105 protein-coding genes, 1 tRNA gene and 3 pseudogenes (1 of these 109 running past the window's edge) are annotated in these 115343 nt (G+C 55.3%); 84 read left to right on the top strand and 25 right to left on the bottom strand.

All coding sequences use genetic code 11. From position 1 onward, the window contains the following. The 3 genes in view from IY73_RS00540 to IY73_RS00530 are tightly spaced (at most 48 nt apart) and all read left to right on the top strand, a layout consistent with a single transcriptional unit that may run on beyond the window. Nucleotides 1–941 carry the 3' portion of an ABC transporter substrate-binding protein gene (locus IY73_RS00540; RefSeq protein WP_053978652.1) on the top strand. It extends 760 nt beyond the left edge of the window, so 941 of the gene's 1701 nt are visible here — the last part of the coding sequence; its start codon lies off the left edge, out of view; the stop codon is at nt 939–941. Between the two features lie 12 nt (nt 942–953). After that, nucleotides 954–1481, top strand: coding sequence for an adenine phosphoribosyltransferase (locus tag IY73_RS00535; RefSeq protein WP_053961348.1), 528 nt, complete (start codon nt 954–956; stop codon nt 1479–1481). 48 nt (nt 1482–1529) lie between these two features. Next, nucleotides 1530–3815: a RelA/SpoT family protein gene (locus IY73_RS00530; protein ID WP_053961347.1), complete on the top strand. Its 2286-nt coding sequence runs from the start codon at nt 1530–1532 to the stop codon at nt 3813–3815. A gap of 199 nt (nt 3816–4014) precedes the next feature. On the opposite strand, the gene IY73_RS00525 is transcribed toward IY73_RS00530, so the two are convergent. Beyond that, nucleotides 4015–5193: a peptidylprolyl isomerase gene (locus IY73_RS00525; RefSeq protein WP_053961346.1), complete on the bottom strand. Its 1179-nt coding sequence runs from the start codon at nt 5191–5193 to the stop codon at nt 4015–4017. A gap of 108 nt (nt 5194–5301) precedes the next feature. On the opposite strand from IY73_RS00525, the gene IY73_RS00520 reads away from it, so the two are divergent. Both IY73_RS00520 and hisS read left to right on the top strand, forming a co-directional pair. Further along, a complete protein-coding gene (locus tag IY73_RS00520) occupies nt 5302–5964 on the top strand; it encodes an MBL fold metallo-hydrolase (RefSeq protein WP_053961345.1) in 663 nt (220 codons plus the stop codon). A 60-nt stretch (nt 5965–6024) separates the two neighbouring features. Then, the gene (gene hisS, locus IY73_RS00515) at nt 6025–7305 is read left to right on the top strand and encodes a histidine--tRNA ligase (RefSeq protein ID WP_053978651.1); all 1281 of its coding nucleotides are present in this window, start codon (nt 6025–6027) and stop codon (nt 7303–7305) included. A gap of 106 nt (nt 7306–7411) precedes the next feature. Here the strand turns inward: hisS and ypfJ are convergent, their stop codons facing one another. Then, nucleotides 7412–8314: a KPN_02809 family neutral zinc metallopeptidase gene (gene ypfJ / locus IY73_RS00510; protein ID WP_053961343.1), complete on the bottom strand. Its 903-nt coding sequence runs from the start codon at nt 8312–8314 to the stop codon at nt 7412–7414. Between the two features lie 229 nt (nt 8315–8543). Between ypfJ and aspS the strand changes: the two genes are divergently transcribed. The 42 genes and pseudogenes from aspS to secG all read left to right on the top strand — a co-directional run bounded on the left by aspS (nt 8544) and on the right by secG (nt 54423). Continuing rightward, nucleotides 8544–10352 (top strand): aspartate--tRNA ligase, encoded by a 1809-nt coding sequence (gene aspS / locus IY73_RS00505; RefSeq protein WP_053961342.1) that lies wholly within the window; start codon nt 8544–8546, stop codon nt 10350–10352. After that, complete coding sequence (locus IY73_RS00500; RefSeq protein WP_053978650.1) at nt 10345–11478, top strand: hypothetical protein; 1134 nt, start codon at nt 10345–10347, stop codon at nt 11476–11478. Before aspS ends, IY73_RS00500 begins: the two co-directional genes overlap by 8 nt. A gap of 20 nt (nt 11479–11498) precedes the next feature. After that, complete coding sequence (locus IY73_RS00495) at nt 11499–12914, top strand: replication-associated recombination protein A (protein WP_053961340.1); 1416 nt, start codon at nt 11499–11501, stop codon at nt 12912–12914. A gap of 181 nt (nt 12915–13095) precedes the next feature. Continuing rightward, entirely contained in the window at nt 13096–15780 is a 2685-nt protein-coding gene (gene alaS / locus IY73_RS00490; protein WP_053961339.1) for an alanine--tRNA ligase, read from the top strand. Between the two features lie 9 nt (nt 15781–15789). After that, on the top strand, nt 15790–16284 hold the full coding sequence (ruvX, locus tag IY73_RS00485) for a Holliday junction resolvase RuvX (protein ID WP_053961338.1): 495 nt from the start codon (nt 15790–15792) through the stop codon (nt 16282–16284). A 16-nt stretch (nt 16285–16300) separates the two neighbouring features. Next, complete coding sequence (gene mltG, locus IY73_RS00480) at nt 16301–17587, top strand: endolytic transglycosylase MltG (RefSeq protein ID WP_053961337.1); 1287 nt, start codon at nt 16301–16303, stop codon at nt 17585–17587. A 31-nt stretch (nt 17588–17618) separates the two neighbouring features. Continuing rightward, entirely contained in the window at nt 17619–18434 is an 816-nt protein-coding gene (locus tag IY73_RS00475; protein WP_053961336.1) for a shikimate dehydrogenase, read from the top strand. 65 nt (nt 18435–18499) lie between these two features. After that, nucleotides 18500–19033, top strand: a complete 534-nt coding sequence (locus IY73_RS08795; RefSeq protein WP_390175773.1) for an A24 family peptidase — start codon at nt 18500–18502, stop codon at nt 19031–19033. A gap of 145 nt (nt 19034–19178) precedes the next feature. Continuing rightward, nucleotides 19179–20375, top strand: a complete 1197-nt coding sequence (aroC, locus tag IY73_RS00470; protein WP_053961335.1) for a chorismate synthase — start codon at nt 19179–19181, stop codon at nt 20373–20375. Then, the gene (locus tag IY73_RS00465) at nt 20363–20914 is read left to right on the top strand and encodes a shikimate kinase (RefSeq protein WP_053961334.1); all 552 of its coding nucleotides are present in this window, start codon (nt 20363–20365) and stop codon (nt 20912–20914) included. Before aroC ends, IY73_RS00465 begins: the two co-directional genes overlap by 13 nt. A 17-nt stretch (nt 20915–20931) precedes the next feature. Continuing rightward, nucleotides 20932–22008 (top strand): 3-dehydroquinate synthase, encoded by a 1077-nt coding sequence (aroB, locus tag IY73_RS00460; protein ID WP_053961333.1) that lies wholly within the window; start codon nt 20932–20934, stop codon nt 22006–22008. Nucleotides 22009–22017: 9 nt separating this feature from the next. Beyond that, nucleotides 22018–22449, top strand: a complete 432-nt coding sequence (gene aroQ, locus IY73_RS00455) for a type II 3-dehydroquinate dehydratase (RefSeq protein ID WP_053961332.1) — start codon at nt 22018–22020, stop codon at nt 22447–22449. 24 nt (nt 22450–22473) lie between these two features. Further along, complete coding sequence (locus IY73_RS00450; RefSeq protein WP_053978649.1) at nt 22474–23610, top strand: M24 family metallopeptidase; 1137 nt, start codon at nt 22474–22476, stop codon at nt 23608–23610. Between the two features lie 78 nt (nt 23611–23688). Further along, entirely contained in the window at nt 23689–24252 is a 564-nt protein-coding gene (gene efp, locus IY73_RS00445) for an elongation factor P (protein WP_053961330.1), read from the top strand. Nucleotides 24253–24337: 85 nt separating this feature from the next. Next, nucleotides 24338–24838 carry a transcription antitermination factor NusB gene (gene nusB, locus IY73_RS00440; RefSeq protein WP_053962616.1) on the top strand — a complete coding sequence of 167 codons (501 nt, stop codon included), beginning with the start codon at nt 24338–24340 and terminating at the stop codon, nt 24836–24838. 114 nt (nt 24839–24952) lie between these two features. Beyond that, a pseudogene (pyrR, locus tag IY73_RS00435) lies at nt 24953–25567 on the top strand (bifunctional pyr operon transcriptional regulator/uracil phosphoribosyltransferase PyrR); the annotation flags it as partial. Beyond that, complete coding sequence (locus IY73_RS00430) at nt 25564–26514, top strand: aspartate carbamoyltransferase catalytic subunit (protein WP_053961328.1); 951 nt, start codon at nt 25564–25566, stop codon at nt 26512–26514. The pseudogene pyrR and the gene IY73_RS00430, both read left to right, overlap by 4 nt. An 11-nt stretch (nt 26515–26525) precedes the next feature. Further along, a complete protein-coding gene (locus IY73_RS00425; RefSeq protein WP_053979176.1) occupies nt 26526–27830 on the top strand; it encodes a dihydroorotase in 1305 nt (434 codons plus the stop codon). A gap of 35 nt (nt 27831–27865) precedes the next feature. Then, a complete protein-coding gene (gene carA, locus IY73_RS00420; protein ID WP_082345255.1) occupies nt 27866–29047 on the top strand; it encodes a glutamine-hydrolyzing carbamoyl-phosphate synthase small subunit in 1182 nt (393 codons plus the stop codon). Beyond that, nucleotides 29048–32398: a carbamoyl-phosphate synthase large subunit gene (gene carB / locus IY73_RS00415; RefSeq protein WP_053961326.1), complete on the top strand. Its 3351-nt coding sequence runs from the start codon at nt 29048–29050 to the stop codon at nt 32396–32398. Between the two features lie 8 nt (nt 32399–32406). Next, entirely contained in the window at nt 32407–33270 is an 864-nt protein-coding gene (gene pyrF / locus IY73_RS00410) for an orotidine-5'-phosphate decarboxylase (RefSeq protein WP_053979175.1), read from the top strand. Nucleotides 33271–33425: 155 nt separating this feature from the next. Beyond that, the gene (gene mihF, locus IY73_RS00405; RefSeq protein ID WP_053961325.1) at nt 33426–33746 is read left to right on the top strand and encodes an integration host factor, actinobacterial type; all 321 of its coding nucleotides are present in this window, start codon (nt 33426–33428) and stop codon (nt 33744–33746) included. A gap of 8 nt (nt 33747–33754) precedes the next feature. Continuing rightward, the gene (gene gmk, locus IY73_RS00400; RefSeq protein ID WP_082345253.1) at nt 33755–34375 is read left to right on the top strand and encodes a guanylate kinase; all 621 of its coding nucleotides are present in this window, start codon (nt 33755–33757) and stop codon (nt 34373–34375) included. 84 nt (nt 34376–34459) lie between these two features. Further along, nucleotides 34460–34753 (top strand): DNA-directed RNA polymerase subunit omega, encoded by a 294-nt coding sequence (gene rpoZ, locus IY73_RS00395; RefSeq protein ID WP_053961324.1) that lies wholly within the window; start codon nt 34460–34462, stop codon nt 34751–34753. A 239-nt stretch (nt 34754–34992) separates the two neighbouring features. Continuing rightward, on the top strand, nt 34993–36210 hold the full coding sequence (gene metK, locus IY73_RS00390; protein WP_053962612.1) for a methionine adenosyltransferase: 1218 nt from the start codon (nt 34993–34995) through the stop codon (nt 36208–36210). A 72-nt stretch (nt 36211–36282) separates the two neighbouring features. Then, nucleotides 36283–38328, top strand: coding sequence for a primosomal protein N' (locus tag IY73_RS08275; RefSeq protein ID WP_148417434.1), 2046 nt, complete (start codon nt 36283–36285; stop codon nt 38326–38328). A gap of 76 nt (nt 38329–38404) precedes the next feature. After that, nucleotides 38405–38926, top strand: coding sequence for a peptide deformylase (def, locus tag IY73_RS00375; protein WP_053961321.1), 522 nt, complete (start codon nt 38405–38407; stop codon nt 38924–38926). A gap of 63 nt (nt 38927–38989) precedes the next feature. After that, nucleotides 38990–39946, top strand: a complete 957-nt coding sequence (fmt, locus tag IY73_RS00370; protein WP_053961320.1) for a methionyl-tRNA formyltransferase — start codon at nt 38990–38992, stop codon at nt 39944–39946. A 77-nt stretch (nt 39947–40023) separates the two neighbouring features. Continuing rightward, nucleotides 40024–41493, top strand: coding sequence for an RsmB/NOP family class I SAM-dependent RNA methyltransferase (locus IY73_RS00365; protein ID WP_390175772.1), 1470 nt, complete (start codon nt 40024–40026; stop codon nt 41491–41493). Between the two features lie 9 nt (nt 41494–41502). Continuing rightward, a complete protein-coding gene (gene rpe, locus IY73_RS00360; RefSeq protein ID WP_053961319.1) occupies nt 41503–42162 on the top strand; it encodes a ribulose-phosphate 3-epimerase in 660 nt (219 codons plus the stop codon). Nucleotides 42163–42168: 6 nt separating this feature from the next. Then, complete coding sequence (gene ribD, locus IY73_RS00355; protein ID WP_082345248.1) at nt 42169–43275, top strand: bifunctional diaminohydroxyphosphoribosylaminopyrimidine deaminase/5-amino-6-(5-phosphoribosylamino)uracil reductase RibD; 1107 nt, start codon at nt 42169–42171, stop codon at nt 43273–43275. Further along, nucleotides 43275–43871, top strand: a complete 597-nt coding sequence (locus IY73_RS00350; RefSeq protein WP_053978648.1) for a riboflavin synthase — start codon at nt 43275–43277, stop codon at nt 43869–43871. The genes ribD and IY73_RS00350 overlap by 1 nt, the downstream gene beginning before the upstream one ends. Nucleotides 43872–43956: 85 nt before the next feature. Beyond that, nucleotides 43957–44586 carry a 3,4-dihydroxy-2-butanone-4-phosphate synthase gene (ribB, locus tag IY73_RS00345; RefSeq protein ID WP_053961317.1) on the top strand — a complete coding sequence of 210 codons (630 nt, stop codon included), beginning with the start codon at nt 43957–43959 and terminating at the stop codon, nt 44584–44586. Nucleotides 44587–44632: 46 nt separating this feature from the next. Next, the gene (locus IY73_RS00340; protein WP_063665711.1) at nt 44633–45997 is read left to right on the top strand and encodes a bifunctional 3,4-dihydroxy-2-butanone-4-phosphate synthase/GTP cyclohydrolase II; all 1365 of its coding nucleotides are present in this window, start codon (nt 44633–44635) and stop codon (nt 45995–45997) included. A 111-nt stretch (nt 45998–46108) separates the two neighbouring features. After that, a complete protein-coding gene (gene ribH / locus IY73_RS00335) occupies nt 46109–46585 on the top strand; it encodes a 6,7-dimethyl-8-ribityllumazine synthase (RefSeq protein WP_053961316.1) in 477 nt (158 codons plus the stop codon). Nucleotides 46586–46590: 5 nt separating this feature from the next. Beyond that, entirely contained in the window at nt 46591–48519 is a 1929-nt protein-coding gene (uvrC, locus tag IY73_RS00330; RefSeq protein ID WP_053962609.1) for an excinuclease ABC subunit UvrC, read from the top strand. A gap of 78 nt (nt 48520–48597) precedes the next feature. Further along, a complete protein-coding gene (rapZ, locus tag IY73_RS00325; RefSeq protein WP_053961315.1) occupies nt 48598–49470 on the top strand; it encodes an RNase adapter RapZ in 873 nt (290 codons plus the stop codon). Between the two features lie 44 nt (nt 49471–49514). Further along, nucleotides 49515–50501: a DNA-binding protein WhiA gene (whiA, locus tag IY73_RS00320; protein ID WP_053961314.1), complete on the top strand. Its 987-nt coding sequence runs from the start codon at nt 49515–49517 to the stop codon at nt 50499–50501. Nucleotides 50502–50762: 261 nt separating this feature from the next. Next, complete coding sequence (gene gap / locus IY73_RS00315; RefSeq protein ID WP_053961313.1) at nt 50763–51779, top strand: type I glyceraldehyde-3-phosphate dehydrogenase; 1017 nt, start codon at nt 50763–50765, stop codon at nt 51777–51779. Between the two features lie 225 nt (nt 51780–52004). Further along, nucleotides 52005–53216, top strand: coding sequence for a phosphoglycerate kinase (locus tag IY73_RS00310; RefSeq protein ID WP_053961312.1), 1212 nt, complete (start codon nt 52005–52007; stop codon nt 53214–53216). 29 nt (nt 53217–53245) lie between these two features. Further along, nucleotides 53246–54028 (top strand): triose-phosphate isomerase, encoded by a 783-nt coding sequence (gene tpiA / locus IY73_RS00305; RefSeq protein ID WP_053961311.1) that lies wholly within the window; start codon nt 53246–53248, stop codon nt 54026–54028. Nucleotides 54029–54186: 158 nt separating this feature from the next. After that, nucleotides 54187–54423, top strand: coding sequence for a preprotein translocase subunit SecG (gene secG / locus IY73_RS00300; protein WP_053961310.1), 237 nt, complete (start codon nt 54187–54189; stop codon nt 54421–54423). A 171-nt stretch (nt 54424–54594) separates the two neighbouring features. On the opposite strand, the gene tal is transcribed toward secG, so the two are convergent. The 3 genes from tal to mptB all read right to left on the bottom strand — a co-directional run bounded on the left by tal (nt 54595) and on the right by mptB (nt 59682). Further along, the gene (gene tal / locus IY73_RS00295) at nt 54595–55707 is read right to left on the bottom strand and encodes a transaldolase (protein ID WP_053961309.1); all 1113 of its coding nucleotides are present in this window, start codon (nt 55705–55707) and stop codon (nt 54595–54597) included. A gap of 24 nt (nt 55708–55731) precedes the next feature. Beyond that, nucleotides 55732–57825 carry a transketolase gene (tkt, locus tag IY73_RS00290; RefSeq protein WP_053961308.1) on the bottom strand — a complete coding sequence of 698 codons (2094 nt, stop codon included), beginning with the start codon at nt 57823–57825 and terminating at the stop codon, nt 55732–55734. Between the two features lie 195 nt (nt 57826–58020). Next, complete coding sequence (mptB, locus tag IY73_RS00285) at nt 58021–59682, bottom strand: polyprenol phosphomannose-dependent alpha 1,6 mannosyltransferase MptB (RefSeq protein ID WP_148417430.1); 1662 nt, start codon at nt 59680–59682, stop codon at nt 58021–58023. Between the two features lie 131 nt (nt 59683–59813). On the opposite strand from mptB, the gene IY73_RS00280 reads away from it, so the two are divergent. The 9 genes from IY73_RS00280 to IY73_RS00240 all read left to right on the top strand — a co-directional run bounded on the left by IY73_RS00280 (nt 59814) and on the right by IY73_RS00240 (nt 68275). Continuing rightward, nucleotides 59814–60533, top strand: coding sequence for a helix-turn-helix transcriptional regulator (locus IY73_RS00280; protein WP_053961306.1), 720 nt, complete (start codon nt 59814–59816; stop codon nt 60531–60533). After that, complete coding sequence (gene sufB, locus IY73_RS00275) at nt 60530–61975, top strand: Fe-S cluster assembly protein SufB (protein ID WP_053978647.1); 1446 nt, start codon at nt 60530–60532, stop codon at nt 61973–61975. The genes IY73_RS00280 and sufB overlap by 4 nt, the downstream gene beginning before the upstream one ends. Next, nucleotides 61975–63165, top strand: a complete 1191-nt coding sequence (locus IY73_RS00270; protein WP_053978646.1) for a SufB/SufD family protein — start codon at nt 61975–61977, stop codon at nt 63163–63165. The genes sufB and IY73_RS00270 overlap by 1 nt, the downstream gene beginning before the upstream one ends. 36 nt (nt 63166–63201) lie before the next feature. Then, nucleotides 63202–63969, top strand: a complete 768-nt coding sequence (gene sufC, locus IY73_RS00265) for a Fe-S cluster assembly ATPase SufC (RefSeq protein WP_053961303.1) — start codon at nt 63202–63204, stop codon at nt 63967–63969. Further along, nucleotides 63969–65207: a cysteine desulfurase gene (locus IY73_RS00260; RefSeq protein ID WP_053978645.1), complete on the top strand. Its 1239-nt coding sequence runs from the start codon at nt 63969–63971 to the stop codon at nt 65205–65207. Before sufC ends, IY73_RS00260 begins: the two co-directional genes overlap by 1 nt. Beyond that, a complete protein-coding gene (gene sufU, locus IY73_RS00255; protein ID WP_053961301.1) occupies nt 65207–65722 on the top strand; it encodes a Fe-S cluster assembly sulfur transfer protein SufU in 516 nt (171 codons plus the stop codon). Before IY73_RS00260 ends, sufU begins: the two co-directional genes overlap by 1 nt. Nucleotides 65723–65859: 137 nt before the next feature. Then, nucleotides 65860–66318, top strand: coding sequence for a metal-sulfur cluster assembly factor (locus IY73_RS00250; RefSeq protein WP_082345551.1), 459 nt, complete (start codon nt 65860–65862; stop codon nt 66316–66318). After that, entirely contained in the window at nt 66319–66600 is a 282-nt protein-coding gene (locus IY73_RS00245; protein ID WP_053961300.1) for a hypothetical protein, read from the top strand. A gap of 43 nt (nt 66601–66643) precedes the next feature. Beyond that, nucleotides 66644–68275 carry an ABC-F family ATP-binding cassette domain-containing protein gene (locus IY73_RS00240; RefSeq protein ID WP_053961299.1) on the top strand — a complete coding sequence of 544 codons (1632 nt, stop codon included), beginning with the start codon at nt 66644–66646 and terminating at the stop codon, nt 68273–68275. A 154-nt stretch (nt 68276–68429) separates the two neighbouring features. Here the strand turns inward: IY73_RS00240 and acnA are convergent, their stop codons facing one another. Beyond that, a complete protein-coding gene (gene acnA / locus IY73_RS00235; protein WP_053978644.1) occupies nt 68430–71126 on the bottom strand; it encodes an aconitate hydratase AcnA in 2697 nt (898 codons plus the stop codon). A 171-nt stretch (nt 71127–71297) separates the two neighbouring features. On the opposite strand from acnA, the gene IY73_RS00230 reads away from it, so the two are divergent. Next, complete coding sequence (locus IY73_RS00230) at nt 71298–71852, top strand: Rv1476 family membrane protein (RefSeq protein ID WP_053961297.1); 555 nt, start codon at nt 71298–71300, stop codon at nt 71850–71852. 286 nt (nt 71853–72138) lie between these two features. Beyond that, nucleotides 72139–73812 carry an NlpC/P60 family protein gene (locus IY73_RS08750; RefSeq protein ID WP_053978643.1) on the top strand — a complete coding sequence of 558 codons (1674 nt, stop codon included), beginning with the start codon at nt 72139–72141 and terminating at the stop codon, nt 73810–73812. A gap of 14 nt (nt 73813–73826) precedes the next feature. Here the strand turns inward: IY73_RS08750 and IY73_RS00220 are convergent, their stop codons facing one another. Next, nucleotides 73827–74645, bottom strand: coding sequence for a hypothetical protein (locus IY73_RS00220; protein WP_148417425.1), 819 nt, complete (start codon nt 74643–74645; stop codon nt 73827–73829). Nucleotides 74646–74676: 31 nt separating this feature from the next. Here IY73_RS00220 and IY73_RS00215 point away from each other — a divergent pair, with 31 nt between their 5' ends. Continuing rightward, entirely contained in the window at nt 74677–75507 is an 831-nt protein-coding gene (locus tag IY73_RS00215; protein ID WP_096334778.1) for a DUF3097 family protein, read from the top strand. Here the strand turns inward: IY73_RS00215 and IY73_RS00210 are convergent. The 3 genes from IY73_RS00210 to IY73_RS00195 form a co-directional block, all read right to left on the bottom strand. Further along, nucleotides 75473–76240, bottom strand: coding sequence for a TVP38/TMEM64 family protein (locus IY73_RS00210; protein ID WP_053961293.1), 768 nt, complete (start codon nt 76238–76240; stop codon nt 75473–75475). The two genes, IY73_RS00215 and IY73_RS00210, sit on opposite strands and share 35 nt — an antisense overlap. Before the next feature lie 502 nt (nt 76241–76742). Continuing rightward, nucleotides 76743–76830, bottom strand: a tRNA-Leu gene (locus tag IY73_RS00200). Between the two features lie 141 nt (nt 76831–76971). Next, a complete protein-coding gene (locus tag IY73_RS00195) occupies nt 76972–78039 on the bottom strand; it encodes a quinone-dependent dihydroorotate dehydrogenase (RefSeq protein WP_053962607.1) in 1068 nt (355 codons plus the stop codon). Between the two features lie 172 nt (nt 78040–78211). On the opposite strand from IY73_RS00195, the gene IY73_RS00190 reads away from it, so the two are divergent. The 7 genes from IY73_RS00190 to hisG all read left to right on the top strand — a co-directional run bounded on the left by IY73_RS00190 (nt 78212) and on the right by hisG (nt 83130). Beyond that, nucleotides 78212–79039, top strand: a complete 828-nt coding sequence (locus IY73_RS00190) for an undecaprenyl-diphosphate phosphatase (protein ID WP_082345549.1) — start codon at nt 78212–78214, stop codon at nt 79037–79039. Further along, nucleotides 79039–79635 (top strand): DUF3090 family protein, encoded by a 597-nt coding sequence (locus IY73_RS00185; protein ID WP_053978639.1) that lies wholly within the window; start codon nt 79039–79041, stop codon nt 79633–79635. Before IY73_RS00190 ends, IY73_RS00185 begins: the two co-directional genes overlap by 1 nt. Before the next feature lie 130 nt (nt 79636–79765). Continuing rightward, nucleotides 79766–81010: a cysteine--1-D-myo-inosityl 2-amino-2-deoxy-alpha-D-glucopyranoside ligase gene (mshC, locus tag IY73_RS00180; RefSeq protein ID WP_053961290.1), complete on the top strand. Its 1245-nt coding sequence runs from the start codon at nt 79766–79768 to the stop codon at nt 81008–81010. A gap of 18 nt (nt 81011–81028) precedes the next feature. Then, nucleotides 81029–81226: a vitamin B12 dependent-methionine synthase activation domain-containing protein gene (locus tag IY73_RS00175; protein WP_390175771.1), complete on the top strand. Its 198-nt coding sequence runs from the start codon at nt 81029–81031 to the stop codon at nt 81224–81226. A gap of 41 nt (nt 81227–81267) precedes the next feature. Then, the gene (locus tag IY73_RS00170) at nt 81268–81939 is read left to right on the top strand and encodes an HAD family hydrolase (RefSeq protein ID WP_158408661.1); all 672 of its coding nucleotides are present in this window, start codon (nt 81268–81270) and stop codon (nt 81937–81939) included. A gap of 43 nt (nt 81940–81982) precedes the next feature. Further along, nucleotides 81983–82246: a phosphoribosyl-ATP diphosphatase gene (locus IY73_RS00165; RefSeq protein ID WP_053961288.1), complete on the top strand. Its 264-nt coding sequence runs from the start codon at nt 81983–81985 to the stop codon at nt 82244–82246. Nucleotides 82247–82269: 23 nt separating this feature from the next. After that, complete coding sequence (hisG, locus tag IY73_RS00160) at nt 82270–83130, top strand: ATP phosphoribosyltransferase (RefSeq protein ID WP_053961287.1); 861 nt, start codon at nt 82270–82272, stop codon at nt 83128–83130. Between the two features lie 55 nt (nt 83131–83185). Here the strand turns inward: hisG and IY73_RS00155 are convergent, their stop codons facing one another. Continuing rightward, nucleotides 83186–84049: a RecB family exonuclease gene (locus tag IY73_RS00155; RefSeq protein WP_082345245.1), complete on the bottom strand. Its 864-nt coding sequence runs from the start codon at nt 84047–84049 to the stop codon at nt 83186–83188. 61 nt (nt 84050–84110) lie between these two features. Here IY73_RS00155 and IY73_RS00150 point away from each other — a divergent pair, with 61 nt between their 5' ends. The 11 genes from IY73_RS00150 (at nt 84111) to IY73_RS00100 (ending at nt 96554) form a co-directional block, all read left to right on the top strand. Then, a complete protein-coding gene (locus IY73_RS00150) occupies nt 84111–84950 on the top strand; it encodes a tRNA (adenine-N1)-methyltransferase (protein ID WP_053961286.1) in 840 nt (279 codons plus the stop codon). Nucleotides 84951–85038: 88 nt separating this feature from the next. Beyond that, entirely contained in the window at nt 85039–86691 is a 1653-nt protein-coding gene (gene arc, locus IY73_RS00145) for a proteasome ATPase (RefSeq protein WP_082345547.1), read from the top strand. Beyond that, nucleotides 86684–88246 carry a depupylase/deamidase Dop gene (dop, locus tag IY73_RS00140; protein ID WP_158408660.1) on the top strand — a complete coding sequence of 521 codons (1563 nt, stop codon included), beginning with the start codon at nt 86684–86686 and terminating at the stop codon, nt 88244–88246. Before arc ends, dop begins: the two co-directional genes overlap by 8 nt. Beyond that, nucleotides 88246–88431, top strand: a complete 186-nt coding sequence (locus IY73_RS00135; protein ID WP_053961283.1) for a ubiquitin-like protein Pup — start codon at nt 88246–88248, stop codon at nt 88429–88431. The genes dop and IY73_RS00135 overlap by 1 nt, the downstream gene beginning before the upstream one ends. Before the next feature lie 3 nt (nt 88432–88434). Further along, the gene (gene pafA / locus IY73_RS00130) at nt 88435–89811 is read left to right on the top strand and encodes a Pup--protein ligase (protein ID WP_053961282.1); all 1377 of its coding nucleotides are present in this window, start codon (nt 88435–88437) and stop codon (nt 89809–89811) included. Between the two features lie 14 nt (nt 89812–89825). Beyond that, the gene (locus tag IY73_RS00125) at nt 89826–90815 is read left to right on the top strand and encodes a helix-turn-helix transcriptional regulator (protein ID WP_158408659.1); all 990 of its coding nucleotides are present in this window, start codon (nt 89826–89828) and stop codon (nt 90813–90815) included. Next, nucleotides 90812–91738 (top strand): WYL domain-containing transcriptional regulator, encoded by a 927-nt coding sequence (locus IY73_RS00120; RefSeq protein WP_053978633.1) that lies wholly within the window; start codon nt 90812–90814, stop codon nt 91736–91738. The genes IY73_RS00125 and IY73_RS00120 overlap by 4 nt, the downstream gene beginning before the upstream one ends. Before the next feature lie 47 nt (nt 91739–91785). Beyond that, nucleotides 91786–92097 carry a Sec-independent protein translocase subunit TatA gene (gene tatA, locus IY73_RS08720; protein ID WP_063665709.1) on the top strand — a complete coding sequence of 104 codons (312 nt, stop codon included), beginning with the start codon at nt 91786–91788 and terminating at the stop codon, nt 92095–92097. Between the two features lie 33 nt (nt 92098–92130). Then, the gene (gene tatC, locus IY73_RS00110) at nt 92131–93174 is read left to right on the top strand and encodes a twin-arginine translocase subunit TatC (protein WP_237023739.1); all 1044 of its coding nucleotides are present in this window, start codon (nt 92131–92133) and stop codon (nt 93172–93174) included. Further along, nucleotides 93149–95779, top strand: a complete 2631-nt coding sequence (locus IY73_RS00105; RefSeq protein ID WP_053978632.1) for a DEAD/DEAH box helicase — start codon at nt 93149–93151, stop codon at nt 95777–95779. Before tatC ends, IY73_RS00105 begins: the two co-directional genes overlap by 26 nt. A 16-nt stretch (nt 95780–95795) precedes the next feature. Further along, complete coding sequence (locus IY73_RS00100) at nt 95796–96554, top strand: SDR family NAD(P)-dependent oxidoreductase (RefSeq protein ID WP_053961278.1); 759 nt, start codon at nt 95796–95798, stop codon at nt 96552–96554. A gap of 189 nt (nt 96555–96743) precedes the next feature. Here the strand turns inward: IY73_RS00100 and IY73_RS00095 are convergent, their stop codons facing one another. The 6 genes and pseudogenes from IY73_RS00095 to IY73_RS00080 form a co-directional block, all read right to left on the bottom strand. Next, nucleotides 96744–98069: an acyltransferase family protein gene (locus tag IY73_RS00095; RefSeq protein ID WP_053978631.1), complete on the bottom strand. Its 1326-nt coding sequence runs from the start codon at nt 98067–98069 to the stop codon at nt 96744–96746. Nucleotides 98070–98077: 8 nt separating this feature from the next. After that, a complete protein-coding gene (locus IY73_RS08705) occupies nt 98078–99409 on the bottom strand; it encodes a bifunctional precorrin-2 C(20)-methyltransferase/precorrin-3B C(17)-methyltransferase (protein WP_053961276.1) in 1332 nt (443 codons plus the stop codon). A gap of 8 nt (nt 99410–99417) precedes the next feature. Beyond that, entirely contained in the window at nt 99418–99642 is a 225-nt protein-coding gene (locus tag IY73_RS08700; protein ID WP_172621812.1) for an SAM-dependent methyltransferase, read from the bottom strand. 63 nt (nt 99643–99705) lie between these two features. After that, nucleotides 99706–99843, bottom strand: a pseudogene (locus tag IY73_RS08695) (precorrin-8X methylmutase); the annotation flags it as partial. A 31-nt stretch (nt 99844–99874) separates the two neighbouring features. Beyond that, a complete protein-coding gene (locus tag IY73_RS08270) occupies nt 99875–100255 on the bottom strand; it encodes a hypothetical protein (protein WP_148417423.1) in 381 nt (126 codons plus the stop codon). A gap of 58 nt (nt 100256–100313) precedes the next feature. Further along, on the bottom strand, nt 100314–101090 hold the full coding sequence (locus IY73_RS00080; protein WP_148417422.1) for a hypothetical protein: 777 nt from the start codon (nt 101088–101090) through the stop codon (nt 100314–100316). Nucleotides 101091–101223: 133 nt separating this feature from the next. Between IY73_RS00080 and IY73_RS00075 the strand changes: the two are divergent. The 3 genes and pseudogenes from IY73_RS00075 to IY73_RS00065 form a co-directional block, all read left to right on the top strand. Next, a pseudogene (locus tag IY73_RS00075) lies at nt 101224–102696 on the top strand (cobaltochelatase subunit CobN); the annotation flags it as partial. Between the two features lie 56 nt (nt 102697–102752). Then, the gene (lnt, locus tag IY73_RS00070; protein ID WP_063665796.1) at nt 102753–104369 is read left to right on the top strand and encodes an apolipoprotein N-acyltransferase; all 1617 of its coding nucleotides are present in this window, start codon (nt 102753–102755) and stop codon (nt 104367–104369) included. A 58-nt stretch (nt 104370–104427) separates the two neighbouring features. Next, a complete protein-coding gene (locus IY73_RS00065; RefSeq protein WP_053961271.1) occupies nt 104428–105198 on the top strand; it encodes a polyprenol monophosphomannose synthase in 771 nt (256 codons plus the stop codon). Between the two features lie 134 nt (nt 105199–105332). Here the strand turns inward: IY73_RS00065 and IY73_RS00060 are convergent, their stop codons facing one another. Next, complete coding sequence (locus IY73_RS00060) at nt 105333–105686, bottom strand: RNA polymerase-binding protein RbpA (RefSeq protein WP_053961270.1); 354 nt, start codon at nt 105684–105686, stop codon at nt 105333–105335. A gap of 196 nt (nt 105687–105882) precedes the next feature. Between IY73_RS00060 and IY73_RS00055 the strand changes: the two genes are divergently transcribed. Continuing rightward, a complete protein-coding gene (locus tag IY73_RS00055) occupies nt 105883–106227 on the top strand; it encodes a hypothetical protein (RefSeq protein WP_053961269.1) in 345 nt (114 codons plus the stop codon). 558 nt (nt 106228–106785) lie between these two features. Here IY73_RS00055 and IY73_RS00050 read toward each other — a convergent pair. From IY73_RS00050 to IY73_RS00040, 3 genes are all read right to left on the bottom strand, one after another. Next, a complete protein-coding gene (locus IY73_RS00050) occupies nt 106786–108006 on the bottom strand; it encodes a class I SAM-dependent methyltransferase (RefSeq protein ID WP_158408619.1) in 1221 nt (406 codons plus the stop codon). 119 nt (nt 108007–108125) lie between these two features. Beyond that, entirely contained in the window at nt 108126–108599 is a 474-nt protein-coding gene (locus IY73_RS00045) for a PaaI family thioesterase (RefSeq protein WP_082345238.1), read from the bottom strand. A 28-nt stretch (nt 108600–108627) separates the two neighbouring features. Beyond that, nucleotides 108628–109317, bottom strand: coding sequence for a hypothetical protein (locus IY73_RS00040; protein ID WP_053961267.1), 690 nt, complete (start codon nt 109315–109317; stop codon nt 108628–108630). A gap of 230 nt (nt 109318–109547) precedes the next feature. Here IY73_RS00040 and IY73_RS00035 point away from each other — a divergent pair, with 230 nt between their 5' ends. The 3 genes from IY73_RS00035 to IY73_RS00025 are packed head-to-tail and all read left to right on the top strand — an operon-like array spanning nt 109548 to nt 112623. Then, entirely contained in the window at nt 109548–110879 is a 1332-nt protein-coding gene (locus tag IY73_RS00035; RefSeq protein WP_315861663.1) for a hemolysin family protein, read from the top strand. Continuing rightward, nucleotides 110879–111943 (top strand): hemolysin family protein, encoded by a 1065-nt coding sequence (locus tag IY73_RS00030; RefSeq protein ID WP_053978630.1) that lies wholly within the window; start codon nt 110879–110881, stop codon nt 111941–111943. Before IY73_RS00035 ends, IY73_RS00030 begins: the two co-directional genes overlap by 1 nt. A 5-nt stretch (nt 111944–111948) precedes the next feature. Further along, nucleotides 111949–112623 (top strand): hypothetical protein, encoded by a 675-nt coding sequence (locus IY73_RS00025; protein ID WP_053961264.1) that lies wholly within the window; start codon nt 111949–111951, stop codon nt 112621–112623. A gap of 95 nt (nt 112624–112718) precedes the next feature. Here the strand turns inward: IY73_RS00025 and IY73_RS00020 are convergent, their stop codons facing one another. The 4 genes from IY73_RS00020 to odhI all read right to left on the bottom strand — a co-directional run bounded on the left by IY73_RS00020 (nt 112719) and on the right by odhI (nt 115246). Beyond that, on the bottom strand, nt 112719–113294 hold the full coding sequence (locus IY73_RS00020) for a MerR family transcriptional regulator (protein WP_053961263.1): 576 nt from the start codon (nt 113292–113294) through the stop codon (nt 112719–112721). Between the two features lie 201 nt (nt 113295–113495). Next, nucleotides 113496–114065 carry a bifunctional nuclease family protein gene (locus IY73_RS00015; protein WP_053961262.1) on the bottom strand — a complete coding sequence of 190 codons (570 nt, stop codon included), beginning with the start codon at nt 114063–114065 and terminating at the stop codon, nt 113496–113498. Further along, nucleotides 114065–114757 (bottom strand): transcriptional regulator FtsR, encoded by a 693-nt coding sequence (gene ftsR, locus IY73_RS00010; protein WP_158408618.1) that lies wholly within the window; start codon nt 114755–114757, stop codon nt 114065–114067. The genes IY73_RS00015 and ftsR overlap by 1 nt, the downstream gene beginning before the upstream one ends. Nucleotides 114758–114793: 36 nt before the next feature. After that, complete coding sequence (gene odhI, locus IY73_RS00005) at nt 114794–115246, bottom strand: oxoglutarate dehydrogenase inhibitor Odhl (protein WP_053961260.1); 453 nt, start codon at nt 115244–115246, stop codon at nt 114794–114796. Nucleotides 115247–115343 lie beyond the last annotated feature (97 nt).

The following is a 115343-nucleotide window of genomic DNA, read 5'->3' as shown; positions in this document are numbered from 1 at the left end:
GGCAGCCGGCGCGCATTGGGAGAGTCGTCATCTACTCGACGGGTACGAACGTCAAACAACACATTACGGATGGTGATGTGCAGGTGGGAGACATCGCCTACGACGACAACAACCCGGCGGCACCTGAAGGAGCGACGAGTGCCGCGGTCTCTTCAGAAAACATCATGCAACTTCGGCTCTCGACGCGTGGGCTTTTCGCAGACCCGCAAGTTCGCCGGACATTCCTTGCCTGTGTTTCACGTACCCACATTCAGGAGTTCGTCACCAAAGATAAACAAAGCGCAGCTGGGACACCTGAGGTGCTAGGACGGCCCGCCGTCTCAATTCTTCCACTCGGCAATGATCCCGTCGCACGACAAGTATCCGAGTGGACCCACCTCGACACGCAAGGAACGTTACGCAAACTGCCGCGAAAGCAACGCGTCAATATTGTTTACCCTGCAGCCTCATCGCGAGCTAAACACGTCATTGAGATGATGGGAGACGCTTGTAAGAGCCGCGGGTTCACTGTGGTAGGCACCCCAACAGAAACATATACCGGCGAGATACTCGCATCAGGAAATGTACAGGCAGGCCTTTTTGGAACGGCCGGAGCGGTCGGTCCCGGCGGGTCCTTCGATGTGGCAAGTGGCCTGGTGGGACTGAGTCCTTATCGTCTTCCCGACTTCCGTAAAGGTGACGCACGGGAACTGTTTGTGCGAGTGACTCGTCTCAACAACACCCAAGGCGAAGACATGCCGATTCAAAAAGACGGTATTGATCGCAACACAGTCTATGCCCAGACAGTGACCAATCTTCAGCAGTACTTGTTGGATATGGGATACGCCCTTCCTCTATATGTACAGCCACGCTGGCAATTCGTCAGCCCTGGTCTACAAGGAGTAACGCAAGGCCGTTCCGCTGCCAGTGTTGGCTGGAATATGGATCGTTGGAATTCTTAAAGGAGCACTTTTATGGGAACAACGCTCGCGCAGCGTATCCAAGACAACATCCGCTGGGTTGCGGACTTCCCCGAAGAAGGAGTTCATTTCGCTGACCTCACGCCGGTTCTTGCTGATCCCCAGATATTTAACGGAATTATGCGGCAGATGTCGGACTGGGCAGGAGAAGTTGACATTATTGCAGGACTAGATGCACGTGGCTTCCTCATTTCTGCCGGAGTAGCCGTGCTCAAGGACGTAGGAGTCTTAGCACTGCGTAAAGCTGGGAAACTTCCTTCACCGGTCCATCACGTTGACTACGGCCTCGAATACGGTGAGGCTGCACTGGAGATCCCGGCTGAAGGATTGGATATCACCGGGAAACGTATCTTTATTGTCGATGATGTGATGGCGACTGGTGGCACCTCCCAAGCGGCACTAGAGCTCATTGAACAAGCTGGGGGAGTGGTGACGGGCTTTGCCACCATTCTTGAGCTCACAGAACTGAACGGGCGATCTAAACTGGCAGACCTTCCGGTATTCTCCATCACAACGGCGTAATATAAGGCGCATCTAGCCCTTAATCAGCAACTGGCGGAGGTGGTTTCAATGGCCGATAAAGACAACCCGTCTGCTGCTCAATGGGGAGGATTCTCCTCCCATAGTGTGCGCGCACGGTTTGCCCGCCGCATGATTGGTAATCGCAGTACTATACCTCCCGCACTTGAGCCGCTCATTGCTGTCCACCACGGTTTCCATCCGGGTGGAGACGTCGATCTTCTGATTCATGCCTATACCACCGCAGAGCGCCTTCATGAAGGGGTGTACCGGAAGTCCGGGGATCCCTACATTACGCATCCTCTAGCAGTTGCTACGATCGCTGCTGAAATCGGCATGGACACGGCAACGCTCGCAGCAGCATTACTGCACGACACAGTTGAAGACACCGAGTACACGTTGGAAGAACTGACTGCTGATTTCGGTGAAGAAATCGCTGCTATGGTTGACGGTGTCACCAAACTTGATCGGGTGGCATTGGGTTCGGCCGCAGAAGCGGAAACGATCCGAAAAATGATTATCGCAATGGCGCAAGACCCACGGGTCCTCGTCATCAAAGTTGCGGATCGTCTTCATAATATGCGGACTATGCGTTTCCTCCCCCCTGAGAAGCAAGCCGCAAAGGCACGTCAGACGCTCGATGTTATCGCGCCTTTGGCAGCTCGACTGGGTATGGCCGCAGTCAAATGGGAACTTGAAGATCTCTGCTTCCGCATCCTCTACCCGCGTCAATATGACGAAATCGTGCGGCTCGTCAGCGAACGCGCCCCGTCACGTGAGCGCTACCTAGCACAGGTTATCGAGGAAATTGAAAGCACACTCAAAGTCTCAAATATTCAAGCAAATGTTTATGGGCGTCCCAAGCATTATTGGTCCATCTACCAGAAGATGGTGGTACGAGGACGCGAGTTTAACGATATCTACGACTTGGTAGGTGTCCGCGTTATTTGTGATGATGTACGCGACTGTTATGCCGCAGTTGGTGTCATCCACTCCCTTTGGCAGCCCATGCCAGGCCGCTTCAAAGACTATATTGCTCAACCGCGCTTTGGCGTTTACCAATCTCTGCATACCACAGTTGTGGGCCCAGAAGGTAAACCACTCGAGGTACAAATTCGTACCCAAGAGATGCATCAAACTGCCGAGTATGGCATTGCGGCGCACTGGCGTTACAAAGAAACCAAGGGAAGTCACCGTGGTGACTCCGGGGAACTGGACCGAATGGCGTGGATGCGTCAGCTCCTTGACTGGCAGCGAGAGGCCGCCGACCCAGGCGAGTTCCTTGAATCTCTTCGCTACGACTTGGCTGTGAAAGAGATTTTTGTTTTCACCCCTAAAGGCGACGTTATCACTTTGCCTGCCGGTTCCACCCCTATTGACTTCGCCTACGCGGTACATACCGAAGTAGGCCACCACTGCATTGGGGCGAAGGTCAATGGGAAACTCGTACCGCTAGAAAATAAACTTAAAAACGGTGACGTTATTGAGGTGTTTACCTCGAAAGATCCCAGTGCAGGACCGAGCCGAGATTGGACACAGTTTGTTGTTTCTGGCCGCGCGAAGACAAAGATCCGTCAATGGTTCGCTAAAGAACGCCGGGAAGAAAATATCGAAGCCGGCAAGGAAGCGATTACCCGCGAGATTCGACGTGGCGGTCTGCCTCTGCACCGTCTGCTGAATAACGACTCGATGGCACAACTTGTTCAAGACCTGAATTTGGCTGATGCAACAGCGCTCTATAGCGCTGTCGGCAGCGGCAATATTACAGCAGGGCACGTTGTCAGCCGCCTGGTTGCACTTTTTGGGACCATGGAGGAAGCAGAAGAAACACTGACCGAGCGTACCGCTTTCCGAACCTCACATCGCGCCGTAAAAACCACGGACGACGCCGGTGTACTGGTCGACGGTATACCTGGTATCAGCGTAAAACTATCGAAATGCTGCACACCGGTGCCGGGAGATGCCATCGTCGGCTATATCACCCGCACGGGCTCTGTGTCTGTCCACCGTGCAGACTGCCCTAATGCCCAACATCTGCTGGCAAGTAATAAGAGCCGAGAGGTGAAGGTTGCGTGGGCCAGCGCCTCTGCGGCTGTCTTCCTCGTCTGTATACAGGTGGAAGCCCTTGATCGGCAGGGCCTGCTCTCCGATGTGACGCAAGCGCTCTCTGAAGCGAAAGTAGACGTTATTTCCGCGCAGGTACAAACGCTGGATGACCGGGTCGCAATCTCTAAATGGGCATTCCAAATTGGAGATCCGCAGCGACTGAGCATTGTTCTCAACTCAGTGCGCAAGGTGGAAGGTGTCTATGACGTGTACCGCATCAATAGTGTCTAGCCTTGTGAGACTGCGGTAGCTCGCGCATTGAAAAACTCGTGACGTCCGTGTGAACGCGCACATCTTGTTGAGATGGAGCGGTCTTTGCAGCGATGGTGTCATGCACCGTGCACAGTACAGGGCGGCAGTACCTTTCGGTACTGCCGCCCTGTACTGTGTCTGACGTTATGGGGTTGCGCTGGTAGCTAGCGCGTCCTCCTTAGTCCTTCTTCTTTGGCTGTTCAACACCAACGGTCTTCACAACACTCCAAGACTCGATCTCAACCGGAGTCGCGGGAGCACCGTCAGTAACCTTTCCATCAGAAGGAGCGACAGTGCCCGGAGCGACCGTCACGCCATAACCCTTAATTTTGTCAAGAACCGGGTAGTCCTTAGTAGCTACGGTGCCAACAACAGTGTAGTTCGGGGGAAGCTGTGAATCAGCAAGAACAATGAAGAATTGGCCACCGCCGGTGTTGGGGCCAGAATTAGCCACTGCAACAGTGCCCTTGGGGTAGGTCACCGTTTGTGCCTGCATACCGGCCTCTTCGCCAGCAGCGGTAATAAGGTAATCCGGACGCTCGTCAACAGAGTAGAAGCCAGGTCCACCCATACCGGTACCGGTGGGGTCACCACATTGGATGACGTTAAAGCCTTGCGAATTAGTCATGCGGTGGCAGGGGGTGTTGTTGAAGTACTTAGCCTCAATAAGCTTCTTGAAAGCAGCATCGTTGCAGGCTGCATGCCGGTGGATCAGATTTACCTGCAGGTCGCCGGCAGAGGTCTTCAGTGTGGTGATGGTCTTGCCCGTGCGGGGGTAAGTACCGTTAACCGGCGCAGCGACCTTCCGGCTCTTCGTGTCAAGCAGGTTCTTCACAGTCGGAGCGTAGGCAAGCTGAGCATCAATTTGGGCAATACGCTCGTTGTATTGCTTCCGCGTCTCCTCCTGCTGGGTAGCGTCCTCCTGTGCCAGCTGAGACTGCATCTGCTTCCACTGATCTTCCAATTGCTTCTTCTGATCGGTGTACGCCTTAACAAGATCAGGTACTTCTTCGGAAGGACCCCACTGGCAGCTAGCCCATTTGGCAGCTTCAGCTGCTTCCTCACGAGCTTTATCGTCTTTCACCTTGTTCACGATGAGGACGATCGCCACTATGAGAGCAATGACCACCACAATGGATGTGATGATGAGGGCAATATTGCGGCGGCGACGACGCTCAGCAGCAGCATCTTCTGCGATCTTCGCTTCGAGTCGTTCGCGGGCGGCAATGCGGCGTTGTGCAGCTTTGGCAGCAGCGTCATCGGCGGAAGCGACATTCTCTCCGGCTTCTACCATGCTGTCGAGTTTGTCTTCGGGTTTGTCCCCGGCGCCAGTATTATTCTTGTCGTATACAGCCACTAGGCGTCCTTTCACAACAGACGTAGACACTAGAAGACTACCGCAAAGTCTTAAAATGACCATGTTGGTGAAGGGTGATTGCCCTTATGTTCCAGAAAAGAGGTCCGTATGAGGATCGCTACTTTTCCCGCAGGCGCTTTCCGCACGAACTGCTACATCGTGGCAAGTGATTCTAATGATGACTGCATCATCATTGATCCGGGGCAGGAAGCCTATTCGCCGGTGTGCAAACTCATTAGTGACAACGGACTGAACCCGGTAGGGATCTACCTCACCCATGGCCACGCAGACCATATCTGGAGTACCCCGGAGTTGTCAGCCACGTATGAGATTCCCGTGATTGTGCACCGCGACGATGTGTTTATGGTGGAGGACCCGGCGGCAGGAGTTGGCCCGACATTGTCGACACTCTTCCCCTTCTCATCATGGCATGCACCAGAGAGTCTTTTCACGTATTGCGACGAGGAGTTTACTGCGGCTGATCTCACTGTAAAGGTGCTCCCGTTGCCAGGACATACTCCGGGTGGCGTCGGTTTGCTTATCTCTGATGGCTCTTCTGCCCCGACGGTCCTCTTTTCCGGAGATACCCTGTTTAAAGGGGCGGTGGGACGCACTGATTTACCTGGCGGCGATGCGCAGACCTTGCTTGATTCGATCGAGCGGGAGCTTATTCCGCTGCCCGGAGACGTACTTGTCGCCCCCGGACACGGAGAAACCAGCACGATGGCGGCCGAACGTGCCGACAATGTCTATCTGCGTCGCTTCCGGTAAAGCGACCAGAATACGACATAATAGACAGCAGTATCGCTATTGAAAAGAAAGAACGTGAGGATGGCTAAAGGATCAGCTGCCGTATCATTTCGAGCTCCCAAAGGCGTGCCCGAGTACGTCCCTCCACTGTCGGCGCACTTCCAGGCTGTCCGCGAGACTCTTATCACTACCATCCGAAACTACGGCTATTCACACATCGAACTTCCGATGTTTGAAGATACTGGTCTATTCGCTCGTGGGGTCGGTGAATCTACCGACGTGGTGACGAAAGAGATGTACACCTTCTCTGATCGTTCTGGCCGCTCACTAACACTTCGTCCGGAGGGAACGGCCGGAGTTATGCGTTCTGTGATTGAACACAATCTTGACCGTGGTCAGCTTCCCCTCAAGCTCACCTATGCTGGGCCATTCTTCCGTTACGAACGTCCGCAGGCAGGCCGCTACCGGCAGCTCCAACAAGTTGGCGCAGAAGCTATTGGCGTCGATGACCCTGCTTTGGACGCAGAAGTTATCTCGATGGCAGACAGTGCGCTGCGAAGCTTGGGCCTGCGGGGGTATCGTCTTGAGCTGACAAGCTTGGGTGACCAGACCTGTCGACCGGCCTACCGGGAATCCCTGCAGGCATTTCTGTTCGACCTACCGCTAGATGAGGAGACTCGTCGGCGGGCGGAGATTAACCCACTGCGGGTATTGGACGACAAACGTCCTGAGGTACGGGAGATGACCGCTGACGCTCCGCTCATGCTGGATTATCTTTCCGACGAGTGCCGTCACCACTTTGAGTCTGTACTGCGTATTCTCGACACGGTGGGTGTTGACTATGTCGTGAATTCGCGGATGGTCCGCGGCCTCGACTACTACACCAAGACAACTTTTGAGTTTGTTCATGATGGGCTGGGCGCACAATCTGGCATTGGTGGTGGGGGCCGCTATGACGGACTAATGGAAGTACTTGGCGGTCAGCCTCTCTCTGGAATTGGTTTTGGGCTGGGTGTCGACCGTATTCTTTTGGCCTGCCAAGAAGAAGGATGCGTACCAGGCTCGGAGGCACACTGTGAAGTATTCGGCGTCCCGCTGGGCGAGGCAGCAAAAGAAACGTTGATACCACTTCTTGCTGATATCCGTGGAGCCGGTATTCGTACCGATATGGTGTTTGGGTCACGTGGGATGAAGGGGGCGTTCAAAGCCGCCGATAAGTCTGGTGCCGTTCTTGCGCTGGTCGTTGGAGAGAATGAGATGGCTAATGGAACGGTAGTGGTGAAGGATCTCCGTACGGGTGAACAGCATGAGGTTGTGCAATCCGAGGTAACTTCAACGGTGTCGCGTACACTTCAGGCGTGAAAGCCTGGTAGGTTGATCCTTACTAGTTGAGTTGTTCATGACGAGGTGGGTAGACGTAATACGCTACCCACCTCGTTTTCTCGTTCTTAAGTTCACACGTGTGGTGCTAACGTCCTAAAGCGTGGCACCGCTCTATAGACCCATTGTTATAGCCCGTCATGAAAGCATTGAGGCGTTGCTGTGATGACCCGTGGGTCCATCTTTCGGGATTTACCTGCTGACCAGCACCTTCCTGGATAGCATCGTCACCAATCGCTTGGGCAGTGACCCTAATCGATTGCAATTCGTCATTGGTGAGCGGTTTCAACATTGGTGCGTCAGAAGGCTGGTTGCCAGGACGAGACGCATAGTGGAACCACAGGCCCGCAAAACAGTCTGCTTCCAGTTCGAGATGAACTTGTGAGGAATTAGGGCCACTGCTGCGCATACGGTCTTGAGTCAACCAGCCAAGAACATTTTGGACATGGTGACCGTATTCGTGGGCAACCACATATTCCTGCGCGGCTGGCGCATTGACACCTCCCAAACGGGTCAGCATCGTCTCAAAAAAGCTCAGATCGAAGTAGGCGGTATTGTCGCCTGAACAATAGAAAGGCCCGGTTTCAACACTTGCCGTACCACAGGCGGTATTCACAGCTTGATCGAAGATGACGGTGTTGGGACGTCGATATTGCGTATCCATTTGGCGGGGGAGCTGTTCCCCCCAAATGGCATCCACGCTGATCGTTGTCGCCACAATACGGCAGACAGGATCCTCGTTTGCCGCTGCCGAGTCGCTCTTCTTACAGCGGTCAATACGATTCTGCAGGTCTTGGACCGCAGCAGCGTTTTGCTGAGAACCCTCACTGCCCTGGATAGCAGGCAGAATAGCTTGTGGATCCACCCCAAAGAATACTGCTACCAGGACAAGAGCAATAGTCCCTAGCCCGCCTCCAATAACGAGTCCGCCACGGCCTCCACCTGCAGAGACTCGGCCACCAGAGAGGTTACCGCCAGTTTGGAAAGTCATTGTGCGCTCCTTTGCACTATCTGCAGATGAAATTACCCGATTGACGGGCTACTGCGGAGAGGATCCGCAACTAATGTGCGGGCGCGAACATGCTTCTCAAACCGGCAAACTCTTCTACAAAATTATGGTGAGGCGGACGAAGTGAGTTCGGCTGCCTGCAGGGAAACGAGTAGACTAGGTCAACGTATGCCTAAGGCTTTTTGATAACTTTCAGCATGGAAGGATTCTCGTGCTGCGCACGCATTTCGCCGGCGAACTGAACGCCGCTGCTACTGGACAGACTGTTACCCTCGCTGGTTGGGTTGCTCGTCGCCGTGACCACGGTGGCGTTATTTTCGTGGATCTGCGGGACTCCTCGGGCATCGCCCAGGTGGTGTTCCGCAATTCCACAGTCGCAGAACAAGCCCACCACCTGCGCTCTGAGTACTGCATCAAGGTTACTGGTGTCGTGGAGGCTCGTCCGGAGGGGTCTGAGAACCCGAACCTAGCTTCCGGCGAGATTGAGGTTAATGTCGCAGAACTGGAAGTTCTCAACAGTTGCGCGCCGCTGCCGTTCCAGCTTGATGATGAGCCTGGTGAAGAAGTTCGGCTCCGCTACCGGTATCTTGACCTACGGCGTGATCAGCCTGCTTACGATCTCCGGCTGCGCTCTAAAGTCAACGCTGCTGCACGTGAGGTACTAGCGAAGCACGACTTCGTGGAGATCGAAACTCCGACCATGACGCGGTCCACTCCTGAAGGTGCTCGTGACTTCCTCGTGCCGGCACGTCTTCAACCGGGCACGTTCTATGCGTTGCCACAGTCACCGCAGCTATTTAAACAGCTACTGATGGTCGCTGGTATGGAGCGTTATTACCAGATTGCTCGCTGCTACCGCGACGAGGACTTCCGTGCTGACCGGCAGCCCGAGTTCACGCAGCTTGATATCGAGATGAGTTTTATCGACCAGGAAGACATCATTGCCTTGGCTGAAGAGATTCTCGTCAACCTGTGGAAGCTCATTGGCTACGAGATCACTACTCCCATCCCGCGCATGACATATGCAGATGCTATGCGTCTCTACGGTTCCGACAAGCCTGACCTGCGTTTCGATATTCAGATCGTGGAGTGTACTGACTTCTTCCAGAACACACCCTTCCGGGTATTCCAGAACCCCTACGTGGGTGCTGTCGTCATGAAGGGCGGAGCTTCTCAGCCTCGTCGTCAGCTTGACGCCTGGCAAGAGTGGGCAAAGCAGCGTGGTGCCAAGGGACTCGCCTACATTCTGGTGGGCGAGGATGGAGAGCTGTCTGGCCCTGTTGCGAAGAACATCTCTGTTGAAGAGCGTGAAGGCATCGCAGCTCATGTGAACGCTGAGCCAGGCGACTGCATTTTCTTCGCTGCCGGTGACGCAAAGTCCTCACGGGCTCTGCTGGGTGCCGCTCGCAACGAGATTGCTAAGAAGCTTGGTCTTATCAAGGACGGTGACTGGGCCTTTACGTGGGTTGTCGACGCACCGCTCTTTGAACCCTCTGCGGACGCTACCGCTTCCGGTGACGTCGCTTTGGGCAACTCTGCATGGACTGCTGTCCATCACGCATTTACTTCTCCGAAGCCGGAGTCTATGGATACCTTTGACACGGATCCCGGCACTGCGCTGGCGTACGCCTACGACATTGTCTGCAATGGCAATGAAATCGGTGGCGGTTCCATCCGTATCCATCGACGCGACGTACAGGAGCGTGTCTTTAAAGTGATGGGTATCGGTGAGCCGGAAGCACAGGAGAAGTTCGGCTTCCTTCTCGATGCCTTCAAATATGGTGCGCCGCCGCACGGTGGGATGGCCTTCGGTTGGGACCGTATTACCGCGTTGCTGGCAGGCGAAGAGTCTATCCGAGACGTCATCGCCTTCCCTAAGTCAGGTGGCGGTGTCGACCCGCTGACGAACGCTCCCGCTCCCATTACTCCTCAGCAGCGTAAGGAATCTGGGATCGACGCGAAGCCGGTCCGGTCCGGAGATCGCGGAGAGAAGCGTGAAGCTACTAAGGACAATGACTAACACTGTTGATGACGCGATAGCGCTCGGTGAGCGAATTCTCAGTGCCCGGGTTGGCAGCCCGGTTACTCTTTCGCACACCGAGCGTATCGAGTCGGATTCCGACGCCATTCTCGTTCGTGGCATAACCACCGATAGTCCATTTCTTCCATCTCGAAAAGTCGTCGTGAAGGTATTCCCCGACCGTGGGGAAGAACGCGACGGGCTATTGCTTCGCGAAATTGTGGGCTATCAGTTTGTGGGCTCACTCGGTACCCCAGACAGTTTTGGGCCAGAACTTATTGCCTACGACTTTGCTGAACGAGCGTTCGTTCTCTCGGATGTAGGGAACACCCGCACTCTTCACGATGTCTTTAACCACGGTGCACATACTGCTGCAACACTGACTGCGTTACGGGACCTGGCAGCACATATTGGCACGATGCAAGTATCTACTGCTGGCCGAGAAGACGATTTCCATGCCTTGCTCCATCGTGCACAGGCAAAGACTCCTGGTCTCGTCGTGCCATTTTCCTCACATCTTTTGGCAGACACACTAGAGGGTGTCCCTCTGTTGTTGCGGGAAAAGTTGGGAATTCACCTGGCTGAGTCTGTCCAGGACCGGGGGAAGCGCAGCGTGAAACGCGCAGTTCAAGGAAGTTATCGTGCCTTTAGCGCGGCAGAGCTGATCCCGGAAAATATTCTCGTCACACAACATAATGTGCAACTATTGGACTTCGCGTTCTGCGGATATCGAGATATTGGGGTTGATGTTGCAGCAATTCTGCTGGGGTTCCCCTCCGATTTGCGCGGATATCAACTGACCACTGAGGAAATTGACGCTGTTACTCAGACCTGGGTAGAGCAGGTGGATGCGATGTGGCCCCGGATGCGTCGTCCGCAGTCGTCCCACAAACGCATTCTCGATGGCGCGCTTACCTGGGCATGGTTGAGTGTGAGCTGGGTTCTTGATGAAGACAGCGACTTCGAACATGCAACGGGTAAAGATAATGCGGGCACGGAAATCATTCTTCGGTCTCTCGCCATTCGCATACTTCGCCAGCTTGGTACGCTGGCAGAGTACTGGGAGGACGCTGAGCTTGCTCAGCACGCTCGCGATGTGGCTGCGGCATTAGCGAACCACGCCTAAGCGACGACAAAGGAGGCCTCATGGATGAGAATGATCTTGGTCTCTTTACCGTGCACAACTCCACTGCAGAATCCTACGTAACGGCGTCTTTAGCACCTCCAGTATCGTCTGTGGGACCCTCGAACTCTTCGCGTTCGCAGCGCGACAATACGCCGTTAGCCGTACGGATGCGCCCCCGCACTCTTGATGAAGTGATGGGGCAACAGCACCTCCTCAAACCGGGGTCTCCGCTTCGTCGGCTTATCGAAGGCGGAGGTGCAAATTCTGTTATCCTGTTCGGTCCACCAGGTACTGGGAAAACTACGCTAGCGAGTCTCATTTCTGGGGCAACCGAACGCGAATTCGTTGAACTGTCAGCGCTTTCAGCAGGTGTCAAGGATGTTCGGCAGGTTATCTCTGATGCCCGAACTCGGCTTATTCGCGGTATTAATACGGTGCTGTTCATTGATGAAGTTCATCGTTTCTCCCGAACCCAGCAAGAAGCGCTTCTTGCTGCCGTAGAAAACCGCGTAGTGCTCTTGGTTGCTGCTACTACAGAGAACCCCTCGTTCTCTGTAGTAGCTCCACTACTATCCCGCTCGCTTGTATTGCAATTGGAGTCGCTTTCTCCAGCAGATGTGCGGGGTGTCTTAGAACGGGCAGTTAGTGATCCGCGTGGCTTTGGCGGGGCTCTGACGGTTGAAGAAGAGTCATACACCGATCTCGTTCGATTGTCGGGAGGGGACGCGCGGCGTGCATTAACCTACCTGGAAGCGGCGGCGGATGCCCGGGTGGACGTTACTGCGCCACTTACTGTCGCGGATATTGAGCGTTCAACACCGGATGCATTAGCGCGCTATGACCGCAATGGCGATCAGCATTACGACATCATTAGTGCCTTCATTAAGTCCGTGCGTGGATCCGACCCCGATGCCGCACTTCACTACTTGGCCCGCATGATAAGTGCCGGGGAAGATCCCCGATTTATTGCGCGACGCTTGATGATTCTTGCTGCGGAGGATATAGGGCTAGCGGATCCAACCGCATTGCACACTGCTGTAGCAGCAGCACAAGCAGTGCAGATGATCGGGATGCCGGAGGGCCGCATCATCCTTGCGGAAGCGACGGTCCACCTGGCGACTGCGCCTAAATCTAATGCGTGTTACGCCGCTATCGACGCTGCTCTTGCAGATGTTCGAGAGGGACATAATATCGGCCCGGTGCCTCCACATCTGCGGGATGGCCATTATGAGGGGGCGAAAAAGCTGGGCAATGCTATTGGCTATCAGTATCCACACCATACTGCCGACGGCATTCTGGCACAGCAGTATCCTCCGGATAACCTCGTGGGTAAAGATTATTACCATCCCACGGAGCACGGAGCGGAGAAGCGGATTGCCAGCTGGCTGCCCAAATTGCGTGCAGCGGTGCGTGGGAGACCCAAAAGAGATAGGTAGCCTTCGGTCCAGCTACAAGCTCAGGTGATGGGTCCCGTTGCTTTACCAGGTAAGCTAAGAAGCTAGAAAACGATACACGCACACTGTAGAACTGCCGCTGCCTTTGTGTGGTGCCACATCGTGATGATGGGGCGACCGGAATGGGTGCAGCGTGGTGCTTAAAGGGAAAAGGATCTCATCCGTGTACACCCATGAAATTCGGCAACGTTTCATTGACCACTATGTGAAGGCTGGGCATACGCTTGTTCCTTCTGCTTCGCTTGTGCTTGATGATCCCACCCTGTTGTTCGTTAACGCCGGCATGGTTCCCTTTAAGCCTTACTTTCTGGGGCAACAAGCTGCTCCATTCGCAACAGCAACCTCCATCCAAAAATGCGTCCGTACGCTTGATATCGACGAGGTGGGTATCACTACTCGCCACAACACGTTCTTCCAGATGGCGGGTAATTTCTCTTTCGGTGCCTACTTTAAAGAAGGTGCCATCACGCACGCCTGGACTCTCCTGACCAGTCCAGTTAACGAAGGTGGTTATGGATTCGACCCGGACCTGTTGTGGGCGACTGTCTACCAAGATGATGATGAAACATTCGCGATCTGGCGCGACGTCGTAGGACTCCGCGAAGACCATATTCAACGGCGTGGTATGAAGGACAACTTTTGGTCGATGGGTGTGCCCGGCCCTTGTGGTCCGTCCTCCGAAATTTTCTTTGACCGTGGTCCTGCCTATGGTAAAGAAGGCGGTCCGGTAGTGGACGAGGATCGCTATATCGAAATCTGGAACCTTGTCTTCATGGAAAAGGAACGTGGGGAAGGCATCGGCAAAGACGGTTACGAAGTTGTCGGATCTCTACCTCAGAAGAATATTGATACCGGCATGGGCATCGAACGCGTTGCTTTTATTCTGCAGGGGGTCGAAAACGTCTATGAAACAGATCTTCTAAGGCCGACTATCACCACGGCAGAGTGCCTGACAGGAACAGCGTATAGCGATGACCCTGAGGATCATCAGAATGCGGTGTATTTCCGGGTCATTGCTGATCACTCGCGCACCGCGGTGATGCTCATTGCGGATGGAGTGTCCCCGGGTAATGAGGGACGTGGTTATATTCTGCGGCGCCTCATTCGCCGTATCATTCGCTCAGCTCGTCTGCTGGGAGCCACGGGTACTGTAATGCAGGAGTTGACCTCTACCGTCTGTCAGTCAATGACACCTTCCTTCCCCGAGCTGGCAGCGCAGCGTGACCATATCCAGAAAGTGTGTACCACGGAGGAGAAAGCCTTCCTGCGGACTCTTGATGCTGGCACCAAGCTTTTCACAGCCGTTGTAAGTGACCTCAAAGACGCTGGTCAGACAGTAGTTCCTGGTGATGTGGCCTTCACTTTGCACGACACCCACGGTTTCCCCATCGACCTCACCCGTGAGATGGCGGCGGAGCAGGGGTTGAGTGTCGATAATGATGCCTTCCAACAGCGGATGCAGGAGCAGAAGCAACGCGCTAAGGCAGATTCACAGGCAAAGAAACACGCACACGCTGACGTGGGGGTCTACCGAGACTTCATCGATAACCAGCCAACCGAATTTACGGGGTACGAGAGTCTTGTTGCCGATACCCAGATTCTCGGCATTATCGTCGATGGGGACGTAGTGACTGAAGCGAGTGTTGGCACCGCAGTCGAAGTCATTCTCGGCGAGAGCCCCTTTTACGCGGAGTCCGGCGGGCAGTGTGCCGATCGCGGCACCATCACCACAGCATCTGGAGAAGTAGCCATCACCGATGTACAAAAAGTGGGTAAGAAAGTCTGGCTCCATCGAGGGACTATCTCCATTGGTACGGCGGCCCCCGGACCTGCCCAGGCACAGGTCGATGGAACCTACCGACGTCATGCTGCGCAAGCACACACTGCTACTCACCTTGTCCATGCGGCAATACGTACCGTGTTGGGAGACCAAGCTGTACAGGCTGGTTCTCTCAATAAACCGGGTTATTTGCGGTTTGACTTTAACTGGACAGATCCATTGAGCACCGTGGAACTTGCCGAAATCGAAACTCGCGTCAACACGGCGATTGACCAGGATCTTCCGGTAATAACCGAGATCATGAGCCTGGACGAGGCCAAAGCGTCCGGTGCTGTCGCCCTCTTCGGTGAAAACTATGGTGATGAAGTTCGCGTCGTCACCATTGGGGGAGGAGAGGAACGTGTCTTCTCCAAGGAACTCTGCGGTGGCACCCACGTAAGCTCTACTGCACAAATCGGACCGGTTCGCTTTATCGGAGAGTCATCTGTTGGCTCAGGTATTCGGCGTGTCGAAGCCTATGTCGGATTGCGTGCATTAGATGCTGCAAAAACTGATCAACGTATTGTTAGCGAGCTAGCCTCGCGATTCAAGGCGAAGCCTGGCGATATCGTACAGCGCGTAAGTAGCCTGCAAGAGTCGGTCAAAAACCTCGAAAAAGAACTCGCCGAGCTACATATGGAGGCAGTTCTGCAGGCCGCCGCCACATATGTCAACGACGCCCATGACGTGAACGGTATTAAGGTTGTCGCCATGACTGGCCCAGCTGGTGCTGATGGTGGTCAACTTCGTACCCTCGCCTGCGATATTCGTGGTCGATTCGCGGAGACACCAGCGGTAGTCGCGCTCTTTACCGCAGAAGGCTATAAACTGCCCTTCGTTGTGGCTGTCAACCAAGCGGCTATTGAACGCGGAGTGAACGCCGGAGACATCGTGAAAGCCGCCGCCCCTACCATTGGTGGCCGCGGAGGCGGAAAACCAGATCTGGCCCAAGGCTCCGGTACTGATGCAGAAGGACTCGAGGCAGCATATGCTGCAGTTGATACTGTAGTTGCCGCTGTGGGCGCGTAGGCACTCATCGTGGAGTTAGACGACTACCTGCCTGATACTCCAGGCGAGGATGATCCTGGCCGCGGCCGCCGGCTGTCTTTTGATGTCGGTAAAGCCCGCATTGGTGTGGCGTCCTGTGACCCGGATGGAATTCTTGCCACTCCGGTCACCACAATCCACCTCAAACAATATCCGTGGCCTGCTGCAACACTCCAACAGATCAAACTATTGATCGAGGAATATGAACCGGTGGAGATTGTGGTGGGATTACCCCGCACACTGCGGAACCGCGCCTCTAGCTCAGTGGAAATGGCCATCGGCTTTGTCAATACTTTTCGAGAACGTTGGCCCGAAATACCGGTACGCTTAGTAGACGAACGCCTTTCTACAGTTGTGGCAACACAGGCACTTCGCTCTTCCAACGTCGCAAGCCGGGCGCAACGTGCCCTCGTAGACCAAGCTGCGGCAGTAGAAATCCTCAATACATGGCTCGACCTTCGCAAACGGCACTCTCACGATACGTAAAAGGAGCAGTGAGGTAGTGGGACGACATAACGGCGATAACGCTCCCGAACCGCAGTCCGAACTCAACGGTGGAGACACCCCCACTGTCTCCACTCCAACGGAGAGGAACGAGGCGGGCAACACCACACCGTCCCGCGGAATCACAGCCTCTTTCCGCAGGTTGGACTCGGCAATCGATCGACGGAGTACTCTCACCCTCGGAGTGGTGATTGTCCTTGTATTGGCGCTCTTCGCCGGCTTAGTTCAGCATCGTCGCAGTCAAGTTCCGGTCTACCCTGACTATCAAGGTGCCGGGTCCGGCTCCGTTTTGGTCGAGGTGGCACTGGGCGTTACCGCTGCCTCTCTCGCACCAAAGCTCGTGTCGATGGGAGTCGTGAAGTCTGAGGGGGCCTTTATTCAGGCCGCTAACAACAACCCAAATATCACCTCTATGCAACCGGGGTTTTACCAACTGCGTAAAGAGATGGCTGCAGCGCGGGCAGTGGAGAGACTACTCGACCCCTCGAACCGAGCCGGAGCAGTGAATCTACCCGGCGGTGTCACTCTGGAGGACGTACGTGTCGTCAATGGCGAAACTGTCTTCGGAATTTATCGCCATCTCGCTAAAGCATCCTGCTACACCAAGGGAGAACAACGGCACTGCATTAGCGCTGCAGCATTCCGAAAAGCAGTGGCTAACGCCGGCCCAGCGCAGCTGGGAGTTCCTTCGTGGGCGCGCCATGCTGTTGCAGCCGCAAAGTACCCTGCGCGAAAGATCGAGGGCCTTATCTTGCCTGGCGTACACGTCTTCAACCCCACTCATACCCCCCTTGAGATCATTAGAGAACTCGTGACCTCCTCGGCCGAAATCTACCAGCAATCCGGTCTAGTGGATGCTGCCAAAGCCCAGAAGCTCTTACCCTACGAGGTAGTCGTAGGTGCATCCCTCATTCAACGTGAGGTGGGAGCTGCCGACTATGGAAAAGCTGCGCGCGTTATCGTGAACCGCCTGAAGCGTCATCAACCACTCCAATTCGATTCCACCGTGAACTATGGGCTGTCCGAGCAGCAAGTCGCCACCAGCGAAGCTGCACGCGGTACAGAAACCCCCTGGAATACTTACGCAATGAAGGGCCTTCCTACCACCCCCATCTGCTCACCTACCCTAGAAGCAGTCGAGGCGATGGAAAAACCGACTCCCGGCAAATGGCTCTACTTCGTCACTGTTGATAAACAAGGCACTACTAAGTTCAATGTCACGCTGAAAGACCACGAACGCGATATCGAAGAAGCCCACCGAAACGGGGTCTTCGACAGTCAGTAAGGGCTTGAGGCGGACCCGAAGAAAGGTCGTTATGCTCGCTGCAGCAGTCCTGGGTTCCCCTATTGCGCACTCTCTCTCACCTGTCCTTCACCAAGCTGCCTACCATGCTCTCGGCCTCACCGAATGGGACTATGTGCGGATCGAATGCACCGCAGCAGATCTCCCCGGCATTGTCGCCGGTACAGCACCAGAAACCCGCGGGTTTTCCGTCACCATGCCCTGTAAGGACGCTGCTCTGCGCTTCGCTGACGTTGTGTCCACCCGCGCTCACCTCGTCGAATCGGCAAATACTCTTGTTCGACATGGCGACGGGTGGTATGCCGACTGCACCGATATTGATGGTGCCTTAGCAGCGCTGGAGCATGTCGGTCATACCGGGGGAGACGTCCTTCTTCTGGGCGCTGGAGCTACCGCCAGACCATACCTCGCTGCACTACAACAGTGCGGAGCAGGACACGTCAGCATCGCCTCTCGATCTGAAGGGCGTGCACAACCCACCCTGCATCTGGCAGCCCAACTGGGGATCGACTACACGTGGGTACCGCTTACGGACCCGGTTGTGTTGCAGGATACCTGTACCAGTGCAGATACTCTCATTTCAACCCTGCCGGGTGATGCTGCTGCAGGATACGGTCATTTCCTCCGTCGAACTCCGCGTCTCGTTGACGTTGTCTACGCCCCGTGGCCCACGTCTCTGGCACAAATTGTGGCGAACGATGGAGGAAAAGTGGTGGGAGGACGCACGATGCTGCTTCACCAAGCGGTCGCACAAATTGAAATGTTTACTAGCATGACCGTCACAGACGAGGTATTCGCTGCCATGGTAGCTGCCCTAAACGCTGCCTGATGCTCTTACACTGAGGGATCCTCACATCCATCCGAAGGAGAACTGCGGTGGTTGATCCCTTACTGATGCTACAGGCCAGTGCGACATTACTTGTATTGGGCTGGCTCTTTATGCTGTCCTGGCACGATAGCCGAAGCCGAAGGATTCCTACCCCCGTTGTGATAGCCGGGATCATGGTGGCGAGCTGTTACGCGGTGACAGCCGGGACTAGTTCGACAGCAGTTCTGGGAGGCGGTTTATTGATGCTGTTCTACACTGTTCCATCTGTCTTTAGTACGCAAGGAATTGGTGGGGGAGATATTAAAGCAGCTTTCCCCATCGGAATGGTCGCTGCGGCACAAAGCTGGTCCTCCTGGTGGATTGTGGCTATAGTCCCCTTTTGTGTCACTGCACTCGTTGGTATAGGACAGTTTCTTGTGATGGGGCGGGTCCTTGTGCATCGTTTGAGGCAACATTGTCCTGAGATCCCAGTCTCAGCACGGCCTAGCTCCGGAAGAATACACAACCTTGCCTTGTTTACTGTGCCGCATGGCACCTCATTATCCCTGGTGACGGCGCTGCTTGTGCTGTGGCCGGGAGTTAATCACCTAGTTGGGTAGCTTTCGCAGACTACTCTCATGGCGGATACCGCCTGGGATTCTGACGTTAGCTATTACGTCAGTAACCATTCACTCAGCTGCCGAAAATGCTGCACAACAGGGGAGTGAGATAGGGGAACGAATCGAAACATGACAGAATAGAACCGTGTTTCGATGGACTACTGCAGGTGAATCCCACGGCCAAGCGCTGATCGCACTCGTGGAGGACGTTATCGCTGGCCTTCCGCTGACCGCTGATGAGGTCTCCGCACAACTGGCACGTCGTCGACTCGGTTACGGCCGTGGTGCGCGTATGAAGTTCGAGCAAGACCGCGTCACCATTCTCACTGGAGTGCGGCACGGCGGAACACTGGGCGGGCCTATCGCCATTCAAATTGACAATAGCGAATGGCCGAAATGGGAGAAGATTATGTCCCCCAGCCCCATAGACCCCGCTGATATTGACGATCTTGCGCGCAACCAACCCCTTACCCGGCCGCGCCCAGGACACGCCGACTTTGCAGGGATGCTGAAATATGGTGCAGAAGACGCCCGGAACATTCTCGAGCGTTCATCTGCCCGCGAGACAGCTGCCCGAGTCGCAGCCGGTACCGTCGCACGCGCGATCCTCCGTGAGGTGATGGGCGTTGACGTCGTCTCTCGTGTACTTTCCATTGGGGACTCTGCCCTCTACGGCGAAGACGAACTACCCACCAGTGCTGACCAAGCACGTATCGACGAGAGCCCCGTACGGGCCTCCCACCCCGACGCCGAGGCCAGCATGATCGCGGAAATCGATGCGGCACGGAAAGCCGGAGACACGCTAGGTGGTGTCGTGGAGGTGGTCGTTCATGGGCTACCGATTGGCCTTGGGTCTTTTGTCTCGGGAGAACGCCGTTTGGAAGCCAGACTGGCCAGTGCGCTCATGGGTATTCAGGCCATTAAAGGCGTTGAAATCGGTGAGGGCTTTGCACTGGCTCGGCGCCGTGGATCTACTGCCCACGATCAAATGGATCCTGCCGAGGTGGGCGTTATCCGTCGCTCGAACCATGCCGGCGGTGTGGAAGGTGGTATGACAGATGGCCAACCACTGGTAGTGCGAGCAGCCATGAAGCCTATTTCCACCGTGCCACGAGCCTTAGCGACCGTCGATATGGAAACAGGTGCTTCGGCAACGGCTATCCACCAGCGTTCTGATGTGTGCGCCGTACCCGCCGCCGGTGTCGTTGCCGAAGCGATGGTGGCACTGGTGCTAGCGCAAGCAGTATTGGAGAAATTCGGTGGAGATACTCTTGCGGAAACTCGCCGGAACTACCGTGCCTACCAAAAGTATGTGAAGGAACGTCTCACATGGGAGCAGTAGGTTTTGCCCCTCTCTGTGTGTTCGTGGGACTTCCTGGCTCGGGAAAAACGACCGCTGGAAAACGTCTCTCCCGCGCGCTGCAGCTACCCTTCCTGGATACCGACCAGGTTATAGAGGAGCAATACGGGAAAAGCTGCGGAGAGGTTTTTGCGGAGCTTGGTGAATCTGCATTCCGCGAAATTGAAGAGGACGTTGTCGCAGAGTGTCTGGCTCACCACGAGGGTATTCTGGCGTTAGGCGGCGGAGCGGTTCTCTCCTCTCGAACCCGCACGTTGCTGGCTGAGGTTCCCGTTATTTTCTTGGATATTTCGGCAGCAGAGGGAATTCGGCGCACCGCGGATACGTCTACTCGACCAGTTCTTGCTGCTAAGGACCCTGCTGAACACTACCGTCAGCTGCGACGTATTCGCCGCCCCTACTATCAAGAGGTTGCCGATCTCACTATTCGCCCTGAGCACCGCAAACCTCTCGACGTGATTGATGGGATTTGTGCTTTTCTCGGCCGTGCTCGGCTTACCGCCGACGTGGACGACGACTAATACTGAAAGAGACTGAGATGGCAGCAACTGTAATCGATGTAAACGCAGCTCACCCCTATCACGTGCGAATCGGATCGCACCTCGTTCCGGCAATTGCTGAGTTGGGTGGCCGATTTCGGAACGTCGGTATCGTCTACCAAGAGAGTGTGTCTTATTTTGTGGCAGAGATCGCCGCAGCATTGCGAGAAAACGGCAGTGTTGTCCATCTTTTCCCCGTCCCTGATGCAGAGGCAGGGAAGACGCTTGTTGTTGCGGAGGAGCTATGGATTAAGTGCGGTAAAGCCGGTATTACTCGGGCAGACGTCATCATGGGTGTCGGGGGCGGAGCGGCGACAGATCTTGCTGGCTTCATTGCCTCCACATGGATGCGTGGGATTGCTTTCATTAGCTGCCCCACCTCCCTGCTCGGCATGGTCGACGCTGGAGTAGGCGGAAAGACCGGGATCAATAACGTCATCGGTAAGAACCTGGTGGGGACGTTTCATGAGCCGCAGGGAGTGTTCATTGATCTGCATGTTCTTCACACGCTTCCACGCGCTGAAGTCGTATCCGGTATGGCGGAAGTAGTGAAGTGCGGATTCATTGCCGACCAACGCATTCTTGAACTCGTGGAAGACAATCCCGCGGCCATCTTTGATGTCGACGGACCAGTGCTCCACGAACTTGTGTGTCGCTCGGTACAGGTGAAAGCCGACGTTGTAAGCTGTGACCTCCGTGAATCGGGCCTTCGCGAGAACCTCAACTATGGCCATACCTTGGCACATGCGATCGAACAACGGGAACAGTACCTGTGGCGGCATGGCAACGCAGTTGCGGTGGGAATGGTCTTCGCGGCCGCTCTGGCTCGCACCGCGGGTCTTCTCACCGATGCAGAGGTGGACCGTACCCGCCACATCTTGTCAGCGGTGGGACTGCCTACGTCTTACGATGCGGGGGCCTTGGAAGAGCTCACTAGCACTATGTACTCTGATAAAAAGAACCGCACCGGAGTTCTTCGTTTTGTCGTGCTCGACGGCTTCGGAAAGCCTGTCCGATTGGAGAATCCGACCCCAGAACAACTCGCTGCTGCCTATGCTGACGTTAGCGAACACTAAGGAGAAGGAATGATCCACGTACTTAACGGTCCGAACTTGGGACGACTGGGAAAGCGTCAACCCGAAGTATATGGGTCGACCACCTTCGCTGACCTCACCGCTATTCTGGAACGCGACGCAGACGACCTGGGAGTCGAGATCGAGGTCAAACAAACCGATTCAGAAATGGAACTCCTGAGCTGGGTGCATGACTGCGCGGACAAGCAGGAACCCGTCATCCTCAACGCTGGTGCACTCACACATACCTCAGTTGCGCTACGCGATGCTTGTGCTGAACTTGCAGACCATGCTGGCTTCATTGAAGTTCACATCTCCAACGTCCACGCTCGTGAAGAGTTTCGTCACCACAGCTACCTTTCCGCTATCGCCACAGGAGTGATCGTTGGGCTTGGCACAGACGTCTACCGCCTTGCGTTGCGCTGGTTTGCGCAGCAGAGCTAACCACTGAAGACAGAAGAGGTAACAATGACAACTGCAGACAACTATGCTGAGCGGCGCAATCGGCTTCGCCGTTCAGTAGAGGCTGAGGCGATCGCACTATTCGGGCTCAGCTCGATCCGCTACTTTACCGGTTTTTCGGGTTCTAACGCCCTTCTCTGGATTGATAGCTCTACTGCGGATAACGACTTTCTCATCACCGATGGCCGTTACACGCTCCAAGCTTCTGTAGAATGTCCTGGAATTGCGGTAGAGATTTGCAGCTCGCGCGGTAGTGCCGCATTGACTGAAGTGGGTAGAATGCGGCATCTGCAGGCAAACACACTGGGGGTGGATGGGGAGTTCCTCAACTGGCTGGACTACCAAGAGTTGGCGGCGTGGCTGAGTTCGAGTACACAGCAGGACATCACTTCTGCAGGGGTTATGGGCCTGCTTAACGATGTATCTGCTCACATTGCACAGTTACGATCGGTTAAAGACGACAGTGAGATTACTGCGCTCGATCACGCTGCGCAGTGTGCCGAAGCTGCGCTGCAGCAGCTTATTGAGGAAGAAACCCTACTGCCAGGTGCTACCGAAATTGAGGTGGCAGCACGCCTCGATTACCTTATGAAAGTTCGTGGTTCCGAGGGCGTCTCCTTTGAGACAATCGTAGGCACTGGAGCTAACAGTGCAATCCCACATCATTCACCCGACAGTACCCCGATTGCTGCTGGCGATCTCATCGTCATTGATTTTGGTGCAGTAGTAGGAGGGTACCACTCAGATTGCACCCGCACGTTCTGTGTCGGAGAGTCTACCGCATGGCAAGAAGAGATCGCTGACTGCGTGTGGCGTGCGCATCAGGCAGCGCTCGCAGAGGTGCATCCGGGGGTTTCCGCTGGAGACCTCGACAAGGCTGCCCGTTCAGTCATTGATGATGCCGGGTATGGCCCGTACTTCGGGCACTCAACTGGCCATGGAGTTGGAGTAGACATTCATGAGCATCCCTGGGTGCGCAGCGGTTCACCGGAAGAACTAGTCGCCGGTTCAGTATTCACGATCGAGCCCGGGATCTATCTCCCCGAGCGTGGAGGAGTTCGAATAGAAAACACCTACGTGCTCGAAGAGTGCGGAAATGTACGCTCTCTGCAGGCGCTTTCCGCAGAATTGCTGCACGTTTAGTAAACTCCATGAAGTACTAGTTGCAGAGGACTGCACTCCTCTCGACTACCTAGACATTTCGACAGAAAAGAGCTCATTGTGGCGAGTACCGCAGACTTCAAGAATGGCCTGGTACTGCAGATTGATGGCAAACTGCAGCAGATCGTAGAATTCCAGCACGTTAAGCCGGGTAAGGGCCCTGCTTTCGTTCGGACCAAGCTGAAGGATGTTGTCACTGGCAAGGTCGTTGATAAGACCTTCAACGCTGGTGTCAAAGTGGATACCGCAACTGTGGACCGCCGCGATTTCACCTACCTCTACAAGGACGGCAACGACTTCGTGCTGATGGACGAGGACACCTACGATCAAATTACCGTCGGCCCCGAAATCTTGGGTGATGGAGCTCGCTTCCTTCTTGAGAACACTACTATTCAGGTGTCTATGCACGAAGGCGTACCGCTGTTTGCCGACCTGCCAGTTGCCGTTGACCTCACGGTGGCACATACTGATCCGGGCCTGCAGGGCGATCGTTCTTCTGCTGGCACCAAGCCGGCAACTCTGGAGACTGGCGCCGAAGTGCAGGTTCCTCTCTTCATCAATACCGGTGACGTTCTGCGCATCGACACTCGAGATGGTCGTTACTTGAGCCGTGTCAACAACTAATCCAGCACAGTTCTCCGTAACGGGGGCGGGCAAAACTGCCCGCCCGCGTCATTCTGGCAGCCGGCATAAAGCTCGTCAGCGTGCACTGACTCTGCTCTTCGAAGCAGAAAGTCGGGATGTTGATCCTGTTGAGCTCGCTGAAAACCGGCGCGATTACGCCCTCGCATTGGCTCAGCGTGGGGAAGGCGGAATGCCACTCGTCGGCGACTACGCCATCACGATTGTTACCGGCGTCGCCGAAGAGATTGATCGAATCGATGAGATTCTGTCGTCCTACCTCACAGATTGGTCCTTGGGCCGGCTTGCTGCGGTAGACCGCACAGCACTTCGAATTGGCGTTTGGGAGCTTCTATTCACCGATGATGTGCCGGCATTAGCGGCTGTTGATGAGGCTGTGAGCCTGGCACGGGAGTATTCGGATGACGATGCTCCGCGTTTCGTCAATGGAGTGCTCGACAAAGTGTTGCGCGATCGCGATGTCGTCAAGGAACAGCTGTCCTATACCACCACTGTCGAGCTGGCGGAAGAGCAAGTTGACACCCCTCCTGCAGCTCATGCGGTGGAACGAAAGAACGACGCTGACTAACCACTACGAGTGCCTCAATAAACGGATCGTAACCTGAAGGGAAAACCTTCAGGTTACGATCGTTATGATATGTGTGAGCAGGGTTGAGGCTGCTACACTTAAACCTCAGAGCAGACATCCTTTAACAAGCCGTCCAGCGAGGCGGAGAAGGAGGTCAGGATGAACGACAACGTGCAACTGCTTGACGCTGCGGATGTATCTCGCACCGTCGCACGAATCGCCCATCAGATCATTGAAAAGACAGCGCTCGACGAATCGTTATCGAAACGCGTTGTCCTCTTGGGCATTCCTACGCGAGGTAGCTACCTCGCCCACCGACTTGCTGCAAAGATTGCTGAATTTACCGGCAATTCCCCTGAAGCCGGATCTCTCGACATTACCCTCTACCGTGATGATCTTCGCCAACGTCGCCCCCGCCCCATGGGTGAGACTCAGATTCCCCGTAACGGGATTGATGGCACACTCGTCATTCTTGTCGATGATGTTCTTTTCTCTGGACGAACCGTGCGTGCAGCGCTCGACGCGCTTCGCGACATTGGCCGACCGGATGTTATCCAGCTAGCGGTTCTTGTCGACCGCGGACATCGTGAACTTCCTATCCGACCAGACTACGTGGGAAAGAATATTCCAACAGCACGGGCCGAAGGCGTGGACGTTCATTTGGATGAATTGGACGGAGTAGACGAAGTCGTCCTCACTCGGGACATCGCAGGAGGAGAGGCAGAGTGAAGCACCTCGTCTCGATCAACGATCTCGACAAAGACAGTGCCCTTGCCCTTCTCGATCTGGCAGATGAGCTGAAATCCTCTCTACTGGAACGAGAAATCCGAAAGCTTCCAACTCTGCGCGGGCGTACTGTATTCACTGTTTTTTACGAAAATTCCACTCGCACACGCTGCAGTTTCGAAACTGCCGGAAAGTGGCTTAGCGCCGATGTCGTCAATATCTCGGCAGGCAGTTCATCGGTAAAGAAGGGCGAGTCACTACAGGATACTGGCCAAACCTTGACCGCTATTGGAGCTGAAGCCATTATTGTCCGGCATCCTAATTCCGGTGCACCCGCGCAATTGGCACAGTGGCTATGCCCGGACGGGGTACACGGCCCCTCTGTCATCAACGCTGGTGATGGTCAGCACGAACACCCCTCCCAAGCGCTTCTCGACGCGCTCACATTCCGCCAGCATCATGGCGGTTTCGACGGTCGCAAACTGGTGGTTGTTGGCGACATTCTCCACTCCCGTGTAGCTCGCTCTGACCTTCTCCTCTTCTCTAAACTTGGGGCAGAAATTGTGTTCGTCGCCCCTCCTACGCTGCTTCCCGTTGGTGTCGAAGACTGGCCCTGCCGTGTCTCGCACGACCTTGATGCCGAGTTGCGCGATGCCGACGCTGTCCAGTTACTGCGCGTCCAAGAAGAGCGCATGAAGGTTGGCGAAGCATTCTTCCCATCCGTGCGTGAGTATGCCGCGCTGTACGGAATGAGCAAGAAGCGTCACGCGCTGCTTCGTGACGATGCCATCATCATGCACCCGGGTCCTATGATTCGTGGCATGGAAATCAACTTTGATGTTGCTGATTCCCCGCAATCCGCTGTTCTCCAGCAGGTGAACAACGGTGTTCACATTCGTATGGCGATCCTCATCACGCTTCTCACCGGTGACCGCGAGGCGCAATTATGAAGAAAGACACTATGACTGCACTTATCATCCGCAACGTCCGCCTCTACGGCGAAGGGGATGCTGTCGACGTTCTTGTTCATGACGGCCGCATCGATAACATTGCTGCCCACGGCACTCTCACCACTCTTCCCACAGAATGCGAAGAGTATGACGGCCGCGGCAATGTCCTTCTCCCCGGTTTTGTCGACATCCACGTACACCTCCGTGAACCTGGTCGGGAGGATACAGAGACTATTGCCAGTGGCTCCGCTGCTGCGGCTATCGGTGGTTTTACCGCTGTCTACACCATGCCCAACACCAATCCTGTTATCGATAACAACAACTTGGCGGAGATGGTGTGGAGCAAGGGCCAGGAAATTGGCTTATGCGATGTCTATCCGGTGGGTTCAATTACGGTGGGGCTACAGGGCAAGGAACTGTCTGAAATGGGTCTGATGAACAAGGGAAAGGCCCAGGTTCGTTGGTTCTCCGATGATGGCAAATGTGTCAATAACCCTCTCGTTATGCGGCGTGCACTGGAGTACGCAGCTGGGCTTGGGGCAACAATCGCACAGCATGCGGAAGAAGATCGCCTCACAGAAGGTGCCATCGCCCACGAGGGGCCGATGGCCGCTAAACTCGGGATGAAAGGTTGGCCACGCGCAGCGGAAGAGTCCATTGTGGCTCGCGATATTCTTCTCGCGCGCGATGCACACGCCCATATTCACGTTTGCCATGCCTCCACCAAAGGCACCGTTGAACTTCTGAAGTGGGCGCATGAGCAGGGCGTCAACATCACTGCTGAAGTCACCCCGCACCATCTCCTCCTGAACGACTCAGTACTTCCCACCTATAACGGCGTCTACCGGGTGAACCCGCCATTACGTGAAGAGTCAGATAATGAAGCACTTCAGCAGGCGTTGATTGATGGAGTCATCGACTGCGTCGCCACCGATCATGCCCCCCATGGCTCAGAAGAGACCTGTTGCGAATTCGCCAAAGCGGCAAACGGCATGCTGGGTCTTGAAACCTCCCTTGCCATTATGGCTCAGGTGATGGTGGAGTCCGGTCGTATGACCTGGCGCGATATCGCACGAATCATGAGCGAACGCCCTGCCAAACTTGTCGGACTAGCCGACCATGGGCGCCCGCTCGAAGTTGGCGAACCCGCAAACCTCACCGTCATCGACCCTGACGCTGGCTGGTGTGTCCATGGCGAAGAACTTGCCTCCATCGCCTCCAATACTCCCTACGAAGGTATGGAGTTCCGTGCTCGCCCAGTGCTCACGGTACTTCGCGGACGCGTCACGGCGCGTGACGGTGAAGCCGCCCTCTAGGACCACAAAGCGCATAGATTAGGAAAGAAGGAATAGTGAGCGAACGAATTCCGGCAGCCCTCGTGCTCGAAGATGGACGCATCTTCCGCGGGCATGCCTTTGGAACCGTAGGGGAGACCCTGGGTGAGGCTGTTTTTACCACCGGAATGACCGGTTACCAGGAAACTCTGACGGACCCCTCCTACCGCCGCCAGATTGTGGTCTCTACAGCGCCGCAGATCGGCAACACCGGATGGAACTTGGTTGATGGCGAGTCCATGACCGCCGAGCCCACCAACGACGCTGTTCGCAATGGAATGCGGGGACGTATCTATGTCGCCGGTTACGTTATTCGCGATTATGCGCACCAACCCTGCAGCTGGCGCCTCGACCACGCGCTGCAGGACGAGCTAGAAGAACAGCAGATCGTCGGCATCCAAAATGTTGACACCCGTGCCATCGTGCGGCATCTCCGCACGAAAGGAAGTTTGCTAGCAGGCATCTTCTCTGGCGACTCGATCACAAGCGAAGACGAGATGTTAGAGAAGGTCTGCAGTCAGCCACCGGCAGCTGGGCAAGATCTCGCCAGCGAAGTAACCACGCAGGAGATGTACACTCTGGAGCCGGTAGAGGAGCATCGCTTCACCATTGCAGCGATCGACCTCGGGATCAAAGCCAACACCCCGCGTAACTTCGTCAAGCGTGGCCTCCGTGTCCACATGATGCCCGCTGCAACTACCTGGGAAGAGATCCAAGAGCTCAATGTTGATGGTCTCTTCTTCTCCAACGGCCCGGGAGACCCGATCACAGCTACCGCTCCCATCGCCCTGGCCAATGCTGCACTCGAGAACGAGATGCCGCTCTTTGGTATCTGCTTTGGTAACCAGATTTTCGGCCGTGCACTTGGCCTCGACACCTACAAGATGAAGTTCGGCCACCGCGGTATCAATATCCCGGTGAAAGACCATCAGACCGGCCGCATTGCTATCACCTCGCAAAACCATGGTTTTGCGCTGGAGGGTGAGCCCGGAATGGAATTCGATACTCCCTACGGGCGCGCCCTCATCTCCCACAGCTGTCCCAATGATGACACTGTGGAAGGTGTCAAACTGCTCGATGGCAGTGCATTCTCCGTTCAGTATCATCCCGAGGCCTGCGCCGGTCCGCACGACGCAAACTACCTCTTTGACCAGTTCGTCGACCTCCTTGAGTCGCACGGCAAGAAGGGACAGAAGTAAATGCCACGTCGCGAAGACCTCAACCACATTCTCGTCATTGGCTCTGGCCCGATTGTTATTGGCCAAGCTTGCGAATTTGACTACTCCGGTACCCAAGCCTGCCGGGTGTTGAAGCAGGAAGGCATCCGTGTCTCCCTCATCAACTCGAACCCGGCCACCATCATGACGGATCCGGAATTCGCAGATTCAACGTATGTTCAGCCCATCACAGCTGACTACATTGAGAAGATCTTCCAGAAAGAAGCAGCTGACGGCCATCCCATCGACGCTGTGCTCCCCACACTCGGCGGACAGACCGCTCTGAATGCCGCTGTCGACCTCCATGACCGCGGTCTGCTAGAGAAGTACAACGTCGAACTGATCGGTGCCTCCTTCGAGTCCATTCAGCGTGGCGAAGATCGCCAGACCTTCAAGGACATTGTCGAGAAGATCGGTGGCGAATCGGCACGCTCCCGCGTCTGCTACACGATGGAGGAAGTACACGAGACGGTGGCTGAACTTGGCCTCCCCGTGGTGGTCCGCCCTTCCTTCACAATGGGTGGACTGGGCTCCGGTATGGCCTACACGATGGAGGATCTTGAGCGGATCGCGGGCGGCGGCCTCGCTGCTTCCCCCACCGCTAATGTCCTTATCGAAGAATCCATCCTCGGGTGGAAAGAATTCGAGCTCGAGCTTATGCGTGACCACAACGACAATGTCGTGGTCGTCTGTTCTATCGAAAACTTTGACCCAGTGGGCGTGCACACTGGCGACTCCATCACCGTTGCTCCCGCGATGACGCTCACTGACCGTGAGTACCAGATCATGCGCGACCAGTCGATCGCTATTTTGCGTGCTGTCGGTGTCGATACGGGTGGCTGTAATATCCAGTTCGCCCAGGACCCGAAGACTGGGCGGCTCATCATCATCGAGATGAACCCGCGTGTTTCGCGGTCCTCCGCACTCGCGTCCAAGGCGACCGGCTTCCCCATTGCGAAGATCGCCGCCAAGCTGGCGATCGGCTACACGCTGGATGAAATCCCGAATGATATTACGAAGGAAACACCCGCTAGCTTCGAGCCAACTCTCGACTACGTCGTGGTGAAGGCACCGCGTTTCGCTTTTGAAAAGTTCCCAGGTGTGGATGATACGCTGACCACGACCATGAAGTCAGTGGGTGAAGCCATGTCGCTGGGACGTAGCTTCCGAGAATCCCTCAACAAGGTTCTGCGCTCCCTGGAGACCAAGTATGCAGGGTTCTGGATCCGTCCCGACGACATCATCACAAACGCTGGCAAGAAGTCCATTGAGGACCTCATGGAAGAGGTCAAACGCCCCACCGAAAACCGTATCTACACCGTTGAATACCTGCTGCGGCAGGGAGTCTCCATTGACGATCTGTATGCATCTACTGGTATCGACCCGTGGTTCCTGGGCGAAATTCGCGGGCTCGTTGACGTTCGAAACGAGGTTGTGGATGCACCAGTCCTTACTGCGGAGATCATCCAATTAGCAAAGAACAACGGCTTCTCCGATCGCCAAATCGCTTCACTCCGTCCGGAGATCGATGGTGAGGCGGGAGTCCGTAAACTTCGCGGCCGCTTAGGTATTCATCCCGTCTATAAAGCTGTTGACACCTGCGCTGCAGAGTTTGAGGCGAAGACTCCATACCATTACTCCACCTATGAATTTGACCCTGCAGCTGAAACCGAAGTCGCACTCCAAAAGGATCGACCGAAGGTCATCATTTTGGGTTCCGGCCCCAACCGTATCGGCCAAGGTATTGAGTTTGATTACTCCTGCGTTCATGCCGCCCAGTCTCTTTCTGCTGCCGGCTATGAGACCATCATGGTCAACTGCAACCCGGAGACAGTATCGACCGACTACGACACTGCCGATCGCCTCTACTTCGAGCCGCTGACCCTCGAAGATGTCCTCGAAGTCTACCGCTCTGAGTGTGCTTCTGGTGATGTGGCTGGCGTCATCGTGCAGCTGGGTGGGCAAACTCCGCTCTCGCTAGCTGCCAAACTGGAGGAAGCGGGTGTCCCAGTTGTCGGAACTTCGCCCGCTGCTATCGATCTGGCCGAGGATCGTGGCGAGTTTGGTAAAGTCCTTTCCGCCGCTGGTCTTCCCGCCCCTAAGTACGGCACCGCAACCTCCTTCGAGGAAGCCGCTGAAGTCGCCAATGGAATCGGTTTCCCCGTTCTGGTGCGTCCCTCCTACGTTCTGGGTGGACGTGGTATGGAGATCGTGTATAACGAAGAGTCACTGCGTGACTACATTGAGCGGGCCACTGAGCTTAGCCCCGAACACCCGGTCCTGGTTGACCGCTTCCTCGATGACGCCATTGAGATTGATGTTGACGCTCTCTGCGACGGGGAAGAGGTGTACCTTGGCGGCATTATGGAGCACGTAGAAGAGGCCGGTATCCATTCCGGTGACTCTGCTTGCGCCCTACCTCCGATGACGCTTGGCCGCGGCGATATCGAAGCGGTCCGCCGTTCTACCGCAGCCCTTGCTATGGGCATTGGGGTTAAGGGCCTCATGAACGTTCAATACGCTCTCAAAGGCAATACTCTCTATGTTCTGGAAGCGAATCCCCGTGCTTCCCGCACCGTTCCGTTTGTCTCTAAATCGACGGCTGTACAACTCGCCAAGTGCTGTGCCCGCATCATGCTGGGAGATACTATCGCGAACCTCCGTAAGGAAGGCATGCTGCCGGCTGAAGGTGACGGGGGAACCATCCCCATGGGCCACCCCATCTCCGTCAAGGAAGCGGTGCTTCCCTTTAACCGGTTCCGGAAAGCCGACGGAGAGGGAGTCGACACTCTGCTTGGGCCCGAAATGAAGTCCACTGGCGAAGTAATGGGCATCGACACCAACTTCGGTAAGGCTTTTGCGAAAAGCCAAACTGCTGCTTACGGAAGCCTGCCTACGGAAGGCACAGTCTTTATCTCAGTGGCTAATACTGACAAGCGCGCTATGGTGTTCCCAGCCCGTCGTCTCTTCGACATGGGCTTCCGTATCATGGCTACTGGTGGAACCAGCGATATGCTGCGTCGCAATGGTATTGACTGTGTCCAGGTATACAAACAGACAGGTGATGACGACCGCCCAGAAGGCGCTGGTAGCATCGTTGACCTTATCAGCGACGGACAAATCGATCTCATCATTAATACTCCCAAGGGCAATTCCGGTTCACGGGAAGATGGCTACGGTATCCGGGCCGCCGCAGTATCGCGTGGTGTTCCGTGCGTCACGACCGTGTCTGGTGCCGGTGCGTGCGTCCAAGGCATTGAAGCCCTGCGCGCTGACGAAGATTTCACCGTGCACTCGCTGCAGGAACTCCATCGGATGGATCGGACTCGCTAGTGACAGCCTTGTGCGCGCCCACCAAGCCCTTTGGTGTCGCACTCCGGAGAGCCTGCGCGCAGACTGGTCGGTTGTGCGTAGGAATAGACCCTCATGCTGCTCTACTGCGTCAGTGGGGGCTGGACTGGAATCTCGCGGGACTCACTGAGTTCACGCGTATCTGCGTGGAGGCCTTTAGCGGGCGTGTAGCACTAGTCAAACCCCAGGTAGCTTTTTTTGAATGCTTCGGTTCGCAAGGTTTTGCCGTGTTAGAGAAGGCACTTGCCGACCTGCGTGAGGCTGGAACTCTAGTGGTCTCCGACGCCAAGCGCGGCGATATTGGGTCGACCAACCAAGGGTATGCAGATGCCTGGTTGCGCGATGACTCTCCGCTCGCCAGCGATGCATTGACTGTCTCTCCGTACTTAGGAGTCAAGTCTTTAGCACCTTTGTATAACGCTGCGCGGGAGACTGGGCGAGGCATCTTCGTCCTTGCCCGTACGTCGAATCCAGAGGGTGCTTCCCTGCAGGATGCAATACTTAATCACACTGACCAGATGCCGTTTCCCGCAGGTCAGAGTGTCGCACAGGAGATCGTTGATTATCTCAGCGAGCTGAATAATCGGGAAAAAGTGCAGTACGGAATTGGGTCCTTCGGCGTGGTGGTTGGCGCAACTGTCCCTCATCCGCCTATTCTTGAGAATCTATGTGGTCCCGTGCTCCTACCTGGCGTGGGAGTGCAGGGCGCTACGAAGGAAGACGTGGACCGGATCGTCGGTCATGGTGGCACTTTAGGAGTCCCTAGTATTTCGCGGGCACTTTTAGAATGCGGCCCGTCTGTGGAAGACTTGGCAGCACGGCTTTCTCAGTTGAACGCTGAATTTTTCGTCTAAACTGGGAAAACATGCTGCTGTGTTGCGTTGTACCTGGTCGTTTGGTGCTACGCTATCTAAGAAAATAAACGACACAAGTCTGGTGCTTGAGTCTCAAGCACCCGGAACCGAAAAACTGTGTTCCGTTGATAAAAGTTATCTGATACGGAGGAATCGTGGCCCTTCCTGAATTGACCCCCGAACAGCGCGCTGCCGCGCTTGAGAAGGCTGCTGCTGCTCGTCGTGCCCGCGCCGAGCTCAAGGATCGCCTGAAGAAGGGTGAGACCGATCTTAAGACAGTCCTGAAGAACGCTGAAACTGACGAAATCATCGGCAAGATGAAGGTCTCTGCCCTTCTCGAAGCTCTCCCTAAGGTCGGCAAGGTGAAGGCTCAGGAAATCATGACCGAGCTGGAAATTGCTCCTACCCGCCGTCTCCGTGGCCTGGGCGACCGTCAGCGTCGTGCCCTGCTCGAGCGTTTCGGTTTCGGTGAGTAGTTTTCACCGTGTCCGACGAGACTGAACGAGCCCTCTCTAGCGTATCCACAGACTCGAACGACAAAGCTACCCAGAAGGGTCGGCTGGTAGTGCTAGCCGGCCCTTCTGCCGTAGGTAAATCAACTGTCGTCCAAAGGCTTCGCGAACTAGTTCCCAACCTCTACTTTTCGGTGTCTGTGACGACGCGCGAACCTCGCCCCGGCGAAGTTGATGGGCGAGACTACTTATTCGTCTCGAAACCTGAGTTCCAGCGCTACATCGACAACAATGAATTGCTCGAATGGGCAGACATTCATGGTGGACTACAACGCTCAGGGACGCCTCGCGAACCTGTCGTTGCAGCAATGGATGCTGGACGTCCGGTTTTGGTAGAAGTGGACCTGGCAGGTGCCCGGCAAATTCGGCATTCCATGCCCGATGCTCAACTTGTGTTTCTAGCACCCCCCAGCTGGGAAATTTTGGTTGATCGCCTGGTAGGGAGGGGAACTGAATCCCAGGAGGTTATTGAGCGTCGGCTCCATACTGCTTTGGCGGAACTGGAAGCGCAGACCGAATTCGATCGCATTATCGTGAACGACGATCTCGAAGACGCTGTTTCTGAGCTGATATCCTGTTGGGGAATCAACTGACGTTGAACATAACTAATTTGCCTGTTCCGAGCGTTACCCCTAAAGTTGAACGGTAATACTCTCAGGCACACGGAGGCACAAAACGTGGCTGAACAGAGCCTAGCTGAAGGTCTTGCAGCACCGAAGCCCTACGAGCCGCCGATCGGTATCACCGATCCGCCGCTGGACGAACTTCTCGACAAAGTGTCGTCCAAGTACGCGCTCGTTGTCTTCGCTGCGAAGCGAGCGCGCCAGATCAACGATTATTATAACCAGCTTGCTGAGGGCATCCTCGAGTACGTTGGTCCGCTAGTGGAGCCCCGCTTGCACGAGAAGCCGCTGTCCATCGCGCTACGCGAGATTGATGCTGACCTTCTCGAGTACACGGAAGGGGAGTAGTTTCCACTGTCGGAAACGCCCCCTCGCTCGCTACCGAGTAGCTCAACAAAAGCAAGTGCCGCCCTACCGTCATAGATTGACGGTAGGGCGGTTTTTACTCTAAGTTAGGCAAACATTCATTTCGTCTGGGCCTTTCGTCGGGCTACCGCGTAAGCTATACGAGGATGAAAACGCGATCCTTTTCATTCTTCGCATGTCGTCTAAAAGCATCTGCCCATACAGCAGAAACGAGGAATTATATCGTGAGCAATGTTCGCCGTCTCTTCACTAGCGAGTCGGTTACAGAGGGCCATCCCGATAAGCTCTGCGACGCTATTAGTGATGCGTTGCTGGACGCCTACCTAGAGCAAGACCCTTACTCACATGTCGCCGTTGAATCCTTCGCTACCACCGGTCAAGTTCACATTGCCGGAGAGGTTCGTAGCAATGCCAGCGTCGATGTTGACGCAACCGTTCGTAAAGCCATCCTGGATGTCGGATATGACGATGCGGCAAAGGGCTTTGACGGAAACACCTGTGCCGTCAACATCTCTATTGGCCGTCAGTCGCAGGAGATCGCTGATGGTGTCGATGTCAGCCACGAAGTTCGCACAGAATCGGATGGGGATGAAATGTCCCGTCAGGGTGCGGGCGACCAAGGCTTGATGTTTGGTTACGCGTGTACCGACACCCCCGAACTCATGCCGCTACCTATCGCATTGGCCCATCGACTGTCCCGTCGGTTGGCTGAGGAACGCAAAACCCAGGAACTGCCGTGGCTTCGTCCTGATGGCAAGACACAGGTCACTATCGAGTACAACGGCCATCAGGCGGTTCGCCTCGATACCGTGATTATCTCGACTCAGCACGACGCCGGTATCGACTTGGAGAGCGAATTGGCTCCAGCTATCCACGATCGTGTGCTTAACCCGGTGTTGGATGGCCTTACTGGCTCTGGACTCGACACGGAGGATCCCCGTCTACTGGTCAACCCCTCGGGCAGCTTTATACTCGGTGGTCCTATGGGAGACGCCGGCTTGACCGGCCGAAAGATCATCGTCGACACCTACGGTGGTATGGCTCGCCACGGCGGCGGTGCATTCTCCGGAAAAGACCCATCGAAGGTCGACCGATCTGCTGCTTACGCAATGCGTTGGGTAGCTAAGAACGCTGTTGCCGCTGGTCTTGCTGACCGTATTGAGGTGCAAGTCGCCTACGCTATTGGCAAGGCTGCCCCAGTTGGGCTATTTGTTGAAACGTTCGGGACCGAAAAGTGCGATCCGCTACGCATTCAAGCTGCCATCGAAGAAGTTTTTGATCTGCGTCCGGGCGCTATCGTGCGTGATCTCGATCTTCTCCGTCCCATTTACCGGCAGACCGCAGCCTACGGGCACTTTGGCCGTACCGATGTCGAACTGCCCTGGGAAAACACTGACCGTGCTGCTGATCTAGCGTCGCTTGCAGGTCTTAAGGCCTAGCACACATACACAGTGGTTAAGCCCGTGTCGCGAAGACACGGGCTTAACTTCTATCTCTGGTAAGAATAAAGCATGGCCAGTTCCTCACGTCTCGCTGCGGAAAACCCCATTGCGCGGATTCTCCCATTACTTGATGTTCCGCATTTGGACCGAGGCTTTGATTACTCTGTTCCCGCTGAGCTTGCGGAGGAAGCCCAACCAGGGACACGGGTCCGAGTGACCTTCCATGGACGCCAGGTTGATGGATACGTCCTTGAACGGCTTGAAGATAGCGACTATCCAGGAGAACTGACACCGCTTCGCAAAGTAGTCTCTTCACATCAGGTTCTTACTGGCTCGTTTCGGGAACTGGTGGAATGGACCGCCCGTCGCTATGCAGGCACTGTCGCTGACGTCATAAGGCTAGCTGTCCCGCCTCGTGTTTCCAGGGTCGACAAAGAGGATCTTCCGACACCGCGTGCTGTTGATACCGACACCGGCGTGGATTGTGAACCTATGCTTTCCGCAGAGTCTCAGACAGCGTGGGCGCGTTACCGCTGGGGTACCAGTATGGTGGGTGCGCTACCCGGCCAACGAGTGCGGGCCGCATGGCAGCTTCTTCCCGATGAAGATCTTGCCGCACGAGTGTGCGATCTTATTCGGATTGCCCGGCACTCTGGAGGGGCGGTGCTGGTGCTGGTACCAGATCAATACGATCTCGATCCTTTACTGACACACGTGCGACACACTTTGGGTAGTGATGGCATTGTGGGACTATCTGCCGCATCTGGCCAAGCACCGCGTTATCGCACCTGGCTACATGCGTTGTATGGGGCAGTGGATGTTGTCATTGGTACCCGGGCAGCTGCCTTTACCCCTTTACCGAACCTTCACACCGTGCTTCTCCTTGATGACGGCGATGATATTTTCGCAGATCCACGAGCGCCTTATCCACATCCGCGGGATGTGCTGGCTCACCGTGCTGAAGCTGAAGGCGCTAATTTTCTTGCGGCAGGATGGATGGTTAGCATCGCGATGAGTCAGCGTGTCGCTGACGGCTGGGCCCATTATCTTCAGCCAGAACGCACAGAGCTGAAGGCTAGCTTGCCGCGGATAACTGCCCCTGGGGATTCGGAAAAGGCCCTGGAGCGCGACCCTCTCGCTCGTGCAGCACGCATTCCTCACACAGCATTCCGGGCGGTCAAAGCCTCTTTAGAAAGAGGAGAACCCGCCCTTTTCCAGGTTCCTCGACGAGGGTATATTCCCACTTTGGTCTGTGGAAATTGTCACGAGCCTGCCCGCTGTCGACACTGTGGAGGTCCGTTAAGCCTGCCACATAGCCGGGGACGTACTGACCAAGCACAGCTGCCTGTTTGCCGTTGGTGTGGAACTCCAGAGCCACGTTTTACCTGCCCGCACTGTGGAAGCCATAAATTGCGTGCCGCAACCATAGGGGCAGGGCGAACTGCTGAGGAACTAGGGCGCGCATTCCCCGGTTTTCCCATCATTCTTTCCTATGGCGATGAACGGAAGGAAACCATTCCCATAGGTCCGGCAATTGTCGTCTCCACACCAGGTAGTGAACCACTAGCACCAACTGGATACGGTGCACTGGTGATGTTAGATCCCTGGGCGTTAACACAACGGCCAGACCTGTCTGCCGAAGAGGACACACTGCGGCTTTGGTGCAACGCGGTCCGCCTCGTACGCCCGTTTGCGTATGGCGGCGAGGCTATTGTTGCTGGTGATCCATCACATCCCCTTGTGCAAGGGCTGATCCGATGGGACCCGTGTGGAGTGGCCGAAAGGCTTCGTCTAGAGAGAAAAAACGCGCAGCTGCCACCCAGCCAACATCTCATTGCTATTGATGGGGCTTTTGCTGCAGTTACCGAATGTGCTGGAGAAATCAATGCTGAGGTGCCGGTGACAACTCTAGGGCCAGTCGAGCTTCCCGCTTTTGCTGCTTTACCGGCGGGGAGTACTGATATCGATGACGAACCCGTGCGAATATTACTCCGCGTACACCCGTCTCAGTTCACTGAGCTGCTTGGCGCAGTGCGCAAAATCGTCCGGTATCGTTCGGCTAGTAACCGTGCTGAACCCGTTCGCATCCAGGTGGATCCTGTCCATATTGGTTGATATCTGCGCTATGCAGCGTTTGACTGCTGAAATGACTAGACTTGCTGGTAGAGAGCGACTCTGTGAAAGGACTTTTATGGCTGTTCTTCCCATCCGACTTTTCCCCGACCCTGTACTTCGCACACGTGCCGATGAGGTAACGGAATTCGACGGTGCCTTGGAGAAGCTAGTGGAAGATATGTTTGACACCATGCGTGCAGATAATGGTGTAGGACTTGCTGCGCCTCAAGTTGGTGTGTCCTTACGACTTTTTGTCTTTGATTGTGGAGATGGTGAGGCTGGCCACGTTGTTAACCCTGAATGGGAGCCCAGAGGGGAGGAGATGCAGTACGGCATGGAAGGATGTCTCTCTGTACCTGGGGTCTACGGCAATGTGGAACGTTATAACCATGTGATCGTTCGGGGACGGGACTGTCAGGGGAATCCAGTGGAGTACGAGGGCACCGAGCTGTTGGCACGGTGTATTCAGCACGAGACCGACCACCTTAATGGCATTATGTTTATGAAACAGCAACGCGCTGAGGATCGAAAGCTTGCTATGGCGGAGGTTCGCAACTCGCAGTGGTTCGGGCAACCCTTCCTGCATCCACAGGGCTAACGTATCTTGTGACGTCCTTTACCCACCTATCGGGTCTCCTTCATTCATTAAGAAAGGCGCTCTATGCGGCTGGTTTTCGCAGGAACCCCGGAAGCGGCGGTTCCATCATTGCAGGCTCTCTGCGACTCTCCTCGTCATCAAGTGGTAGCGGTTATTACCCAACCAGATGCCCCGTATGGCCGCGGCCGGAAGCTTCGCCCTTCTCCTGTGGCGTTATGTGCCGAAGAACACGGAATTTCTGTGCTCAAGCCGCACTCAGCGAGCGATCCAGAGTTTCTCACGCAGCTCGCTAGCTACCGCCCAGACTGCTGCCCGGTTGTAGCGTACGGTCAACTTCTCCGGCCGGCTGTCTTGGAGATCCCGCAGCACGGTTGGGTAAACCTCCACTTTTCCTTACTACCCCAGTGGCGTGGTGCGGCACCTGTCCAATCTGCCATTGCGGCAGGCGATGAGTTAACTGGCGCGACTACCTTCCGCCTCGACGAGGGAATGGATACCGGCCCTATTTTCGGTACAGTCACCGAAACCATTCGCCCCACAGACACGAGCGATACGCTGATGCAGCGGCTCGCAGAACAGGGCGCGCGTCTCCTCATCGACACCATGGACGGTATTGCGGAGGGCTCCCTGACACCGCTTCCACAACCACATGACGGAGTGAGCTATACCTCGAAGATTTCTACCGAGGACGCCCGTATTCGCTGGTCACTTCCAACGCATCTTGTCGATCGACATATTCGAGCAATGACACCGACACCTGGTGCATGGACCATGTTGGGAGAAGTACGACTGAAGATTGGTAGCGTCGAGCCTTTGCATCCGACTGCTGTCCATCGGCTTTCCAGTTCTGGGGTCGCACTTGCTCCCGGGCAGCTCTTCTTTACTGGCAAACATGTGCTTGTTGGAACTGCGACTGGAGTAATCCAGTTAGCTGCTATCCAGGTACCAGGGAAAAAAATGATGAATGCAGCAGATTGGGCCCGTGGTGCGCATTTGTGCGGAGACGAGGTTATGCAATGAGTGGTGGATTCCGATCTCGCTCCAAAACCGCGGCCAAACAGCGGAATGCAGAACCTTCCCGAGCGACTGTCGAGGCCATGCCCAAGGAAGGGAAACAGCAGGAGCGGAACGGCTCCTCTGCACCGAAGCGGCACCATGCTCACCGGCGCCGTGGAACAGTGGTGGAAGATCCCGCACGGGAGACTGCACTAACCGTTATTCGTGCCGTGCGAGCGGATGAGGCATACGCCAACATCATGCTTTCCCAAGAGCTCCGACATCGCCATCTGAACAAGCAAGATGCTGCCTTCGCAACAGAACTTGCCAACGGAACCGTACGCGCCCAAGGAGTCCTCGATCCTATTATCGCGGAGGCTGCCCACCGTCCGGTCGCGGATATTGATGGGGACCTTCTTGATGTTCTGCGCATCGGAGCGTACCAGCTATTGCGTACGCGCGTTCCGCAGCACGCTGCTGTCGCCACCTCAACGGAGCTAGTCCGAGCTGAACGCGGACAGGGGTCGGCGGGATTCGTCAATGCCGTGTTGCGGACCATCTCGCGCAGCACCCCTGAGGAGTGGCAAGAGCGTTGTTGCCCACAGGCCACCCATGACCCCCTTGGTGCCTTAGCGTACCGCACGGCCCATCCTCGCTGGATTGCGGAAGCATTCGCGGGAGCATTGCGAGTCGATGAGGATTCCCCAGAGCTTGCTGCTGCCCTCGCAGCAGATGATACCCGGCCCATCGTTCACCTGGTGGCTCTGCCGGGGGAAGCAACGGCTGAGGAAGTCGCAGCAATGACAGGCGGCGACATTAGCCCACTGAGCCCCTATGCAGTTCATCTCACAGAAGGAGGAGATCCCGGTCGACTTGAGGTTGTCCGCGAAGGACATGCTCGCGTGCAAGATGAAGGATCGCAAATTGTGGCGTTGACGCTTCGTAAAGCTCCGCTAGAGGGTGATGACCAGGGGCGTTGGCTTGACCTATGCGCAGGACCCGGGGGAAAGGCTGCGCTTTTGGGTGCGGAGGCCGCAATCGCCGGCGCGACTGTGGTGGCTGTGGAGCCTAGCCATCATCGTGCGGATTTAGTCCGCAACGCCTGCGAAGGTCGTCCAGTTACAGTCGTAGAAGTTGACGGCCGTGACACCGGGCTGGAGGGTGGTTTCGACCGTATTCTGGTAGACGCACCCTGTTCGGGACTCGGTTCGCTCCGTCGGCGACCAGAGTCACGCTGGCGCCGGCAGCCCAGTGACCTCGCTGATCTCACTCGTCTGCAGCGAGAACTTCTCATCAGTGCTTCCACATTGGTTCGCCCGGGTGGAGTCATTGCCTACTCCACATGCTCCCCGCATTTACGGGAGACTGAGGCAGTAGTCCGAGACGTCGCAGTAGAATCTGGTCTCGATATTCTCGATGCCACTGCGTTGTGGCCTGAATGGGCACAACGTGGGGGAGCGCAGCAGGTCACTAGTGCCCCCTTCCTTCAACTGTGGCCGCATCGTCACGGAACCGATGCGATGTTCGTTTCGCTCCTCAAACGTCCGGTTTCATCTTTGACGCAGAAGTAGAATTGACCTATGCAACGTGAACCAATTATTGCCCCTTCCATCCTTTCTGCTGATTTCGCACATCTCGCTGATGATGTGGATGCGATCGCCACTGCAGATTGGGTGCATGTCGATGTTATGGACGGGCACTTCGTTCCCAACCTTTCGTTTGGTTTGCCGGTGATGAAGGCAGTCAGCAAGGTTACGGAAATGCCTCTCGATGTCCATTTGATGATCGAGGATCCGGAGCGGTGGGCGCCTGACTATGCAAAGGCAGGAGCCCACTCCGTCACCTTCCATGTGGAGGCGTCCCCCGATCCTGCCGCTTTGTGCCGTACGCTGCGGGAACTGGGGACAAAGTCAGCTATCTCAGTAAAACCTGGGACAGCGATTGAGCCCTACTTCGATATTTTGGATGACGTTGATATGGTGCTCATTATGAGTGTCGAACCTGGCTTCGGAGGCCAGTCCTTTATGGCGGAGGTGCTCGACAAAGTGCGGGCACTCCGCCAGGAAATCGATCGTCGGGGGTTGTCCACGCTTATCGAAATTGATGGTGGTATCGCTGCCGATACCATCGGGGCGTCGTATCAAGCTGGTGTGGACGCCTTTGTTGCGGGCTCAGCCGTCTACAATCAGGCGGACCGTGCTGCTGCCATTGCGCAATTGCGAGAAGCAGCCGTCGCATAAAGCGTTATGACATCGTCTCCTCAACTCCCAGAGACTATCCTTTCTTGCCGGGGGCAAGCAGCCAGCCCATCAGAAGCCCTCTGGCTCGCCGTCCGTGCCGCTGAATATGCACGCGGATTGAGTACTCCAAACCCCCCTGTCGGCGCTACTATCCTTGACGCAGAAGGGCATGTGTGCGGAATCGGGTGCACGCAACCGCCTGGTGGACCTCATGCTGAAATCGAGGCTCTGCGGATGGCAGGTGAGGCGGCACGTGGCGGGACCGCTATCGTTACCCTCGAACCCTGTAATAGTTGGGGGAAAACAGGCCCCTGTTCACATGCCTTGGCGGAAGCAGGGATAACGGTGTTGCATTACGTCTTCGCTGATACTACCTTGTTTGGGGGCGGCGCACAGTACCTCACAGAGCGTGGAGTGACCTGTATACAAGGCGATGACGCCCAACGAGCCCAGGTTCGGCTAGGTGGTCTAGGTGCCTGGCTTCATAAACAAGAGACAGGCCGTCCTCGCGTCACCGTTAAAATGGCTGCTACCCTCGATGGTTTTTCCGCTGCGGCTGACGGCACGAGCCAGTGGATTACTGGTGAGGAAGCCCGTGCCGACGCGCACCTCGAGCGGTCACGAGTAGACGCTATCGTCGTCGGAACGGGTACCTTTGCAGCGGATAACCCCGCGCTGACAGCTCGTGATCCGCACGGTAACCTTTACCCCCATCAACCTCATCGCTATGTTATTGGTACCAGTGCATTAGCGGGCGAAGTTGAGCTCACTCATGTTTCAGGAATTCCTAGTTGCGCTATCTCCGAGGGGTATGCTGCGGCGCCTTTGACACATCTCCGTACCCGGGAGTGGGAGGATGTACTGACCTACTTTGCTGACTCCGACTATCAAGATGTTTTGGTGGAAGGTGGCCCACGGTTGGTGGGAGATCTCCTGGCCCGAGGCTATGCTGATCGAGTATTGATGTACACTGCTCCGATGATTCTCGGGCAGGGACTCTCTGCTGCTCATAGCCCGCTTATTGACACCTTGCCGAACGCACAGCGCTTTCAGTTTGTGAGTTGTGAGAAAGTAGGAGCAGACCTCAAACTCGTTTTGGAGAGGAAGCTCTAGTGTTTACAGGCATCGTTGAAGAATGTGGAGTCTTCGCCGACGCGGTGGAATGCGGCACGCCGAATAGCCCCCTACAACGCGTCAGCATCGAGTGTTCCACTGTAATGGACGGAACGGCCCTGGGCGACTCCATTGCCGTCAACGGTGTCTGCCTCACTGTCGTTGACATTCTGTCCAACGGATTCGCTGCTGATGTCATGCATGAAACGCTCCGTCTCACCACGCTGGGAACTCTCATCCCTGGAAGTGTCGTGAATCTTGAACGTGCTATCGCAGTGGGAGACCGTCTTGGCGGCCACATAGTTCAAGGCCATGTCGACACCACCGCACCTATCTCCTCCATCAACTCAGAGCGCGTTGTCCGCATCTCCCTTAGCCCCGACACCCTTCGCTTTGTTGCGTATAAAGGTTCCATCACCCTCAATGGTGTTTCCCTCACTGTTTCTGAAGTGGGGGATTGCTGGGCAGAGGTTTCCCTTATTCCGGAAACTCTTGCTCGAACCACCTTTGGGGATGCGCAGGTGGGAGACCTAGTAAACGTGGAGGTCGACGCGATCGCCAAATATGTCGATCATCTCCTTACTCCCTATAAGTAAGAGATCTGTCACCATCCCAGTTCTCTAGTCCGCCCCTGTATAGGCCATACTAGACACGTCACCACCACAGAACGAGAGTGAAATCGTGAGCCTTTTCGAGAGCATCGAAACTGCTATTGAAGAATTCCGACAAGGTCGTCCCGTTGTTGTTGTCGACGATGATAACCGTGAAAACGAAGGGGACCTGATTTTCCCTGCCGCTGCAGCTACTCCCGAGCTGCTTGCCTTTATGATCCGCTACACCTCGGGATATATCTGCGTCGGTATGGATGCGAACATCTGCGATCGTTTAGCTCTTCCCATTATGTGGGAAAAGAGCGAAGATCGTCGCCTCACTGCTTACACCGTGTCCGTGGACGCTGCAGAAGGAACCACAACCGGAATTTCTGCCCATGATCGAGCCCTCACTATCAAGAAACTCGGTGATCCAGCCTCTGTCGCAAGTGACTTCCATCGCCCTGGCCATGTTCTGCCTCTTCGCGCTGTAGCTGGCGGCGTTTTCCACCGAGTGGGGCACACTGAGGCGGGATCTGATCTCGCTAGACTCGCCGGCTATGAGCCGGTAGCGGCACTGTGTGAAATCGTCTCCGAGAAAGACCCGACGACGATGGCGCGGCGAGAAGAACTGCGTGAATGGTGCAACCGCCATAAGATCGCGATGATTTCCATCGCCGATTTGGCGGAGTGGCGACGGGTTCATGATCCCGTACAGTAACAAGTACGATGAGGACATCCCCCAGACTCCAAGGAGCGCACCACCTGTGATCGAATTCGACAGTATTGAGCAGGCCATTGCCGACTTCGGCATTGGCCAGCCAGTTGTCGTCGTCGACGATGAGAATCGTGAAAACGAAGGGGACCTGATTTTTGCTGCCGAAAAGGCGACACCACAGCTCCTTGCTTTTATGATTCGCTACACCTCCGGCTACATCTGTGTCGGAATGGATGGTGAGCTGTGCGATCGTCTGCATTTGCCAGCGATGGTGGCACACAGTGAAGACCCCCGAAAGACCGCCTACACTATTACTGTAGATGCAGCACAAGGAACGACCACCGGTATCTCTGCTGCTGACCGTGCTCGGACTATTCGTACCTTGGCTGATCCTGTGGCGGGTCCTGCTAGCCTTAACCGGCCAGGGCACGTTTTGCCGCTCCGCGCTGTCTCCGGCGGGGTACTGGTGCGGGCCGGTCACACTGAAGCCTCTGTCGACCTTGCTCGTTTAGCAGGCCTTTCCCCGGCAGGTGCACTTTGCGAGATCGTCTCTGAGAAAGATCCCACTACCATGGCGCGGGCCGTTGAGCTGCGTGAGTGGTGCAACCACCATAAGATCGCGATGATTTCCATTAAGGACCTCATCCAGTGGCGTCGCCAACACGAGAAGCTGGTAGAGCGAGTCACTGATGCCAATCTTCCCACGAAGTACGGGAACTTTCGGATTGTCGGATACCGTTCTTTGATTGATGGCCAGGAGCATGTCGCCGTTGTCAAGGGCGACGTTGCTGCCGATGACGGACGAGACGTGCTGGTGCGGGTACACTCAGAATGCCTCACCGGCGATGTTTTCGGATCTCGACGTTGCGACTGCGGACCCCAACTTCACCGTTCCCTCGACATGATTGATGCAGAGGGCCGCGGTATTGTTCTCTATCTCCGCGGTCATGAAGGTCGCGGAATTGGCCTTTTGAACAAACTTCGTGCATACCATTTGCAGGATGAGGGCGAAGATACTGTTGACGCCAATCTCAAGTTGGGATTGCCTGCAGATGCGCGTGAATACGCGTCGGCAGCCCAGATTCTTTACGACCTCGGTGTGCGCTCTATGCGTTTACTGACGAACAATCCCGACAAGCGAGAGGGCCTAGAAGGTTATGGAGTGGAGATCACCGGACGCGCTCATTTGCCACTAGATGTCACTCCCGAGAACCTCACTTACTTGCGTACTAAACGCGATCGTATGGGGCATGCTCTTGAAGATCTCGACGCGGTTGTTGGCAGCGCAACGAGTGACGTGCAAAGCTCCGCTTGGATCGACCATGACCACACTCGCACAGCTGTTAACGAGGACGCCCATCATCACTGTGCTGATGGCGACTGTGGGTGCTCCCATCACCAACATTCCCGTTAAGGTGTGTTTTGGATAACGGCTTCCTTGCCCTGGTGATTCGTCGTTCCCTCGGTTCTGCTGGGTAGGATGGGAGAGTATCCACGACCCCACTTGTGTATTCAAGGAGCAGACATGGCTGAAGCAGGCCGCCCCGGTATCGCCACTCTTGACGCCGCTGGCATGCGTGTCGGTATCGTCGCTGCACAGTGGAATCGTGACCTGTGTGATCAGATGCTCACTCGAGCTCGGGAGGTGGCGGAACAGGCTGGTGCTACCGTCGACGTCGCTCGTGTCGCTGGATCAATTGAACTGCCAGTAGTAGCACAGCAGTTCGCGCGCACCCACGATGCGGTGGTGGCGATTGGCGTTGTCATTCGTGGTGACACTGCCCATTTTGATTACGTGTGCCAATCTGTCACCGATGGGTTGACGCGTGTAGCGTTGGATGAAGCTACCCCGGTAGGGAATGCTGTGTTGACCGTGAATACCGTGGCACAGGCCCATGACCGTGCTGGTTTTGCAGATTCTGTCGAAGATAAGGGTGGCGAAGCTACCTTCGCAGCGTTGGAAGTGGCAAGCGAGCTGAAGCGCCTTCGCCAGGTGGGATAGTGGGCATGGGATCTCCCGCAGATTTTCGCCCTGCCCCTGGAACGATTCCCACCAAACCTGGTGTCTACCGATTTCGTGATAGTTATGGGCGTGTCATTTATGTGGGAAAAGCAAAGAATCTCCGCAATCGGCTGAACTCCTACTTTGTCTCGGCGGAGAACATTCGACCACTCTCGCGTCGAATGCTGAGCCAAGCGGCTAGTGTTGATTGGACCGTTGTGGCCAATGAGGGTGAGGCGTTGCAGCTCGAGTGGACATGGATTCAGCATTTTTCGCCCCGCTTCAATATTCAATTCCGAGATGATAAGTCCTATCCACTTCTCGCTATCTCTTCGGCGGATACCTATCCACGTGTCTGGGTCTATCGTGGGGCGAGACGGAAGAACGTGCGCTACTTCGGCCCTTACCCAAAAGTCGGGGCATTGCGTGATACCCTGGACCAACTCACGAAGGTTTTTCCTGTTCGTACCTGCACAAATGGAGTGTTTAACCGACATACTGCTTTAGGACGACCATGCCTACTGGGCTATATCGGCAAGTGTTGTGCACCGTGTGTGGAACAGGTTGAGCTCGCCGACTATAACGCACTTATTGTGCAGTTGGAGCGTTTCCTCACCGGCCAAGACAAAGAAATTGTTCGCAGTTTGACCGCAGAAATGAATGAGGCTGCTGCTGCCCTCGATTTTGAAAAGGCAGCGCGTCTGCGTGACCACATTGCAGCTTTACAAGCGGTGTTGGAGAAGCAGGCTGTGGTGCTGCAGGAAACGTTAGATGCGGATGTTATTGGTGTGGCGACTGATGAGATTGAAGCATCTGTTCAGCTTTTCCGTTTTCGGCATGGGTGTATCGTCGGCCAACAGGGTTGGGTGGTATCGAAAACAGGGGAGTCGGATCTGGGGGACTGGGAGGATAATGTACCCGATCCTGCCCTGCCCTATGTGGTGGAGAGTTTTCTCCCACAGTTCTACAACACGCATCCCGGAGACATTCCGCGTCTGATCCTTGTTCCGGTGCTGCCGCCTCACGCGGAAGAACTGACGGAGCAATTGTCTACTATCCGCAATAGTCGAGTGGAGATTCGACAACCACAGCGGGGAGACCTTGTTCGCGTTATGGAGACGGTGACGGAGAATGCTGCGGAAGCGCTGCGCCAGCATAAGTTGAAACGTGCGTCCGATCTGACGTCTCGCTCGTTGGCGCTCGAAGAACTCCAGACCTACCTAGGTCTTCCACAGCCACCATTGCGTATTGAATGTACCGATATTAGCCATATCCAGGGCACTAATGTTGTGGCGTCCTTGGTGGTGTTTGAGGACGGGTTACCGCGAAAGTCTGATTACCGCACCTACCTCATTAAAGAGGCGGCAGGTGATGGGCAGTCGAATGATGTGGGCTCCATCGCAGAGGTAACGCGTCGGCGTTTTCAGCATTATCGTGAGGATGCGCGCGCTGTTCCGGATAGCGCGGGGAGTATTGCGGACGTACCAGCACGGCGCAGCGTCTATCCACCGCAGCTTTTTGTCGTAGACGGTGGTGCTCCGCAGGTCGCTGCGGCTGCTGGGGTACTGAACGAGCTTGGTATTACGGACCTGCCCGTTGTCGGGCTAGCAAAGCGCCTTGAAGAAGTGTGGGTACCGGAGGAAGAGCATCCTCTTATCCTCCCGCGTGAATCTGAAGCGCTGTATTTGTTACAGCGAGTACGCGATGAATCCCACCGTACGGCTATCGGATTCCACCGGAAGCGTCGCTCGAAGGACATGGTCGCGTCGGAACTGGAAAGGATTGAAGGGGTTGGCCCGGCTCTTCACCAAGCGCTGATGAACCATTTCGGAACGATGAAAAAGCTGCGGGAAGCCAACGCTGAGGAGATAGCAGCAGTCCCTGGTTTCGGTCCACAGCGGGCTAAGAAGGTTTTTGCGGCTCTGCACGGTTAAATCTGGCACACTATGAGGTGAGGTCGGCACCGCTCTCGGTGCTGTCATTGTGGATCACTAGAGAGTGAGGCTCGCACTGTGTCTACTGACCCCTTAGAGATCGTTCTTATTTCTGGCATGTCCGGTGCGGGACGTGGAACCGCTGCCCGACTGCTGGAGGAATTCGGCTGGTATGTCGTCGATAATTTGCCAATGGAGCTCATTGTTCGTACCGCTGAAATTACGCAGAACTCTAAGCGAGAGATCCGGCGTTTAGCCATTGTGACTGACGTTCGCTCGCAGAGTTTTTCTGGCTCCCTCGACTTCGTTGTCCATGAGTTGCGCTCGCGTGGTTGGTCGCCCCGTGTGCTCTTCCTCGATGCGTCCGATGAGGTGCTTATTCGACGCTATAACCAATTGCGAAAGACCCACCCTTTGCAGGATAAACGCCCTTTGGAGGAGGGTATTAAAGACGAGCGTGAGCTGCTGGCGGACTTGAAGAACCATGCGGATCTCGTCGTGGATACCTCACGTTTGACCTCCACAAAGTTGCGTGAACGGTTGTCAGAGTTTCGTGCCTCGGGGGAGAAAGGACTTGACATTATTGTGGAGTCCTTCGGGTTTAAATACGGCATACCACTTGACGCTGATTTCGTCGTTGATATGCGTTTTCTTCCTAACCCGTACTGGGTACCAGCGTTGCGGCCGCACTCTGGAATGGATGCGGATGTGGCTGAGTATGTGCTCAATAATGATGTCGCGGAGGGGTTTATTGAAAGCTTTGCCCACATGATTACCTTGGCGACGCCTGGATATCGTGCTGAGGGCAAGGCTTATGTGCTGTTGGGTGTGGGGTGTACTGGCGGGAAGCATCGCTCTGTTGCGACTACCATGGAGCTGGCGCGTCGCCTTGGAGAAGCTATTTCAGACGCTAATGTAACGGCAGTGCATCGCGACTTGGGCCGTGAGTAGGGTATCAGCGGGCAGAAGTGCCTGGTAGGGAAGAAGGTGTTGTTGTGTCGTTGACGGCAGCGGTGAAGGCGGAATTGACGAAGGTTGCAGTTCCGCGGCGTACTCCGCTTATCGCAGAATTGGCGACCTTGCTACGTTTTGTCGGCACACTTCATCCGCACGGCGCCCGTTTGGTCCTGGAAGCAGAAGTGGATACGGAGGCCATTGCGCGGCGGGTTGTCGCTGGCATTGATCATCTTTACCACTTCCCGATGGAGCTCAATATTTTGGGGTCGGGGGAGAACAGTCCCCATCGTTATCTTCTGCGGTTGGATCCGCATGGTGGGGATCTGGCCAGACTATTGGGGTTGTTAGACCGTCGTGGCGTAGCAGTGCGGGGTCTTCCTGCGGCGGTGGTCGCTGGCTCCCTTGAGGATGCAGCTGCGGCGTGGCGGGGCGCTTTTTTGGGGCATGGCTCGCTGACGGAGCCGGGCCGTTCTTGTTCCTTAGAGGTGACGTGTCCCTGTCCGGAGGCGGCGTTGGCAATGGTGGGAGCAGCTCGGCGGCTGGGTATTAGCGCGAAGTCTCGAGAGGTGCGGGGGACAGATCGCGTCGTTATTCGTGATGCCGAGCAGATTGGGGAGATGCTGCGGGTTATTGGTGCTCCGGAAACACGCGCCGTTTGGGAAGAGCAGCGGAAGCGTCGCGAAGTTCGGGCAACGGCTAATCGTCTAGCAAATTTTGACGATGCTAACTTGCGACGGTCTGCACGAGCAGCGGTAGCCTCCGCGGCGCGTGTGGAACGGGCTATAGAGATTTTGGGGGACGATATTCCAGATCATTTGTTGGCTGCTGGCTTGCTGCGCCTTGATCATCGCCAAGCGTCCTTGGAGGAACTTGGGCGTTTAGCTGAACCACCTATGACGAAGGATGCGATAGCTGGTCGTATTCGCCGTTTACTGTCGTTGGCAGATCGTCGGGCGGAAGAATTAGGAGTAGCGGATACGGAGACGGCAGCGGCAGCACGCAACCCTGAATTGCTTGATATGTAGTTGCTGAGAGTTGCACATGAGGATTGAAATGTGCTTTCAGTATTGTTTTTAACAGCGAATCTCTAGCAAAATTTGCGAACGTGACGCAACAGTTGCCATACTAGTTTGTGTGTTTTTAATCACACCCACTTCCTGGCGACCTGGGAATATACGGTTTTCAACTCTCGCAAAAGTGCGATTCGGAAGGTAAGCCACTATTCTTAGAGTCGCTGGTGATTGAAAAATATCGCCCAACCAGAACATCTATTTAAGGAGCTTAATGTGACGGTGCGAGTAGGCATCAACGGCTTTGGCCGCATTGGCCGCAACTTCTTCCGCGCAGTGGAAGCACAGCGCGCCCAGGGTAACACCGAAATTGAAATCGTGGCCGTGAATGACCTCACCACCAACGAGGTTCTCGCTCACCTTCTCAAGTACGACTCCATCCTGGGTCGTCTTGATAAGGAAGTTACCCACGACGACGAGTACCTCTACGTTGGCGACGCGAAGATCCGTGCTCTTTCCATCAAGGAAGGCCCTGCTGCTCTTCCTTGGGGTGATCTCGATGTTGACATCGTTGTCGAGTCCACCGGTATCTTTACCGATGCTAACAAGGCTCGCGGTCACATCGAAGCTGGCGCCAAGAAGGTTGTCATCTCCGCTCCGGCCACCAACGAAGACGCCACCATCGTTATGGGCGTGAACGACGCCGACTATGACGGTTCCCAGGACGTCATCTCCAACGCTTCCTGCACCACTAACTGCCTGGCTCCGGTCGCCAAAGTCCTCGATGAAGAATTCGGCATCGTGAAGGGCCTCATGACCACCGTCCACGCTTACACCCAGGATCAGAACCTCCAGGACGGTCCCCACAAGGACATGCGTCGTGCCCGCGCCGCTTGCCTGAACATGGTTCCCACCACCACCGGTGCCGCCCGCGCCGTGGCTCTCGTCCTCCCACAGCTGAAGGGCCGTCTCGATGGTTTTGCCATCCGCGTCCCGCTGCCCTCCGGCTCCATCACCGACCTCACCGCTATTCTCGGCCGCGAGGTTACCGTTGACGAAGTCAACGCCGCTGTGAAGAAGGCCGCTGAAGGCGAGCTCAAGGGCATCCTCGGTTACACCGAAGATCCCTACGTTTCCTCCGACATCCAGGGCGACGCTCACTCTTCCATCTTTGACGCTGGTCTGACCCGCGTTAACGGTGAGCTCGTCAAGATCGGTGCCTGGTACGACAACGAATGGGGCTATTCCAACCGCCTCGTTAACCTTGTCGACCTCGTTGCCACCAAGCTCTAAACTAGTAAGAGCGTAGGCCATCGAAACTCCCCACCGTGGTCGTGATTCGATGACGATGTAGACTCCGAGCCTGGCCTATCCTGTGATAGGCCAGGCTCGTTGCATACCTAGCCCTTGACGCTGAAATCGAGGACAATAGAACCGGAGAGAGGGCTTCCCCGAGCTCCTCTCCAATCGCATTCCGTGTAGCACTTCTACACACGTACATCATTGGAGAATAAAGTTATGGCAGTCCAAACTCTGGACGATCTTCTGGCTGAGGGCGTTGCTGGCCGTACCGTACTCGTTCGTTCCGACCTCAACGTTCCGCTCAAGGACGGCGTGATCACCGATCCGGGTCGCATCACCGCGTCCCTTCCCACTCTCAAAGCTCTTCTTGACGGCGGCGCTCGCGTAATCGTCTCCGCCCACCTCGGTCGCCCCAAGGGCGAACCGAACCCGGCTTACTCCCTTGCCCCCGTTGCCGAAGAACTCAGCAACCAGCTTGGCCAGTTCGTTCAGATCGCCGAAGACGTCACCGGCCCCGATGCAGTTGAGCGTGCCCGTGGCCTTAACGACGGCGATATTCTGCTGCTCCAGAACGTCCGCTACGACGCCCGCGAAACCTCCAAGGATGAAGCCGAACGCCAATCCCTCGCTGCCGAGTATAAGGCCCTCACCGGCGATAACGGTGCTTTTGTCTCTGACGGCTTTGGCGTCGTCCACCGCAAGCAGGCTTCTGTCTATGACATCGCCAAGCTGCTTCCCGCATATGCCGGAAAGCTCGTTGAGCATGAGGTAACGACCCTTTCCCAGCTGGTGGAAAATCCGGCTCGCCCCTACGCTGTGGTGCTTGGTGGTTCGAAGGTGTCCGACAAACTCGGCGTTATCGAATCACTCGCCCCGAAGGCTGATACGCTCGTCATCGGTGGCGGCATGTGCTTCACCTTCCTGAAGGCTCAGGGCTACGAGGTGGGAACCTCGCTCCTTGAAGAGGACATGGTGGACACCTGCAAGGAGCTGCTCGAGAAGTACGGCGACGTCATCTCCCTGCCCGTCGATATTGTCGTTGCAGATAAGTTCGACAAGGTTGCTGATTCCAAGACCGTTGCGGCCGACGAAATCCCCGACGGCTGGATGGGTCTCGATGTTGGCCCAAAGTCTGTTGAAAAGTTTGCCGGACGCCTTGCCGCAGCTAAGTCCATCTTCTGGAATGGTCCTGCCGGCGTCTTCGAATTCGAGAAGTTCTCCAACGGTACCCGTGGCGTTGCCGAGGCAATTATTGCCGCCACCGCAAATGGTGCTTTCTCTGTCGTTGGTGGTGGCGACTCTGCCGCAGCAGTTCGCACCCTCGTACTCGATGAAGATGGTTTCTCGCACATCTCCACCGGTGGTGGCGCTTCCCTCGAACTGCTCGAGGGTAAAGATCTGCCCGGTATCGCCGTTCTTGAAAAGTAACGTCTTCGTTCTATCTAAGGAGAAAACTCATGGCTCGTAAGCCGCTTATCGCCGGTAACTGGAAGATGAACCTCAATCACCTTGAGGCCATCGCCCTCGTTCAGAAGCTGTCCTTTGCTCTTCCCGACAAGTACACCGAAAGTGTTGACGTCGCTGTCATCCCGCCCTTCACCGACATCCGCTCCGTGCAGAATGTTGTCGAAGGTGACAAGCTGGCTCTCGCCTATGGTGCACAGGACATTTCTACCCATGAATCCGGCGCTTATACTGGTGAAATTGCCCCCTCCATGCTGGAGAAGCTGGGCTGCACCTACGTCGTGATTGGTCACTCTGAGCGTCGTGAGTACCATGCCGAGAGCGACGCTGAGGTTGCTGCCAAGGCTAAGATCACCATTGCTCACAACATGCAGCCCATCGTTTGTGTGGGCGAGGCTCTGGAAATCCGCGAGCAGGGTACCCACGTTGAGTTCGTCACTACCCAGACCAAGGCATCCCTCGATGGCCTGAGCCGAGAGGAACTCGCCAAGGTTGTCATCGCTTATGAGCCCATCTGGGCCATTGGTACTGGCAAGGTAGCCTCTGCCGCGGACGCTCAGGAAGTCTGCTCTGCAATCCGCAATACCATTGCCGAGATTGCTGATCAGGAGCTGGCTGACTCCATGCGTATCCTCTACGGTGGTTCCATGAACGCCGGCAACGTCGCCGAGCTCGTTGCAGAAGAGGACGTCGATGGAGGCCTCGTCGGTGGCGCCTCCCTGAAGGCTGACGAGTTTGCCAAGCTGTGCGCACTCGCCGCTTCCTCTGCTGCCTAAACATTCGCCGCTGTTGGCTACAGAGAGGGGAGGAGCTGTACTCGTTTGAGTGCCGCTCCTCCCTTTCTGTTAGCCGCGATAGCACGCGTGCCGTCTTCGTCTCTCTGCCTGTTTAACGGTATACTGGCGAAGTCTGCATTTAACTTACGAAGGACGCCATGAAGATCTTCCTACTTGTACTTGCAATCGTGAGCAGCCTAGTTCTGATGCTGCTGGTACTTCTCCATCGTGGTAAGGGTGGAGGCTTGTCCTCCCTGTTCGGTGGTGGCGTCCAATCTAGCCTCTCTGGTTCCAGCGTGGTGGAGAAGAACCTCGATCGACTCACCATTATCTTTGCGATGATCTGGCTGATCTCCATTATCGCAATGGGAGTCGTCATCCGCCTGGGAGTCTAATAGTTAGCAGCTCACCGCCGCACTAGAATATCTTTTAACCTAGGTAGACGTTCATTTTCACTTAACTAGGTGTTGGGGCTTTCATAGTCTTGATAAAAGGATCCCCTTCGATTATTCGAAGGGGATCCTTTTATTGATGAAACACTCAGCAGGAGGTCAAGCTAATGCGTCTTAGTCTTCCTTCATACGGGATTCGACAGAGGCGACCAAGTTCTTCCACGACTCAATAAATGAGGCAACACCTTGGTCTTCCAGCATCTGCACAACGGCGTTCAGATCAACGCCCTGGTCCTTAATGGCCTGCCATACGGCAGCAGCTTCCTCGCCAGTCCCCGTCAAGGTATCGCCCTTCACTTCACCATGATCTGCCATCGCCTTCAGGGTGTTCTGGGGGATCGTGTTGACGGTGTCAGGGCCAGCCAGCTCAACCACGTAGAGCGTGTCGGGGTAGTCAGGGTTCTTTACCGAGGTGGAGGCCCATAGCAGACGCTGGGGACGGCCACCCGCTGCTGCGAGATCATCGAACTGTCCACCCTCGGCATGCGCCTTGACGAAGACATCGTAGGCAAGGCGGGAGTTGGCGATACCAGCCTTGCCACGCAGAGCGAACGCTTCCTCGGTTCCCACCTCAGTGAGTTGCTTGTCGACAACGCCGTCCAGTCGAGAAACAAAAACAGATGCGACAGAAACAATCTTGGAGATGTCGAGGCCATTCTCTTTTGCTTCACGAAGGCCTTCAATGTAAGCGTTCATGACAGCTTCGTAGCATTCCACCGAGAAGATAAGCGTGGCGTTGACGCTAATGCCCTCGCTGATGAGTTGCTTGATTGCGGGAATACCAGCAGCGGTTGCCGGAACCTTAATGAGAAGGTTAGGGCGGTCCAGACGCTTCCACAGGGCACGGGCCTGCTCAACGGTGTTAGCGGTGTCATGGGCGAAGCCAGGCTCAACTTCGATAGAGACGCGACCATCGACCCCATCGGAGGCCTCCCAGACGGGAAGGAACTTCTCACAAGCCTCGTCGACATCCTTGCATATGAGAGAGAACGTTGCTTCAGAGGCATTCTCTCCAGCCGCCGCACATTTGGCGATGGTGGCATCGTATGTGGAGGACGTAGTGATCGACTTCTCGAAGATGGAAGGGTTGGTGGTCAGGCCAACAATGCCAGTCTCATTGATGAAATCATCCACAGTCCCGCTCTCAAGCAGGTCAGTGGAGAGATCATCGAGCCATACAGAAGTGCCGAGCTCCTTGAGGGCGGCAATACGGGGATTGATAGACATAATGTATGTGTCCTTCCTTAAGGGTTACTTGGCGGCAGCAAGAGAAGCCTTCGCGGCTTCCACAACAGCTTCTGCAGTGATACCGAAACGTTCGAACAGCTCTTCAGCGGGTGCAGAGGCTCCGAAATGTTCGAGGGAAACAGCCTTGCCGGCAGCGCCAAGGATCTTCCACCAGGACAGTGCCAAGCCGGCTTCAACGGAAACTCGTGCCTTGACGTTCTTCGGAATGACGGAATCCTGGTAGTCGGCATCCTGCTGCTCGAACCAATCGAGGCATGGCATGGAAACGACACGTGCCTTAATTCCCTCTTCAGCGAGAGCAGCAGCAGCATTGACTGCCAGGTGGACTTCTGAGCCGGTACCGATCAGCACAACGTCAGGGGTGCCATCGCAGTCCTGCAGAACATAACCACCACGGACAACGCCTTCTGCAGCCTGCTCCTTCGTTCCGGCTAGGACGGGAAGATTTTGGCGGGACAAGGCGAGTCCCTTCGGGCCTTGCTTATCCTGGACCGCAGCTTTCCAACAGGCGACAGTCTCATTAGCATCTGCAGGGCGGAACACTGATACACCAGGAATGGCGCGCAGGCACGCAACCTGCTCGACTGGCTGGTGCGTCGGGCCGTCTTCACCCAGACCGATGGAGTCATGGGTCAGCACATAGACGACATTGGTCCCCATTTGTGAACCGAGACGAATAGCTGGACGCATGTACTCGGAGAAAATGAGGAAGGTACCACCATAGGGGAGGGTGGGTCCGTGGAGGGCGATGCCGTTAAGAATGGCACCCATAGCATGTTCGCGAATACCGAAGTGGAGGTTCCGGCCATAGGGGTCAGTTGACCACGTTTCGGTGGTGATGGCGGCCGGGCCAAAGGACCTCTCGCCCTTCACAACCGTGTTGTTGGAGCCTGCAAGGTCACAGGAGCCACCCCACAGCTCGGGAAGGGTACCTGCGAGTGCATTGATGGCACCTTCTGAAGCCTTACGGGTAGCTACCGAGGCGCCTTCCTCCCACACCGGAAGATCAGCATCCCAACCATCCGGAAGCTCGCCGGCGAACAGACGGTCAAAGAGTTCCTTCTTTTCCGGGTTGGCAGCTGCCCATGCATCGAAGCTCTTCTGCCAATCCGCATGCGCATCGGCACCACGATCGACTGCCTTACGAGTGTGCTCAATAACCTCGTCGGCGACAGCGAAGTCCTCATCGGGATTGAATCCGAGGACTTCCTTGGTGGCACGAACTTCATCGACGCCCAGTGCCGCACCGTGGCAGGAACCAGTGTTCTGTTTGGTGGGCGCAGGGTAACCAATAATGGTGCGTACAACAATGAGAGAAGGCTTATCCGTGACCTTCTTAGCGGCGTCAATAGCAGCTTCGATGTCGGCAATGTTCTCGCCGCCGTCAACATGCTGAACGTGCCAACCGTAGGCTTCGTAACGGGCAGCGACATCCTCGGTAAAGGCGATATCGGTGTTTTCTTCAATCGAAATGTCGTTGTCATCGTAGAGAACGATGAGGTTGCCGAGCTGCTGAGTACCAGCAAGTGAACAAGCTTCCGCGGTGACACCCTCCTGGAAATCACCGTCCGAGGCAATGACGTAGATGTAGTGATCGAAGGGAGACTCGCCAGCTGCAGCCTCGGGGTCGAAAAGGCCGCGTTCACGGCGTGCCGCCATGGCCATACCCACCGAGGTAGCAAGACCTTGGCCGAGCGGGCCGGTGGTCATTTCCACACCATCAGTGTGACCGTACTCGGGGTGGCCGGGGGTGAGAGATCCCCAAGTGCGGAGATCTTTGATGTCCTGCAGCTCCAGGCCGCAGCCGCTGAAGTAGAGCTGGACGTACTGGGTGAGGGATGAGTGGCCACAGGAGAGGATGAATCGGTCGCGACCAACCCATTTTGGATCCTTCGGGTCGAGACGCATCACCCGCTGGTAGAGGGTGTAGGCGAGAGGGGCAAGACTCATCGCAGTACCGGGGTGGCCGGAGCCGCACTTCTGGACGGCGTCGGCAGCGAGTAGACGGGCAGTGTCGACAGCTTTGCTATCGAGTTCGGTCCAATCGCTGGGGTAGTTCGGTTCTACATATTTCTTGAGTTCCGGGCTCAATGACATGGAGTGCTCCTTGTTCAGTGGTCCACTAAGCGTTCTTTCTGTTTAGTGTAGGCGGACAACCTGGTTTGTCGACGTGAATTATCGAGTTATTCTGCGGCTTTTCTGCTTTCCTGCAACAACGGCAAATCTACAGGAGGGGAGTTTCCTAGAATTTGCCAAATGTACCCTAAAGATCAAGAGACCTGTTGTCTAGCTTTAATTTTCATTCATCGCAGAAAGGCGATTGTGACGCACCGCATTGTCCCGATTGAACAGCATGCGCCACGTAAAGAGCCCAGCTACCAATAGCACTAGCGTCTCGATAACGAGGGCCACATTGAGAGAAAGTGGCATAGTGCCGCCCTGCGGCATGATCCAGATGGACACAATTGCGGAGATCACCACCACAGGAATGCGATAGCGCCGATCATTAATCCATGCCGACAGCGCAACCACGCCCCACAGTAAATACCAGGGGTGCATTACTGGGAAGCACAGCACGATGACGAACATTGACATCCCAAACCCGCCAACCGGGTGAAGCTCTCCCAGGTACACCTTCCACAACGCCCAGCAGAGGAATGCAGTGGCAATAAGAAGTCCAATCACGATAAAAAGGCCACGCAGCGCTTCATAGTGGTTACCTAGCCCCAAAAGGCTCCCCACTGCAGTCGCGGCCTTCGCAGCATCATTCGTTAACGTCAGCACTGTGGGGTACTGGGCAGCCGCACCTGTAGTCGTAATCCATGCCCAACTGGTCCCACCAAGCACTGTAGTCAAGACTACCGTCACCGCCATGATCGCGACCATGACGATACCCATAAGAGGGATCGCCCACCAGCGTTTCCACCAGCGACGAGCAGCCTCCATACCGAGAAAACCCAGCGCCACCATTGCAGGTAATTTGATGCTCGCCCCCAACGCGATCAGGCAAGCGCCAAGAAGGAGAAACCCCCAACCTCGTACCGAACGCCGAGGGAAGCGGGTGCCTTCCAACCCAATCGCGAGACCTACCATTGTCAGCGCCAGCATGATGCCCTCGTTGTGGATGCCAGCCACCATATGGAACAGCGTAAGCGGGTTAAGTACCCCTAACCACAGCGCGGTTGCTGCCCGCATATTGCAGCGGTGTGCCAGCCAACGTACAGCAATAGCCAGCACAACAAGAGAAATAAGCGCGAGGACCCGGTAACAGACAATCGCGGCAACGATGTTCTCTCCGGTGAGTGCACCAATAAGACGTGCTATCGCAATAAGACCGGCACCATATTGGGCAGGGGTGTGACGCCACTCCAAGGGGACGTTGTCCACTAAGGGACCTCCGTGGAGAAGATCCTGCGGGCCTCCAGCGTAAACGTCAAGGCCTTGGTGCGCAGCATAGCCGAATGCCACATAGGAGTAGACATCCTTGGAAAACATCGGAGCTGTAAAAAAGAGCGGGATAGACCACCCTGCTAACACCGTCCAGGATTGTCCACGAGTCATTTGGGTGATGTCTGTCTCTCCCCGATGGTAGTGGCGGATGGGGAGTGCGTAGCGCATCATCGTTAGCCAACTGACGACGAGGACAGTAGTCCCGATAAGACACAAACCGACTGCTGCGAATGGGGCGCGAGCCAACACATTCAACACGGGCACCGTGGAAATAGGATTCTGCGCCATCACCGCACCGCCGCCCCAGCCCCCAACGGCGATGAGGAGAGCCGCCATCGTACCGATGAGCCTGACGACACGCCAACGCCGTGTCGATTCAGCAGACAGGGGGGCGACGATGGCTTCTTCACGGTGGATAACACGCAGAATACTGCCGCGTGGGCGACCTAAAGAGGCCGCTTCACCTGCAGAAGACGTGTGTGTTGCGGAGGGCGATAGTGTCACGCCTTAAGCGTAGCGGAAACAACTGTCAGGCAAAGCTACTCGGAAAGTTAGGCAGTCCTTGCTAGACCTCGCGAATTATTTAAGCAACACTAGTGTTGGCAAAAGTAGAAAGCACCACGGAAGGAGTACTGATGCGTTACTTTAAACGATCAGCACAGCCGTCCTCGCAGCCTACCCACGATACCGTCACCACTCGTGAAGCTATTGCTCGACTGCTTCTTCACGGCCCTCTTACAGCCTCAGCAATCGCCGACGAACTCTCTCTCACCACCCCTGCGGTGCGCCGCCACCTAAGCATTATGGCGGAAGAAGGTGTCGCTACGGCGGTGGACCCGTCACCCTACCAAGAACGGGGGAGAGGCCGCCCGGCAAAACTCTTCCACCTCAGCGATGTTGGCCGGTCCCACTTCGGACACGCCTACGATGACCTTGCCGTGGATGCCCTCCGGATGGTTCGAAAACTAGGTGGAGAACGTGCTCTCGTCGATTTCGCCCAACAGCACATGAGGGACGTTGTCGCAGACATCGCCCCCCTCAGTGAGGACGCAAGCCGTGATGAGGTGCAGCAGTGCGCTGAGAAAATCGCGAATGCCTTTAACCAGAGTGGCTTCGCGACATCTGTCGAGAATGCACGTGGCGGTGTACAAATCTGCCAGCACCACTGCCCGGTAGCGCATGTTGCTCATGATTTTCCGGCCTTGTGCGTCGCTGAGCATCAGGTTCTTTCCGAACTGCTCAATACCCCCATTCAACGACTCTCCACCATCGCCTATGGGGCACACACCTGCACTGCCAATATCAGTGTGCCTCAACCCACTGCTCACACCTACGCGGAAAGGGAAGAAGCATGACGCAGACCCTGCCCCCAGATATTGACAACATTATTGCTGAGCGCGATAAGAACATCGACGAGATTGGCCGCTATGACTACGGCTGGCACGACACCGACACCTTCGGCGCGACTGCTCGTCGTGGCCTTTCTGAAGACGTTGTGCGAGAGATTTCACGGCTTAAAAATGAGCCCGAATGGATGCTCGAGATTCGTCTCAAAGCTCTCAAGATTTTTGCGGCAAAGCCACTGCCGACCTGGGGACCCGATCTCTCTGGCATCGACTTCGACACCTACAAGTACTTCGTCCGCACCACTGAGAAACAGGCGACCACATGGGAAGACCTTCCCGAAGACATTCGTAACACCTACGACAAACTCGGCATCCCGGATGCCGAGAAGAAGCGACTCGTCTCCGGAGTTGCCGCTCAATACGAGTCGGAAGTGGTCTACCACAAGATCCGTGAAGACCTAGAAAAGCAAGGCGTCATCTTTGTCGATACCGACACCGGATTGCGCGAATATCCTGAGCTTTTCCAGAAGTACTTCGGCACCGTTATTCCCGCTGGGGACAATAAATTCTCCGCCCTCAACACCGCTGTCTGGTCGGGTGGATCGTTCGTCTATGTTCCCAAGGGAGTCCACGTCGTAATTCCCTTGCAGGCATACTTCCGCATTAACACCGAGAATATGGGGCAGTTCGAACGCACCCTCATCATCGTCGATGAAGATGCGTACGTGCACTACGTCGAAGGGTGTACAGCACCGATCTACCAGACTGATTCATTGCACTCCGGCGTCGTCGAGATTGTCGTAGAGAAGAATGCCCGGTGCCGTTACACCACTATCCAGAACTGGTCCAACAACGTCTACAACTTGGTGACGCAGCGCGCTAAGGCTGCAGAAGGCGCCACCATGGAATGGGTGGACGGCAATATCGGTTCCAAACTCAACATGAAATACCCGGCCGTCTACATGATGGGTCCGCATGCCAAAGGTGAGGTTCTGTCCGTGCAGTTCGCTGGAGAAGGACAGCACCAGGATACCGGCGCGAAAATGGTCCATATGGCGCCCTACACGTCCTCCAACATCGTGTCGAAGTCGGTGTCACGCAGTGGTGGACGATCTGGCTACCGCGGGTTGGTCTCCATTCACAAGGGTGCACATGGCTCGTCGTCATCGGTGAAATGCGATGCCCTACTCGTTGACGACATTTCACGCACCGATACCTACCCGTACGCAGATATTCGCGAAGACGACGTCACGATGGGCCACGAGGCCACCGTTTCCCAGGTTTCTGAAGAACAGCTTTTCTACCTCATGAGCCGCGGATTGACCGAAGAAGAAGCCATGGCAATGGTGGTACGTGGTTTTATCGAACCCATCGCGAAAGAGCTTCCTATGGAATACGCACTTGAGCTCAACCGCCTCATCGAACTGCAGATGGAAGGAGCAGTCGGTTAATGACCTATACCGCACACAAGGCGGACCGCGTCTTCTCCACATCGGTTGAGGATTTCCCCCGCCCACACGGCAAACTGGAAGACTGGCGTTTTACTCCGACACGGCGCTTCGCACCGCTTGCACAGGTTTCCGACGAATCCTCACAACGAGCCTGGACAGTAGATCTCTCCACCCCCGGGGCTGCTCAGCTCATGCGAGTCGCCCGTACGGATTCTCCCGCAGGACAGGTTGAACTGCCCTCCGATCGGCTAGCAGCAGTGGCGTGGAATGGTAGCAGGGATGTGGACGTCTTGCGTTTTTCCGGCGGTGCAACCGCTACAGAGCCCACGGTCCTGTCTATCGGTACCGCAGCCGACACTCACCTTCCCACAGATATATCAGCTAGTAATACCTCCGCTCCTGCCACGGTTACCTATGGACATCTCGTCGTTGAGGTGCCTGCCAACACTACTGCCGAACTGCTCGTGTACCGCTCCGGCGAGGGTATGCAAGCTGACAACATCGAGTTTTCGGTAGGAGACGATGCGACGTTAACTGTCGCATTCGTCAACCTGTGGGATGACGATGCTGTTGTTGCCTCTGCACATCATGCTTACGTGGGGCGGGATGCCCGGCTCCGTCACGGCCTTATTACTCTCGGCGGCGGTGCCACACGCACAACCACCTCGGTGACCTACGGAGGTTCTGGGGGAGACGCCGAAATGCTCGGTCTATTCTTCGGGGGGGTGGGACAGCATGTCGAGAACCGGCTGCTTGTCGACCACCAGTTTGCGCACTGCCGGTCAAACGTCAACTACAAGGGCGCTCTCTTGGGTAACCCCGACTCAAAACTGGGCGATGCCCACGGCGTCTGGGTAGGGGACGTTCTCATCCGTCCGGAAGCTCATGGAACGGACACCTACGAAAGCAACCGTAACCTTCTCCTCAGTAAAGCTGCCCGAGTCGACTCTATTCCTAACTTGGAGATCGCCACCGGTCAGATTATAGGTGCTGGACACGCATCCACTACCGGACGATTCGATGAGGAACAACTCTTCTACCTGCAGTCCCGCGGTATTGACGAAGTGACTGCCCGGCAGCTTGTGGTACGTGGCTTTTTCCACGATATAGTCCACAAACTTAATCTTCCCAGCCTCGAAGAGGAGCTTGATGCCATCGTCATCTGGCAGCTTGAACGAGCTGGCCTCTAGAGAAACTCACAACTACTCCCGCTAAAGGAAAACGCAATGTCCGCACTCGAAATCAAAGACCTCACTGCACAGGTCAAGCGTACCGACGAGACCGAGGAGCCCATCGAGATTCTCAAAGGCGTCTCGCTTACCATCAACTCTGGAGAAACCCACGCCATCATGGGACCTAACGGCTCTGGTAAGTCGACTCTCTCCTATGTCATCGCTGGCCACCCCAAATATGAAGTGACAGGTGGGTCTATCTCTCTTGACGGTTCCGACGTGCTGTCTATGACGGCCGATGAGCGGGCACGTGCTGGTCTTTTCCTCGCTATGCAGTATCCCGTTGAAGTACCGGGTGTTTCTACCTCGAGCTTCCTCCGCTCTGCTGCAGCTGCTGTGCGTGGAGAAGCACCTCGGCTCCGACAGTGGGTCAAAGAAGTTCGCGAAGAGATGGAATTTCTCCATATAGATCCGGCATTCAATGATCGATCTGTTAATGAAGGTTTTTCCGGTGGTGAAAAAAAGCGCTTTGAGACCTTGCAGCTCGCACTCCTCAAACCTAAGTTCGCCATCTTGGATGAGACCGACTCCGGACTGGATGTCGATGCTCTCCGACATGTCTCCAAGGGCATCAACAAGTATCAGGACGAAACCAATGGTGGCGTCCTCCTCATCACCCACTACACCCGTATCCTTCGCTATGTGAAGCCGGATGTTGTCCATGTGTTTGCCAACGGAAAGATCGCTCTTACTGGTGGCCCAGAACTAGCTGACCAGCTGGAAGAACAGGGCTACGACGAGTTCGTTGGGAAAGGGAAGTAATGTTTGACGTCCAGGCTGTACGTGCCGACTTTCCCATTTTGAACCGCACTGTGCGGGGGGAGAAGCCGCTGGTATACCTCGATTCGGGGGCAACCTCGCAAAAGCCACTGCAGGTATTGGATGCTGAGCGCGAGTTTCTTCTTCACCACAACGCTGCCACCCACCGAGGTGCGCATCAGCTTGCTGAAGAAGCAACTGATGCCTACGAGAATGCACGTGCAAACGTTGCAGGCTTTATCGGTTGCGCCGTCGACGAGGTTATCTTCACTAAAAACTCGACTGAGTCTCTTAACCTCGTGTCCTACGTTCTGGGGGATGAAAGAGCTGGTGGCTACCGTGTTACCGCAGGGGATGAAATCATCATCTCGGAGGCGGAGCACCATGCGAATCTCGTCCCGTGGCAGGAACTCTGCCGACGCACTGGTGCCATTTTGAAGTGGTTTCCCCTGCAGGATGATGGCCGCCTGGACCTCGACGCAGTCGACATGACCGAGCGAACCAAAGCGGTGGCTATAACACACGCCTCTAACGTGACGGGTGCCATTACTGATGTTGCCACCGTGGTTGAACGCGCTCACCAGGTTGGGGCACTCGTCGTTCTTGATGCGTGCCAATCCGTTCCCCATATGCCAGTCAATGTCACTGCGCTTGGCGTCGACTTTGCTGCATTTTCTGGACACAAGATGCTGGCCCCGTCGGGCGTAGGTGTGTTGTACGGCCGCGCACAGATCCTGCAGGGCCTACCTCCCTTCCTCACCGGTGGTTCCATGATTGAACACGTCACCATGGAAAAGACCACCTATGCGGCTCCGCCGCAACGCTACGAAGCTGGTGTCCCCAACATGAGCCAGGTCATTGGCCTTGGTGCTGCGATTAGCTACCTGGATGTTTTAGGAATGGATAACGTTTTTGCCCACGAGCAAGAACTCACCCGGTACGCGCTTGAGCAGCTCAATGGCCTACCTGGTGTCCGTATCATCGGTCCAAGTACACCGGAACAGCGAGGGAGCGCCCTCTCTTTTACAGTCGATGGTATCCACTCCCATGATGTGGGCCAGTTCCTCGATGACGATGGCATTGCCGTCCGGGTCGGACACCACTGCGCTGAACCATTGCACAGCCGCTTCGGCATTTCTGGCACTGCCCGCGCTAGCTTCTATATCTACAACTCCTGTGCTGACGTCGATCAGCTGGTAGAAGGAATCCTCCGCGTACAAAAGTTCTTTGGAGTTATCTAATGCGCTTGGAAAGTATGTACCAAGAGGTCATCTTGGACCACTATCGGCACCCCAATGCGCGGGGCCTACGCGATGATTGGGATGCGGAAGTACACCATCACAACACGTCTTGTGGCGACGATATTCGGCTACGGGTACACCTTGACCATTGTCCCGAAGACCCCCGAAACCCGGAGAAAACCCGCATCCGCGACATCTCTTATGACGGTGAAGGGTGTTCTATCAGCCAGGCATCCACGTCCATCATGACGGAGCAGCTGATCGGCCATACAGTGGCGGAGGCCTTCGTCATTTGTGATCGTTTCGAGGAGATGATCACCTCCCGTGGGCAGGACGAGGGAGACGAAGCAGTTCTGGGTGACGGTATCGCGTTGGCCGGTGTCTCGCAGTATCCTGCGCGAGTGAAATGTGCGTTGCTCGGCTGGATGGCGTTTAAGGATGCTAGTTCGCAGGCTTTGGATGATTCCATTGCGCTCGGTAGTAGTACGTCAACGGAAGTGGGGAAGGATAACTAGTGAAGCCTGATTTCACCTCGCCACAACAGCACGAGCAAGAAGCAGCTGTGCTCAACGCGCTTGCGGCATTAGACAGTGCTGCTGCAGAAGACGGCGAAAACCCCGGCGCTGACCCGCTGAACAGCACCACAACACGAATGCCACCAGAAAGCGATACTGACGAGCAGACAGCTCCTGAGATCACTGACGACACCGACTTCTCCACATGGATTCTTGAGGATTATCGGGCCGTCAAAGCTGAAGACCTGGCAAAGCTACCCGATGACATTCCCGCTGCGACTGATGCAGAAATTCAAGAAGTGTGGGAGGCGATGTTCGAGGTCGTGGACCCAGAACTCGGCGTGAATGTGGTCGATTTGGGCCTGGTCTATGGGGTGGAGATGGATGTTGCCCGTCGTGCCACTGTCAACATGACATTGACGTCGCCGGCATGCCCGCTGACTGACGTGATTGAAGATCAAGCATTCGTCGCTGTGTGTGCAGAGGGACATGCGCGAGCCTTGCGGATAAACTGGGTGTGGATGCCCCCGTGGGGTGCCCACATGATCACGGATGATGGACGTGAACAACTTCGCGCGTTAGGTTTTACCCTCTAAATGAAGTCAAAGATCATTATTGCGTTTTTGGCACTGCTCCTCGCCATTGAGTTCGCATTGGCCGCCTATGCCATTCTTGCTCACCAGTGGCTGGGCTTGGTCGTCATGACTATCCTTATTTTCGCAGTGATGTATCTGCTCGATCGAGAGGTGCGTCGCATGCGCGGTGAGCTTCCGCCGACGCAACGCGTATCACAGGGTGCAGCTCAACAATCGAGTGTGAAGCGGGGAAAGCCCGGTTCCGGTGGTAAGCTCGGGAAGCCTAATACACCCTCCTGTTAGGGCGCTCATCCACTACCTCGTTTATCTCTCGTTTCAGTTTCCTATGATCTCTTTTACTGACCTCGAAGTGCGTGCGGGCGTCCGTACGCTTCTTACTGTACCTGGCTCTCTTGTTGTTCACGAGGGGGACCGTATTGGCCTAGTAGGACGTAACGGTGCAGGTAAGACCACCACGATGCGTATTCTCGCTGGGGAAACAGAACCTTATGCAGGTACCATTGTGCGCTCTGGCGAGATAGGTTATCTGCCGCAGGATCCCCGCGAAGGAGATCTTCAGACGACAGTGTTGAGTCGTGTTCTTTCTGCCCGCGGTCTGGACAGTATTGCCCGCAATATGGAACGCCAGCAGTACATCCTGGAGACGGCTGAAGACGATAAGACGCGCGACCACGCTATTAAGAAGTTCACTCGGCTAGAAGAACGTTTTAATGACCTGGGTGGTTACAAGGCGAAAGGTGACGCAGCGCGCATCTGCAACTCCTTAGGGCTTGAACAGCGAGTCCTCTCGGAGGCACTCGAACACCTCTCTGGGGGACAACGGCGCCGCGTCGAATTGGCCCGTATCCTTTTCGGAAGCTCTCAAGCTGATGGCAGCAAAGCAGGAACGACACTGCTGCTGGACGAGCCCACTAACCATTTGGATGCAGATAGTATCCAATGGCTACGGGAGTTCCTTAGCCAGTACACTGGTGGACTGATCGTTATCAGTCACGATACGGGCTTACTTGATGCTGTCGTAAACAAAGTGTGGTACCTCGACTCCATACGCGCAGAGATCGATACCTACAGTATGAGCTGGGAACGCTACCTGGCTGCTCGCTCAGCAGATGAACAACGCCGCCGCAGAGAACGTGCCAATGCAGAGAAGAAGGCAGCAGCGCTCCGAGCACAAGCTGCCCACCTGGGAGCTAAAGCGACAAAGGCGGCCGCAGCTCATCAAATGGAGCGGCGTGCCCAACGTCTACTCGATGAAGCTGCAGAAGTCCGCCAGGCGGAAAAGCATGCCAATATTGCTTTTCCACAGCCTCTTCCTTGCGGGAAAACCCCACTGACAGCTGAGAACCTTTCCAAAACCTATGGCTCTCTCGAAGTGTTTTCCGGAGTTGATCTGGCCATCGATAAAGGCAGTCGAGTCGTCATCCTCGGACTTAACGGTGCCGGTAAGACGACGTTGCTGCGCATTTTGGCAGGTGTGGAAGAGTCTGATGGAGATGGCACTGTTGTGCCTGGTCATGGGCTGAAACGTGGTTACTTTGCGCAGGAGCATGACACTTTGCAGTTGGATGCGAGTGTATGGGACAACATGGTGCGACAAGCCCCCGATGCGGGTGCACAGGATCTGCGCGGTCTCCTTGGCGCTTTTATGCTGACCGAACAGATGTGGGAGCAGCCAGCCGGAACATTGTCGGGTGGTGAAAAAACTCGCTTGGCCCTCGCAAGCTTGGTCTGCTCCCAAGCTAACGTACTGCTCTTAGACGAGCCAACGAACAACCTAGACCCGATTAGTCGGGAGCAGGTACTCGAAGCTCTGCGAACCTATGAAGGCGCTTGCGTGCTGGTAACACACGATCCAGGAGCAGTAGAAGCGCTAAAGCCAGAGCGGGTTATTGTTCTTCCTGATGGTATAGAGGATTTATGGGGTGAGGACTACATGGAGATCGTGACGCTCGCTTAGCTTTCATAGCATCGACAGAAACAACTAGGGACAAACTTTTACCACCTGCTGTGAGCAGGGGCTGCCCCAGACTGTGCGATGAACTGACGATTGCCGGCTAGCTTCCACACGGGAGTCTAGCCGGCAATCGTGTCGAGAAGGCAGAAAGGCGGGCTTAGTCGTTCTTCACCATGTTGCGAAGGACGTACTGCAGGATACCGCCATTCCGGTAGTAGTCCGCTTCACCAGGTGTATCGATACGAACAATGGCGTCAAAGGTCACTGCAGTTCCGTCTTCATTGGTAGCGGTCACCTTCACTGTCTTGGGGGTGATACCACTGTTTAGTTCAGTGATGCCCGCAATGTCGTAGACTTCTGTTCCGTTTAGTCCCAGCGATTCGTGACTTTCGCCGGCGGGGAACTGCAACGGGATTACACCCATACCGATGAGGTTAGAGCGGTGAATGCGCTCGAAGGATTCTGCGATCACCGCCTTAACGCCCAGAAGAGCGGTCCCCTTGGCCGCCCAGTCACGGGAGGAACCAGTACCGTATTCTTTACCTCCGAGCACAACCAGCGGGATACCAGCAGCCGCGTAATTTTGAGCAGCGTCGTAGATGAAGCTCTGCGGTGCTTCAGGTTGGGTGAAGTCGCGAGTATAGCCACCACTCACACCGTCGAGCAGTTGGTTCTGCAGCCGGATGTTGGCAAACGTACCACGCACCATGATCTCATGGTTGCCACGGCGCGATCCGAAGGAGTTGTAGTCCTTTTGTGCTACTCCATAGGAATCAAGATACTGTGCAGCGGGTGTGCCAGGCTTGATGGCGGAGGCGGGAGAGATGTGGTCAGTGGTGACGGAATCTCCCAACTTTGCAAGCACACGGGCACCTTCCACATCCATGACGGGCTCCGGCTCGAGACCCATGCCATCAAAGTACGGAGCTTTGCGAATGTAGGTGGAGTCCTCATTCCAGGCAAACGTATCGCCCTCTGGAGTATCGAGGCTCTGCCACCGGGTATCTCCGGCGAAAACATCCGCATAGTCCTTGGCGTACATATCTTCAGTGATGGCGGAAGAGATAATGGAGTCAATGTCCTCATCGGATGGCCAGATGTCGCGGAGGAATACCTCGTTGCCCTCGTGGTCCGTACCAAGGGGCTGGGTATCAAAATCGATGTCGAGCGTTCCGGCAATCGCATAGGCGATGACCAGCGGTGGGGAAGCCAAGTAGTTCATCTTGATATCGGGGTTAATGCGCCCTTCGAAGTTTCGATTACCGGACAGCACCGAGCATGCGGCCAAGTCATTGTCCTGAATGGCCTGCGAAACTTCAGGGATGAGAGGTCCACCGTTACCGATGCAGGCGGTGCAACCATATCCCGACAGGTAGAATCCGAGCTTTTGGAGGTATTCCCACAACCCGGCCGTCTCGTAGTAGTCAGTAACGACCTGAGAGCCGGGACCCATCGTTGTCTTCACCCAAGGCTTCACAAAGAGTCCTCGCTTCACCGCATTGCGGGCAAGTAAACCAGCGGAGAGCATGACAGATGGGTTCGACGTGTTGGTGCAGGAGGTGATAGAGGCGATACCGACGATGCCATGGTCGATATCAAACTCTCCATGGTTGGCAGTTGTCACATGGACGGGGCGGGAGGGACGGCCTGCCAGATCGCCTTCACCGGCGAGATCGTTGGTGTACGCCCGGACTGCTTCACGCCAGGTTTCCTTTGCACGGTCAAGGGTGATGCGATCTTGGGGGCGTTTGGGGCCAGCGATCGAGGGCATAACGGTCCCAAGGTCAAGCTCGAGATATTCGGAGTACTCGGCCTCGACATTGGGATAGTGCCAGAGGCCTTGCGCCTTGGTGTAAGCCTCCACGCGCGCGATTGCGTCGTCGTCACGCCCAGTGAGCCGCATATAGTCAAGCGTCTCTTGGTCGATGGGGAAGATGGCACAGGTGGAACCATATTCGGGAGACATGTTGCCGATGGTGGCACGGTTAGCGAGTGGCACGGCACTAATACCCTCACCATAGAATTCGACGAATTTGCCGACAACACCGTGTTGACGAAGCATATCGGTGATGGTGAGGACAACATCTGTGGCGGTAACGCCTGGCTTGGTCTGACCAGTGAGTTTGAAGCCCACAACGCGCGGAATCAACATCGAGATCGGCTGGCCCAGCATGGCAGCTTCGGCCTCAATACCACCAACGCCCCAGCCGAGGATACCAAGTCCGTTTTCCATGGTGGTGTGAGAGTCCGTTCCCACACAAGTATCGGGATAGAGCACCTTTTCGTTGTCCATGATGACGCGCGCAAGGTATTCGATGTTGACCTGGTGCACGATGCCGGTTCCTGGTGGTACCACACGGAAATTGGAGAAGGCGCCTTGCCCCCACCGAAGGAACTGGTAGCGCTCTTCGTTCCGCTCGTATTCGATAGCGACGTTCCGCTCAATCGCATCCGGGGTGCCGAAAAACTCAACGATTACGGAGTGGTCGATCACCATCTCTGCTGGGTTAAGAGGGTTGACCTGGTCGGGGTCGCCTCCTAGCGCAGTAACGGCCTGACGCATGGTGGCAAGGTCAACGACGCAAGGAACACCAGTAAAGTCCTGCATAAGGACACGAGCGGGGGTGAATTGGATTTCGACGCTGGGGTCAGCTGAAGGATCCCAGTGAGCAAGTGCATTGATGTGCTCCGCGGTGACATTGGCGCCGTCTTCAGTGCGCAGCAGGTTTTCTGCTAGTACTTTCAATGCATAGGGCAGTTTCTCTACTCCGGGCACAGAGTTGAGATTGTAGTAGCTGTACTGCTGTCCATTCACCTCAAGGGTGTCTAGCGCGTTGAAGGAATTAAGGCTCATGCAGACGCTCCATTCTGAATGTTTTTGTCGTCTTTAGGGTACCGTACCGGCTGGACCTTTACCGAAGCGGTGGATACGCCCCGAGGTTATGCTCATATACCGCGTGAGATACCGCGCCGCCTGGGCATTTCAGTAGACTGGGGGAAGTCCCGGTAGACCGAGAGAGGTTTCATGACTGATTCAGCACCGCTTCCTACAGTTACTTGTGATCCCGCCCTTCCAGAAGGTATTAATCCTGCTGCTATCGCCGCAGATTTACAGAAGGACGGAGTATCGGCTACCCCAGAGTTGGAAACCCCCTTGCGGGAACGTGTGGAGCAGGCTCGCAGTAAGGGTATGGATTTGAAGATCGTCTATTACCCCGGTTCCGATAAAGACTTCACTGCGCCTCGTAATCTAGCGGAGCTTCTACATCCGCATGTCAGCGGCACGATCCTGGTGATGAATGATCGGCAGGTGGGTTCAATGAGCCCCGTGTATCCCCGTTATGCACTTGAGCGGGCGGAGAACAACGTAGATCGCGTGGTGGGGGCAAAGAACCTTTATGCTCCACAGCAGGTTGTCCGAGCGGATACGTATATCCGGGATGTGGCAGGGAGCGGACTGGATTGGGCCCCACTATCTGGTGGCATTGCTCTCACTGCAGTTCTGTCGGTGGCAGCAGTGGTCGCGGTAATGAAGCGTAAGTTGGCGAATTTGCCGGTGGCGGGTGGAAACACTCACTAGCCTTGCTACCGCTTCTGTGAGTATTTGGGCAGCAGTTTTAACGATCTCACTATCTGGAAACTGTTGCCTTTTGTGTATCACCGTAAACCTGCAGGTAACCCCAAAATACCTGCTGACCTGCATATACTTACACGTATGTAATTATGTTAAACAAGTTTTATATGAGACCGAAGTGTCGTACGGTACTAATGTCACATAAGTGGAAAATGCCACATGCGTGGAGAGTGAGGACCGTGCTCGGGGAAGAACACGGTACTCATTTTCGCGTAAGTGGAAAGGAGTAGCCGTGGGCACCCCACATAAAGCTCACCGAAAGAAAGCCATCAAGACGACCGGCCGCGCACTGGTCGGAGTTGGCGTCACCGGTGCCGTCGCATTTACCGGCGCTGGACTCGGACAGGCTCAACCACACATCGATAGCCACCGGACGGGTTCGGGAGCAGAAGCCAATCTCGACGCACTGCTCAAACAACTCGCCCACGCCAATCAAGACCTCGCCACCCTCAACAAACAACTGGGGCGAGACCGCGAACGTGCTAACAAAGCACTGGTCGACCTTCAACGTGCTCGCGCACATGCAGTTGACGCAAAAAAGGCCGCAGCGGAAGCCGCAGTCGAGCTTGCCGTCGCCCAGGACAATGTTTTGCGCGCACAACAACAACTGAACGCTATTGCAGCGGACGCCTATCGAAACGCGGCGACGAGCAGTACCACGCTTGATCTAATGAGCGGCGAAGACCCGGATTCTGTCGTGGCGCGCGACGCGGTGATCAGCCGTGCAGCAGCACAACAGGGTTCTGTTGTCGACGAGCTCAAACAAGCTCGTGCAGTGAGCGCTAACCGGTCCTCTCAAGCCAAGGAAGCAGCTTCTGCAGCAGAGGCAGCCACACAGCAAGCTGTGTCGCGCAACCACGATGCGGAATCTGTTCTGCTTGCCGCACAAACTGCCGTCAACACCAAACAGAAAGAGATTAAGCGTCTCACCAAGAAACGCACCGCTATTGCCAAAGAACTGCGTGATCTACAGGTGGCAACAGTCCGCTCTGATACCGAAACCGGCTCGGGTGTGGATACAGCATCTCTGCAAGCGGGCCTAGAACAAGGCCTCTATAGCACTGGCACTATTGCTCGTGCGGCCGGCAAGACCGCTATGTCCGCGCATGTGGATGTCACTCACGTCTCTTCTGTAGCTGACCTCGCTAAGCTCCCCGTCGAAGCACTACAGTCCATTCCGGAATCTGAATGGCGCCGCCTTGGAAGCACCGTTCAAACTGAAGTAGCAAAGCAAAGCCCTGAGGCAGCTGTTGCTGCTGGTGTAGCCGAAGATGTCGCTATCAAGAGTATTCCGCATCTTTCTTTGGTGACTCGTAGCATCGATCTCCTCGCCAGCATTCCTGATGCTATCGAAGGTGATGGAAACGCCAACAGTGTTGTTCCGGACTCCACGACGGCTGGTCCGTCTACCAGCACCACGACGGTGATGAACACCCCCGGCAGCACCCCCTTTAGCCTCGATACGCTCTTCCTATCCGCCCGCCAGAAGGTGGAAAAAGTGGTTCGCCGCGGCATGTCCCAACTGGGTGTGCCCTATGCCTGGGGTGGTGGCAACGTCTACGGGCCAACCCGCGGTATCCGTGATGGCGGCGTGGCAGACTCCTACGGCGACTACAACAAGATCGGCTTCGACTGCTCTGGCCTAATGGTCTACGCTTTCGCGGCACTCGGATACAACCTGCCTCACTACAGTGGTTACCAGTACACGTCTGGCTTGCAGCTGCCCGTGTCGCAAATGAAACGCGGCGACATGATCTTCTATGGGCCTGGTGGTAGCCAGCACGTTGCCCTCTATCTGGGTGATGGCATGATGCTGGAGGCTCCCTATTCCGGTGAGGTCGTCAAAGTAAATCCAGTCCGTTGGGACGGCATGTCCCCCTTTGTCGTTCGCATGGTGACGAGTTAACCCGTATTACTTCGTTACTGAGCCAAGTGGCCATAATTCCACTCATTCCAGGCAGTGCCGCGCGCCCGCTGAACTGTTCGCAGTAGGGGGAGAAGCGCGGCTTCTGTCATCTGTGTATACCTCCGAGCCACTGCCACAATGGCGTCGACGTGATCAGCTGCTAAAAGCAGCTCCAGATAACGACCATCAGCACTCGGTGGATAGAGGATTGAATCACTCACAAGTAAAGCTTCATCAATATCGATAAGCGCACTTCGGAACTCTTCCTGCTGGGCAGCTTCCACCACTCCAGAGGATGACTGCAGACGCCGTAATGACTCTTCTTCTGCCCTTCGTAGGCTGCCTAAGGCGGCACGCGGCCCTTCGTTGACAATGGGGGAGAGAGTCCCGTGGAAAGGAGTGAGACGCCACACAACCACCTGGGGAGCAATTGCCGTAGCAGTAAGGATCTCGGAGGCAACAAACTCGCCATCGGGGGCTTCTACCGGATGTCCCAGTGCAAGTGCCGAACCACCAGACACAGTGATCAATTCTCCGAGCGCCTCCACAGTCATGTGTGTTTTTGAGGGTGCCTCCAAGTGCCCAGAATCAACGCGCGTTAGACCGCTAGACAGTTCTCCATAGTCACCAGGAAATACCTGTACAAGCCGCATACTCCAGAGTCGGGTCATCCGCAGTAACTCGACCAGACCATAGTAGGTATGACCATCGCCTGCCACTACTCGGTGTTCGCGTGCCCATCGTAAAAGCGCCTCGATGACGTCATCTGGGCTTGTTTCGCCTCGATGTAATGCCGGAAGCCACCAAGCGGCGGAAAATAGGGGAGAAGCCATAGCAGTCATCTTAGTGACTATGCTGGGATCCATGTCTCGCTGGAATGATCGTTACGGCACTGATCCGCTGGCATCGCGCCATACCGCCCGCCGCTACCGGGAGGTCGAAGGTACCCGAGGGCTGATTATCGAAGATGCCGCGACCGAATACTGTGGAGCTGTTGTCGGTTTTGAAAAGTCGGACAGTGGTCTTCTTGTCCGGTTGGAGGACCGACACGGCCGAGTCCGTGTCTTTCCGACTAAACCCGGTCTATTGCTGTTGGAGGGCGAACCCATTCACCTCGTACGTTCCCGGACGACTCCACGTGGACCACAACTTTCCAATAGTGGCTCCCGCCTTACCTCACACCCACAGCGCGCGCGCACTGCTCGCGCTTCCCGAATCTGGGTAGAAGGCAAACACGATGCCCTTATTGTCCAACAGGTATGGGGACACGATCTCACACAAGAAGGCATTGTGGTCGAGGAATTGGCTGGGCTGGACAATCTTCCTGAGCGGCTAGCCCTATTTGGGCCCTCCCGAGTGCGGCGTGTCGGTGTCCTTGCCGACCACCTTATTACTGGCACTAAAGAGACCAAACTGGTTAACGATGTCGGCGAGTTTGTCCTTGTTGCAGGGCATCCCTTTGTCGACATTTGGGCGGCCGTGAAACCCGCGACGGTAGGTATTCCTTCCTGGCCAGATGTTCCCCATGGCGAGGAGTGGAAGGCGGGAGTGTGCCGACGTCTCGGTTGGGGTACGCCCCAGGAAGGCTGGCAGAGAATAGCCTCCCGCGTAAAAACCTATCGGGATCTTGATTCGACACTCATTGGCGCCGTCGAGCGCCTTATCGATTTTGTGACGGAGCCGGGGGCTCTCTAAGAGAAGTCGTGACGGGCATCTTCGCGTCGATAATGAGCCCACCAATGCCCGTTGCGCAACAGCACACGCCGATAAGGAACACCCACGGATTCGCATGCCCCACTGCAGCCTCTCCGAAGAGTACACCGGCAGTGGTTCCGGGAGCACTGCCGACAACCGTGGCAAAAGCAAAGGGGGCAAGTTTCACGGGAGTTAAGGCGGCCGCGTAGTTCAGGACGGAAAATGGTACGAAGGGGATGAGCCGTAACGACCCTACGGCGAGCCAACCGCGTTTTTCTAGCCGCTCATTGAGCGCATCAAGCATAGGGTGGTGAAGATGGTTCTCCACCCACTCCCGAAATACGTAGCGGGTGAGGACACACGCCACAACGGCAGAAAGTAGAGATGCGCTTAAGCACACTGTTAGTGCTAGTAGGGGTGGAAAAAGTATTCCCGAAGTGAGGGTAAAGAGAGTGCGGGGAATGGGGAACAGCGTGAAGAAGATATAGCACAGGAAGAACACTAGGGGGAACCAGCTACCTAGCTGGGCGACACCTTGACGGACGACAACCAGCGGTGGCACATCAGTGAGTACAAGCAATGCCACAAAGATAAGCAGGATCAGTGGGGCTGTGAGCTGTTTCCAGCGCGGGGCACTATAGAATCCTGCCCAAATTTCACGGGCAATATAGACCAGCAATGACCACAGTCTCCGCAACGCATTGCGCGTCCGCGACAGCAGTTCCTGCGACATTGTTCATCCTTCTGACGTCCCTGTGTTGATGATAGAAAAAACCCTGCAACATAGAAAACTAGTGGTGGTTGCTCTCTATCTTCCTGCATTCCGCCACACCCCACCTGTAAACGCGTGTCCAGAATACAATCAGAAAAGAACTCACAGCAGAACAACTGCTAGGAGGCTCTTGTGACCTACTACACGGTGTTTATTGATAGTGCTGGGGCAGCTGGCCCCGATAAAGCTCATCCAACCGCCATATGGAACGAGCATCAAGCAAGAGCAGCCTACTGTCATCAACATCCCTACAGATCCCACCACTACACACCCGATTACGCAGATACAGCAGGGGGCCGCTGACGAACACCCTGACCTACCGCATGGAGATCAGGCTCACGACTCTCATGATCCATAGTGTTTGGAGGGCACAACACTCTCCAGAGAGCGCGTCAGCGTAAAAGACTTTATAGAGATAAGAACCCTGCAGCTTGGACTACCAAAGTGCAGGGTTCTTATTTTGTGTCCGAGGGGGGACTTGAACCCCCACGCCCGTTCAATTGGGCACTAGCACCTCAAGCTAGCGCGTCTGCCTATTCCGCCACTCGGACTCACTGTGTAATTATCAATCGCGATCCTGTGCAAAACAGTCTCACGAGGTTGCTCGCATTAATTTACTGCAAACTTTGCCTGAACCCCAAATCGCCTGTACAACGTTAGTCTCAGAAGCGCACTCACGACCTGGCTAGGTCCTATCGGACGGCTGACCCTACCGCGTCAGACAGAGAAGAGAATCCATTCTCACGAAGCTTCTTCGCCAAGCCTTTGTGAATCCGCCGCATCCAGAACGGTCCCTGGTAAATGAACGCCGTGTACCCTTGGAGCAAGTCAGCACCATGGGTAATGCGCTCCCACGCATCGTCAACGCTCTCAATTCCACCACAGCCGATGAGGACGAGACGTCCCTGGGTCTTGGCGTAAATACGATCAAGAACCTCTAGTGCACGTGCCTTCTCCGGCTGCCCAGAGATGCCTCCTGCCCCCATGTCAGCTACCTTGGCGATATCGGTGCGTAGACCTTCCCGGGAAATCGTGGTGTTGGTGGCGATTATTCCGGCAAGCTGTAGCTCCAGGGCAAGATCGGTCACCGCATCAACGTCCTCGTTGGAGAGATCCGGGGCGATCTTGACGAGTACTGGGACGTCGGACACCGCCTGGACACCTTCGAGGATGGGGCGAAGCGATTCTACAGCTTGGAGATCTCGCAAACCTGGGGTGTTAGGGGAGGAAACGTTCACCACCAGGTAGTCCGCCAACGCACTCACAAGACGCGCTGAGGTGCGATAGTCCGATACTGCTTCTTCCGGGGGAACAACTTTCGTTTTGCCGATATTAATACCGGTGACAGTAGTGCCACGGCGCCGACGGAGGTTGTTGGCTGCATAACCGGCACCATGGTTATTAAAGCCCATCCGATTCAACAACGCCCGATCCTCTGGTAGCCGAAACAGACGTGGTTGTGGATTGCCAGGCTGCCCAGCAGCCGTCACAGTGCCCATCTCTGCATAGCCGAACCCCATCGCACCCCATGCATCGGAAGCAGCGGCATTCTTATCGAAACCAGCGGCTAGACCCAGCGGTGCGGGAAAGTGAACCCCAAACAAATCCTGTGCAAGAATCTCGTCGTTGTAGCTGAAGATTGGGCGTGCCAAACGTCCTAATACAGGCACCAGATGGAGCGTCTTAATCATTCCAAACACGAAGGTGTGGATCTTCTCTGGGGGAAGAAGGAACATTGTCCGCTTCACAACGTCATACAACACGAGGTACCTACCTGCCGGATTGAGGACTGTCATGTCTATCTTGCCATTGTTTGGGTTAAACTGCTGAACAGACCGGTAGGAACGACATTCTCCGGCAGAGACACAGCCGCTGACACCGAGCTATGCTCGAAATACACAGCACGCACCACAAGGAGCAAGTGTGGAGACCATGAATTGGGCACAGACAATTGTGCTTTCCATCGTGCAGGGTTTAACGGAATTTCTTCCGGTGTCCTCCTCCGGCCACCTCAATATCGTTTCTCGCCTTTTCTGGGGTGAAGATGCTGGTGCATCCTTTACCGCTGTTATCCAGTTGGGGACGGAGCTTGCTGTTCTAGTCTTTTTTGCAAAAGATATTTTCCGCATCGTCAAAGCCTGGTTTAAGGGGCTATTCCACAAAGAATGTCGGGACCACTTCGACTACAAGATGGGTTGGTATGTCATCGCCGGTACTCTCCCTATCGGCATTATTGGGTTCCTCGGAAAGAACCTTATTCGCGACAACGCCCGCAGTCTTTGGCTCACCGCGAGCGTCCTCATCATTTTCTCCTTTGTGTTCTTAGCCGCCGAAAAATGGGGGCCGCAGAAGCGTGACTTCGACCAGCTCACCTTGAAAGACTCCGTCATCATGGGTTTCGCCCAATGCCTAGCACTAATTCCAGGCGTATCCCGCTCCGGTGGAACCATCTCCGCCGGCCTCTTCATTGGTCTTAAGCGCTCTGTTGCTACCCGTTACAGCTTCTTACTCGCCATTCCGGCAGTATTAGCTTCCGGTTTTTTCTCTCTTCCCGATGCGTTTAACCCAGAACACGGGCAGGCCGCTAGTGCCCTCCAACTCGGTACCGGCGTTGTGATTGCCTTCATCTTGGGCTACGCCTCTATTGCCTGGCTACTGAAGTTTGTGGAAAAGCACTCCCTCAACTGGTTTGCTGGCTACCGCATCATGGTTGGCATCATCGTTCTTATCTTGCTGGGAACCGGGGTGCTTGCTGCATAGTGTCCCGTCACCTCTTTGTTTTCGACCATCCCTCACGTTGCATCGTCGGTGCAATCGGAGAATATCCCGACCAAAGCTACTACCTGCAAGTCACACAGGATGAGCAGCTTATTTCAGTGGAACTCGATGCACTGCAACTGCGACTCATTGCCAAACGAATCGATCAGCTGCTGGATGATATTGGGGACTACTACAACCTTCGTATCCCGCACCGGTCCCGGCGACTAGAGGATCTCTCCCCACTGGATATGCCTCTCGATTCCGAATTCCTCGTAGGAACCATCGGACTGGCCTGGGGTGAAGAAGAATCAGCCATTATTCTCGAACTTCTCGCTTTTACTGCCGGCGACTTCGACGAGTCTTTCATGATGTCTGATGACGCGGAGTATGGCCCCGACACTGTGCGCATTCTCCTGCACCCTCAGCTTGCCCGACAGTTCGCGCACCGCACCACTGTGGTGTACACGGCCGGACGCCCACTCTGCCCCCTCTGCGGTGAACCAATCGGCCCAGAGGGTCACATCTGTGCACGACTCAATGGCTACCGTCGCGACCTTAGCGACGTAATCGACCGCCTCACTGATTATCAACGCTAGGTTGTGAGCATAACGTCGCACCGCCGTGCGGCTGAGCGGACCAAAGAACCGCTAAAGACGCAATTTTTTCCTCTGCGTGCAACCCTCACCTGACACGACGATAGGGGAGACGCCCAGTAGACTAGACGCTATGTACGCATGGCCTTCTGTTTCAGTACCTTCTCTCGCTGGTACACCTGTTCCGCTCCAGCTTCGTGACACTTCCCGCGGAGATTTGGCTCCCGTCACGCCCGGAGAAACCGCGGGACTCTACGTCTGTGGTATTACTCCCTACGACGCGACACACCTCGGACATGCAGCCACTTACGTCACCTTTGATCTCATTAACCGCATTTTGCGAGACAACGGACACAAGGTGCTCTATGTCCAAAACGTCACTGACGTTGACGACCCGCTATTTGAACGTGCCCAACGCGACGGCGAGGATTGGCGCGAGCTGGGGAACGAGCAGACCGACCTTTTCCGAAGCGATATGGAGGCGCTACGGGTCATACCGCCAGATCACTACGTTGGAGCTACTGAGGCAATCGATGAGGTAGTGGAGTTTATTCAGAAACTCTTCGATAACGATGCGGCCTATCAGATTTCTACAGATGACGATCCCGACTATCAGGATGTGTATTTCCCGGTAACGGCCACCCCACATTTTGGCTACGAATCCGGTTATGACGCTGACACCATGGCGCACTTCTTCGCGGAACGTGGGGGAGACCCAGAGCGCATCGGAAAACGCCACCCCCTTGACGCCCTGCTGTGGCGTCAACAGCGTCCAGGTGAACCCGCGTGGAATTCCCCCTGGGGAGCAGGCCGCCCTGGTTGGCATATCGAATGTGCCGCCATTGCGCTGAACCGTCTGGGCGCCTCCTTCGACATTCAAGGAGGCGGCTCAGATCTTATCTTCCCTCATCACGAATTCTCCGCCGCCCACGTTGAAGCTGCGACCGGCTGCGAACGTATGGCACGACACTACGTCCACACCGGAATGATTGCACTCGACGGAGTCAAAATGTCGAAGTCCCTGGGAAACCTCGTTTTTGTCTCCAAGCTGCGCGCTCAAGGAGTGCATCCCAGCGCCATTCGACTAGGCATTTATGCCGGCCACTACGCTGCCGACCGAGACTGGTCCGACAGTGTGTTAGCAGGCGCAGTCGCCCGCCACCGTCGTTGGCGTGACGCATGCGCACAGCCTGTTGGAGTGCCGGCCGCAGCGACCGTCCAGAAAGTCCGAGACGCCCTTTCTCATGACCTCGACACACCGCGTGCCTTAGCCCTCATCGATGTCTGGGCAGACGAAACGCTCCGAGGGCTTGGGGATGACACAACAGCTCCCGCCACCATCCTTGCTCTTCTCGATAGCCTGCTGGGAGTTCACTAAATGGAGAACAACACAGCGCTGCTCAACGCCATGCAGCGCCGCGTTGTTATAGGTGACGACGTCTGCCCCAACCTAGAAGACCGTGAGAAGATGATGGAATTACTCGAACCTAAGCGAGCGGGTATCGTTCTGTCGGAGGAATACCAGTTGCACCCCGAGCAGTCTACAGACGCTTTCATCCTCTACCATCCTGAGGCGAAGTACTTTAACACTTAATGCACGGTATCAACCTGGACAGTAAAGAACGGATAGTACGCGTGAGCACTCTCAAAGCAGTTCTATGGGACATGGACGGAACCCTAGTCGACACTGAGGTCCTCTGGGATAAAGCTATCTACAGCACTATGGAGCAAGTGGGGGCTCCTCTTACTCCAGAACAACGTGTTCTTACCATCGGCATGAGCATGGACAATCTTCTGAACGCTCTCGCCGGGTTTGCGGGCGGCGCTGACCTTAACCTCATTCGCACTATCAATGACAAGATCATTGCTGCGATGGGTGATCTCTACCAGACGGAAATGCAGTGGCAGCCCGGAGCTATGAGCATCATCCAGGAGATTCGAGCAGCTAGCATTCCCCAGGCACTCGTCACCAACACCCAGCGTGTTCTTACTGACCTTGCACTTCGTAAAGTGGGTAAGGAGAATTTTGCGGTGAGCGTCTGTGGAGATGAAGTGCCCTCCGGTAAGCCTGCTCCCGATCCTTATCTCCGTGCTGCGGAGCTACTTTCGGTATCGCCCGAGGAATGCTTGGTTGTTGAAGACAGTATGACCGGCATTGCTTCGGGGCGTGCTGCTGGCTGCCATGTTCTTGGCATCCGTACCGAGAATCCTCTTACTCCCGGGGCGGGCTATGATATCTGGGAGTCTCTCGCTGGAGTTACCCTTACTGATCTTCAACGTTACGTCGGGAACTCACAGCCCTTCTAGACCGAATAACTCCGCACGTCAGAAAAGTGGAATAATACGAATCGTGAAGAAATTTGAAGACCTATTCGCTGAACTCCTAGAAAAGTCCGTGAGCCGCCCTGCGGGCTCCGGTACTGTTGCTGCACTCGATGGAGGGCTCCATTCCCTTGGTAAGAAGGTGATGGAGGAAGCCGGCGAAGTATGGTTAGCTGCTGAATACCAATCTGATGACGAACTGTCTGAAGAAATCTCGCAGCTTATCTACTGGCTTCAGGTCATTATGGTGAAACGCGGTCTTACTCCCGCCGACATCTACAAATTCCTCTAATCGACATCTGAAAGGTAGCTGCCGTGCTGCGCATTGCTATTCCGAACAAAGGCGCCCTTTCTGAGCCTGCTCAGGAGATGCTGAAGGAAGCCGGGTATCGTACTCGAGCTGACCGCAAGGATCTCACTGTAGTTGACTCCTCCAACGGAGTAGAGTTTTTCTTCCTCCGCCCCAAGGACATTGCTATCTATGTTGGGAGCGGCCAGCTAGATCTTGGCATCACCGGTCGTGACTTGGCGATCGAATCACAGGCACCCGTTCGGGAACGACTTGGTTTGGGATTCGGTGGTTCGAACTTCCGCTACGCAGCACCTGCGCATGAAGAGTGGAGTGTTGAGCAAATCGAGGGAAAAACCATTGCTTCCGCCTACCCGAACCTCACTCGTGCCGATCTTGCGTCACGTGGTATCAGTGCTACCGTCATCCGCTTGGACGGAGCGGTCGAGATTTCCATTCAGCTTGGCGTAGCCGATTGCATCGCAGACATCGTAGAATCCGGACGCACTCTGCGTGCCCATGGCCTTGCCCCCTTCGGTGAACCCCTCTGTGTATCCGAGGCGGTGCTTATCGAACGTGATAGTACCAAGGAAGATACCCCTGAACTGGCTCGCGCCAAGGAAACACTCGCAGGCCGTCTACAAGGTGTCTCCTACGCAAAGAAATATCTCATGCTGGACTACGACTGCCCACGAGAGTTGCTCGATGAAGCCATCGCGCTTACCCCCGGTCTTCAGTACCCGACAGTGTCCCCGCTCTCCAATGACGGCTGGTGCGCAGTACGAGCAATGGTTCCCCGAAAGGGGATCAACGCTCTTATGGACGAGCTGCACACTCTTGGTGCAAGCGCAATTCTCGCATCTGATCTCCGCACATGCCGTTTGTAGCAGCAGAGCTGTAGATTTTCCGCTAACCCCCGACGAGCTCACCGCTCATAGGGCGTTAGTTATGGGATTCCCCAGGCCAACCAGGATAGTCTGGTAGCTTTCCGCCGAATTCCGGGCAGTACTGTTGAAACGCACACCAGCTGCAGAGCTTTGACGTGCGTGGAACGAAGTCGCCGGTCGCTCCACACTGTCTAATATCGTTCCAAAGACGTACGACTTCACGCTCAGTGTTGAGGAGATCAGCCGTAGACGGGCGACTTACCATAGTCTCGCCTGTTTTCAGGTAGATGAGTTTCATCTGGTCGGGCACAGTGCTATGCACGCGCCAATACATCAGACTATAAAGACGCATCTGGAAAATGACTGACCCGGAATAACGGGGGAGTGGCTTCTTCCCAGTCTTGTAGTCGACTATCCGTACTTCGCCCGTTGGTGCGATATCTAATCGATCCATGAATCCTCGCACCGGCGTGGCATCTGGCAGCACTGCATGGATGTATTGTTCGCGACCGGTAGGGTCAAACTTACGGGGATCCTCGACGCGATAGTAGTTGAAGACCAAGGCGGCACAGTCGTTCAGGAATCGACGCTTCTCCCCGACAGGGACTACTGCCGGTTCTTGCTCTGTATGGAGCGCTTCAAAAGTCTCCGGAAGCAGCGCAATAGCAGCATCGGGAACCCGCTCAGAGGGTGGAAGATCAAAAAGCTTCTCGAACACGGCATGTACTATAGTGCCTTTAAATTGCGCTTCGGTGGTGGGCTCAGGAAGTCGATCAATAGCACGGAAGCGGTACAGGAGAGGGCACTGGCGGAAGTCGTTAGCGCGAGAGGCAGATAAGGCCAGAGGCTTAGATGCAGTAGGCTTAGGAAATTGAGAGGCTTCCCCCGAAGCTTCATCCTGGGTCCGTTCGTTCGTCATATTTGGCAGCGTACACGGTCGCAGTGACACAGCATTTCCGGAACCGGATCAAAGGAGAAGAATGCGTTCTCAGGGCCCTTTCGCTGAAGGTGACCGCGTACAACTGACCGACTCAAAGAGTCGGCACATCACCCTCACCCTCCAAGCGGGCGGACGTTACCACACCCACCAAGGGTTTATTGCCCATGATGACATTATTGGTCAGCCCGAGGGATCCTCGATCGGATCCTCCGCTGGTGGTAGCTACTTGGCGCTGCGCCATCTTCTTGTCGATTACACCCTCTCGATGCCGCGTGGAGCAGCAGTCGTCTATCCCAAAGATGCTGCCCAGATCTTAATGGAAGGGGATATTTTCCCCGGCGCCAGAGTCCTCGAAGCAGGTGCTGGATCTGGTTCACTAACCTGTTCATTGCTGCGGGCAACTGGCCCTACCGGACACGTCTACTCTTACGAGATCCGTGGCGACCATATGGAGGTAGCTGAACAGAACGTCGTCGAGTTTTATGGCGAGCACCCGAACTGGTGGACACTCCAGCAGGGAGATCTAGCTGAGGTCACCCAAGAAGACATTCCGGACGGTGTTGATCGCATCGTTCTCGACATGCTTAGCCCTGAGGCATGTCTTCCCGCGGTAAAGGATCTCATCAATCCCGGTGGTGTCCTTATTTGTTATGTGACGACGGTGACGCAGCTGTCACGTTTCATCGAAACACTTCGCGAACAGCAGTGCTGGACTGAACCCCGAGCATGGGAAAGCTTTGTGCGGGAGTGGCACGTAGTGGATCTTGCCGTACGCCCTGAGCATCGGATGCAAGCGCATACCGCCTTCCTCATCTCCACACGACGACTTGCGGATGGCACAAAACCTCTTCCCCCTCGGCGAAAAGCACGGCGCTCCTAAGGTTTTCTGGGCTACTCTAGAAGCACTTATGCTGTCCCCTTTGCGGGTCGTCACCGTTACTACCAACAATCTTTTTCACTGCACCATTATGACTGAAGTAGATGACCTCAAGACCAAGCTGCATAGTCTTGAGACGCGCAACATTAAGCTGGCTGAGCTCCTCAAGGCTTCTCGTGAACAAATCAACGAGTTAAAAGAAGAGCTTGATTCCCTCTCGTCCCCACCCACCGCGTTTGGGGTCGTGCTCAACCCACGACTGCTGGACAATATGGACCTCGACAATAAGACGGCAATGTCTATCGATGTCTTCACCAGCAACCGGCCAATGCGTGTCTCTTTGAGCCCCAACATTAAGATCACCGATATCCATGTGGGCACTACCGTGCGATTGAACGACGCCCTCATTGCTGTGGAGATTGTTGATACCCCTGCGGCTGGCCAGATCTTCAAAGTGCAAGAAATGGTCAACGACACTCATGCTCTGGTCGCCAACCACACGAATGAAGAACGTGTAGTCATGTTGGCACAGTCCCTTGTCAATGGAGTAGAGACTGAACAGGGTGTTCGTAAGGTGCGCATAGGTGACTCTCTCATCGTTGATGAGCGTATGAACGTGGCACTACATCACGTGGAGCGTGGTGAGGTAGAGCAGCTCATCCTCGAAGAAGTTCCGAACGTCGCCTATTCCGACATCGGCGGCCTCGCACCGCAGATTCAACAAATTAAAGACTCTGTTGAACTGCCCTTCCTTCACCGCGACTTGTATGCCGAATATGACCTACGCCCACCCAAAGGTGTACTGCTCTACGGCCCTCCTGGTTGTGGTAAAACTCTGATCGCTAAAGCCGTCGCTAATTCATTAGCTCAGCAAATTGCAGAACGACAGGCAGCTATGGCAGGCGAAGAGCAGCCTCGGAAGATGCGCGCTGAATCCTTCTTCCTCAATGTGAAGGGTCCGGAACTTCTCAACAAATATGTTGGTGAAACAGAGCGCCAGATTCGACTCATCTTCCAGCAAGCACGGGATAAAGCGAACGATGGCACTCCCATGATCATCTTCTTCGATGAGATGGATGCGGTGTTCCGAACCCGTGGTTCTGGCATCTCTTCCGATATGGAGAACACTGTCGTACCCCAGCTGCTTGCCGAGATTGATGGCGTGGAAAGCCTGGAGAACGTCATCGTCATCGGTGCCACTAACCGAGAAGACATGATTGACCCTGCAATCTTGCGCCCTGGACGTCTCGACGTGAAAATCTGTATTCACCGTCCTGACGAAGATGGTGCCCGCGATATTCTAGCTAAGTATCTCAACCGGGCAGTGCCTCTCTCTGCTGCCACTATCGCTGAGCTGGGTGGGGGAGACACCGACGTTGCCTACCAGGAACTCATTAACCGCACGGTGGCGCGCATGTATGCGCCCATCCCGGAAAACGAATTCATTGAAGTAACCTACCGAGATCGTTCAACTGAGATTCTCTACTTCAAGGACTTTGTCTCTGGCGCGATGCTCCACAATATTGTGGACCGTGCCAAGAAGTCTGCTATTAAGGCAAAACTTGAGGGCAAACCGGCAGGCATCACTGAGCAGTTCATGCTCGATGCTGTTGCCCTTGAGTACTCACAAAACGAAGACCTACCCAACGCTAATCGCCCTGATGAGTGGGCTCGAGTGTCTGGGAAGCGAGGCGAACGGATCATTGATATTCGACTACTTTCACAATCATCGGCCCGTGAGTAAATACGCCCGGTCTCTCGGCACTGAGGTGGAATTCGGCATTGTTACACCAGACACACCCCTCCTCAGTCCGATTTCCAGTTCTACCGATGTGGTGCTGGCGTACGCCTACTCCCTAGGTATGGCTGCTGATACTCGAACTCGCTGGGATTTTTCCCCCGAGCATCCCTTGCGTGATGCACGCGGCTACGACCTGGGTATTGCTCGACCGAGCCCTCGTATCAACCCCAATGCTCCCGGTCTAGCCAACCTTGTCCTCCCCAACGGAGGACGCTTCTATGTAGACCACGCACACCCCGAGTTTTCAACGCCGGAGGTTGCGGACCCGCTCGATGCCGTTATCTGGGATAAAGCAGGGGAGAGAATAGCGTATGAAGCGACAAAGATCCTCGCGTCCCTCCCGGACTCTTACCCGGTAGTGCTCTACAAAAATAACGTTGACGGCAAAGGAGCCTCGTACGGTGCACACGAGAACTATCTCGTAAAACGTTCCTTAGACTTTACGACGCTCGCACAACAGCTTATGCCGTTCTTTGTTACGCGCACGGTCTACACTGGGGCTGGTCGCGTTGGGATTGGTACCACTAGTCAGGCCGCCGGATTCCAGATTTCGCAGCGCGCAGACTATATCGAAACCGATATCAGTTTGGAGACCACCCTTAATCGCGGCCTTATTAATACTCGCGATGAACCGCATGCTGATGCAGACATGTGGCGGCGTCTTCATGTCATCGTCGGTGACGCCAACATGTCGGAGGTTGCCACTTATCTCAAGGTAGGACTGACCATGCTGGTCATCATCGCCATCGAGGCTGGTGTTGATTTTTCTGATCTAGTACTGGCAGACCCTGTTGAGGCGGTAAAAGCGGTCTCCCGTGACCTCACCTTGCAGGTTCCGCTTCCCCTCTTGTCAGGAGGAGAAATGACGGCGCTCGATATACAAGAGCAGTACCGTAGCCGTGTCTACGCTTTCCTGTACGGTAAGCGAGAACCGCATGTTCCGGCTATGTCCCCCCACCACAGCTGTTTTTCGAAAGAACGCACCGAGGACCTCTGTACATGGTGGAAAAAGGTGTTGAAGGATCTCCGCAGTGATCCCATGGCCACCTCCCATTATCTCGACTGGACGGCAAAGCTAGCACTGCTCACCAAGCTTCAAGAACGCTACCAGTGCGGGTGGGATGACGCCCGGCTCACTGCACTCGACTTTTCCTATAGTGATCTCCGCCCTTCCGGTATCTACAACAAGTTGGTTGCTGCTGGCCGCATGCGCCTGATGGTCGATGAAGCGGCCGTTCGCACCGCTGTTACACACGCACCAACGACGACACGCGCCTGGTTGCGGGGTGCTTTGGTGGAAAAGTTCGGTTCAGCCATCGTCGCAGCATCGTGGGACAGTATCTCCGTCGCCGGTCCCAACGATGGCGTGTATACGTTGCGGATTGGCGATCCGCTCTCACTGGGAGAGGCGAACTGCGCCCCTATTGTGGACAATGAAGACAACCCCGAGACGATCCTACGACGGGTATCGTCAGAACTGTTGGAAGGAGAACGATAATGCCACAGGCACAGGTTTTCGGAGGCCACGGTAGTGGCGAGGATGACGTGGAGTTTGGAGGCGGCCAGGCTCACCTGCATGCATCAGTCGACGAAGCCGACGACCTCCTTGACGAAATTGACAGCATGCTCGGTACCAACGCTGAACAGTTCGTCCTTTCCTTTATCCAAAAGGGCGGGGAGTAACTTATGCGTCGTCGCATCGCGGGAGTCGAGACTGAATACGGCATTGCCTGCATGGTGAACGGCAAACAGCGGCTTAACGCCGATGAGATTGCCCACCACTTTTTCACCCCCGTTGTTCACACCTACCATTCGTCGAACATTTTCACGAAGAATGGCTCGCGGCTCTACCTCGATGTTGGGTCTCACCCGGAATACGCCACCTGCGAATGCGACTCCGTTGATCAACTTCTCACCTATATTCGTGCAGGTGACGAAGATATGAATGAGCTTGCTATCCTTGCCGAGCAAGGATTGGCACACGGCACCATCGGTGGCGACGTCTACATTTTTAAAAACAACACCGATGCCTCTGGAAACTCATTCGGCTCTCACGAGAACTACCTTATCGAACGAACCGATGACTTCTTTCGTATCTCTCAGACTCTTATTCCCTTCCTGGTAACACGACAGCTCATTTGCGGGGCAGGAAAAGTCCTCACCGATCCTCACACAGGGGAGACGACCTACCGCCTATCTCAACGCGCAGAGCATGTCTTCGACGGGGTCTCCTCCGCGACAACGCGCTCGCGGCCCATCATTAACACCCGTGATGAGCCACTGTCAGACTCCTCTCTTTACCGAAGGATGCACGTCATCGTCGGAGATTCGTCGATGGCCGAACCTACCACTGCGCTGAAGCTAGGTTCCACCCTCCTTATGCTGGAGATGCTGGAAGAAGGCGTTAACGTCCCCAACTTCTACCCACAAGACCCGATTGAGGCCATCCGTATCGTCTCCCATGGACTGGACGGGCAGGCAGAATTCTCTCTGAAAGCGGGCGGCACTGCGACAGCACTCCAGGTGCAACAGGTGTTCTGCGATGCTGCCACTCACTATCTGGCCCATCGCCCAACCGATTCACAGACATCACGTTACCTATGGGTGGTCGACCTGTGGGCACGAGTACTCGCTGCGGTGGAATCGGGCGACCTGAGCCCCATTTCCGCTGACATCGACTGGGTCATTAAGAAGACTCTTCTCGACCGGCAAATAGCACGTCATGGCATTGATCTTTCTGATCCCCGCTGCGCCAAACTCGATTTGACCTATCACGACATCCGTCCCGGACGGGGCATCTTCCCGCTGATGGAAGCCCGCGGACTCATAAACAGACTCACGGACCCTGCAGAAGTCGAGAGTGCGCGCAGTATTCCCCCCAGTACGACCCGCGCCAACATGCGAGGACGTTTTATCGCACAGTGCCTTGACTCAGAAACTCCTTTCTCCGCTGACTGGACCCATATTAAGCGACTGTCCTACGACCCGTGCGAGTTGGAACTCAATGATCCTTTCGTGCCTATGACACCCAAAGCTGAGTCCCTTATTTCTAGCATTGGATGAATTACCATCGAGGTGTGCATACCCCCAATGTTTCACCGCTAGAACGTCAGCTCAATCTAGTGATCGCGCTTCTCAATACCCCGGGTTATCTCACTGCGGATGAGATTCGCCAAACTGTGGCCGGATACTCTGCAGATAATGGAGAAGCCGGCAGACAAATGTTTGAACGCGATAAGCAAGCTCTCAAAGACCTGGGTATTCCCATCAGCGTGAAAAGCACTGATGGGAAGGGCACTATTCCCGGATATCGCATCCGCAAAGAGGACTACCAACTAGCGCCACTATCCTTCACTTCTGCAGAACGCACCGTCATCAACCTTGCCATGCAGCTCTACACCGGGGATGGCTACGGAGAACTGCAAAGCGGCTTCGACAAACTGCAGCACGACCATGACGACACCCACCCCGGGCTCATCAACTTCGCATCCGCGGCAACCGAGCAAGAACTTACCCAGCTTACTGTCCTCTCTGAGGCAGCAGCGCAACAGAGAACCGTCACCTTCCACTACCACACCGCACAAGCACTCATCTCAGAAGAGCGTGAGGTGGAGCCCTGGGGTGTGGTCGCTGATAACGGCCACTGGTACTGCGTAGGATTCGACCGTAAACGGCGAGCTGTGCGGGTTTTTCGTCTTTCCCGACTGAGCGGGGACGTTACTGTAACCGAAGCTCCAGCTCAGGAAGAACGCCCTCATATTTCCGTACGAGAGATCCTGCGGCAGCAGCTGTCCTCAGTGCGACGCTATGTGTCCGCGCGTGTCGAAGTCGATGCTGACGCCAGTGAAGAGCTGGTACTAGCTGCAGATCAGGTTACTACTGCACCGCACAACCGCGAACGGCGCCATCTCTTGTTCGACGCTGTCAGCTATCAATGGCTGCGGGACGCAGTACTCGCCGACGCTCCACATGCCACCGTGTTGGAGCCTTCAGAGTTGGTACAGGACGTCCGCACCTGTCTCGAGCGAGTTGTCCAACGCTATCAGGCAAGGGAAGCCACCGAATGAAGACCTCACAAAAAGTCGCCCTCGCTCTCGACATTATCCCGTATCTCGCCAACCATGGCGGTATCACTCGCCGTGAAGCAGCTGCGCATTTCGGGATTTCACCCCGCGAGCTCACCTCCATCCTCGAGATAGCGGTCTGCTGTGGCATCCCCGGATACTATGGCGGCGATCTTCTCGATATAGATATTTGGGGCGATAATATCTACGTCTATACAGCGCAGGGATTGGAGAAACCTCTCCGCCTTACGACTGCTGAGCGAGCTGCGCTTACTCTGGCGCTGGAGCACGTTGATAAAGTCCCCGGGCTAACCAACCACACAGCAGTCCACAGTGTGCTCGCTAAGCTGACGGGCCAGCCGTCTGCCTCCAGTGGGTCAGCTGACACAGCTGCACCCACTGGAGGAATACCAGGTGCGACCGAAATCCTCTCGACTGCTATTACCGATAGGCGAGTGCTGACGCTTGACTATCTTCGCGGTACAGGTGAGCTGACACCAGGCCGCCGAGTTTTGCCCTACCGGATCATTATCCGCAAGGGATTCGCCTATCTCATTGCCTGGTCCTTGGATGCGCACGAACTCCGACAATTCCGACTGGATCGCATCGTTCAGCTTCATCCTGACACCCTGTGGGCAGGGGAGGAACCGCTTCACATCGCCGACATTGAGCGCTACTGTACAGATGGCGAGACGGCCAAGGAAGCATACGTCACCTTGCGTCATGACGCAGTCTGGCTGGCAGAACTGCTGGGAATCACCATTACCGACAGTAACTCCAGCACGCTCTACGGCGTGCTGCCGTACTTTACTGAAGCGTGGTTGCTGCGGATGGCACAACGCTACGCAGACTACATGGTGGTATGCCGACCTAAACATATAGAAAAGACTGTTGTGGACCGAGCCGCGCAGGCGTTAGCGCGGTAGACTAGCCATACAGTGAAACCCCCTTATGACGTTAGTTGGAGGACACCATGCCCACTCTTGGTTGGCCGGAAATTCTTATTATCCTGCTCGTTATTATCGTCCTCTTCGGAGCCGCTAAACTTCCTGAACTCGCACGCTCCATGGGGCGTTCCATGCGTATCTTCAAGTCCGAAATGAAGGAAATGAAGAACGAGAACGGGGACGACAAACCCGCTCGCAGGGCCGGCAAGACGAAGAAAGCCGAACAACTTCAGGCCGAACCCGTGGTCGAGGCAGATGCAGTTATCGTCGATGACGACACTATCGTGGTAGAGACGCCTACTGAACCCGTCACCGATCCCGTGAAAAAGGCTGAATAAGCTTTTCCCTCCTCACTAAACGAGAACAGGATCTTGGCTCAAAAAAAACACATCCGCACGCCAGAAGAAAAGATGGCGTTGACGGAGCATTTACGAGAGCTTAGGAAACGCATTATTTTCATCGTCGGGATCATTTTCCTGGCGATGATCTTTGGGTTCGTGTGGTACGACCTGCGTATTGGCGTAATTCCTAGCCTCGGTGAGATTCTGCGGGGACCTTACTGTGCGATTCCCCCAGAAGCACGTCTCCAGTTGGGTAATGACGATACCTGCCGGCTGCTCGCAACTGGCCCATTCGAGCAGTTCATGCTGCGCCTTAAAGTGGGAGCTGTTGCCGGTTGCGTCTTTGCTAGCCCCTTCTGGCTCTACCAAGTGTGGGCATTCATCGCACCTGGTCTGTACAAGAGGGAAAAGAAGTTCGCCCTCCTCTATGTGGGCATTGCGTCATTCCTCTTCATCTGCGGGGCGGTACTAGCCTACTTCGTGGTCGCAAAGGCGTTGGACTTCCTCCTCAATATGGGCAATAACGTCCAGATCACTGCGCTTTCGGGTACGCAATACTTCAATTTCATGTTGGCGCTCATCGTTATCTTCGGTATGAGCTTCGAACTGCCGCTGCTCATCGTCACCCTCAACATCATGGGTGTAGTGCAATACGAGCAACTCAAGAAGTGGCGACGAATCGCTATTTTCTGCCTCTTCTGCTTTGCTGCTTTCGTCACCCCTGGTGGCGACCCCGTCTCTATGACCGCATTAGCGCTTACCTTGACTGTGCTACAAGAGATCGCTATCCAGATCTGCCGTGTGCACGATAGACGCAAGAAGAAGGAACGCCCTGCGTGGATAGACACCGACGACGATAGCGCCTCTCCTTTAGGAACTCCTGATGCAGTTGCTCCTACCACTCTAACGGCAAGTGGGAAGGAGGTAGCTGCTTCAACTATCGCTGCACCGGCGCTGCTGCCGGACGATCAGCCACTAACACAGGTCGATGTCCACGAACGTTGGGCATGGGCCGATGTCGACATCGACGACGAGGAAGCCGCCGACAATGGAACAGACAACGCTCCACGCTAGACAAGAAATTCTCGACGCCTTTATTGCGCGTCGCCCTTTCTCCCTCGATGAATTTCAACAGCGTGCTATCTCCCATATTGCTGAGGGACACAATGTGGTCGTCAGCGCGCCTACCGGAGCGGGGAAAACCGTTATCGCTGAGGCAGCTGCCGTTTTAGCCCTTCACCAGTCTGAAAAACTGTTTTACACAACCCCCATCAAAGCCCTGTCGAATCAAAAATATCGAGACTTTTGTGCGCGGTGGGGAAAAGATAACGTTGGTCTCCTCACTGGAGATCAATCTATTAATGGGGATGCTTCCGTCGTTGTCATGACGACGGAAGTACTCCGTAACATGCTTTATGTAGGCAGCAGCACTCTTCACGACCTCCGCTATGTGGTGATGGATGAAGTGCACTATCTTGCGGACGCCTTCCGCGGAGCAGTCTGGGAGGAAGTCATCCTCTCACTTCCTGATGGCGTCCAGCTCATTGCACTCTCCGCTACTATTGGGAACACCGCCGAATTCTCCGCTTGGATCACTGCGGTTGTAGGCCCCACAAGCACCGTCTGTTCAGACTTTCGACCAGTACCTCTCACAGCTAACGTGCTTCTCAATTCCACGATCTATCCGCTGTTCAGCAAAAACGGTAAGCATGTCTCACAGCACCTGCAAGACCGCGTGGACCGAGTACTCCACAGCCCCAACCACCATGAACGTTTTCCGAACCGAATTCGTATCGTCGAAGCACTTGAACGAGAGAACCTTCTGCCCGCAATCGACTTCATTTTCTCCCGTGCGGGATGCGACTCTGCACTGGCCCAATGTACCCGCTCTCGTCTCACGTTGACGACGAAAAAAGAGCGGCAGCGCATCTACCAACATGTCGACGAACGATGCCACCACCTCTCTGAAGGTGACCGCGAAACCCTGCACTTTTCGCAGTGGAGGGCCGCGCTTGGCCGTGGTTTTGCTGCCCACCATGCAGGTATGCTGCCCCTGTTCAAACAAGTTGTGGAAGAACTCTTCAGTAGAGGACTGCTAAAATTCGTCTTCGCCACTTCCACTCTAGCGCTCGGTATCAACATGCCTGCACGTGCCGTCGTGTTGGAAAAGCTTACGAAGTTTAACGGCACCACCCATGAAGAACTCACCAGCAGCCAGTTTGCGCAACTTATTGGCAGAGCCGGGCGCCGCGGTATCGATGCCACTGGTCACGCTATCGTCTACTACAACCAAGAAGTGGACCTGGACCGTCTCGCAGACCTGTACAATGCGGACCCGTCACCACTTCGCTCAAGCTTTAAGGTTGGCTACAACATGGTCGTCAACCTGCTTGCTCACCATAGCTATGAAGATGCTCGTGTGCTGCTTCACCAATCCTTTGGGCAGTACCAAAACGATGCGGCGGTCGTACACGCGCAACGAGAGCTGACACGGGTAGATAAACAGCTCGCAGCAGTAGACGCCGATATTTCCCCCGAAATGTCCGACTACCTCGACCTTATTGCCAAACTCAACGCGGAGACAAAAGCATGGGAAAAGAAGCGGAACAAAGACAAGCCACGTGCTTCCAAAGGGGCCTTAGCTAAACTGCGTCGCGGTGATGTCATCTGTATCAGTGTCCGGAAGAAACCTATCCTTGGGGTGGTACTCGAACGTCCTCGCAAAAACCGTATTCTCGTCGTGACATCCACTTGGGTGGGAGCAACCCCTCTCTCCAATGTTCGACATAATGGACACTCCCTTGGCCATATCCACCTCGAGAAAAAGTGTGCCGCAGATGATGCACACACCGTCAAGCTAGCCCGTCGGGAACTCGCACACAGTAACATTCGTATCCCCAAAGATGCCCTCCGAGAAAAGAACCTCCATCCTCCAGCCCACCTGCACCATCTGCGAGAGAAGGTACGCTGCCATCCCTTGCACGGCCACCTCACAGAAGCTGAGATTGCCGCACTCAACCGTGATCGAGCCCGCCTACTCCAACAGCGTGAGGCTCTCCAACACCACATTGACCACTCCTCAGGAACTCTCGCCACCAACTTTGTACATGTGTGCAGCATTCTGCATGACGCTGGCTATCTCACCTCGGATTATCAGCTTACTGACGCTGGTACACTTCTCCGGTTCATCTACTGCGAAACTGACCTTATCTGCACAGAAGCAGTGCGCGAACACGCATGGGATGGGTTGGATCCCGCGGAGCTCGCCGCGGTGATCTCAGCGATTACCGGAGAAGCCCGGAAAGAGACGGACCACTACTGGCCTCCAGCACAAACAGAGGTACTCGCCGATACTTTTGCCGATACCCAACGCATCGCCCGTGACATTCACCGCCTGGAGCGGAAACACGACGTGTTATTGTCCCGCCCCCTTTACGGTGGATTAACAACAGCGGTCTACCGTTGGGCGAGTGGAGCCCCTCTCGAAGAGTGCCTCATCGTCGCAAAAATGTTTGGGCTGAGCGTCACCCCTGGAGACTTTGTCCGACATATTCGCCAAATCGTGGACCTTCTGTCACAGCTCACCAAACTCGATACCGCAGAGTATCAACACCTCGTAGACTGTTCTTACCAAGCGAAAAAAGCCATCCAGCGCGGTATCGTGGCCGAATCGCTGTAGAAGGAAAGGGATTCTTGTGAAGACTCTGCAACCCTCGGAAGGTGGCATTCTCCTGCTGGGTGGACGATCCGAAATTGGGGTGGCACTCGCCAGTAGACTCTGCAACGGACGGCCAGTTGTCCTCGCACAGCGACCGTCGCAACAAGATGTTGGAGCTTTTGAAGATCTCCTCCGAGGAGGCGCGCAGCAGGTCTACTGCCTGGAATGGGATGCCCTGACGGAAAACGATCTCACCTCCATCTACGAGCGCGCAGAGAAAGTCTGCGGCATGCCGGTGAGCACCATCATTGTGGCGTTCGGGGTACTGGGGAATCAACATAAGGCGGAGCGTGATCCGAAGGAGGCGTATCGCATTGCGTACACGGATTACACCGCCCAAGTAGTGACGATTACTGCTGCTATCGAGTACCTCCGTAAACATACCCACGGGCTGCTTGTAGCGTTCTCGTCTATTGCCGGATGGCGCGTACGGCGCGGAAACTACGTGTACGGGTCCGCCAAGGCTGGATTAGACGGCTTTCTCTCAGGCCTCATCGATGCCACCCACAAAGAAAAGATCAATGTCGTGATGGCACGACCGGGGTTTGTTATCGGACGGATGACACAAGGTATGGATCCGGCCATCATGTCATCGACAGCAGAACAGGTTGCTGCCGAGGTCTATCAAGCTATTCGGTCTGGTAAACACCGAGTATGGGTGCCCAATCGTTTACGCCTCCTCGCCGCTATCATGCCATTCGTTCCCACCGCACTGTGGCGGAGAATGCCCCGATAATTCATGCCATCGGGCTTACTGCTGCCCCTCCAACTGATCTCGATAGTGATGCTACCCAGCTCATTCACTATGCTCCACTGATACTTGGTTACCCACGTCAGCTTGCCCTCGTGGAGAATATAGTGACGGGTCACTCCGTGACGCTGCACTCACCGCTGCACACGACACTCCGTCACCTCCTCGAGACTGCTAGCATTCCTGTTCCCGTTGGTGGGAGCTTTGGCTTCGCCGCGCATGGTCATCTCCGTCATTGTGATGATGCGCCGCGCGTTCTTCCAAAAGCCCCTTTTCAGAAGCAAGCAATTCGGTAGTAGCGTCTGGCTCGGCAAGCAAAGCTTCGTCATTCTCAGGATGGTATTGGCGGCCTTGCGACGCCGCCTGCGCACGTGCCTCTGCATGGCGTTGCGCACGACGTGCAATACTCTCCTCCACCCAGCGGGTCATCCAGGCAAAAGTGGGAGGGGTGAACACGTAGTCGAGACGAGAACCGCGCACCAGCTCCCGAATCAGCAGAGAAACGCCCGTCACGAAGACCAGCCCAATGAGCGGAGCCCAGAAGTTCATCGAGCTGAGAACGCCCCGCGGGTTCATGAAGAGTTCACCCTCTTGCCAGGTGGACAAGTCACTGCCGGTGTGAATGTCGATTAGAGGGAAGATGTCTTTATAGAAGACCCAGACGAGAATCTCGTTGAGCAGGTAGATCTCCAAGGTATGTCGCCCAATGTAGGAGAGTAGTTTTCCAAAGTAGGTACCGTCTAGTGCTACCGCGATCGCCACGCCAGTAATAAGGCCGTAGCCGATGAGGAGAATGTTAGCGCTGGTGTGCAGGAACTCATTGTTGATGTAGCGGTAGCCTTTCTCCATCACTATGAGCAGTGCAAAGAGAATAAGTGCGTGGTACCAGCGGCTCTTAGCGGCAACGCGGATAACAATCTCGCGGCCGTATAACCCAATGCAGTAAGAGGAAAAGTACATTGCGAGGCGCGTCCACGACCATAGGGGGCCAGCCTGCGCAGAACCTCCAATAAAAGGGGCGATAAGTGTCAGGGCGAAGGACACTGCCAGCACGTAGCGCCCGCGCACATGCCTGCATACCCAAATGACGAAGGTGAAGACCAGCAATGCCATAAGGAACCAAATTCCGTTTTCGGGAAAGATTATTCCCCGGCCCCATTGGCTCCAGAAGTGATCGAGAGAGGTGCCGCGAATAAAGTGGGAGGCCAGCAAAACAATGGCTCCCCACAGAATAAAAGGAACGCCCCACAGCCACGTGCGTTTGACGATGAGCTCAGCAAAGGTAAAGCGCCGAATCTTAGCGGCAAAGAGGCCAGATACCATGAAGAAAAGCGGCAAACGCAAATGGACGAAGTTCGCAGAAACGTTGTACCACAGTCCAGGTGAGTTTCCAGTGTCGATACCCCAGGTCGATAAGTGAAGGAAAACGACCGTGAGAATTGAGATACCTTTGGCGATATCTACCCACACTACACGGGGCTTGACTGGCTTATCTGCCACTACATCTCCTAGTCGTAACGCCGCGGTGTATAAACCCGTTGACGGTCACCTACGGCCACTATGCGCGTGCGGGAGGACCCGACGATAAGCACAGTGCGTATGTCAACATCTTCACTCGTAAAGTCGGCAAGCGTGCTGACACTGTATTGTTCCTGTTCACAGCCTACCGCGCGAACCTTAATAATCAGAGTTTCGGGGCTGCGTGCGTGGTGCAAAAGCTTAATAAAGGCATCGATTTGGTGCGGTCGTGTCCGCGATTTGGGGTTATATACAGCGAATGCCATATCCGCATCACAACAGGCCTGCACACGCTGTGCGATGGTACCCCAGGGCTTCATGCGGTCTGACAAAGAGAGAACAGCAAAATCATGGCCCAAAGGAGCACCCACGTGGGCGGCTGCTGCCAGAGCTGCTGTGACTCCGGGATGAATTTCTATCGGCAGCTGGGCTAGCCTCTCCGCATCTTCACTCTGGGGATCAAGCGTATCGAGAACTTCCATTAGTGCCGTCACCATTCCAAACATACCGGGATCCCCAGACGAAACAACGACCACCCGTTTTCCGCCAGCGGCTAGATCTAGCGCCAGTCGTGCACGCTCGAGTTTCACCATGTTTCCTGAACTGTGGACGTGCTGGTCCTCCCTCACCGAGACTCGTTGTGTATAGGTGGCGTAGCCCACCACATCAGTAGCTTGGGCGAGAATATCCGCCGTGTCCTGGGTGAGAAATTTGGCGTCCCCGGGCCCCAACCCCACGACATCAACACGTCCTTCCGCCGGAGCATTCTCCTCGCGCACAACCCCGTCGGCAAGTGTCGCAGAGGGAAGCAGTACGACGGAGAAGTAGGGGAGTAGCTCCCCCTTACTGAGCGCTTCCGTCAAAGGAATGATGTGTTCGTGTGGCGTGCTGGCATTGCTCACGACGAGAGCGTGCTCTAACCGGTCCGCCGCGCGGAGCGCCGAAACGAGTGTGTCGGTAGTACGCCCCAGTTTTAGGACCGCAAGCGGGTCGCCACTGCACAGTTGGGCGGTGAGTTCTGCAAGGGGCAACGTCGCCGGCACGACACGAAACACGTCGCGATCCTCGCACAATACGCTCCTGGTCGCAGCGGCTGCTGCTTGAATACTGCTGATCCCGGGGATGATGTCGACGGGATAGTCCCCGGTGAGGCGGCGGCTGAGATGCTGTTGTGAGCTATAGATGAGGGGATCTCCAGCCGCGATAAGAGCAACGGTTTTGCCAGCCGCAAGCTCAGCTCGCAGCAGCCTCTCAGCCGTGTCGTAAAACTCTGCTAATGCTCCTTGGTATCCCTCTGGATGGGAGGTTGGTCCAGTGGTCACCGGATACTCTAGGACAAGCAGTCGCTGGTGGTCGAGGTAGGGGGGGTGACGGTGCGCAGAGCGTGGGACAGGCGTCCAGGGGCCTGGTGATAGGCAACTACATCAGCGGCTTGCAACGCGCGAACGGCTTTGACGGTGAGAAGCTCGGAATCTCCTAGACCAACACCGATGGCAGAGAGGCGTCCCCGTAATTGTCTGGGGTGAGCAGCGGCTTCATCGTAAGAGCGAGACATGGTTAGAACTCTTTCTCTGAAGGGGTGGCGAGAGTATTGAGAGCCGATACGACAAAGGTCAGTCTGCCCACATCCATGGATCATGCGCACGGCAATGGGCTCAAGTATGGGGCTAAATTTGGAGAGATCAGCTTCCTTCCGAATAATGCGGAAAGATTCAGCGTAAATGTCATCTCCCGAATTGGTGTGGCTATAGCCCATGCGGCTGGTATCCTCCCGTAGTTACTGGGGTTCACCCATCGGCATCCATGAGCCTTTCGACATACTCTCCTTGTGCTGTAGCGAGACGTTCCCAATGTTGTTCATTCGGGTGCCCGCACCAACGGGCACAGCCTGCATAGTGAATTCGTACTCCTGGTTGATAGTCAGGGGAGCACATCAGCCGCCAAGCATCAGCGCGTACATCGGTATGCGCGCGGCGGCATCCCGGTTTTCCTCCACAGGCACCGATCCAGTTCGCCGGGTGATGTGGATCGATGCTCATCCCTAAACGCGTCAGGGCGGTGCACAGGTCGTCACGTGCAGCTTCTGAAACGTCATAGATTACAACGGTGTGCCAGGGCGTGAAGCGCACAGAGTAACCGAAGCCCGCTAGTTCTTGTGCGGCTACCACGGTCTTTGCTGTGATACCGGCGATGGGCTGGGTACGCGGTGGGAGTGATATGTCTGCGTCACTGAGTTTGGTAAAACTGCTGAGGATAACTGTCCTGAAGCCGCATCATAATTGTCTCTCGACAGTGCTCCTCATCGACCATCCGCCACTGCTGGCGGGGAAACTCTGCATAGTACTGTGCTGCGGCGGCGAGAACCTCTACAAGATCATTGTGTGTGCAGGTGAGGGGGGTGGGAACAGCGGCCAGCATGAGCATCCAGTGCCCGTTGGGCTGTGCCACAGCCCCAAGGTCTGGCCGTTCGTAGCAGACGTCGCCGCTTCCGTTATCGAGAGCGATAATGGTTCGTCCGGAAAGATCTGCGACCGCGGGGCTAGCACAGAGTGCCTGGTCGAGCTGGTCAACAAGACGGTCTAGGGTGTCAGCGGATGGGCCTCCCGCATAGGGGAGTGGGGAGACGAGGATGGTGCGCACACTGTCATGGCTTGGGCGCGGGAGCAGCCCAGCTTCTGCAATGTCAGCGATAAGGCGTTGATGCCGGTCGCCCTTACGGACTCCACGCAGCTGCGGGTGCGAGCGGTCCGAGAGATAGAGGAACCCGTCCCCATAGTGCACAGCTGCATCCCCTAGGAACCGTAGTTCAGCAGGAGTGAAGAGGCTGCCTGGTTTCCTGATGCGCGCAATGCCGCCGTCGTGGGCGGCGAATAGTCGCAGCGTGCTTGGACACGAGTCGTGGCAGGAATGATCGGATTCTTGCCGAGGAATAAAGGTGTGCACCCCGTAGCCTAGTCTGTTGAACACCCGCAGCCGGTCAGCCCACGTGCTCCTTGGTACCATGGGGGAGTTATTGTCGCTGAAAAAGTAGGTTCGTGTGCGTGCCGTTTTACTTTCCGCCTCTGATACTGATGGGCTAGCGGCTGCTCAGTCTGATCGCCCATGGGTGTGGCGTAACCCATCTGGGGTAGCAGCAGAAGAACATGCCCGTTTCCTCGTGGAGGGCTTGGCTGCACACCAGTGGGATGCCCAACTGGTTACCGATGTTATCCATCGTTATTGCGCAGCTTTTGACGGAGTTACGGAAGCCATTGATACCCCACGCCTACAGCAGGTACTGACGTTTTTGTGTGAGATAGTGGTACCACGGCTGTTTCAGACAGGACAGGAGATTCCCCAGGTACTAGCAGCTCTTGACGGTGCGGCAGTGCCACCCGGACCATCCGGTTCACCGCTGCGCGGACTTGTGTCGGTCCTTCCGACTGGACGCAACTTTTATGCCCTCGACCCTCGTGCCATCCCCTCTGAGCTCGCCTGGGAGACTGGTCAAGATTTAGAGCGGACTCTGCTAGACCGTTATTGTGCCGATCACGGGCAGTATCCCGAATCTGTCGGCATTTCATTGTGGGCGACGTCCGCGATGCGGACCAGCGGTGACGATATTGCCGAAGTTCTCTCTTTGCTTGGGATCCGTCCTGTGTGGGATGCCCAGAGTCGACGGATTACCAGATTAGAGATTATTCCGCTTTCTGAATTGGGTCGTCCGCGCATCGATGTGACCCTCCGTATTTCGGGATTTTTCCGTGATGCGTTTCCTGCTGCGATCGCACTAATGGATGATGCCGTGCGGCTTGTGGCAAATCTCCCTGAGGATGCTGCAGACAACTATGTCCGGGCTCACGCCCTACTTGATGAGCCGGAGGGAAGTAGCGGAAAGAACTGGCGCCATGCAACGACACGTATATTTGGTTCACGACCCGGCACCTACGGTGCTGGTGTTATCCAGCTGATGGAAAGTGGGCAGTGGGAGACAACTACAGATATTGCAGAGGTGTACACCACCTGGGGTGGATACGCCTATGGTCGTAATATGGCTGGTGTTGAAGCACGTGCTGCTATGCGGCGCAATTTCGCACGGATTACCGTCACAACGAAGAATGTCGATTCTCGCGAACACGACATCTTCGATTCTGATGATTACTTCCAATTTCACGGTGGCATGGTGGCGACAGTGGAAGCTCTCCGCAGTCATAAGCCAGACTCCTATATCGGCGACTCTACCCGCCCGTCAGCTGTCCGGCACCGTAGCCTAAGCCAAGAGGCTACACGGGTGGTGAGAGCACGTGTGCTTCACCCGCGCTGGCTGGCAGGAATGCGTAAGCACGGCTACAAGGGCGCCTTCGAAATAGCAGCCACAGTCGATTATCTCTTCGGATACGACGCGACTACAGGCGTTTTGGAAGATTGGATGTATAGCGCGGTAGCGGACTCCTATGTCCTTGATACAGAAAATCGCACTTTCTTAGAAGAGGCCAACCCTTGGGCATTACATGGCATATGTGAGCGGCTTATGGAAGCGGTTCAACGGGGACTCTGGGAGAATCCCGATCCACAGATGGTGAACCAGCTTACTGATCTCTTGTTGGACACCGAAGGATCCATGGAGTGATGCCGACTCCTTCTCCTCGCTCCCTGATCAGCTCCACCGTGAGGCTGTCAGGTCCCATGATCATCGTTCCTGCGGTAGGTGGATGTGCAAGCTATTTTAGTTTCGCGCCGTACAACCTCTGGCCGCTGGGGATCATTGGCAGCGCACTACTCTTCGTGAGCCTTGGCCTCCTTGTAGCGACGCCGCGACGGAACCTTTATTGGTGCGCTGCAGAGGCAGGTTTTGTGTGGGCATTAGCACTCTACCTACCACTTTTCCAGTGGGTTCAAGCTTTTGTCGAAGAGCCGCCCTGGATTGCCTTATGTATCATTTTGGCCCTGTATGTCGTGGTGATCACGGTTCCTATCACCCACTTCATGAGGCTTTGGGGGGTCCTTTCACTCCGCACCGCGGCGGCAAGTGCACTCTGGTGGACGGCGGTGGAAGCTGTGCGAGCCCGGTTTCCCTTTGGGGGTTTTTCGTGGGGGACTCCCGCATATGGGCAGTCGACCAGCCCACTTGTCAGCGCCGCACCGTGGGGTTCCACCTCGGCGGTAACCTTCCTTGTGCTGATGTGGGCTTACACTATCCTGATAGGGGCCACAGGGGCACTATTTCTTGCGTACGGCGCCGTCCGCAGCAGACGGCGTACTGGAGAGAATGCTGTTGCAGCTTGGTGGCATTCGCGGCAACACCCGCGCAAAGTTCTCCAGCCTGCAGTAAGTGTGCTACTGATTGCACTTTCCCTAACTGCGGGTTCGATGATCTACGACTCCTCGCAACGTGCTCATGCCGAACCCACTGGCACTCGACGCATCGCTTTTATTCAGGGTGATGTGTCTACCTCTGGGCTGACATTCAATGCGATTCGAATGGAAGTGTTGGAGAATCATGCGCAGGCAACCTTCCGACTGGCTGATGCGGTAAGAATGGGGGAGCAGCCACAACCTGACATTGTGGTGTGGCCGGAGAACTCCGCGGATATTGATCCTCTAGGTAATCCTGACGCCAGCGCACTTATTACCAGTGCTGCCAGAGCCATTCGAGCCCCGATTTTGGTGGGGGCGGTATTAGGACGCGAGTCACATAATCCCGAGCTTAACGCCATTCTCTTATGGACTAGTGATGGCTATCAAGGTATACGTCATGTGAAACGCCATATTCAGCCCTTTGGAGAATATCTACCACTGCGGGGATTAATAGAAAAGATCTCTCCATATGCAGTTTGGGCGGGTAATTTTCAGGCGGGAAAGGGAACTGGAGTCATGCCAGTTGACGGCACCCGTGCCGGTGTCGCGACCTGTTTCGAGATCATTTTCGGGGATAGTGGGCGGCAAGCCCTACGCTATGGTGCAGATTGGTTAGCCGTCCCCACAAACAATGCGACCTTTGGCTATTCTCACGAGACCTACCAGCAGCTGGGTATCAGTCAGTTCCGTGCGCGGGAGTTACACCGTTGGGTAGTAGTTGCGGCAACGTCTGGGGCTAGTGCGTTTATTAGTCCGGACGGCGCTATTATGGACGAGACCTCCCTGTATGAACAGGATTTTGCCGTTCGCACAGTGTCTCTTTACGAGACGCGAACTGCCGCCACTCGTATCCAGCCGTGGCTGGATAGAGTTCTCTGTGTTCTGGCGGTGTTGGTGTGTGGAGGATCGATTATCGCCTGGAGGAAGCGTAGAATTACGCTTTAGCTCTATAGCTTGAACAGCCCTGAGATGCCCACCTGCGGGTGGCTGAATAAGGAACAAGATGTCTGCAAATGAAGTGAAGCCAAGCGCCCGTACGCTGGTCATCATCCCTACCTACAATGAGGAAGAGAATCTTCCCCTCATTGTGGAACGGGTTCAGGCCGCTCAGCCCAACGTCCACATTTTGGTCGTGGATGATAACAGTCCGGATGGTACTGGCAAGCTCGCTGACAAGCTGGCCGCCGAAAACGAAGGCTCGATCTTCGTCATGCATCGTGAGGGCAAGGGGGGCCTCGGGGGCGCCTACATCGCTGGCTTCCATTGGGGGCTGGAGCGCGATTACACCGTTTTGTGCGAGATGGACGCGGACGGATCTCACGCTCCTGAACAACTTTGTCGTCTGCTCGATCGCATTGATGAAGGTGCGGATATGGTGCTCGGCTCCCGCTATGTACCAGGTGGCACCGTAGTGAATTGGCCGAAGAAGCGGGAGATCCTGTCCCGTGGCGGCAACATTTACACTCGCATCGTGTTGGGTGCCAAGCTGAACGATATTACCGGCGGTTACCGTGCTTACCGTCGTGAGGTTCTGGAGACCATTGACCTCGACGCAGTGGGCTCTGTCGGCTACTGCTTCCAGATTGACCTCGCTTGGCGCGCAATTCAGGCTGGGTTCACCGTTGTCGAGGTACCCATCACCTTCACAGAGCGAGAAATCGGTGAATCAAAGATGAGCGGAAACATCATCACCGAAGCCTTCGGCCGAGTTTTCCTCTGGGGAGTCCAGTCTCGTTGGGAGAAACTTCTCACACTCCTTCGTCTAAAGAAGTAGGACATGCTGATATGAATGGCCCACGGGAAACTCCCGTGGGCCATTCTTTATGACGTTATTACTCTTACCCGGCAGACTACGCCTCAGTAGGAACGCAGTTGTAGAGGAAAAGGCGGCGCCCCTCTGTATGTTGTTTAGGCGTTGTTACTGGACACGCGACGGCGACGCTTCTTCAGTACCTCGAGACGCTCTTGGAGAAGCTCGTCGAGTTCGTCAAGACTGCGACGTTCTAGCAGCATATCCCAGTGGGTGCGCGGCGGCTTGACCTGCTTGTCGTCTTCTTCTCCACCGTCGACACGGGTACCTTCCAGGCCGTTCTTGCAGATCCACGTCTGCGGAATTTCTGCATCGTGGGAGAACGGTACAACGAATTCTTCCCCGTTGTCACAGCGGTACGTCACCATCTGACGGGGTGCCAGGTCGTGGTTACGATCAGTCTCGTAACTGACGGCACCAAGCCGACTACCTCGCAAAACGCGATCAGCCATGCAGAATCATTCCTTACATTACTCAATTAAATGTTATTTATAACAAATAACGCTGCCGAAAAACATCTCTCAGCTATAACAACGGCGAAGGCGTCATTTTAGTTCCGATAGTCACGAGGAACCGGCAGAACGCTCAACTGCACCGTATAGTTGCATATATTCTACCGTTTCACAGAAGAAGAAACGAAAGGCGATTATGGCGGCGTCACCGTACACAGCACACCACGAAGATGCTCATTGTGCGTGGTGCGGCCGCGATATCTCCACAAATAATCGCGGACGCAAACGAAAGTACTGCTCACAGTCTTGCCGGCAACGTGCTTACGAAGCACGTCATGACCTTACACAACATGGTCTACCAGATGACTCTATCGTTCTAAGCCAGAATGATGCAGAAGCCATTATCGATCGCATTTTCCAGGCGCGCTGTGCTGCAGAAGACCTTCTTATCGCAATCTCTGAAGGTGCAAAAACACAAGAGCTCTACAAGATTGCTGACGAAGTTGTGGCCCTCACACGAGAAGCGGAACGTCTCCGATAGAGCCGAAAGCACTCGTTTCCATCTTATTAATGGCACGATACCAGTGCACGACTTAATTATGGATGGCACGACTTATTTGTGGCTCTTTCCCGCGTTTTCTCGCCTCCTCTTCGTTGTGTTGCACCGTGTCGTTTTGTCACTGTGACAAAAGTAAACTCATGTGACTAGTGGGACGACAGGGGAATTAAGTGATGTAGTCAACGTCGTAGAGGTCGACTATGTATCAGGCGGCACATAGGCACACATACCGGGAATGGTGTAGTGACGAACAGTTGACCCATTGCGATGATGCCACACGTAATACGAACACTCGTCACAATAGAACCAAGCACGTTGGGCGTTTATGACGATTTTGGGGTTGTTCACTCGCGCAGGAAACTTATGTATATTCACGTTTCTAAGGCGGATGTTCCCTGTGTTGTCTATGTCATGCTCAAAATCAACACTTCCCCGCAGAGCCCTCCATCTTTCCTTTTATCCGATAATCTACATTATGTCATTTTAGATCTTATAAAATAGCGGTGCCGCCGCCCTGTGGATAGCAGTTCCCCTCCCCGTCTAATGCTTCTGGAACACCAACCTCTGACATTCGAGCGCCCCTGTACGAACTCCTGCACGCGCCAGTGCCAATGCCATACGCCACAAGCGGCGATAAGCGGCATCGTAGCCCAATGCACCCACCTGCGATACATGAGCACGGAAACCCTCATCCCACAATTCAAGAGACCGCAGGTAATGATGTCCGCAATGGGTCGCCTGAGTAAGACGAGCTCCTGCAGCCGTAAGAGCTGATACGCATTCTTCCCGAGAACGCAATTGAGTATCTGTATCCACGTACGCCCACCACCATGCGAGAGGCATTTCTTGGTGAGGCCGCCCCCGCCATGGCCGTTCCAGGACAATACGGCCACGCGGAGCCACATCTTCAGACACAAGCTGCGGCAGAGCCTCAAAAATAGTGTCGTGCGGAAGCGGTGAGATCGAAATGAGGACGTCATAGATGCCCGTGTTGCTGAACAATCCGGGAATGAGACGAAGTTGTCCCCCCTGTGCCATATCAGCCCGTGTGGTAAGAATCTTCTCAACCTGTGGGGACTCACACAGCACTGTGACATCGCACCCGAATGCCGCTGCTTCGAGTGCAGTTTCCCCCCACTCAGCGCCGATAAAAAGCACCTTATCTCGGCGGCGTAGATCAGCATCAAGGAGAACCCGCGAGACCCGTCGACGTTGCGCGTCATATAGGTCTTTGCGTAACGGTAATGGTGACGGATCATCAAGATAGACTTCCGCCACCCCGTTATTGACCACAGTCGAGCGCGGACCATTGATGAAATCTGCAGCGCCCAAGTTGAACGTCTCATCGAGATACGTCGAAAAGAACTCAAATGATCGATCCCGCGGCGAAGCCACTAATGGCTCACGCCGCTGAGAGCGTTCTTTGCGTGGTAATACCCTTTTGAGAGACATAGCAGCGCCCCAAAGGTAGGAGGGGTCTTGGGCATCCCACTCCCCTGCCATAAAGCTCTCCGCGAGCCCTAACCACCCATCCCGCGCAAACCGCTCATCGACGGCCGTTTCATCATAGAGTTTCACCGTGCGCGCCGCTTCAGTACCCTTCAACGGTAGACGCCCCGGTGCAAGTTCAGGGCACTCCCCTGCCTCTGTCACCCACATAAACTGTGGGAATTCATCTCGAACATGGCGTTGACGGAGCCGGAAGCGCGAGGCGGAGGGAGTGGCAAGACGGGGCCATTGAGACAGGTCGAGCAAGCTCATTACCGAATCGTCACCTTCCTGAGGAGCACAGCAGTACTCCCCCATGGTAAGCCTAAGGCTTCCTCAACACGCATATGAAACAACTATAAAACGGACACAGTCTGGCAGACAGGGGGCATTCACTCATCGCTGGGAGTGTCAATGGGCAAGTTTGTCACCCGCAACTTCCCTTGCGCAGCCTGTTTGCCATCCTCCCGGACGATATCAACAACCCAAATCTGCTGTGTCCGACCCCGATGGAGCGGGGTAGCCGTAGCGGTCAAACGCCCTTCAGTGACAGGTCGAAGAAAATCTGTACTGTTTGAGGATCCAACGGCAAGCCCGCGCCCGCCTAGCCACCACCATGCGGCAAGAGAAGCGACATCCTCCACTAGCGATGTGTAAATTCCGCCATGAACGATACCCATCGGCTGACACAGTTCTGGCCGGACATCCAAATGAGCGACAACCTTGTCGGGGGAAACCTCGTCATAAACAATTCCGAGAGTGTGGGAGAAGCCGTTTCCCGCGAGAATCTCCCGCGCTTGATCCAGTTCTTCCCCGTCGAGAGTGCGCCCAACATAGGGCGCATAGAGAGCGATAACATCGCGCATTCGATAGCTCCTTGCATCACTGTGATGGCTAGAGTCTACCGATCCTCCGGGAAAGAGGAAGGCCAAGACGCTCACAGCTCTCATAAACGTAACGCATACGGCGCTCCACCTGATCGCGTTTACGTGGATAACGATGCATAACAAGCTTGGCGTAGCTATTGATAAGCCCCCGTAGCGGGCCCCAGCACTGAGCTTCGGTGTATCGACTCAAACGGCTTAATTCCCGCATGATGGGCACCAGGCTCTCCTGTGCCTGCAGCATTGTCCAATCAGCCATATCTTGTTCAGATGGAATGACATGGAACGACCGCAGCTTGGACACATAGGGATCGTCTCCTAGCACGCGCACCCGGGCATGTTCCGCGCCATAGCGGTCGAATCCGCCTAACACATGTGTGCGGAGGAGGATATTCCTCGGACACACCTCCCAAACCCGTCCGCTTAGCATGTAGCTAGAAACCACACCGCCCAGCACAAGGTGGATCATATGTGCGCATACTTCTTCCACTGCCCGTGCTTTGTCGTCGCTAGGGTCGACAATGGAGTGGTAATACTCTTCAAGATACTTGTTCTTAATCACGTCGGTAATGGTGATCCAGCGGCGTCGCGGACACTCTTCGAGGTCCGCCACCGAATACAAGTGAGGTTCTTCCTCACACAGGCTACCGCCAATATCTGAAATTTCGTGTAACACTTCTTTGGCATACATATCGAGCATTTGCTGGGAACCCCCTTCTTAGGATCACCTTCCCTCCAGCACCTGGTAAGTTTGCTACTTTTTTCTCGTATTTTCAATACGGTGCAACTCATTAAGCGTCAACAAAACTGAATAAATGAGAAGAATAAGACGAAACGAATGTGAATCCGTACAATAGAAAGGGAAAAATAGGAGGGAAATCCAGCAAGCTTATGGAAATCGCTACACAAATACTGTCATTAATTGGATTTATGGCAATTACTGGTATGACTGCTATTTTTGTTGCCGCAGAGTTCTCACTGACAGCACTGGAAAAGTCGGCCGTTGACAAAGAAGCCGCCGCTGGTAACAAAAGTGGGCAACGCCTCAAGCATGCCCATCAACACCTTTCATTTGCGCTGTCCGGCTGCCAGGTCGGTATTACCATCACAACTCTTATCACTGGCTACCTCGCAGAGCCAGTACTTGCGCAGTTTTTAACGCCTCTACTACGGAAGATTCCCAATATTTCGGTTTCGGCGGTTAACGGAATCTCGCTTGCTCTAGCCCTTATCACTGCCACCATTCTTTCCATGACATTTGGTGAACTCGTGCCAAAGAACTGGGCGATTAGCGAGTCAATGCGAGTAGCAAAAGCTACCTCACCGTTCCTCATGGGCTTCTCTGTTCTTTTCCGCCCCCTTATCAACGGCCTTAATAGTTCTGCTAATGCCATCCTCCGACAACTGGGTGCTCATCCTGTCGACGAGCTGGCCTCCGCGCGCTCCCCACAGGAATTAGACAGAATCGTCCAAGAATCGGCCCTAGATGGCCATCTGCCGGCCTATACGGCACAGGTGGTCCAAAGATCCCTCCGCTTCGGAAATCTGTCCGCAGAAGACATTATGACGCCTCGTTCTCGAATTGAAACCATTGCGGCCGACGCGGTGGCCCGTGATCTCCTGGCACTGTCGGAAGTAACCGGGCACTCCCGTTTCCCCGTCGTCTCCGGCGATCTCGACAGCACGCTGGGCATCGTGCATGTGAAGGACACTTTTACTCTCTCCCCCGCTAAACTCACGACCGTCACCATGCGTGACCTCATGAAGCCCCTCCCTCGTGTCCCAGATAGTTTGGATGCCGACGCCGTTCTCAGCACTATTCGGGCTAGCGGCCAACAGTCTGGCCTCGTCATTGACGAGTACGGTGGAGCAGCAGGACTCGTCACCATGGAGGATATCGTCGAGGAGATCCTCGGAGATGTCCGCGACGAACACGATGCAAGCCTCCTAGACGTGCTCAAGCGTGGCAATAGCTGGGATTGCTCTGGACAGCTGCGACGAGATGAAGTTGCTGCAGCTACCACGTATTTGTTCCCCGACAATCCCTCTTTTGACACCCTCGGTGGTCTTATCATGTGGAAACTGGGACGCATCCCCGAGGAGGGAGACGAGATTGCCGTACCTTCAGAAGAGCACACACTTGGCGACGTGCAAGAAATGCAGTGGTACTGCCGTGTCATAAAGATGGATGGGCGGCGCGTCGACCGCGTGCTAGTGACCCCGCGCCCACTTGCCGCCACCACGACGAAGGGAGAACAGTAATGAGCACCCTCCCCGCATTCCTTCTCCTGATCCTGCTGCTCGCTGTCAATGCCTTTTTCGTGGCGGTAGAGTTTGCTCTTGTGTCGTCCCGGCATGACCGTCTAGAGGCTATGGCGGCAGCTGGACATTCGCGTGCTTATAAAGTGATCGATGCCTCTGAGCATCTCTCGATGATGCTCGCGACTTGCCAGCTAGGCATTACTGTGGCTTCTGTGCTGCTCGGTAAAATATCTGAGCCCGCCATCGCCAAACTTTTGGAAAACCCGCTCGCGCTTGTGGGTGTCTCAGGTTTTTGGCTCCACACCATCTCCTTTATCGTCGCCCTGATCATCATTTCCTACCTGCACATTCTGCTGGGTGAGATGGTCCCCAAAAACTTCACTATTTCTTCCCCCGAACGTACTGCAATCATCATCGTCCCCCCAATGCTGATGATTATGAAGGTGTCACGTCCCCTCATTTACTTCTTTAACGCTTTGGCGAATGGAACTTTGCGCCTGATGGGCGTGAAGCCGCGCGACGAACTAGAGCGACGCGTAACGTCCGCGCAGCTCAAAGCTATGATTGGCGAATCAAGCGGTGAAGGCCTCATCGACGATGAGGAGACGCGCCGTCTGGACCGGGCACTCGAGGCGTCTGATCGTCCCGTGCGTACCATTATGATTCCCGTCCATCGCATGCGCACTCTGGAACTGAAAGAAGGCCAAATCACTCTGGAATCCCTACAGAAATTGGTGCAGGAAACCGGTTATTCTCGCTACCCAGTCAAGAACGACATCGGCCATTACCTGGGCTTCCTTCATATTAAGGATGTGTTGGACTACCTTTACTCGGATGAGTTAAGCGGAAAGCCGATTCCCGCCAATCTTATTCGCCCGCTCCTTACATTTCCCGGAGATTCCAGCATCGACTCCGTTTCCGCTCGTATGCGTCGTCTGCGTTCTCATTTGGCGCTGGTCACCGATCCGGAAACTGATCAGATTATTGGGTTCGTGGCATTGGAAGATCTTATGGAAGAATTTGTAGGTACGGTCCGCGATTCCACGCATAAGATTCCGGAGTAGGTTGAATGTCTCTCGAAAGCTCACGGCACCGGTCGGAAAACCGACCACGGAAATTCTTGGCTGGCTGGATTATTGCTGCCGTTCTTGTCGTCCTCGTGGTGATCGCTGCAGCCGTGGGTTGGACATTCGCACACAAGAGTATTGATGCTAGCCGTACGCGTGATGCCGTACAGGATTGCTCTGCTGGCTACCTCACTGTCGAGATTTGGGCTCCCCCAGGAGTGCAAGAGTCTCTCACGGAGCTGATTACTTCATATCAAGCCATGCTGCCGTCAGATGGCGGACTGTGTGCTTCCTTCTCGATCTCCGCGCAACAATCCGGAGAGGCCGCTGCAGCACTAATGAAGCGGGCCCCTTATGTTCCAGGCGTATGGATCGCGTCACTATCTGATATTCGAAAAGTTGAAAAGAAACACCCTTCGCTGGTGGTCACTAAACCAGAGAAGATGAAGGGAACGTCGTTTTACTCCGTAAGCCTTGATTTGGCGCAGAACGACCCCGCTAACCTGGACGAAACGTCAGCCGAACACACTGCTGAGGCAACACAAGCTGCGATTGCTGTGGATAGTTACCTACAGCAAAATGAGCTACACTTCGCGGAAACGACCACGGTTGCGCCTGTGAAGAAACCACGTCCTGCGACCTATACGAATCCGGCAGAAAAGACTCCCACTGCGTAGGAATTGCCAGGCGGGAGAGTAGTTCCACACATAGAGTGAGGGCCCACCACAAGAGTGGTGGGCCCTCACTTAACGTCTGTGAGAAAGGGCGCTGATTACCCAATTCGGCGTGCACGCCGACGACGCATGTCTGCCAATTCATCAACCAGTGGCACTGCTGTGACGGAAGAGTTCTCAATACGCTCGGCTGGGAAGTGCGTGATAGATCCCGTGAGTTCTTTCATTGTGCCGGAGACGGCAATCCCGAACACACCCTGGCCATCCTGGATGAGGTCAAACATTTCCTCTGGTGATGTGCATTCATAGACAGAGGTGCCGTCGGAGACCAGGGTGGTGTTGGATAGCTCAGATACGCCCCGGTTACGCAGGTGCTCCACCGCAATACGAATATTCTGCAGAGAGATTCCGGTATCCAGCAGTCGCTTCACAATCTTCAACGTGAGAATATCTTTGAAGGAGTAGAGTCGCTGCGAGCCAGAACCTTTAGCGCCACGAATAGAGGGTTCTACAAGACCAGTACGTGCCCAGTAGTCGAGCTGGCGGTAAGTGATACCGGCAATCTGGCAGGCGGTAGGACCGCGATAACCGGTTTGCTCATCAGGAATGGAACGGTCGGGAAAGAGTCCCGGCTGTTCGCTGTGATTGTCGCTGTGAGACCCGAAGTTGTCCATACTTCCACCTTGCGCACGTCACGTCAGCTGCATCTTTACTGCTAATGGTAACCCAGCACAGTAACAAAGTGTTACTTATATGATAAAAATTGCTGGTGTTACTGATGTGACTATTTTTGCCTTACGTGAATAAAGGTTATTTGCCGGGAAATACCTGAGCAATAGGACACGCCCAAAAGTTTCAAGTATTAGTTGAGACTTTTAGTTTTTCTCGTCCTCGGGACCATCCAGAAAATCATCCATCGAAAGATGGTCCAACATTTCACGGAATGCGTCGATCTCCCCGCTCAGATCTCCGGGAAGCTCCTCAGAAAAACTCTCCACACTAGCAACCTCGCCAGCAACCTCAGAAGACCCAGCAGCGGACCCATCACCCCGCGGATCAACCACTCCAAAGGCATTCAGGACAGCATCCTCAACAGTGATCTCGCAACCACATGTTGCCGCTAAAATCAAAGCATCAGAAGGACGACTATCCACGTGGCGACCATTATCAAGCACAATCTCCGCCCAGAAAATGCCATCCCGCTGAGCAGTCACACAGACGGACTGTACCTCTGCCCCCGCCGCCTGAATAGCCTTCCACAACGTCGTGTGGGTAAATGGACGAGGAATCTCCGTATTGGCCATCGCGAAAGTGAGTAGTGTTGTCTCCTGCTCCCCTATCCACATGCCAAGAACCCGACCCCCCATACGCTCGCGCAGCATAACGATGGGATCGTCCTCGGGGGTATCAGCTTGAATACCGACGATACGAACCGGAACTCTCATTAATAATCCAACACATCCCGAAGACGTTGCTTGAGCAGACCCGCCGCCAAATCACTCACGCCATTGGCTAACACGCGCGCTTGTTCTGCAGTACGTCCCTTTGCTTCAGCTGATTGCAATGCGCGACTGGCACCAGCAGCCTGCCGAACCAAATCCGCCATTCGATCGATCGCAGTACGGAATGAACGCAAATGGCGCGTATCAATACCTGAGTCACACAGTGCTTTACACGCTTCGACGATAGCGACATCATCTTCGACATAGAACCCCGCCCCCGTTGAACGGAGCAGGTCAGCATCAATGAGAGCATCCAAAAACTCGGGGTCAATCCCTGTCTTCAGACATAACGAGCGTTCGGTCAGCCGCACTTGGCTAACGTGGGAGAAGTTCTCCTTTTGCTCGATAACGGCGCTAAGCGGCATCGTCGACTGCTGGCGCAACTCAGCCAACGTCAGTTCGCCGGCGTCCACTCTCTCCAGCTGTTCCCCAATCACTTTATTCGGGAGAAATAAATCTCGCTGAGCGGTCAAAATAAAACGCAAACGCTCAATATCCGAACGGGAGTAACGGCGATAGCCAGATGCTGTCCGTGACGGGCTAATCAACCCCGTAGATTCGAGAAATCTAACCTTGGACAGTGAAATATCGTCAAACTCTTTCGCTAACAGTTCGACGACAGAGCCGATGGACATCGTCGCATCGGATGATCGCAGAGGCTGCGCCGACATTTAAGCGCCCCGACGCGGACCAGTCAGGAATACCAGACGGAACTTGCCAATCTGAACTTCATCGCCATTATTGAGTGTGGTGGAGTCGGTGGGCTCACGGTTGACATAGGTGCCGTTGAGGCTTCCGACATCAGAGACACTGTACGCGTCGCCCTCACGACGGAATTCGGCATGACGACGAGAAACAGTGACATCATCGAGGAAAATATCCGACTCTGGATGACGACCGGCGGTAGTGACATCCCGGTCCAGAAGGAATCGAGAACCAGCGTTTGGGCCCCGCTTGACAACCAGCAGAGCAGAGCCTTCCGGAAGACCATCGACGGAGGCAGCTTTAGCGACGACAGGCTCAGTAGCAGCCAGATCGCTTTCTTTCAACAGCTTGGCGCGGAAAACAGAAGTGGTCTCCGTGCTGGGTTCCTGGAATGGGTAACCGACGGGATTCTCGCTCACTAGTCTTCCTTTCTGACACGGACACCGAGGTGCCCGCACAACACTCAATTCTTGGTTTAAGGATACCCTGCGAAGGCTCATTCGTGCACCCCCTTAA

Origin of the sequence: Lawsonella clevelandensis, from assembly GCF_001293125.1 — a bacterium.
Taxonomy (GTDB): Bacteria; Actinomycetota; Actinomycetes; order Mycobacteriales; family Mycobacteriaceae; genus Lawsonella; species Lawsonella clevelandensis.
Note: the sequence above shows the minus strand (reverse complement) of the source record. Positions and strands in the feature narration are given on the sequence as shown.

Excerpts from the sequence above, each read along its gene's own strand:
- ribH (WP_053961316.1), top strand. The coding sequence starts at position 46,109 with ATGGCTGAAGCAGGCCGCCCCGGTATCGCCACTCTTGACGCCGCTGGC.
- IY73_RS00230 (WP_053961297.1), top strand. The coding sequence starts at position 71,298 with ATGACTGATTCAGCACCGCTTCCTACAGTTACTTGTGATCCCGCCCTT.
- IY73_RS00065 (WP_053961271.1), top strand. The coding sequence starts at position 104,428 with ATGTCTGCAAATGAAGTGAAGCCAAGCGCCCGTACGCTGGTCATCATC.
- tal (WP_053961309.1), bottom strand. The coding sequence starts at position 55,707 with ATGTCTATCAATCCCCGTATTGCCGCCCTCAAGGAGCTCGGCACTTCT.
- IY73_RS00220 (WP_148417425.1), bottom strand. The coding sequence starts at position 74,645 with ATGGCTTCTCCCCTATTTTCCGCCGCTTGGTGGCTTCCGGCATTACAT.
- acnA (WP_053978644.1), bottom strand. The coding sequence starts at position 71,126 with ATGAGCCTTAATTCCTTCAACGCGCTAGACACCCTTGAGGTGAATGGA.
- sufB (WP_053978647.1), top strand. The coding sequence starts at position 60,530 with ATGACGCAGACCCTGCCCCCAGATATTGACAACATTATTGCTGAGCGC.
- IY73_RS00060 (WP_053961270.1), bottom strand. The coding sequence starts at position 105,686 with ATGGCTGATCGCGTTTTGCGAGGTAGTCGGCTTGGTGCCGTCAGTTAC.
- sufC (WP_053961303.1), top strand. The coding sequence starts at position 63,202 with ATGTCCGCACTCGAAATCAAAGACCTCACTGCACAGGTCAAGCGTACC.
- IY73_RS00015 (WP_053961262.1), bottom strand. The coding sequence starts at position 114,065 with ATGAGAGTTCCGGTTCGTATCGTCGGTATTCAAGCTGATACCCCCGAG.
- IY73_RS00500 (WP_053978650.1), top strand. The coding sequence starts at position 10,345 with ATGACTAACACTGTTGATGACGCGATAGCGCTCGGTGAGCGAATTCTC.
- IY73_RS00465 (WP_053961334.1), top strand. The coding sequence starts at position 20,363 with ATGGGAGCAGTAGGTTTTGCCCCTCTCTGTGTGTTCGTGGGACTTCCT.
- IY73_RS00530 (WP_053961347.1), top strand. The coding sequence starts at position 1,530 with ATGGCCGATAAAGACAACCCGTCTGCTGCTCAATGGGGAGGATTCTCC.
- IY73_RS00135 (WP_053961283.1), top strand. The coding sequence starts at position 88,246 with ATGCCACAGGCACAGGTTTTCGGAGGCCACGGTAGTGGCGAGGATGAC.
- ypfJ (WP_053961343.1), bottom strand. The coding sequence starts at position 8,314 with ATGACTTTCCAAACTGGCGGTAACCTCTCTGGTGGCCGAGTCTCTGCA.
- IY73_RS00030 (WP_053978630.1), top strand. The coding sequence starts at position 110,879 with ATGAGCACCCTCCCCGCATTCCTTCTCCTGATCCTGCTGCTCGCTGTC.
- tatA (WP_063665709.1), top strand. The coding sequence starts at position 91,786 with ATGCCCACTCTTGGTTGGCCGGAAATTCTTATTATCCTGCTCGTTATT.
- arc (WP_082345547.1), top strand. The coding sequence starts at position 85,039 with ATGACTGAAGTAGATGACCTCAAGACCAAGCTGCATAGTCTTGAGACG.
- aroB (WP_053961333.1), top strand. The coding sequence starts at position 20,932 with ATGGCAGCAACTGTAATCGATGTAAACGCAGCTCACCCCTATCACGTG.
- IY73_RS00045 (WP_082345238.1), bottom strand. The coding sequence starts at position 108,599 with ATGCGCGATGTTATCGCTCTCTATGCGCCCTATGTTGGGCGCACTCTC.
- IY73_RS00365 (WP_390175772.1), top strand. The coding sequence starts at position 40,024 with ATGCCCAAGGAAGGGAAACAGCAGGAGCGGAACGGCTCCTCTGCACCG.
- ribD (WP_082345248.1), top strand. The coding sequence starts at position 42,169 with ATGACATCGTCTCCTCAACTCCCAGAGACTATCCTTTCTTGCCGGGGG.
- IY73_RS00250 (WP_082345551.1), top strand. The coding sequence starts at position 65,860 with ATGCCACCAGAAAGCGATACTGACGAGCAGACAGCTCCTGAGATCACT.
- IY73_RS08275 (WP_148417434.1), top strand. The coding sequence starts at position 36,283 with ATGGCCAGTTCCTCACGTCTCGCTGCGGAAAACCCCATTGCGCGGATT.
- IY73_RS00155 (WP_082345245.1), bottom strand. The coding sequence starts at position 84,049 with ATGACGAACGAACGGACCCAGGATGAAGCTTCGGGGGAAGCCTCTCAA.
- secG (WP_053961310.1), top strand. The coding sequence starts at position 54,187 with ATGAAGATCTTCCTACTTGTACTTGCAATCGTGAGCAGCCTAGTTCTG.
- IY73_RS00020 (WP_053961263.1), bottom strand. The coding sequence starts at position 113,294 with ATGGACAACTTCGGGTCTCACAGCGACAATCACAGCGAACAGCCGGGA.
- IY73_RS00025 (WP_053961264.1), top strand. The coding sequence starts at position 111,949 with ATGTCTCTCGAAAGCTCACGGCACCGGTCGGAAAACCGACCACGGAAA.
- IY73_RS00190 (WP_082345549.1), top strand. The coding sequence starts at position 78,212 with ATGAATTGGGCACAGACAATTGTGCTTTCCATCGTGCAGGGTTTAACG.
- IY73_RS00520 (WP_053961345.1), top strand. The coding sequence starts at position 5,302 with ATGAGGATCGCTACTTTTCCCGCAGGCGCTTTCCGCACGAACTGCTAC.
- fmt (WP_053961320.1), top strand. The coding sequence starts at position 38,990 with ATGCGGCTGGTTTTCGCAGGAACCCCGGAAGCGGCGGTTCCATCATTG.
- ftsR (WP_158408618.1), bottom strand. The coding sequence starts at position 114,757 with ATGTCCATCGGCTCTGTCGTCGAACTGTTAGCGAAAGAGTTTGACGAT.
- IY73_RS00310 (WP_053961312.1), top strand. The coding sequence starts at position 52,005 with ATGGCAGTCCAAACTCTGGACGATCTTCTGGCTGAGGGCGTTGCTGGC.
- IY73_RS00535 (WP_053961348.1), top strand. The coding sequence starts at position 954 with ATGGGAACAACGCTCGCGCAGCGTATCCAAGACAACATCCGCTGGGTT.
- tkt (WP_053961308.1), bottom strand. The coding sequence starts at position 57,825 with ATGTCATTGAGCCCGGAACTCAAGAAATATGTAGAACCGAACTACCCC.
- pafA (WP_053961282.1), top strand. The coding sequence starts at position 88,435 with ATGCGTCGTCGCATCGCGGGAGTCGAGACTGAATACGGCATTGCCTGC.
- lnt (WP_063665796.1), top strand. The coding sequence starts at position 102,753 with ATGATCATCGTTCCTGCGGTAGGTGGATGTGCAAGCTATTTTAGTTTC.
- IY73_RS00270 (WP_053978646.1), top strand. The coding sequence starts at position 61,975 with ATGACCTATACCGCACACAAGGCGGACCGCGTCTTCTCCACATCGGTT.
- IY73_RS00035 (WP_315861663.1), top strand. The coding sequence starts at position 109,548 with ATGGCAATTACTGGTATGACTGCTATTTTTGTTGCCGCAGAGTTCTCA.
- IY73_RS00450 (WP_053978649.1), top strand. The coding sequence starts at position 22,474 with ATGACAACTGCAGACAACTATGCTGAGCGGCGCAATCGGCTTCGCCGT.
- IY73_RS00240 (WP_053961299.1), top strand. The coding sequence starts at position 66,644 with ATGATCTCTTTTACTGACCTCGAAGTGCGTGCGGGCGTCCGTACGCTT.
- tpiA (WP_053961311.1), top strand. The coding sequence starts at position 53,246 with ATGGCTCGTAAGCCGCTTATCGCCGGTAACTGGAAGATGAACCTCAAT.
- IY73_RS00245 (WP_053961300.1), top strand. The coding sequence starts at position 66,319 with ATGAAGTCAAAGATCATTATTGCGTTTTTGGCACTGCTCCTCGCCATT.
- uvrC (WP_053962609.1), top strand. The coding sequence starts at position 46,591 with ATGGGATCTCCCGCAGATTTTCGCCCTGCCCCTGGAACGATTCCCACC.
- hisS (WP_053978651.1), top strand. The coding sequence starts at position 6,025 with ATGGCTAAAGGATCAGCTGCCGTATCATTTCGAGCTCCCAAAGGCGTG.
- rpe (WP_053961319.1), top strand. The coding sequence starts at position 41,503 with ATGCAACGTGAACCAATTATTGCCCCTTCCATCCTTTCTGCTGATTTC.
- IY73_RS00215 (WP_096334778.1), top strand. The coding sequence starts at position 74,677 with ATGTCTCGCTGGAATGATCGTTACGGCACTGATCCGCTGGCATCGCGC.
- IY73_RS00080 (WP_148417422.1), bottom strand. The coding sequence starts at position 101,090 with ATGGTACCAAGGAGCACGTGGGCTGACCGGCTGCGGGTGTTCAACAGA.
- IY73_RS00050 (WP_158408619.1), bottom strand. The coding sequence starts at position 108,006 with ATGAGCTTGCTCGACCTGTCTCAATGGCCCCGTCTTGCCACTCCCTCC.
- IY73_RS00150 (WP_053961286.1), top strand. The coding sequence starts at position 84,111 with ATGCGTTCTCAGGGCCCTTTCGCTGAAGGTGACCGCGTACAACTGACC.
- carB (WP_053961326.1), top strand. The coding sequence starts at position 29,048 with ATGCCACGTCGCGAAGACCTCAACCACATTCTCGTCATTGGCTCTGGC.
- IY73_RS00120 (WP_053978633.1), top strand. The coding sequence starts at position 90,812 with ATGAAGACCTCACAAAAAGTCGCCCTCGCTCTCGACATTATCCCGTAT.
- IY73_RS00260 (WP_053978645.1), top strand. The coding sequence starts at position 63,969 with ATGTTTGACGTCCAGGCTGTACGTGCCGACTTTCCCATTTTGAACCGC.
- mshC (WP_053961290.1), top strand. The coding sequence starts at position 79,766 with ATGTACGCATGGCCTTCTGTTTCAGTACCTTCTCTCGCTGGTACACCT.
- IY73_RS08795 (WP_390175773.1), top strand. The coding sequence starts at position 18,500 with ATGCTACAGGCCAGTGCGACATTACTTGTATTGGGCTGGCTCTTTATG.
- IY73_RS00040 (WP_053961267.1), bottom strand. The coding sequence starts at position 109,317 with ATGCTCGATATGTATGCCAAAGAAGTGTTACACGAAATTTCAGATATT.
- def (WP_053961321.1), top strand. The coding sequence starts at position 38,405 with ATGGCTGTTCTTCCCATCCGACTTTTCCCCGACCCTGTACTTCGCACA.
- IY73_RS00280 (WP_053961306.1), top strand. The coding sequence starts at position 59,814 with ATGCGTTACTTTAAACGATCAGCACAGCCGTCCTCGCAGCCTACCCAC.
- IY73_RS00055 (WP_053961269.1), top strand. The coding sequence starts at position 105,883 with ATGGCGGCGTCACCGTACACAGCACACCACGAAGATGCTCATTGTGCG.
- IY73_RS00425 (WP_053979176.1), top strand. The coding sequence starts at position 26,526 with ATGACTGCACTTATCATCCGCAACGTCCGCCTCTACGGCGAAGGGGAT.
- aroQ (WP_053961332.1), top strand. The coding sequence starts at position 22,018 with ATGATCCACGTACTTAACGGTCCGAACTTGGGACGACTGGGAAAGCGT.
- IY73_RS08700 (WP_172621812.1), bottom strand. The coding sequence starts at position 99,642 with ATGTCTCGCTCTTACGATGAAGCCGCTGCTCACCCCAGACAATTACGG.
- IY73_RS00210 (WP_053961293.1), bottom strand. The coding sequence starts at position 76,240 with ATGTCGCAGGAACTGCTGTCGCGGACGCGCAATGCGTTGCGGAGACTG.
- sufU (WP_053961301.1), top strand. The coding sequence starts at position 65,207 with ATGCGCTTGGAAAGTATGTACCAAGAGGTCATCTTGGACCACTATCGG.
- IY73_RS00105 (WP_053978632.1), top strand. The coding sequence starts at position 93,149 with ATGGAACAGACAACGCTCCACGCTAGACAAGAAATTCTCGACGCCTTT.
- IY73_RS00475 (WP_053961336.1), top strand. The coding sequence starts at position 17,619 with ATGCTCGCTGCAGCAGTCCTGGGTTCCCCTATTGCGCACTCTCTCTCA.
- IY73_RS00495 (WP_053961340.1), top strand. The coding sequence starts at position 11,499 with ATGGATGAGAATGATCTTGGTCTCTTTACCGTGCACAACTCCACTGCA.